Source organism: Spongiivirga sp. MCCC 1A20706 (assembly GCF_046524175.1).
GTDB lineage: Bacteria > Bacteroidota > Bacteroidia > Flavobacteriales > Flavobacteriaceae > Spongiivirga.
Genome location: NZ_JBEFZF010000002.1, coordinates 749469 through 842800, shown reverse-complemented (window position 1 = coordinate 842800; position 93332 = coordinate 749469). Strand labels below are relative to the sequence as shown.

Genomic DNA, 93332 nt, shown 5'->3' with positions numbered 1-93332 from the left:
TCAGTATTGATCCTAACTCCTTTGGAGATCCAAACAATCCAAATCCAGGAAGCTATACATTCACCTACACCCTAACAGATGCTGAAACTAAATCTAGAAATGTAACTGTTAATCAAAATCCGATTGCTGCAATTCAAGTGGATGATAGAACCTATTTTACTGGTGAGGATATTACATTGAATGCCCTGGATAACAACCCTAACGGATCATCTGAAATCAAAGCATATTCTTGGGTAGTCAGCAACGGAGTTACATCAAATTTAGCTGCCTTAACAACTTCATTTGATACCCCTGGAGATTATGATGTCTCATTGCGAATTACTTATACCAATTCAAGTTGTTTTGATGAAACATCTATTACCGTATCGGTAGAGCAAGCAAACAGACCACCAACAGCACAAAATGTCACCATAAGTTTTGATCAAAATTCTACTAACAACACCATTGATCTTAATACTCGAATCGATGACCCTGATGGGGACCCATTAACAACCACCATTGCCACTGCTCCTGTTCAAGGAAGCGCTTCGATCAATAATAATGTAATCACTTACACTCCTAACAACGGCTATATAGGCGATGACCTTATTGAATATGAGGTTAGTGATGGGGTTAATCCAGCTGTAAGTGCAGTAATATCAATCTCTATTGATGATGTCAACTTCCCGCCTACTGCTCAAAATACCTCAATTAGTGTAGATGAAAATTCTGCAGATAATATCATTGATGTTAGTAGCTTAATCAACGATGATGATGGAGATCCATTAACCTTATCTATTGCTGTTAATTCAACCAATGGGGTATCAACAGTATCAGGCGCTACTACAATATTGTATTCACCCGATACAGACTATACTGGACCAGATTCTATTACCTATCAAGTTAGTGATGGGGTTAATCCTCCAGTACAAGGAGTCATTACCATTTCAGTAGATAATGTGAATATGCCACCAATAGCCAATAACTTTACGGTAGATGTGGATGAAAACTCAACAAATAACCCAATCAATTTAGTGCCAAATATCACTGAACCGGACGGAGATCCCTACACCACTGCAATTGTTACAGCGCCTTCTAACGGTACAGCGAGTATTAATAACAATATCATTACATATACACCAAATGCTAATTATGATGGTCCCGATACTATCGTTTACTCAGTCAATGATAGTAATAACCCGGCAGTTAATGGTACTATTTCAATAACGGTAAATAATGTAAATCAACCACCGGTAGCACAAAATGATGATCTTTCCATCACTGAAGGAAATAGTTTTGGCATCAGTATATTTATGGATAATGGAAATGGTGCTGATACCGATCCAGATGGTGATGTGTTTACCGTCGATCAAGTGAATACAAGTGCAGCATTAGTTGGCACCAATACTCCTGGAAACAATGGAGGAGTGTTTAATATCAGCGCAGCAGGGAACCTAACATTTAATACCAACGGAGATTTTGAAGCATTAAATAATGGTCAAACTGCTACCACTCAAGTCACATACCGAATTAATGATGGTAATGGAGGTACAGATACCGCAACTATTATTGTTACAGTGGATGGAGTTGATCCGGCTAACCAAGCTCCCGTAGCACAAAATGACAACTTCTCAGTAGCTGAAAACGCTTCAACACTGAACAGAAACTTGTTTAACGATAACGGAAATGGAGTAGATACTGATCCTAATGGAGATCCCTTTACCGTTGATCGTGTAAATAATCTTGGAACCAATATCGATCAGCAAGTGTTTGGTACAAATGGTGGAATTTTCGTTATATCAGCAAACGGAAATATGAGTTTTAATCCAAATGGAGAATTTGATAGCCTTAATGATGGTGAAACGCAAAATACAAGCGTTACCTACAGAATCAATGATGGAACAGATTTTAGTAATAACGCTACCGTTACTATTACAATTAATGGGGTAAACTCCACTAATAACCCACCCGTAGCGAATGCAGGACCAGATCAACCCGCGGCGCCTTCAACATTGCCGAGTTTCACCTTGAACGGATCCGGTAGTACAGATGATGGCACCATTGTTTCATATTTATGGACGCAAATAGGAGGACCTTCTGTTACAATTACGAATCCTAACAGTAACATTACTACAGTAACTGGCTATGCGCCAAGCACCACATATACGTTTGAATTGACGGTTACTGATGATGGCTCACCTGCTTTATCCGACACCGATACCGTAATTGTGACTACTCAAGCACTACCAAACACTCCCCCGATCGCAAATGCGGGGCCAGATCAACCTGCAGTTTCATCTGGGGCACTTAACTTTACTTTGAATGGTACTGGTAGTAGCGATGACGGAACAATAGTCTCTTACTTATGGGAACTTGTAGGTGCTGGATCAGTAACAATCACAAATCCTAATAGCGCAACTACCACTGTAACCGGATTTACACCAGGTGAATCTTATACCTTTCAGTTAACCGTTACCGATGATGGATCACCAGCACTTTCTGATACGGACACTGTGACCGTTACAATAGAAAATTTACCTAATAATGCTCCTTTAGCAAATGCAGGTCCCGATCAACCAAATATTTCTTCTGCTGCAACTTCTTTTACCCTTAACGGTACTTCCAGTACTGATGATGGAACTATAGTAAGCTACTTATGGGAATTAGTGAGTCCGGGTTCCGTAACTATATCCAACCCAAATAATGCCACTACCACCGTTACAGGATTTTCGCTTGGGACTTCCTATACTTTTCAATTAACTGTAACCGATAATGGTTCTCCTGCTTTAACAGATACAGATACAGTTATAATCACAATAGATCCAAACCAAGACCCAACCGCTGGCATTAGAATTGTGTCAAGAACAGGAGATTTCGCCCCCGAGACAATAACTTTTTCAGGAGATACATCGACAGACCCTGAAAATCAATCACTAACATATTCTTGGGATTTTGGTGATGGCAGTCCAACCGAAACAGGTGAACAAGTTACACATGTGTTTACAGATGTTCGTTCGTATACCATTACTTTAACCATAAATGATGGTAACGGTGGTATTGATACTACAACTCGAACAATCAGTGTTGCTGTCGGTGTTTATAATAGCAGTACAGGGTTATTAAGGTCCGCTCCGGGAAGAAGAATATTTATATATATGAATGCTGGCGGTGGTGGCAGTACAGGAGGCAATGGGAATTTAACTGCCTGGCAAAATTCCAATGGAACTGGCTTTTTAGGAAATGGATCCTTAAGCTGGTCAGGTTCAGGTAGTGATACAGATCGTTTTGACTTCATAATGCCGAGCAATGGACAAGCTTTTTTTCAAGGGCAATTAACCGCTCCCAGCGGAGGTGGAAGTTACCAAATTGTTGAAAGCGCAACCTCAACTACCCTCTATATAACTATTGCAAGTGGCCCAACCGGATTTACAATACCTAATTAATCCATACAATATATAACAAGTACTTTTTTAAAACAGCAAATAAAAAGCGATCACAAATTGTGATCGCTTTTGCATATATACTATTTTATATTTACAACTAGCTACTGCTGCTCATATTCCGCATCCCATTCGTTGCCATCGTCTCCTTTTTGACCATCCATTTTGATCATAAAGTTTTTGGCTGGGAAATATGGCTTCATATGTATATCTAAAAAGATTCTATCTTTTTGTGTCGGATCTTGCTCGAAACGCTTAATTGAGAAATCTTCAATTAACTTATCAGGACCTGTAATTCCGTCAAGGAATTTTACAATCTGTCCCATCAGCTCTTTCCGCGTTCTTGCATTGAAATTTTCAAAAGCACGACGGTTCAAGAAATCCATCAAAACCTTTGTCACATAATCAAATACGCGAACTACAGAATATGTTTGCAAGCCTAAATTATCACCATTAAAAAGTGTTTTGGCTGAAAACGCCATTACCTTTCCATACTCATTTACCATTGGAACCAATCCTAACTTCTCCAGATGGGCAATCTCACTTTTCTTCAGGTCGAAACGAACACCATCCACCTCATTCATACCACCGAACTTTTTACCAGCGGTTACCTGAGACATAAGGGTTTTATATATTTTACCAGCAAGCGCTCCCGATGGTGGTACAAATAAATCTTCATCTTCACCAACCTCATCGTGCTTACCACGACCGACAAGCCAGTTACAAGCCATAATAACGTTAGAACGGAACTTATCGCCGCCTGTAAGATTGGCAAGCTCAAACATTTCCATTACATCATCCGGTTCATCTAAGTGTTCAAAATCGGTTACCATCATCACCTTGTTCTCATGGGCTATCTTTGCCCATTTTTCGACTACTTTGTTGCTTCCTAAATATCCCGGAACAACCAATAAACTATAGTTATCACGCAGATCTAAACGATCATACCCACTTTTCAATTCTTCTGCAATCGCATCAATAAAACGAGTATTATCAAGATCCTTAAGTTGATCTAACTCTGCATTAACAATATTGATATTTTTGACTTTGTCCGATTCTGTATTTTTATAAAACAAGGCAACAGAACGATAGGATTGCTCCATTTCACGAGTCTGTTCTAAGGCAGCACCTAGATTTTTCTCCAAAGACTTATGAGCCTGCGCAGATCGCTTTTCAGATTCATCAACCATCTTAGAAATATCATCAGACGAGCTCAGGACATCTGCCCAGATTTGCAGTGTTTTTTCAAGTTTGCTACGTTCAGCTTTTTTTGAAGATTCTGTTAAGAAAATCTTCTTACGAGCTTTTCGATCAGGGTTCATATTCTGAACATCATCGATAGCTGCTTCGAGTAAGTCAAAGCCACCATATTTCGCCAGCTTTTCTTCACTCTCTTTCAGCTTTTCAGCTGGGTTTTTTATATTTACTTTTGAAGTACTTTTTCTTCCTAATGCCATTGTTAGTAATTATTTAGCCTTTCTGAAGCTCAGCTATAAGTGAATAAATTGAATCTAAAAGTGCCTGCTTCGCTTCGGGGTCCTCTAGTGCAGACTTCAAGATCTTGTTTGATCTTAACTGCTTAACAACCTTAAGGTACTGTTCTTTTTCAGTGTCAAGCGCGTTTAGATAATCACTTTGATTAATAATTCCATTCTTACCAAAGTCCCCTAGATTGCTGAACTTTAATGATTCTTTGCTCTCAACTCCTTCTCCATCTTCAAACTCAACTTCAATTTCTGGCTTATAGTGTTCAAAAACCGCTTCCACAGAATTCAATCCAGATACAATTTCAGGCTTAAGGGGTTGATCTTGGGTTAATTTTTGAACCAATAAGGTTTTGTTCTGGCTAATATCTAAAATAGCTTCGCCAGCATCCGTTTTAACCTCGGTTCCACCTAATCCGTAAGTGTCGCTCATATTAAAAAATTAACAATTTGATTTAAAGATAGTAAATTTTCTTGCAGATACTCAAATTTAATTGATGCCACGGGCGTTTCACCCATATCAAGCATCTGACATATCTTTTTTGTTCAAGATATTTTCCAAGTGATTTCGTCCTTTTTATAGTCCAGCATCACCGTATTTCCTTTACCTATTTCACCGGTAATCAACTTTCTAGATAGAGGCGAACGCAAATCAGTCCTGATAACCGCACGTAAAGGCCGAGCTCCATATTTTGGTGTAAAGCCCTTTAATGCCAAATGCTGCTTGACCGCATCCGAAAGTTCCAAATTAATTTCTTGTTTTGCCAGGGCCTTATGTAAATCTTTCATTTGAATCTCAAAGATTTTGACCACATTCGTCTCAGTAATCGGTGAAAACGGAACGATCTCGGTCAATCGCCCTAAAAACTCCGGTCTGAAATGCGCTCCCATGATCTCTAACAAATCTGATGATTTCGGAATGACTCCATCCCCAAAAGACTTCACTACATGATCACTTCCAATATTTGATGTAAACAAGATAACGGCATTTGAAAAATCTCCTGTTTTGCCCAGCCTATCATGTAGTTTTCCTTCGTCTAAAATTTGAAGAAAAATATCGAAAACAGATGGATGTGCCTTCTCAATCTCATCAAATAACACAATACTATAAGGCTTCTGACGAATTTTATTTACCAGTAGTCCACCCTCTTCATAACCAACATATCCAGGAGGCGCACCATATAATAATGCTGCCGAATGCTCTTCCTTAAATTCAGACATGTCAAAACGAATTATCGCTTCTTCTGTTTGAAATAAAAACTCAGCTAACGATTTTGCTAACTCCGTTTTACCAGTACCTGTTGGGCCTGTAAAAAAGAAAGAGCCTATAGGGAGTCCGGGCTTACTTAAGCCTGAACGGGATTCTAAAACCGACTGCGATATAACACTCACCGCATGATCTTGACCAATCACTCGCTTTTGTAAATGGTCCTCCATCGTAAGTAAACGTTCTTTCTCATCTGCCTGCAATTTACCAATTGGAATCCCTGTTTTATTTGCTATGGTAGCCGAAATGTCATTTTTATCAATCGCTTCTTTAGTTTTCGAAGAAGTATCAGTAAACTTTTTTAATATTGATGTTAATACTTCGATCCCTTCTTCTACTTTTTCAAATTGATGTACCTGATCTCCTTCGGAAAGCTCGGTAAATAAGAGATAACTAAATTTACTGTCTAGATTATCTGCCAGCCATTGTACTTCTTTTAAAGTAGATTCAGTATCATCATTTTTCTTTATCGCGCCTATTTCATCAAGCACACTTTTTACCCGATCTGCAGTGGTTTCAAACATATACCTTGCAGCACTCATGGTTCTATCAATCAAATCGATAGCAGAATCCGGTAAACTTCTATCTTTATTATACCGTTTCGAAAGACGAATTGCTTCGGCAATGGTCTCATCATCTATTGATAGTTTATGATGATCTTCATACTTACTTACGGTATTTGATATCATTTGCAATGCATCTTCCTCTGATGGTTCAGAAAGCGAAACATTCTCAAATCGCCTAGCCAGTCCTTCATCGCTCTCAATATGTTTTCTAAATGAATCATTGGTGGCAGTTGCAATAAATGTAATATCTCCCTTTACCAGTTCGGCCTTTAAAATATTAACCAAACCTTGATTTCCGTTATCTTTTTCCGTTAAGTTATTTACCTCATCAATTAATAAAATAGGTTTTTCAAATTCTTTTAAGGCAGCTATTATCTTTTTAAACCGGTCCTCTACCTCACTTTTGTAACTAGCACCAGCCATTAAACTAATTAAGTCTAACTCATACACCTGAGCATTTTTAAGAAGATCTGGTACAGCACCGTTGATAATTGAGTTTACAAAACCGTCTAACAACACGGTCTTACCAACACCTGGCTCTCCTGTAATTAATACATTCGGTTTTGATCTACGTCCTAATATCTCTGTAATAGTCTTGATAGAAGCATCTCGTCCAAAAACAAATTCTAACTCGTTGTTTTTGGACGCAAGCGTCTTATCAATGCAGTATTCATCTAAAACAGAAGCATCCCTATTTCCAGGCTTAGGTACACTTTTTACATGCGATTTTTTCGTTGATGTTTCCTTACTTAAAGTAGTCGTTTTTAAAAAATCATCGGCTTTTACTGGAAGCGTTTTTAACTGCTCATAACTAAAACCAACTCCAGGAGTGCATAGTGCTACGAGTACGCATACAGGACTTATTTCATCATCTCCTAACTTTAACCTCACATTATCCGCCTCATTAAAAACAGCTTCGATACTCGTATCTCCTGCAATTTTATCGGGTACACTCACCACCCTAGGCAACGATTCAATACGAACATCAGCCCATTCTTCCATATAATAAATATCAACATCCGCATTGCTTATGGTATTTCTTAGATCGACATCCTTATGTACCATGGCCTTGAGCAAATGCGCAGCATTATATTGACTGTTGTAATGCTCACGAGCATACTCTTGAGCAATATGAATGGCATTATTAGTTAAGGAACTAACAGAATAGTCTAGTACTTGCATTGAATTGTTGATTTGTGGAGAACACTAAATAAAGAAAAAAAATACCCTAAACATAGATTACGGTCATTTTTTTTGCTTATCAACAAAATAAGCTGTTAATAGGTATTAGCAGGGGTATTTAATTCGATTAATTCCTCAATATAATTTCTGCTATTGCTAAGTCTGGGAATTTTGTGCTGCCCCCCTAGCTTATCTTTTGATTTTAACCAATCATAAAATAAATGCCGGCGTGCAATGTGCACTTTTGGTTCATTGAGCGTAATATTGTTTGCTCGTTTTGCTTCGTAATCAGAATTCAGTTCTTTCAATGCATTATCAAAAAGTTGGGAAAACTGATCGACATCATTTGGTGGTGTTTTAAACTCGATCATCCATTCATGTGCTCCCTTTTCACGACCTATCATAAAAACAGGCGCGGCCGTGTAATCAACAATTTCACTATGTGTCTCTCGACACACCTTTTTTAGTGCCTGCTCTGCATTTTCTATTATTAGTTCTTCACCAAAGGCATTAATGTGGTGCTTGGTACGGCCTGTAATCTTAATACGATACGGATTTATGCTGGTAAATCGAACGGTATCTCCAATTTTATAACGCCACAAACCTGCATTGGTGGTGATGACTACTGCATAATTCACTCCAGTTACAACTTGGCTTAATGGAATCGCTTTTTGTCTGCTTGTATTATAGGTATTCATGGGAATAAACTCATAGAAAATTCCATAATCAAGCATTAATAAAAGTTCATCACTATGATTTTGATCTTGAATGGCAAAAAATCCTTCCGAAGCATTGTAAATTTCATAGTAGTTAAAATCCGGTCTTGGCAGCAGCTTTCCATATTGATCATGGTAGGGATCAAAACTCACTCCTCCGTGAAAATATACCTCTAGGTTGGGCCAAACTTCAAAAACATTTGTCTTTTGAGTAGTTTCAAGTACGTTGTTTAACAGCACTAACATCCAAGAGGGAACTCCGGCTAAACTTGTTACATTTTCTTTAATTGTTTCGTCAACAATAGCCTGCATTTTCACTTCCCAATCACTCATCAGTGACACACGATTACTAGGTGTACTACTAAACTCAGCCCAAAGGGGCATGTTATCGATTAGTATTGCGGAAAGGTCCCCGAAAATGGTGCCATTTTCTTCGTAAAGTTCCTTACTACCACCTAGTCTAAGTCCTTTACCGGTAAACAGTTGTGAATTTTCGTTGTTATTTAGATATAAGCATAACAAATCCTTACTGGCTGCATAGTGGCAATCTTCTAAAGATTCGTTAGTTACGGGAATGAACTTGCTTTTTGCGTTGGTGGTACCGCTTGATTTTGCAAACCAGCGTGTTTGTGTTGGCCATAAAATGTTGTTTTCTCCTCTCCGAACACGTTCTATTAAATCAGCATGGCCTTCGTAATTTGAGATAGGAACCCGCTCTGCAAACATTCGATAGTTTTTAATAGAACTAAAATCGTACTGCTCTCCTATCTCCGTATTTTTAGCGGTTTTAAGCAAATCCTGAAGTAATTCAACTTGCACTTCATTTGGGTATTTTAAAAAAAGTTCGATCTGATGAAACCGCTTTTTCAAAAACCATGAAGCAATTGAATTTACTAAGGGTATTGCCATTATTGTGCTATCTTTATCGTATAAAAATAACAAAATCTTTTTATGCTTTTTCAAGGTGTTCTTACCAAAATGAAGTCGGAGTTTTCTGAGCCTATTCAGTATTTTTTAAATCTAGAAAACGACTTTATCAATCTAAATCAACTACTTAATAAAAAAATAGGTTTATCATTTGTAAAATATCAATGTCTTAATTGCGGAAATGACCGTGAAATTTATAGACAAGGGTTTTGTAAAAGTTGCTTTTTTGAAGTACCGCAGGCGGCTGATTGGATCATGAAACCCGAATTGAGTACCGCGCATTTAGATAAAGAAGATCGAGATTTAGAGTATGAAAAGAGAATGCAATTGCAACCTCATATTGTGTATTTAGCAAATTCAAGCAATATCAAAGTTGGTGTTACTAGAAAAAGCCAGGTCCCAACCCGATGGATCGATCAAGGTGCCCATGAGGCCATAGAAATTGTAGAGGTCCCTAATCGCTATCTTGCCGGAGTTACCGAGGTTGCCCTAAAAGAACATATTTCGGACAAAACCAATTGGCGTAAAATGTTAACCAATAATGCAGTTGATGAAGATTTGAAAAAGTATCGGTCTGAATTATCTCAGTTTATCCCTGAAGAAACCAAGCAGTATTTCATTGATGAAAACGAAGAAACTCATCTGCATTTTCCGGTAGAACAGTATCCTGATAAGGTGAAAAGCCTCAGCTTAAAAAAAACTCCTGAATATAGCGGGGTTTTAAAGGGTATTAAAGGCCAATATCTTATCTTCGAAGACAGCACAGTATTCAATATTAGGGCCAATGAAGGTCTGGTCGTTGATATTTCTGTAGGTTAAAAAAATAACAACTTGCTTAGCTGTAAAATTCCAATTACCACTAATAGAGCTCCTATAAATCTGTTCATTGCACTTGCAATATCCTGCACCTTATTTTTAATTAGTAAACTAGCCTTGCTATAACCATAAAGTGTGCCTATTTTGCCGACATACACCCCTGTCAGAAATAATAACAATACAGAAAAAGGGGTCGTCATATTTAATGAAATGGCATTCATATTAATATAGCTCAAGGCCAGCATCCAATATACTAGGACAGGCGGATTGAAAACACCGAGTACGAATCCGTTTATAATCTTTTTTCTCGTACTAGCATTGTTAGAAGAAGTGGATTGTTTTTTGAAAAACAACAAAATCCCAGCGATCAATAATACCACTACAATTACATATTGAATCCATCCATAGACCTCAACAATATGCATAATGGTCATACTATAATGTAAGGCGAATAAGGTTAATATAATTTCTCCCACCCCTGCAGACATAGCAATTTTCATTGCAGAATTTGCATTTTGCTTTATGGTGGTGTTAATGACCGACAAGTTAACCGTGCCCAAAGGAATCGCTCCTAATGTAGTTGCCCCAAAACCGACAAGAAAATATAATAGCCAATTCATGAAACCTTAGTTGAGAAACTAAAAAGAACATTACAAATACTTTGTAATTTTAACAGGTACTCAACTAGATATATCGACGAATCTTGTCCTAATTGACGGTGTCTTTTTTCTTCTTTTTCTTTTTAAAAAGACTTCCCAGAATATTAGTAGCAGCATCCTTTACCGGGTCTTTTTTAGAAACGGAATTAGACTTCGTTTTGGTACTATCTTTAGTATTCCCACCTAAAATACCGCTTACCACATCTTTTACAACATTGGTGGCGTTATTCGCAGTTTTAGTACTATCCGATTTTTTTGTATTTCCTACAACAAGGTCATGGAGCAGGTCTTTACCTTTATTTTTTAATTTCTCCTTTTGAATATCAACCAGTTGTTTGGTTAAATTGCCAACAGCGTTTTTAAGATCTGTTTTCACCTGCGGACTTGTAAAATTACCTGTCAAACTAGCAACAACCGGGATGGTAAGCTCATTAGTTTCCGGATCGTTCAATTGATTTAGTAACTTGTTTACTTCGCCACCTAAGTACTTTGCCGGCACGTTAAGCGTCACATTATAATCAATACTTTTATCAAAACCATGTGCGCCCGCCACCTGTATGTCAATGTCTTTATACTTAAAATCAAAAGGTGATACTGCCACTTTACCTTTGTCAAAAACCAATTTGGTACTAATATCTTTAAGATTAAGCTTGTCTTTTTCTAAAAATTTCAGATTGGAAGTTAATGAGGATAACAAGGGAGATTGTTCGACCTTTACTTTTTGAGTTAGAAGCTCTGCTAAAGCTGTACCACTTACTGATGATATCTTAGGCGAAAAATCATTATTTAACTTTCCGCTCAAATTCAAATTAGAATTTAGTTTTCCTGTCACCACTTTTGCAATAGGAGCCAGTTTTTCGAGAATTTCCATACCGGCAAATGATTTACCAATATCAAAGTTTTCAATACCTAATTGCATATTATAAAGAGGGACTTGTTCTCCTGTAGCGACCTCACCTTTTAAAACAAAATTACCGTCGAAAAGTTTTGACTTCACTTCTTTAAAAATGGCTTTTTCATCTTTAAGTTGAACCAAGCCTTCGACATTTCTAAGATTTAAATTGTCGTATACTACTGTATTTGCACTTGCTTGCAATTGTACATCTAGAAATTCTGGAATCTTTAAATGCTCTTCAGTTGAAGTTTCCGTATTTTCATTTGAGTTTTTTGACTCACTACCCTCAGCAGATTCTTCAGCAACCATGAAATCACTCACCACGAACTTATTAGATCTTAATTTAAAATCTCCTTTTAGCTTTTTATCACTGAATAAATAACCATATAAATTTTCAATTTTCCCGTTTGCTTTAATATCGCTACTCCCTGAAGTGGCATCGAAATTTGCTAGTTCGTAATCAGCATCTTTAAAATTAATAGTCGCTTCATTAATGGTTATTGGGTTTACTACATCATCAGATGAATATTCTACATTATTGACGACCGCAACTCCTTTACTTTTTATGCGTTGGTAAGCTCCTTTTTCTATAGCATCCATATCAAAACTCGTAGAAAGATCAGCGGTTACGCTACCCTTCAGCTCATTATTTTTTGGCATAGGATAGGCCTGTGCTATTTTTTCTAAATCGATCTTACCTTTTAAACTCGCAACGATAATGGGATTACCAAGTAACTGTTTTATGGTTGCTTTTGAGGTAAAACGATCAGCGTCTATAGAGAAATCAAGTGCTCCAATTTTAATATAAGTATCAACTAATTTTCCCGTTTCGTTTTTAACAGCTGCATCAATATTGATATTTTTCACAGTTTTGGGCAAGTCAGCATATTTAAACGATGCATTGGCAGATCGCATGGAAATATCCATTTTAGGAATAGTATTTTCATTAGACACCCCTCGTATCTCCCCCATCAACTTAAAATCGCCTCGCGTACTTATGCCTTCAATATTTTTAGCGTACTCCTTCGGAATTAGCGCGAAAAAATTCTTAAATTCTGATTCTGGTGTAGAAAATTTAATATCAATTTCTTGTCCGTTTTCATTAACGTCAACATAACCATCAAACTTTAATGGCAGCTGATTTATTTTCATTTCGTTTTCTAGAAAACTGTATGTGTTATTTTTAAGATCTAGACCGATAATCGCATCAAGATCAATCTCATTATTATTAAGATATTGGGTTTCATCCAGACCAAAGGAGGCAGTGGCGGTGGTCTTCGTATCTAATTTCGATTCATTTTCAGAAAAACTACCCTTACCGCTATGATTAAAATCAATAAGATCTAGGCTAATATGGCTTGGTATATCGTAATAATGTATCCGACTATTAGTAATCTCATAATTTTCAATATCAAAAACAAAAGCTTCAGCTGAACCTTCTGTCTGCTCTAATGATGATCTTGTTTCGTTCTTTTTTGCAATATCGTAGTTAGCATTGCCTAAACTATCTACTTTAATATTTACAAATGCCCTATCAATATGAAGTGTGTTGACTTTTATTTGAGATGATGCATCCTTAAATAGTTGCATAACACCCATATCAATAGCAATATTTTTAGCTGCGATCAAGGTGTCTCCCTTAAACGGTTCAAAATTAGTGAGTGCTACATCTTCTAAAGATAAAGAGGCATTAGGGAAGCTGCTCAACAAACTCAAATCGGCATCGACAAAACTTAATTCAGCATTTAAATTTTTGTTGATATTATTTTTAACAGCATTCAAAATTTTGTCTTCAAATGCAATGGGAATAATAATAAGAGCTGCAAGAATAATAACAAATAGAATACCGAGTATCTTTAATACTTTTTTCATGAGTTCATTTTTAATAAGCTACCATTAAGAATAGACTGACAAAAAAAGTCATCATATTAATATGTACTAGCCTAATTGATATACGATTTGGATACATTTAGTAGATATACGTTAAAGTTACGTATTTAAGCCTTTGCTTCTTGCTAGATAACAATACTTGACATTTTTTTAACCCTACTAGTAGATTGCGAGTATATTTAACTAATATCAATCTCCTCGCCTCGTTTCAATTTGAAGCGTTGTTTAAAAATATAAACCCCTAAATATAGTAATGGGGTATCAAGTGCTGCTATCATAATTTTAAAAATGACTCCGCTGATTAAGAGACCCAAAAACTTATCCCACGCGATAATATTAAAACTACATAGCAATAATAAAACCGTACCCGTATCAATTATTTGAGAGGTAAAAGTTGAAAAGTTATTTCGTAGCCATAAGTGCTTGCCATCTGTCATTTTTTTCCAAAAATGATATACATGAATATCTACATATTGCGCAAACAAATAGGCCATCATACTTGCAAAAACAGCTAGTACGGTATTCCCAAAAACGGTATTAAACATTGCATCACTAACACCTGACCAACTTGTTGCTGGTACAGCAGCTGAAACATAAACAATTAGTAATGAAAAAAAAGAAGCAAAAATACCTGCAGTAACCACTCTATTTGCATTTTTCTTGCCATAGATTTCAGAAATTAGATCAGTTATTAAGAAGGTAATAGGGTACGGCAATAAGCCCACAGATATCTCGAATAACTTGGTATCAAAAATGGTGATATCAACTGGATACCAATAAAAAAATTTTTGAAAAATGAGATTGGAAACTACTAAAGAGGTAATGAATAGTGCGGCAAGATATAAATAGATATTTTGCGCCAGCTTCTTATCTTTTGCGAGCATACATTAAAATTGAACGGTAAAGATAGGACAAACTTATTCCTTAAACCAACCTGAATACTTTACATAATTGTTTGCAATACGATCAATTTGGTCAGCTATTAGTTCTTGAGAGATATCTTTTACCTTTTTTGCGGGTACACCGGCATAGATGCAACCTGACTCAACAACCGTATGTTGCGTTACTACAGCTCCTGCCGCAATAATAGAATTACTATGCACTATGCAGCCATCCATGACAATTGCCCCCATTCCGATAAGAACGTTGTCATGAATAGTACAACCATGTACTATAGCATTATGCCCTATTGAAACGTTGTTGCCAATGGTTGTCGGGAATTTTTGATAAGTACAGTGGATAACAGCCCCATCTTGCACATTTACCTTATTACCCATCTTTATAAAATGCACATCGCCACGTACTACCGCATTGAACCAAAAACTACAATTGTCTCCTGAACTAACCTCTCCTAAAATGGCAGCGTTTTCTGCTATAAAGTTGTTTTTTCCTAATTGAGGTGATTTACCGTTTACTGGTTTTACGATCATTTTGCTAATTTTTTTAGTTAAGTCTCGACTGTGCTCGACCAAACAATTAATTTCTATTTAAAATGAGATAACAAAGCCGCTTTTCTACTTGCCGATACCATAATCTCTTTACCAGTGTTAAGCACAACGCTACCGCCCTTCCCCTTTCTATACTTAGCAATGGCATTGATATTGACCAGGTATGATTTGTGTACCCGGGCGAACGGAAAATCAGATAGCGAATCTTCAAAATACTTAAGTGTTTTACTTACCACCTTTTTTTTATTCCCGATGTAGATTTCTGTATAATTATCATCTGCTTTACAATATAAAATGTCGGCAATCTCTACTACCTCAAATCCATCTTGCTGCGGTATGGTGATTTTACCATTAATATGATTTAAAACCGGAGTAAGTACGCGTTCTTGTAATTCATTTTCCTTGGTTTTAATGGCAGTCACATGATCTACCGCTTTAATCAATTCATCAATTGATATTGGTTTAAGCAAGTAATAAGAAGCGTGACTATTTAGCGCATCAATGGCATAATGATCGTAGGCGGTAACAAATACCGTTTCAAAATTATGATGTCCCACTTTTTCAAGTAAATCAAATGCATTGCCATAAGGCATTTCAACATCCAGAAATAACAAATCAGGCTCCTGCTTTTTTATAAGGGCAAGAGCATCAGTAATATTGGATGCTTCTGCCATTACGGTTACATTAGGACAGTATTTTTTGAGATAATTTTTTAAAATCTCTCTACTAGTTTCTTCATCTTCAACAATAATCGCCTGTAACTCCATTCTATTTATTTAGTGTTAGTTTAACTATAGTACCTGACCCATCTTTATTTACGTCATCAACCATAACCGCTACCTTATCTTTATACATATCGTTTAAAATAGTTATTCGCTTTTTGATATTACCCATCCCTTTTGATTTGTTTTTAAGTTGATTTTTGGTTTTTAACTCAGCCGAAGCTTTTCTACCTATACCATCATCCTCAATGCTAATCATAATACTATTTGAATCAATATTCTTCAAGTTGATATGTAAACTTCCTTTCTCTTTTTTATATCGAAGTCCGTGCCAAATAGCATTCTCAATATACGGTTGCAATAGCATTGGTGGAATGGTATAGGCCTCTACATCAACTCCAGGATCTATATTAATGGTGTAGTCAAACTTATCTTTGAAACGAGAGTGTTCTAATTTTGTGTAGAGCTGAAGTAGTTCAATTTCCTTAGATAAAGGAATAAAATCTTCATCAGAATTTTCTAAAACCGACCGCATTAGGGTTGAAAACTCAGCCAAGTATCGGTTGGCATTGCGCTCATCATTACTCGCTATGTAGCTATTCACCGAATTCAGAGCATTGAATATAAAATGAGGGTTCATCTGCGACCGCAACGATCGTAGCGCTAATAAATTATTGGCCAACTTTTGTTGTCTGATACTTCTGTACATGAAAAACCCAGCAATTACAAGCAACAAAATTCCCGCTATCAAGGCATAAATTGTTGTTTGTTGGCGTTTGTTGGTTTCTGTAGTCAATTGACGTTCTGTGGAGATCAAATCCATTTTACTCTCGGTCAATTCCCTATCTTTTTCTAAGCTAGAAATGCGATTTTGCTGCTGGGTAATATCACGACTAAAACGAGCTGCTTGCGATATTTGCTGCTCCTTTTTTACCACCAAGGTATCGACTAATTCAACATATGCACGATACGTATTGTAGGCTTTATTATAGTCCCCAAGATTTTCATACACCTCGGATAACCGTCGTGTAGCATCTTTTTTTACAATGATATCTTCACTTCTATCGGCTTCAGCAATACTTTCTTCTAAAAAAGGAATGGCTTCGTTAAATTTCTGTTGATTTGCCAAGGCGTTACCAATTTTATAATTGGTTTTTTGTCGGGTAATTGCTTCAGGCGCATCTTCTTGGGTTACAATGCTATCATTTATCTTATCGATCACATCGAGATTTTGTTTTCTCAACTCAATTTCTTTATCATACTGATTGTTGGCACTGTAAAAATCAGCTACCTTCTCTTTCTGTACAGCTGCTCTTTTCAAGTTTTCTCCTTTAGCCGCTTCAATAGAATTTTGAAATAACCCTTCCGCTTGTTGCACCGCACCTGACGCCGCAAAAAGTTCAGCTAACTTCGAATTTAAATCGGTAATCTTTGGTGCTACTTTATTGTCTTTTGCCAGTTTCAATGCTTCGTTATAGTTGCCTTTAGCTTGAGAAGTTTCATTTAAAGCTTTATTACTATCCCCCAAACCTTCATATGCTTCAATTTTTTGATAAATAGAAAGTCGGTTTTTCAGCAACCCATTATAAAGCAATTTTGCCTTTTCAGGCTCATTATTTTTCAAATGTGCCTTTGTCAATTTAAGCATTATTTCACTTGAAGAAACTGAGGACAAAGATGTTTTATAGTTACTAACAGCAAGATCATATTGCTGCCAGTACATATAGGTATCACCTAGTACACGAAAAGCCTGAGCTTGCCGTTCATTATCTTTTCGTTTGCCAAGTATTTGTAACGATTTTTCTACAAACTGTACGCTTCGAGCAACATCTTTTCTTTGAAAAAACCTCGCAGAGTCAAGTGCATTATCAAAAAGTAAACCTGTAGCAACAGTTCGACTCGGCGACTTCATTTTCTTAGTCTTTGCCTCAAGCGCACGTTCTTCTTCCTGTTCGAGATCAATACTACTATTTTTATCAGTATCTTCCTCGACCAGTAACTTTATATCTTCGTCGTCCTTAATGATATAATGGATTGTTTCAATATCTCTATGCTCAAAAACCAACTCATCATTAGCACTTGCTTTAATTGAAAAACTACCATCCATTAATGTATAAGTAGACCTTCCGCCAAGAATATAAACACGTACATTCCTAATTGGGTCACGTGATTCTTTATACATAACAACGCCCTTTACATTAAAGGTGGGTTTGACACTATTAGTGCGTTGCGCCTTCACCGTAAAACAAAGGCCCAGAAAAAGAAGAACGATATGTACTTTTTTCAATCTCATAATCAATCAAACTTACAACCTATTCATCGCATACGAAAATGCCTATTTCAGGAAAAGGGTAAAACGAGGCCAATTTTCGCATCTAATTTTCCCGTTCACTCAAAAAATGGTACAGTTTACTCAAACAAAACTAGCGGAGCCTTATTCTTACTATTTTGTTGTCTAGTCTGAACGTAGTTTTACCACATCAATTTAAACGAATACATTATGAAAAAGCGAATTATCTGCGGAATGCTACTGTTGGGATTACTTCAAGCGCAATTTATTATTGCTAATGAACTTCCACTTCAAAAGAAATTACACAAAACGGTTTCTGAAAACACCTATAAACAAACCATTCAGGTTGCTTTGCTATTAGACACCAGTAATAGTATGGACGGACTTATTAATCAAGCAAAAGCGCAATTATGGGAAATTGTAAATCAGCTTTCATATGCCAAATGCCGAAGCATACAACCCGATCTTGAAATCGCTTTATATGAGTATGGTAATTCTGGACTTTCGTCTCGCGAAGGATACATAAGACAAGTTATTGGTTTTAGCGATGATCTTGATGAGATTTCAGAAAAGCTTTTTTCATTAACCACTAATGGCGGAAATGAATTTTGCGGTCAGGTAATCAATACCTCTGTAAAGGAATTAGAATGGGGTAAAAATCCTGATGATCTTAGGTTAGTATTTATTGCCGGTAATGAACCGTTTAATCAAGGTATACTTCATTATAAAGATGCGATTACAGATGCCAAAGAAAAAGACATCGTTGTTAATACCATTTATTGCGGAGACTATCAAAGTGGGATTCACACCTTTTGGAAAGATGGTGCAGACCGTGGTAAAGGGGACTATATGAATATTGATCATAACAAAGCAGTAGTGCATATTGCCACCCCTTATGATGACATAATCATTCAATTAAATGGAAAATTAAATGGCACATACATCCCATATGGAAGTTTAGGAGCTACTAAAATGGAAATGCAATCTGTGCAGGATGCAAATGCCGCCGAATTAGACGAAGTAGTAAGTGTAAAACGTGCTGTTACCAAAAGCGGTAGATTATATAACAATAGTAAATGGGATCTGGTAGATGCTGAAAAGGAAAAAGACTTTAGCTATGACAAACTTGACCCAAAAAAATTGCCTAAGGTCTTGCAGGGAAAATCGACTTCAGAATTAAAAGCATATGTTACCGCTAAGAGTGCTGAACGCAAAAAGATTCAACAAAAAATTCAAGAATTAAATAAAAAAAGAACAGCTTTTATAGCTGCAAAGCAACAAGAAAATTCAGAAAATTCCGATTTAGAAAACGCGATGATCAGTGCTATTAAAAGACAGGCGAAGACTAAAGGTTATAAGTGGTAGTTGGTCACTATAATTGATAGTTGATAGCTAACAAATAAGAAATACCTCTCTTAAAAAAGGGAGGTGTTTTTGTTTCCTAAAAAACTTTATTATTAATTCACTGCGGGGCACGCACAATCGTAAGGTTCTCGGGCTTTCCAAAGATCAAACCCAACGGTTATCTGGTGAAAACCACCATTATCAAACTTAAGATTCCCTAGTTGATTGGTATATGTATAGGCAAACATGAAGCTATTGTAGTTAATACCAACAATGGGAGACACCCAATTAAGTCTCTGATTATCTATTTGGTTTCCATTTATAAACTCAGCGCCATCAAAACTACTCCTGTATGATATGCCACCCCATAATCTGCCCCAATCAAAACGTCTGTACGCTTTTAAGTTCGCGTCAATGGCCTTTTCTGTGGTGAACTCTCTTAACTGAAATAAAACAGAGGGCTCAAAGTTCCATAAATTGGCACCTCCAAAAACGTAACCCATCGAAAACAAGTAATTACGCTGGTTATTTGACTCAAACTCTCCATTAATATTTCGGTTTCTAAAAAGTGCATTTTTCACTGCAAAGTGAGCGTAAAAGTCTAAATAGTGGTAGGACATACCAAAATCCACATTGTAATAACCTGTACTTTGCTTAATTCCTGCTATGATAGGATCGAAATCTAAAGGATCAAAATTAGTTTCATCCAGCTCACTCTGTATAACTCCAGCACTTAAACCAAATGAAAGCTGATTTAAATCTAAATTAGATCTTGAAAACCGCAAATGGTGTGCGTAGGTGACATAAAATCCCTTTTGAGAATGAAATCCGTTCTTATCATTAAAAATGATACCTCCTACTCCTGAACGATCATTAACTCTGTAATGAGCATTAAGGGTTTGCAGCTCTGGCGCATCTTCTACATCAAACCACTGTTTACGAGCGGTAGCTCTTATTTTTAAACCACTACCAGCTCCAGCCATAGATGGATATACTAGATAGTAATTATCGGCAAAATAGTCTAAATAAACAGGAACCCCTTCTTGAGCATAGGTAAACTGAGCTATTAGAAAAGCAAAAACAAAGTAGCGTTTTTTAAAGTTCATAGGTTGTTTCACTTATTTAACCAGCTACGTTTTGCAAGAAGTTGGCAATAAGAAATGAAAGTGTAGGTAAAACTATAGGCGAGTTTTTCGAACCTTTCAAGTTTATAAATTTTAGTTAATTAGCATCTCGATTAGTTTTAATCAAAAAACCAATCGAACCTTATAACGACAATACTACCTATTTTGTTGTTTTAAGATGAAATAAATAAGTCAAAACACATAAATCGACTGCCAATTGTTTCAATAAAGCCCTGGGCTTTTTCGTATTTTTGCAAAAAGAAATTTGCAATGAGTAATTACACCATAACGGTATCTGAAACTAGCAATCCTGCTATCGTCAAGTTTGAAGCCAATCACTTTTTAACAAAACATACTAGCTACGAATATAACAATATTGATGAGGCGCAGAACAGTCCCTTAGCCCAACAACTTTTCTACCTTCCTTTTGTAAAAAAGATATACATTTCTGGCAACTTCGTTGCTGCTGAACGATTTAACATTGTCAATTGGCCTGATGTTCAGGAGGAAGTGGCGCAACAAATAGAAAAATACCTCAATGATGGTGGTATAATTGTAAATGAGAACACTAGCGATTCAAAAAAGAAGATTCCAGTAACGGTTTATGCCGAAAGCACACCCAATCCAGCTGCAATGAAATTTGTCGCTAATAAAAAGATTGTGCTGAATAATATGGAGTTCAAAAGCATAGATGATGCTAAATATGCTCCTATGGCCACCGCCTTGTTTAGTTTTCCTTTTGTTAAAGAATTATTCTTTGACGAAAACTACATCTCTGTCATTAAATATGATGTTGCAGACTGGGATGAAGTGACCATTCCGCTTAGAGAATTCATCAAACAGTATCTTGAGGATGGTAAAACTATCATTGATGAAAATGCGCCTGAGCTTCAACCTGAAAAACAAGTTGAGCAAAAACAACAATTTGAAAACCTCAGTGATACTTCAAAACAAATTGTTGAAATTTTAGATGAATATGTAAAACCCGCAGTAGCTTCGGATGGCGGCAATATCGAATTTCAAGAATATGACGAAGCGAGTAAAACTGTAAAAGTAGTACTGCAGGGTGCTTGCAGTGGTTGCCCTTCTTCCACATTTACGTTAAAAAATGGTATTGAGAATATGCTTAAGCAGATGATGGGAGACAAAGTGCAAACGGTAGAGGCCATAAATGGCTAACTTGTTCATTTTATCGATTAATTTGACCATTAAAGGTTTTTTTTGATCTTTTTTTTCTCATATTTAAATGTATCGGTTCTATAAAGGCGTAACTTTAACAATTATTAATCGTTAAAATTTAAATCATGGCAGTATTAAAAGTAATAGAAGTATTATCAAATTCTAACAAAAGTTGGGAAGATGCAACTAAGAAAGCAGTAAAGCAGGCTTCAAAATCAGTTAAAAATATAAAATCAGTTTATGTAAGCGATCAAAGTGCGGTTGTAAGTGGAAACGAAGTAACTGAATTTCGCGTAAATCTTAAAATTACTTTCGAAGTAAAATAATCAATTTAACTACTTGAAAATAAAAATGCCGGTTAGTCTAACCGGCATTTTTATTTTAACATAAATACGATAACAACCTAGAGGTAGCTCCTGCTCTATTGCTTATATTTACGCTTATGATTAAGCGCATTACTTATACATTATTCTTATTACTATTTGCTTGTAACGGGCAAAATAAATCTGATATGTTTGATCCCAATACTAACGACCTCAAAAAAGAGACCAGTCCATATTTATTACAACATGCTCAAAATCCAGTGAACTGGAAAGCTTGGAAAGAAGCACCTCTGGAATACGCTAAAACCAACAATAAATTGCTTCTCATAAGCGTGGGCTATGCCGCCTGTCATTGGTGCCATGTGATGGAGCATGAAAGCTTTGAAAATGAGGAGGTTGCTAAAATCATGAACGATAAGTTCGTTAATATTAAAGTAGATCGCGAAGAAAGACCAGATGTAGATCAGGTGTATATGAATGCCGTACAGTTAATGACAGGTCGTGGCGGATGGCCGTTAAACATCATTGCCCTACCGGACGGAAGACCAGTTTGGGGAGGTACATATTTTAAAAAGGAAGAATGGATGCGTACAATTAATCAGATCTCTGAATTATACCAGAAAGATCCTGAAAAGATGATCGAATATGCTTCAAAATTGGAAGAAGGTATTAAAAGTCTTGATCTAATTGAACCCAATCCAGAAAAAGCCAGTTTCTCTTTGGAAAATGTTGATGCTGCAGTTGCTTCTTGGTCTCGTTCATTTGACAATAAAAAGGGTGGCCTGAACAGGGCACCTAAATTTATGATGCCGAATAACTATCATTTTTTGTTGCGTAAAGCCTATCAGACAAACGATCAAGAATTAATGAAGTATGTTCAATTCACCTTAACCAAAATGGCATATGGCGGTATTTATGATCATGTAGGTGGCGGATTTTCAAGATATTCAGTTGATGATAAATGGCATGTACCACATTTTGAAAAAATGTTGTACGATAATGCCCAACTAGTAAGTTTGTATGCCGACGCCTATTTAGTTGAAAAAAATGAATTATATAAAAGAACTGTAGAAGAAAGTCTCGCTTTTGTAGAGCGCGAGTTAATGAGTAATGAATTTGCCTTTTATTCGTCTTTAGATGCCGATAGTTTAGATGAAAATGAGGAACTGGAAGAAGGGGCTTTCTATGTCTGGAAAAAAGAAGAGTTAGAAGAAATACTAACCAATGACTTTGACCTTTTTAAAGACTACTATAACATTAACAACTACGGGTTCTGGGAGAAGAAAAACTATGTTTTAATTCGTAATGAGGATGAAACGGAGATAGCAAAAAAACATAATATTACTGTTAATACGTTGCAACAGCGAATAACTCACGCTAAACAAAAACTTTTTGAAGTACGGGCTAAACGGGCGCGTCCTCGTTTAGATGATAAAAGCTTAACTTCTTGGAATGCATTAATGCTAAAAGCTTATCTCGATGCATATCGTGTTTTTGGAAATCAGCATTATCTTGATATAGCACTAAAAAATGCCAACTTTATCAAAATTAAACAGCTTAAACCTGATGGTGGTTTGTACCATGTTTATAAGGATGATAATAGTAGTATTAACGGTTATTTAGAAGATTATGCTGCTACCATTAATGCCTTTATCGCTCTTTATGAAACCACACTTGATATGCAATGGTTGAACCTTTCGAGAGACCTAACAAACTATGCTTATGATCATTTTTATGATGATAAAAGCGGCTTTTTTTATTTTACATCTGATGAAGATACCGCATTGGTAAGCCGAAGCATTGAACAGCTAGATAATGTAATTCCAGCCTCTAACTCGATAATGGCTAAAAATCTTTACGATCTTGCTCTTTATTTTGGCAATGAGCAATACAAAACTACCGCTATCAATATGCTTAACAGTGTAAAGCCCAATATAGCGCAATACCCAACTAGTCATTCTAATTGGTTGGACTTAATGCTCAACTTTGTCGGTGAATATTATGAAGTGGCCATTGTAGGCGAAAATGCGAAAGAAAGAATAGCCCAGCTCAATAAAACCTATATTCCGAATAAATTGATTGTTGGCAGTATTGGCGAATCTGACCTATATCTGTTAGAAAATAGATTTACTGAAGGCGAAACCATGATATATGTATGTGTAGAGGGTGCCTGTAAACTTCCAGTTACAGAAGTTAAAGATGCTATTAATCAATTAGACGTTCTCATAAATTAATTATCATGTAATATTCACTTTCGGATTATGCATTTTTTGTAACTTTCTGAAAATCAAATTTTATTATGGATAAGTGGATCGAAAAAGGTATTAATCTGGTTACAGATTTTGGCCCAAAATTGTTGGCAGCTATTGCCATCTGGATCATAGGATCTTGGATTGTTGGTAAAGTGATTAAAATCATAGGCAAGCTAATGGATAGAGCCAACTATGATGAAAGCCTTCAAAAATTTCTTTCAAACTTAATAGGCTGGATATTAAAGGCTCTGGTAATTCTTGCTGCTTTAGGAACACTTGGAGTTGAGACTACATCATTTGCAGCTATAATTGCTGCTGCTGGTCTTGCAATCGGTCTTGCCTTACAAGGTTCGTTAGCCAACTTTGCCGGCGGGGTGCTTATTATGATCTTTAAACCGTTTAAAATTGGGGACTTAATCGAAGCCCAAGGAGAACTGGGTGTTGTCAAAGAAATTGAAATTTTCACTACAAAGCTTAATTCACCACAAAACAAGCTAATTATTATCCCTAATGGTTCTTTGTCGAATGGTAATATTGTTAACTACTCGGCCGAAGGAAAATTACGTATCGACCATGTTATTGGTGTTGCCTATGATACTAATATGAAACAAGCCAAAGAGGTATTACTAAAAGTGTTAACGGATCAAGAGAAAGTACTTTCTGATCCAGCTCCCGCCGTCACCGTTGTCGAATTAGCGGACAGCTCTATTAATATGGCTGTAAGACCTTGGGCAAAAGTCGAAGATTACTGGGATGTATATTTCGATACGCTTGAAAAAAGTAAGGAGGCCCTAGATGCTGCAGGTATTGAAATACCATATCCAACATCAGTAGAAATAGAAAAACAAGCCTAAGCTTTTTTCTTGCCTGCAATAAAATCTTTTAAATAATAAGGTTCAAAATAGGCAACGTCCTCAAAGTCATTGTTCTCATATTTTGCGAAAGACAGCGCTGTCATTTCCTTAGCCGATGGTACCAGTATATCAGTGTTAAAAATTGCATTGGTATGCTGTATCACACTAACGCATTTGACTGCTCCGTTTCCTAAGAAAGAAACGGTGCCCTTTTCTAAATACTCATGAAATGAATTTTCATCAATAATGACCGCATCAGTTTCTGCCATTGGCTCATGATCCTGATTATGAATTAAGGCATATACTTCCATTCGTCTAGCATCTAACATAGGGATCACAAAATCGGCTTTAGTAGCATTCTGATATGCCAATGAAGTTAAAGTAGCTACAGATATTAATGGGATATCAAGTGAAAAAGCCAAACCTTTGGCTGCTGAAACACCTATGCGTAAACCCGTATAAGAGCCGGGACCTTTACTAACGGCTATGGCATTTAAATCATTAAGTAAAATGCCTGCTTCAGATACTGCTTGTTTGATAAAAACATGTAGATTCTCTGCATGAGAATAACCTTTCTCATTTAACTCGACCAACGATATCGTTTTGTTCTTTTTTCCGACAGAGACAGAGCAGTTGGTTGTTGCTGTTTCGATATTCAAGATGTACGCCATAAAGCAAAAATACTCTTGAAATTAATAACCTACAAGGAGTCTCTCTTCATCAATACTTTCAATGAAAAACACCTTGTAGGTTTAAAAGATAATTATCCGGAATTTAATTTATATCGGTTATTGGCACTCCAAAATAGAACTCCAAAACTTTGGTTAAAAAGATATAGTTGTATTTTGTTCGCACCACCTCGGCTTCGGCTTGTATAAGACGTTGCTTCGTTTGATTAAAATCAAAAGAGTTTAATAACCCTACGTTAAAACGTTCTTGAGAATATTCAAAAGCTGTTTGTCTAGCCTGCAACGTTTTCTGCGCTGCTTCAAAAGCCTTTCCTGCACCTAAGGCATCATTATACGCTTGATTAACCGTAGTCTCCAAGTTTAATTTTTCTTGCTCAAACTGAAATTTCGCACGTTCCAATGCGATCTCGCTTCTTTTTACACTGTTACGTGATCTGAACCCATTTAAGATAGGAATACTTAATCGTGCACCAAAACGGTGACCATCATTAATACTAAACTGATCGAAGTAAGGATCTGCTTTTTCAGTAATTGGAGTAGCAATAAAATTAGGAGCAACAACGGCTTGACCTGTTCCTTCAACCGTACCAATTTGCTGAGTGGGGTTGTCAGGATTAACAGTCAAATCTGTCCCTACTCTAATATCATTATTCGATGCTCTTGTATCGTAGCTGTAAAAAGCATCAAGTGAAGGCAACATACCACCTTTAGCAATCTTCACATCTTTTTCTGCGATTTGCACGCCTAATTCAGATACTTTAATGTCATTTCTAAACGTCAAAGCCTTTTCAAAAATAGATTTTGGATTATTATCAAAAATTACCGTTGTCGGTACGAGATAATCATCATCAGAAATTTCAAAATTCTCATAATCAGTAATTAGTAAAGCCTGAGCCAATGAAATTTTAGAAAGGCGCAAAGCATTTTCAGCGTTCACAATATTCTGCTCTAGTGTTGCTGCAGTTGCCTCAATTTCTAATAAATCTCCTCTAGGTACTACTCCCGAATCAACAAGCTCTTTGGTACGCTCTAAATCCTGTCGTGTAGATTCAAATTGCGCATTTTGCACTTTCAATGACTCCCGATTAAAAACTACCTGTAAGTAAGAATTAGCAACCAGAAGACGAATATCATCTTTAATATCTTCCAATTGATATTGATTAGACAAAATTGCCAAATTAGCTCGATGTAGCTGGTTTACATTTTGTAGTCCAGCAAATACGCTAACTCCAACGTCCATTCGTGCAGAAGTAAATTGAGTTGTAAGGTTTTCAAGTAAACCTGTAGTAATATTCTGGTTTAAACCAATATTCCACGAATGCGATGCTGATGCATTTACTGTTGGTAAAAAGTTACCAACTGCACCTTTTTTATCCACCTCTGCATTTTCTAGGTTTAACTCTGATTGTTTGACTGTGATATTATTTTCAATAGCATAATCTACACATTCTTTCAATGTCCACTTCTTTACTTGAGCGTTCATGGACATTGTAAAAGAGAGCGCTAAAAATGCACCTATTAATTTAACTTTCATTGATTTGCTTTTTATATGATTGATTTTGATTGATGAACCAATTCATAAAACCCATTGTTTGAGAATAATGAAGAGGCAATTTTGGTTATTAAGTTATTTAGTTTTGTTCTGTCTATTTAGTCGGCTACTTCTTCGCCTGCTTCATCATCTTCCTCGCTATCTTTCTTCTTAGGCTCTGTTTGATTCCAAACTTTTACCTTATCATCTTGACTTAGGCCTTCAAGGATTTCGATATTTACCCCATCAGAGAGTCCTGTTTTTATATCACGACGTTCAAACTGTTGGTCACCTGTTTGAATTTCAACATATGGTTTGTCTGTTTCTTTATCAAACTGAAGTAAGGCTTCTTTAATAGCCAAAACATCTTCTTTTTTCTCCAAAACCAAAGATGCATTCGCACTATAGCCGGCACGTACATAGAAGTTTTCATCTAAATACACATCACCTTCAATGCGAAACTGAACAGCACCCTGCTCTTCGTTTCCTTTTGGTGCAATAAACTTAAGTTTTGCCTCAAATTCCTGATCTTCAATTGCACCTAAGCTAACTTTTAACGGCATACCAACTTCTAGTTTACCTACTTCAGCTTCATCTACCTTACCTTCAAAAATCATCTTTTTCATATCGGCAATAGTAGCGACTGTAGTACCAGCATTAAAGTTGTTACTCTGAATTACCTGATCACCCTCTTCCACTGGAATTTCTAGAATTGTACCTTTTACGGATGCACGAATATTAGTGATTGCTTGCGCACCACCTGTAGATCCTTGGCGAATAATTTGTAAATCGTTACGAGCATTGGTTAACTCTTGCTTTGCCTGATCGTATCGCAACTGAATATTCTGGAAGTCTTGTTGAGAAATTACCCCTTTGTCAAAAATCTCTTTATTTCTATCAAAATCGATTTTAGCATTTCTCAAATTAATTTCTGCATTTCTAACGCGTCCTCTAGCACCATTTAATGCTTGCTCATTTGGCACCACCTTAATTTTAGCTATTAAATCTCCTGAACGGACCTCTTTACCTTCTTTAACAAATATTTTTTCAATAATACCTGTTACCTGAGGTTTTACTTCAACCTCCTCTTCTGGTACGACTTTACCCGTTGCTACCGTTTTTTGTTCTATACTGGTTTTAAACGGACTTTCAGTTTTAAATGTAATAGGCGATTTGCTATTTGACTTTATAAAGAAAGCCGCCGCAAATAATGCTCCTAAAACAAAGACTGCAATTAATATGTATTTTAAAATTTTCATTGTTATTCGTTTAATTATATAAGGTTGTTATCTAGTTTATTCTTCTCTTAAAGCATCAATTGGTTTTATACTAACAGCACGTTGGGCAGGAATTAAACCTATTATCGTACCCAAAATGATCATGATAAAAAAGGCTCCTATTAAATAAGGAATTGGTACCGTTGGGTTGGTATATGGAAAATCGATTCCCTGCGTTTGCTTATCAATCACCCAAAGTGTGAAAGCTCCTAAAATTATACCCACAATTCCGGCTAAAACAGTTAGTGTAACCGCTTCCATTAATATCTGTCCTCTCACCTCACTAGGTGTTGCCCCTAAAGCTCTTCGAACTCCGAGCTCCTTAGTACGTTCTTTTACTGATATTAGAAGAATGTTTCCAATACCAATAACACCTGCCAAAATACAGGCAATACCTACTACCAATGATAGGAAGTTGATTCCTTTAGCAAAACCTGTTATTCTATTAAATATCTCCCCAAGGTTAAATGTACCGAATGCGCGTTCATCATCCGGGTGTACTCTATGAATACTTTTTAAGACTGCTTTTATGTCTTTTTCAACTTCTACTACATTAGCATCATCATATGCCGCTATTGAAAACCAGTCTACATTTTGCCCCGTATTGTATAGTTTTTTATATGTAGAAAAAGGTATAAATATGTCGCTATCACTTTCAAAACCTCCTCCAGGAACAAATTTATGTACACCAATTACCTGAAAATAAATATCATCAATTCTAATGTATCCCCCAATTGGGTCTTCATCTTCTTCAAAAAGCTCGCGTTGCGTACGCTCGCCAATTACACAAACCTTTCTCGCATTTTCGATATCAGAATCATTAATAAAGCGACCCCCATCATAGATTTTTTTAGTAGCAATCTTCGTGAAGACTGGTAAATCGCCATATACCGTATAATTTCCTGTTTTTTGGCCTCTTACGACCTGTGCTCCACCACTACCATCAAAAACGCCTTTTGCATTTCGGGGTGCCACATATTGAATTTCAGGTATTCTGTTCTGCAAGGTGGTTGCGTCCTCCATTTTTAAACGTAAAGGTCTTCCCGTTTTAAAACCCGCATGCGGCATACTTGTGCTTTGCGCCCAAGCAAATAAACTGTTCATCGCTACATTTTCAAATGCGCGCTCAAAACCATTATCCATCCCTTTTGCAGCACCTGAAAGCCCGATATAAATAAATACCCCCCAAAGAACCCCTACTATCGTGATCGTAGTACGAAGCTTGTTCTTGCCTATTGAGGCAAAAATCTCGCTCCAAACATCTCTACTAAAAAGTAACTTCATGACTGTCTTTTTTAAAGGTTATTATTCATCTCTTAATGCCTCAATCGGCTTGATTCTAGCTGCTCTCCTCGCTGGAATAAATCCGGCTAATGCCCCAAAAAGAATCAATAATATGGTAGCAAAAATTGCAGTACCCATGCCGATATAAGGATTTTTTATAAAGTACTCATCCAATGAATCTTTAATTCCGCTAAGTACACCTATCCCTAGGAACATTCCTACATAACCGGCTATTGTTGTAATAAAAACAGCCTCTTGAAGCACCATGTTTATTACTGATTTTGGTGTTGCACCTAGTGCTTTTCGAATACCTAATTCTTTTGTTCTTTCTTTTACCACAAATAACATAATAGTACCTACCCCAATCATACCAAATATCAGCGTTCCAATAGCGATGGTACCAAAAATCCACTGCAACACGGTAGCAAACTGTTGGTTTTGTTTTAATTGATCAGCAACGTTTCTAATAAATATGCCTCCCTGATCATCCGGAGCAATATTTTTTTTATCCTTTAAGAACTTAGAAAGAGAACGCTCAAAAGCCAATCCGCCTTGATGGCCTAATTCAGGTTTGAAAGCGACGATAATCTGTCCGAGTTTGTCATTATTTTTTTCAATTAGCTGCCTTGTTGTGTACGATAAATAGATGTACCGTTCTTCATTATCTCCACCATCATCTTGAAAAACCCCCACTACCTTCCAAGCTATATCACCCATATCAATATACTTGCCAATAGGGTCTTCATCTTTAAATAGATCTTTAGCAACCAAACGTCCGATTACAACATTTTTAGTCCGATTTTCGATATCGTATTGATTTAGATATCGACCTTTCATCATAATTGTTTTTTCAACGTATTGATGCCCAGGCGAAACGGCTCTTGTCGTATAGTTATTAGATTCATTTTTATATTTCACAAAAGCCCCTCTGGTAATTCTGGGAGTGATATACTGCAAGAACATTGGAAAATTCTTCTTAATATCATCTAAATCGCTATTTTCCCATTGAATAAACCTATTAGATTTAAAACCCTTATACGGTTTTGTAGTTTTACCAGCAAACAAGAATAAGGTATTGGTAGCGTCATCAAGAAAAAACTCTTGAAATGTATTTTTCAATCCGTTACCAAATCCAACCAACACCACAAAAATGAAAATACCCAAGGCCACCGCGAAACCGGTTAAAAAAGTTCGCAGCTTGTTCTTTGAAATGGTCTGAAATATTTCCTGCCAGCGGTCGCGACTAAACATACTGTGATGCTCTTACTTGTTCGACTTTTTCATCTTTTTCAATGATACCATCTTTTAAATGTACAATACGCTTGCACATTTGTGCGATATCCTCCTCATGTGTTACCACCAATATGGTGTTTCCTTGATCATTGATTTTCTGTATAAGATCCATCACTTCATACGATGTCGTACTGTCAAGTGCTCCTGTAGGTTCATCAGCCAATAATACTTTTGGTTCCGATGCCATTGCCCTAGCAATAGCAACACGTTGTTTTTGTCCACCAGAAAGTTCGCTTGGTAAATGGGTAGCCCATTCTGCCAAACCAACTTGACCTAAGTACTTTAAGGCTTTTTCCTGACGTTCTTTTCTAGAAACTCCCTGGTAATAAAGTGGTAATGCAACGTTTTCTAATGCTGTTTTATAATTAATAAGGTTAAAGGATTGAAAAATGAATCCTAAAAACTTATTGCGATATTGTGCTGCTTTTTTCTCGTTAAGATTTTTGATTGGAACACTATCTAAAGTGTAGCTACCTTCATCAGCAACATCGAGCATTCCCAGTATATTAAGTAAGGTAGATTTACCTGAACCAGATGAACCCATAATGGCCACCAGTTCACCGTCTTCCACATTAAAATCAATTCCTTTTAAAACATGAAGGGAGTTACTCCCCATTATATAAGACTTATGAAGATCTTTTATTTCAATCATGGTCAGTTATTTAGTTAATGCAAGATTACACAATTGTATTCTTGAACTATATTAAAACTATGTTAAGCGTTAAGCATAGCTTTGTTTATGGTATGTAAGACTATTGGGACAGCGTTATGTTACAACCTGCTATGTGAATGTTTTGTTAAAGTATTTTAAGATTGTAACTATACTAACAACCTAATATTAGTTATCGCCTTCTTCTTCAGGTTCTTCAATCTCGTTCCAAACCTTAATTTCATCGGTTTCGCTGAGACCTTTTTTTATTTCAAGGTAAAGTCCATCGCTAATACCAATTTCGATCTCACGGCGCTCAAACTGTTGTGCTCCTGTTGCCACTTCTACAAAGGGAGCTTTTGTTTCTTTATCGAATTGAACTAAGGCTTCTTTAATGGCAATTGCATCGTTCGCTTTTGCCAAAATAATACTTGCATTAGCACTTAGGCCTGCACGAATAAACGTAGAATCTTGTTTTTTTAGTGTCCCTTTAATTTCAAATTGAATGGCGCCATTTTCTAGCTTACCTTTAGGAGCGATGTAATCTAATACAGCATCAAAAGTAGTGTTTTCGATAGCACCTACTTTAATTTCTAGCGGTAAGCCTTCTTTTATTTTTCCCACCTCAGACTCATCTACCTTTCCTTCAAAAATCATTTTATTTACATCGGCCAACGCAGCAATGGTAGTACCTTCATTAAAGTTATTACTTTCAATTACTTGATTACCTTTCTCAACAGGAACTTCTAAAACCATTCCCGCTACGGTCGATTTTATCAATGTATTAGCGGCACTTCCAAAACCCTTTGTACTTCCCGTTTTAACGATATCATAGCGCTGATTTGCCGCATTGAACGATTGCAGTGCTTGTTTATATGAAACCTCCGCGCGCTCAAGATCTTGTTTTGAGATAACACTCTTATCGTACAGTGCCTGCTGTCGTTCAAAGTTTCGTTTTTCATTGTCTAAACTAATCTTTGCTGTGTTAATTCCGTTTCTAGCATCATTGAGCGAATTAAGATTAGGTATTACCCGAATTTTGGCAATAAGGTCGCCCTCTTTTACATAATCGCCTCCTTCGACATACACTTCCTGAATAACCCCTGAAATGTTTGGTTTAATAAGTACTTCTTCCAAAGGCAAAATGCTACCCGTTGCTACCGCCTTTTTTACAATATTTCTCGTTGTAGGTTTTTCGGTTTCATATACTACGGGATCTTCGTTGTTTTTTGAATATAAGTAGTATAACGATCCCCCAAATAACACCACAATTAAAAAGAGAATGATAATGGTTACTGATTTTTTCATTTTGGTTATTGTTTAATATTGATTTGATTGATGATTACTCTGTTCTTAAAGCTTCTACAGGTTTTATTTTAATTGCGTTTTGAGCCGGAATAAAACCTGCAAATAATCCTGCAACAATGAGTATGGTTAACGCTATGGTAACCACCCCCAAATTAACGCTAGGGTTTGCAAACATATCGACTGGACCACTAGCATCAAGCAGACTATTTATGGCATAAATAAATAATGTCCCTAATATAATTCCTGTCATTCCGGAAATAATCGTTAAAAATACCGACTCTGTTAAAATTTGAGCTCGAATATTAGAAGGTGGTGCTCCTAAAGCTCGACGTATGCCAATCTCTTTAGTGCGTTCTTTTACTACTATGAGCATAATGTTACTAACACCGATCACCCCTGACAACAGTACCATAATTCCTACGAAATATGCAATAAACCGAATGCCACCAAAAAGGCTTTCAACGCGTCCGTATTCCCGATGTAAATCGAAATGACCTATTGCACGTTGATCTTCAGGATGAATCTTATGGTTTTTTCGTACCACCTTAAAAATATCTTCTTTAATAGCGGTAATTGGTACCCCATCTTGGGCAGTAATCGCCATCCAACCTACTGCCTGACCCATATTAAAGGCTTGAGAAAATGAGGTAAATGGAGTATAAATCTCTTTTTGCGCACCCTCGTTTCCGTCGCTATTCACTTTCTTATAGGTACCGACGACCATAAAGTTCACTCCATTTATTTTAATATAAGAACCTAATACCTCTTCATCTTTTTCGTATAAAACTTTTCTCACCCCTTCACCAATGACTGCTACCTTTCTTTTTTCGTTGATGTCATTGTAATTCACGAAACGGCCGCTAGTAATTTTCATTGGCTCCTGTTTGATGATATCAGGATAATCTCCGTACACATCAAATGCCCCTGTTTTAAGACCACGTACTACATTATCATTTCCTTCAAAATCACCTATTTGGTTTCTGGGCGAAATAATATCAATTCCTTTCACGCTTTCACGAATATCTTCAACATCACTTATTTTGTAGTTAAATCTTCTATTCTTAGGCATTCCCATATAGGATTTTGTAGCTGTGCGAGTCCACATAAATATGGTATTCGTAGCGGTATCACCAAACTCTAAATTAATTCCATTTTCGAACCCCTTACCAGCAGCCAACAGAATAATTAGAATAAAAATCCCCCAAAACACGCCGAATGCGGTTAGTACTGTTCTAAACCAGTTAGAAGTAAGTGTTTCTATTATTTCTTTCCAACGATCACGATTAAACATACTTTATTGTTTTTGATTGTTGATTATTCATCTCTTAGCGCTACAATTGGTTGTATTCTTGCTGCTCTCCATGCTGGAAAAAAGCCTGCTAATGCACCTGCAAAAATCAATACCAAAACCATTGTCAATGCAGTATTAAAATTAACTGATGGATTGACTATATAATCTACTTCTATATGGGGGCCAACCAACTCGAATAAGCCCATACTAAAAATCAGACCTGTAAAGCCAGCTATAGCTGTAACAAAAATAGATTCATGCAAGATCATTCCGACAACCGACCATGGCTGCGCACCCAATGCTTTTCGAATTCCAATTTCTCTTGTCCGCTCCTTTACTACTATCAGCATAATATTGCTAACACCAACTACTCCTGCGATAATTGTGCAAATACCCACAAACCAAAAGAATAGCGCAATATTACTTGCTAAAGTATAATAGCGTTTTGCTTCTTCTAATGCACTATATACATTAATGGCACTTTCATCGTCCGGCGCAACCGTGTGTACCTGTTTTAAATAAGTTTCATAATCTTGTACAAACTCTTTTGATCTGCCAACAGCCGCATCAAAATCAGCATCTTCTTTTAATGTAAATGCAATGTTGTTGACCCTGTTTTGGCCATTGAAAACCGTTTGAGCTGTCGTTCTTGGAATGTATACTCGGTTTTCTTCTCGTTCGCCACCATTATCGATGTAGACCCCAACAATTTTAAAATTAAATTGCGATAATTTGAGGTATTCATTTAACGGATCATCGTTTTTATCAAGTAGTTCGCGATACACCTTATTACTTATAACAACCACTTTGTTATTAGCCGCCATATCGGCCTGGTTGATAAATCGCCCCATGGTCATACTCAAGTTCTCAATTTCTTGATAATCCGGAGATATGCCTTGCACACCATAGGAACCTGATTCACTTTTGTAGTTTATTGTTGCCCGTACACGTGAGACTCCGGAACTTGTCTCTAGATAATCTGTAAGCGCCTCGTCAGCATATTCAATATTCTCATTCTTAAGCCAGATAGATCGCCCAGGATTTAAGCCTTTGAACTCCTTACTAGTTGGATTAGTCCAAACCCATACACGGCTGGTTGCATCAGCTTCAAATTCGTTACGAATCCCGTTTTGAAAACCTTGGCCAAAACCTAATAATATGACAAGAATGAATATACCCGACGCTACGGATAAACCGGTTAGAAAAGTGCGGAGTTTATTTTTGCGAATAGCATCAAATATCTCCTGCCAACGATCGATATCGAACATTTGGTACTGTTTTTTGATTGATTAGTTAAAGGGTATAAAAACCTATGTGGATGATGAGGCCACGCTTAATAGACTACTAACCAATTATAATGTTACAGAAAAAATGACTTTTTTTTAAAATAATTTGGCGCTCTGCATAAACAAGGTGTTAAGCCGGCTCATTTTTAGTCTTTTTCACCATTCGATAAATGACATATCCAATGACTACTACCAAAATATAAGGTATCGCCATCAAGAAGACAATACCATTATTAATCCCTTCGGCCATACCATTATCACCAGTAGATTCCAAAGCTGCGCGACACATAGCACATTGACCAGAAGCATATGTACTAAATAACAATATAAAAAATAATATCAATCTAGATTTTACATTCATTACTAAACAAGTATTTAAAACGAGCCACTACTAATAAAATTTATTGAGGAATGATAGGGGGTTCTTTAGTATTATCGATAAACAAGATCATTCCACCAACAGCGGCTGTCACACCTCCTATTACTTTTAATGCTGAAACCTTTTGCCTTTTAATAGACTTGATACGGTTTGTGGGAATTTTCACATACTTGTTATTGGTTTTCATAACCAATGTATCCAGGCCTACCTCTCTAAATTTCACTCTTATTTCTTTACCATCTTTTATCTGGACAATATAGTTTTTGTTTACTTCAAGGCTTTCAAATGGCGCATCTTTGTAGGTATAACAACTTTGCAATAAAAACACCATTATCACAAAAAAATATAGACTCTTTTTCATTATCTACGTATAGCGTCTTATAAAACTTATTAATAATAAGGAGAAATCATTAAATAAACTATTACTCCAGTTACTGCAACATATAACCAAATAGGGAATGTGATTTTTGCTATCTTTTTATGACGTTCATAGTTACCAGCAATGGCACGTACATAGGTGATTAACACAAAAGGAATAACCCCAATTGACAATGCGATATGCGTAAGAAGGATAAAGAAGTAAATATATCGTATCACTCCTTCACCACCATATTTGGTAGATTCAGATGTCATATGATATGCTACGTACATTGCTAAAAAAGCTACCGAACAACCAATAGCCGTTTTCATGATATTTTCATGTAGCTTTCTATTTCCTTTTTTAATTGCCAGCACAGCCCACACCAATAACACTGCCGTTATCCCATTAATGGTAGCGTAAATTGGCGGCAAGAAACTTAAAGGAGCAACATTAGGTATTTTAACATTAAACAACACTACAACCACTGCAGGAATTACAATTGATAGTAGAATGATCCACTTGTTGTATTTCCTTTCTTTTTCTAAGTTAACCTCCACACTCATAACTACTCCTTTAGTAACTTTTTAATGTCCTCCTTTAAAATTGAAATCTGTTCTTTTTCACCATTATATTCTCCTTGCTCTTCCGTTACTGTACCACGATAATATACAATTGGATTCGCATACTTGTCCTTTCGAGAGCGAAGGAAGCCCTTTTTATCGATCAAGGCAAAAAAACCAGAATGTTCAAAACCACCCGCTACATTAGGGTTTTCTTTTGCAAAAATGTTAAAACCGGTATTTGAAAGCTCATAAATACGATTTTTATCTCCTGTCATTAAATGCCAATTAGGGTTGGTAATTCCGTATTTCTCGGCATACTTTTTTAAAACTAAGGACGTATCGTGTTCTGGGTCAATGGTAAACGAAGCAAACCCTAAATTATCATTGCCTTTAAATTCATTTTGAATACTTACTAAATTCTGATTCATGATCGGGCAAATTGAAGGGCACCTTGTAAAGAAAAACTCAACTAAAAACACCTTCCCTTTAAAGTCTTCATTGGTGATGTATAAACTGTCTTGATTTATAAATGCAAACTCAGGCACTTTTTTAGGCACGCCGTCGACTTCAACATATGACAGCTCACCACGATTTGCCTGCACTTCTGCAGATGCACTCATACGATCATTACGAACAACATCATCATTTTGAATTCGGCTGACAATTTTTGGGATAAAAATAATCCCGAAAATCAACATAATTAATGCTACACCAATGTATGAATATTTACCTTTCATAAAGTCACTTTTTCCTGTTGGCGGTATTCTTTTTTAATGCAAGACGATATTCAGCTAACACCACTTTTACATCATCCTTCATTTTGTCACCTAACTCCTCAATTGAATTTGGGTTGTATCCATATAATATTCCAACATCCTTATCATCATCACGACCTCGAAGATTTCGGTCCTTGTCAACAATAAACATTTTGCTACAAGCCAATGTATTATCAAGTATCTGATCTGTCTTTAAGCTGTTGAATAGCGATTGAATATCAGTAGCATCTCCAAACACAAAATTCCATCTAGAAATATCACCGTATTGTCCAAGTTCCACCAGAATTTTTTGCACTCCTGCTTCAGTTCCTTTCGGCACAACCATAACGAACTGAAAATCTTTAAACTGATAAAAAGGCTTATAAATTTTCTCATTTAAATTGAATGCCAATCCGCGTTTTTCAAATGCATCTTCACCCAAAAATCCAAGAATCGTTATGTGCTGTTCTAGTCCTACTTTTTGATTGTCAAGACCATTAAAAGCAGATATTTCATTTACTGTTGGAGTAAGCACGGGCAGCTTATAAAAATTATTCACTCCGGATAAAAAGAAAAGATATACCACCAGTGGTAATACAAACAAAGATCCTAGTACGAAGTACTTTTTAAACTGCATGCGTTTATTTTATTGCAAAAATACGGCTCGTATGTTCATTGGGCAAGTTGACACCCTAAAACTAGACACAAAAAAAGCAGCTTAAAAGCTGCTTTTCAATAATGTTATGATTGGATTAAAAATCCAAGCTGGTATATCCATTTTTATAAATATTATAAATGTAATCACCTTCAACCAACAAAATAGTAATTAAATATATAATTAAGAATACGCAAGTCCACACGATTGCCCGGCGCAGCCATTTCGTCTCATCGCGGAGGTGCATAAAATCCCAAGCGATGTAATATGCTTTCACCAAGGTTAAGATGATGAATATCCAATTAAGGAGTTTCATTCCGATAATTTTTGTCTCAACTAAAAACGAGGGTTTGTAGATACCAAGTACCACCTCAATAGCGGTTACAATTGTTAGGAAAACAAGTACTCCCCAAATTTTCTGAACGTTGTTTTTAAACTTTAACGTTCCTTGAAAGATTGCTAATTTATGTTCGTGTCCCATTTTTGTAAAAGGAATTTCTTTTTATTCAAATAATTAAACTAGGTAGAAGAATGTAAATACAAATACCCAAACTAAATCTACAAAGTGCCAGTATAACCCCACTTTTTCAACCATTTCATAGTGACCTCGTTTTTCATAAGTCCCGATAATTACGTTGAAAAATATGATCAGGTTGATTAATACTCCTGAAAATACGTGGAAACCGTGGAATCCTGTTATAAAGAAAAAGAAGTCCGCAAAAAGTCTCGATCCGTATTCGTTGTGAATCAAATTTGCGCCTTCAACGGTCATAACGCCTTCCTCAATTTTCTTTACTGATTCAGCTCTTGATAAAACCGTTTTTTCACCTTCTTCATTAATGACTTGTGTGCGTATTAATACATCGTTATTCGCTAGAAAACCAGCTTTCACATCTTCCATTGTATATGTCGGAAGTGTACCTTCATCTCTAAACCAAAGTCCATTTTTACGCTCGTGTGATACACGTTCCGTTTCCGAAGCAGTGGTAAAATCAGCTAAAGCAACTCGTTTACCATCGGCATCTACAAATTGTAATATCTGACCTCCTCTAGTTTCAACAGCACCAAAATCGCCTTTAATAAAAGTAGCCCATTCCCAAGCTTGAGAACCTACGAAAATTGCCCCTCCAATAATGGTCAGAAACATATACCATGCAACCTTATTTTGCTGCATTTTGTGACCAGCATCTACTGCTAATACCATTGTTACAGAAGACATAATCAAAATAAAGGTCATAAACGCCACATATATCATTGGTTGTGGGTCACCATGATAAAAAGGAATGTGTGTAAATACCTCGTCTGCAATTGGCCATGACTCAATAAACTTAAATCTTGAGAAACCGTATGCTGCAAGAAAACCTGAGAATGTTAGCGCATCTGACATGATAAAAAACCACATCATCATTTTACCGTAACTCGCTTTAAAAGGCTGATTTCCGCCTCCCCATGTTTTTCCTTCAGTACCGGTTGTTATCGCCGTAGAATCCATAAACTTTTTAGCTGTTTAAATAAAGGTTCAAATTTACGTTTTTTAAAATTATTTTAAGAAATAAAAAAACAGAAATAGACACAGCCATGTAAAGCCTAAAAAATGCCAAAATTGTTCTCCTAATTCTACGCCCAACAGATTCGTTGGGTTGTATTTTTTTCTCAAATGTTGAATATTCACAACCACTAGCGCAATTAATCCCGAAAATACATGCGCCAAGTGAAATGCTACGATAATATATAAAAATGAAATCTTAGTACTACTTTGCGCGCCGGTAAACCAATAGCCTTCATCAATAATTTGTCCGAATCCGGTAAATTGTAATACAACGAAGCTGATACCTAGTATTAAAGTGATCAATAGCATTATTGACGCCTTACCATTCTCACCTTTTGCAACAAACTTCCTCGCCATTATAAAAGTTACACTACTTGCGACGGCGGTAACTAAATTTGTGACAAAAGCAGACGGTAGCACAAAATCTGTTATCCAATCTGGTCTTGAACTACTTACGATATACGCACTTATCAAGCCAGCGAACGCCATAAACATACTGCCCATCGCGAAGTACAGCATCATCTTTTTTGAACGGCGCTTCTTCTCTTCAAATGTTCCTTGTGTTAAATCCATTTAAGCTTGTATAAATTTATCTACTACATACACTATTTGTATAAGTGTAATGTATAACACACTTGCCAACATTAGGCTGCGGGCTGTCTTGTTATCCATTTTACGGTATAACTTAATCGCCCAATACAACATATAAAACCCTAATCCTGCGATTACAATTGCGGCAACTATTGATAAATGTAGCGACCCAGTTAATCCTAGAACAGGAAAAACCGATGCAACAATCAACCAAATAGTATACATGATAATTTGTAGCGCAGTGGCTTTATCTTTTTTACCCGTTGGAAGCATTATAAATCCTCCTTTTTTATAATCCTCGTCTAACATCCAAGCCAGCGCCCAAAAGTGAGGAAACTGCCAAAAAAACTGAATCATAAACAAGGTTCCGGGTTCAATACCAAAATCATTTGTAGCAGCAACCCAACCTAACATAAAAGGTATAGCCCCTGGAATGGCCCCGACAAAAACTGAAAGTGGTGTCTTGGTTTTTAATGGTGTATAAATACTTGTATATAAAAAGATAGACACTGCACCAAACATTGCCGTTTTCGGGTTAATAATATACAGCGTGGTAAGGCCTAATATTGTAAAACTTATTGCAATAAATAGTGCTGCGGAAACCGACATCCTGCCAGCGGGAACCGGCCTGTTTTTAGTGCGATCCATTAACGCATCAAGATCTTTTTCGATAACCTGATTAAAAGCATTACTAGCACCTACCATAAAATATCCCCCAATGGTTAGCAATACCACTACAACAGCATCAACATTTGGAGCACCTAGCAGATATCCAGCCACTGATGAAAACACCACACTCAGTGATAGCCTCACCTTCGTGATTTGCTTAAAATCTTCAAAAAAAAGCGCTAGCGAGAATGATTTTTCTGCGGTTTCCAATGCGGACTTAATATGAGACATTCGTCGTTTTTCTTACTTCAAGGCAAATTGGCTGCAAAGATACAATACCATGTTGTTTTACGCAATGTGAATGCTAGAAATAAAAAGTAATAACATCCTGCCAATTATATCCGAGTAAATTAATGAAAACTGTAAGGTTTCACTAATTACCCCTATCTTTTACAAAACAATAAAAACCAAACTAAAATTAAATGAAATTTCTTATCTCATTTTTAGCGCTAGCACTTTCTTTTTCGATATTGAATGCACAACAAAAGGAAGTAATAATAACAACCGAAAAATTATCAGATAACACTTATGTACTTTTCGGACGTGGCGGGAATATTGGAATTCAAACTGGAGAAGATGGTGTATTTATGATTGATGATCAGTTTGCTAACATCACTCCCAAAATTCTAGAGGCAATTCGAAAACTAAGTGATAAACCAATTAGATTTTTGCAAAACACCCACCATCATGGTGACCATACCGGCGGAAACGAAAATATCGCAAAGCAAGGTGCTGTCATCGTTGCTCATGAAAATGTTAGAAAGCGAATGGCAAATAACACCAAAAATAGAGATGGTAGCCCTCGCGAAGTAATAAAATCTGCTTTACCAGTAATTACTTTTAAGGAAGATGTCACTTTTCATTTTAATGATGAAGACATTATTGTTTTTCATGTACATAATGCTCATACCGACGGTGATGCCATTGTATATTTAACAGGAAGCAATGTACTGCATATGGGAGACACCCACTTTAATGGCCGTTATCCATATATTGATCTAAACGCTGGCGGAAGTATCGAAGGATATATTAGTGCTAACAAAAAAGCATTGATCATCATTAATGAGGATACAAAAATCATTCCCGGACATGGCCCCATCGCTAGTAAAACATCACTAGAAGCTTATATTAAAATGTTGGAAGAAATCACAGCGAATGCAAAAGCTAAAATTGCGAGGGGATTAAGTAAAGAAGACTTCATAAAAGACACTTCAATTACCAAAACATATGATGATCAGGGATATGGTAGCGGATTTATAAATTCAGAACGAATGCGTGCCACTTTATACACGAGTTTAACCAAGAAATAAATTCTTTTAAAAAAAGCACTTTTCTGAAGTCAACTTGAGCGCAATCAATAATTGCTAGTTTCCGATTGCGAAAAGGTTTCGACTGCGCTCAACCTGACATCAATGGTCAATTTTGCTTTCTGCCTATCTAACTACAAATGGCAGTTTGAGATCATTGCAATTTAAAAGTGATTGGTAAACTAAAGGATACATTCACATTATGAATACCTTGTTTTCCAGGAATCATTTTTGGCAGCTTACTAATTATCCTAGCCGCTTCTTTTTCCAAAATCTTATGTGGCCCTCTTAACTTTACATCCTTTATATTTCCGCTTTTATCAATGGTAAAAGTGGTATATACTCTACCATTTAATCCCAGGTCGATTGCCACATCGGGGTAACGAAATGTCTTTTTCACATGATTCATCATTCCTTCTTCAAAACACTTCCTTTGCTCAGTTTTTGGTACTTCTAAACATTCTTCGAACATGGGAACTTGCTCGACCGTACTTGCGGGAATAATAAAGTCAGGATCGGGTTCTGGAATAACAGTCACTGCATTAGGATCGAATTTTTCAGTACTTGGATCAGGTTCTGTAACAATATCAGTTTCCTTACCGGAGTCATCATTCTCATCGACAAGAATCTTCTCAATATTCTTAACAACCTTTTTCTCCTTCTTTACTACTTCTTCAATTTTTTGCTCTTCTTCTACCCTAAAATTATTTATGGTATAAGTGACCTCCTCATAAAGAACCTCAGGTTCTACATAGGCTACTTGTTTCTCAGGCACTTCTACTTCAATGACGAAATAAACTGCGAGCAATGTTAATACCATACTAATGGCAAAAATAAGGCCATTGTTTTTTTGTAAATTGGCATCATGCTTGGTGTACTTCTTTGCAGACACATGACGGCCATCATGCTTTTCTGCATTCTTTTTGGAATTCATAATAAAAGTGTTAATGTTAATATTATGAAAAGAACACAATAAGCATACCAAAAAACCCTGACGAAATTCGTCAGGGTTTCACATAAATCATCGAACTTAAAAACCAGGAAATATACTTCCTATTAGAGCTCAATATGTTATAAGTATCTTGAGTAATTTACAAATAGATGTCAAATAAAAAATCCCGCTACATCAGCGAGATTTTTTATGTTTTCTATTGTAACTTAAAGGTAATAGGAATACTAAAAGGTACGCGAACCGGACGCCCTCTTTGTTTACCTGGTGTCATTTTAGGAAGCTTGTTAATAATACGTTGTGCTTCTTTACCTAAGTTTTTATCCGGACTTCTCATACGTATATTGCCAATACTTCCATCCTTCTGGATTACAAAGTTCACATATACTCTACCCTGCACGCCCATTTCTTGTGCGATCTCAGGATACCGGAAATTCTTTTTAATATGCTTTTGCATTTTTTCTTGGAAACATGCTCTACGCTGGCTCTTTGGCACACCTTCACAACCAGGAAAAACAGGTACATCTTCGATAACCGCAAACGGAACGTCAACGTCTTCGAACTCCTCTTCCACCTCAACGTCTTCTACATCTTCTACTACTTCATCCTGATCACTTTCGGTATCATCAACTACAGTTTCTTCAACTTCTTCTTCATCCTCAACAACCTCGATAACTTCAGGTGCCGCTGGTGGCGGTGGTGGTGGTTGCGTTTGAAGCTGCTCGGTAATCGGAATTTCTTCCTCTAATTCTTCATCCACATTCATCATACCAACAAATGCCTCATCAGGATCATAGGTCTTGTGTTCGATGCCTATATAAATTAATAGTAAGGCCAAACAAAGACCAATGGCAAAATAAAGCCCTATATCCTTGTTTAAATCTGCTTTTGGATTCTTTTTCGGTTCCATTTATAAAAATTTTGCTGTTTGCTAAAATAACTATTTACTTTAAAAAAAGAATAACTATTTATTCTTTTTAACGTATACGACTAAGCTTTGACCTCGATATCAGTAAACTAGCTACCAAAATACCCAGCGTATTCGCTACTGCGTCTTTCCAATCACCCGATCTTGTTGTGGTCACCGTTGCCTGCAAAACCTCAATAATAACACCATAAAAAAAGGAACCGGCAGCCGCCAAGAACACTATTTTTTTAGCTAAATCAGATAATCTTATCCCTCTAAATAGCAACAAAAACCATACCGTAGTACATCCAAAGTAAAAAACAAAATGACCTATCTTATCTGAATGTGGTATATCGATGAAATCAATACCATCTACATATTCTAATTCACTAAATGAGGTAAGACTTAAATAGGTTATTAAAGTAGTCCACCCTAATGCAAGGATCCAGTATGCCGCTTTACGCCCCAACTAGCTCCTTGTATCCTGCCGCGTCTAATAGTTGTTCTACCTCTGACGGGTCGCTAATTTTTATTTTAATCATCCAGCCATCACCATAAGGGTCAGTATTTACCTTTTCTGGCTCATCTTCTAGCGCTTCATTAAATTCAATGATCTCTCCTGTTAGTGGTAAGAAAAGGTCTGAAACTGTTTTTACTGCTTCAACGGTACCAAACACCTCATCTTTATCTAAGGTTTCATCTACAGTATCTACCTCTACATATACAATATCACCTAGTTCACCTTGGGCAAAGTCGGTAATACCAACGGTAGCCACATCACCATCTATCGTTACCCATTCGTGATCCTTTGTATATTTTAAATCAGCTGGAATATTCATTATTTATAATAGTTTGATTAAAGCGTAAAAATAACAGGAAAGTTAGAAAGTTCCAATCTCGAAATTGCCAAATTTTAATTCATTTCAGCCCGGTAAAAACAAAAAAAAGGAATGTAAAAAATACATTCCTTTTGTTATATAATTTAATGAATGGCTAAACCCACTCATTTACATGAGAGCCATTCCCAATACCAATTTCTCTTGCTGATATCGTCAATTTTTCAGTCATTGGATTTCTACCCGTTGAATCGAAATTTTCTACATACTTTACAGCATAAGCGTCTGTAAAATTTAATTCTTTAGCTGTTGCCTCGGTATCTCTTTTCAAGAATACAATGGTTCCACTTCTCAGTTCGAAATTATTAAACATCCAATCAGAAAGACTGGTATCTGCTGTAGACTCTACCTCTATAGTGATCATTCCACCTCTTGTAACCGATGAAGGACGACCTGTCGCATCAGTTTCTTGAAGTAATCCGTAATTGCAATTAAGGATGTTATACTCCTTACCACTTACTTTAAGTTTTGCTTTAAAAGACATAATGTGTAAATTAAGATTATAATAAGATGTAAACGTACGTAAAAATTAGCCAGTTGCAAAACAATGTGTTGGTTCTTAAGGCTTTTATTTAATCGATATTTTTTTATCAAAAACACTTTGGTATTACTGTAATTGTTTTAAATTTGCACCCGCATTTGAAAGTAATAGCACTTTTAAATTGTAAATTGCGAAAGTAGCTCAGGGGTAGAGCATCACCTTGCCAAGGTGAGGGTCGCGGGTTCAAATCCCGTCTTTCGCTCTGAAATACACCAAGATGCTGAAGTGGTGGTCCCGATAGCTATCGGGATGGTAGACACTCAGAAACGCTGAAGTGGTGGAATTGGTAGACACGTTGGACTTAAAATCCAATGGACAGTAATGTCCGTGCGGGTTCAAGTCCCGCCTTCAGTACAAGAAAAGCCGAATCAAATGATTCGGCTTTTTTGTTTCTATACTATACTGATTGTTTTTTCATTTTCTCAGTACTAAGCATATTATTATGTGCAATGATATGGTCGAAAAGCACATTGGGGTTGTTGTAGTTGTCAATTTTAACTAGTTCAGCGATTGGAAATTTAAAATGAAAGTGTTTTGATTCTTCACCAAATTGAATACTTGTTTTAAAATACACATGTGATAATGTTTGCTCATTCGCTTTAAAAAATCCTTCATTATGCAATATACCAATGCCTGATTGAATTTGATTAATCGATGCCAAAATGATCACGTTTTGATAGGTCGAGCGATCTAGACCTTCAATTTCTAAATGGACTTTAGACATCATTACCAGATCATTTTGTTTGATGAAACAACGATCACCAGTTTTTGACATTTCATCATTTACCTTTAAAACAATATCGTTTTGCTTCTTAACCGATGTTTGTGCTAACGAATATACACCGGTAAAAAGAAGTACTGAATAACAAAGTAAAGCTTTCATAATCAAAGAGATCGGTTATTTATAAGACAATTACCAACCTAAAAACCCTACTTCAACTAATTGTTAAAACTATGACTACCAGTCCTTAATAATGAATTTTAACACCTTCCAAAACCGCTTTTTAAAATGAAAAATAGTAAACTTTTTTCCGTAACTTTTTCCAATGATCAAAAACCGAAATGTATCCGTCACAGGATCCACAAGTTTTACTGGAATTTCGCTTAGCAAAGCGAGCAAATATGCTGCAGGCTTAACTGGAGTTACCGTCGCTCTTAAACATACTTTTAAAGAAATGGGTATTGGTAGATCGATAAGCGCGTTGGCAAAAATGAATCAAAAAGATGGTTTCGATTGCCCGGGCTGTGCGTGGCCAGATCCAGTTAAACCATCAAAGGTTGCCGAGTACTGTGAAAATGGTGCTAAGGCATTGGCTGAAGAAGCTACCACAAAAAAAGTTGATGCCGCCTTTCTTGCAAAATACTCCGTAGAAGAACTTTCACTTTGGTCAGAATATGAAATTGGTAAATCGGGAAGACTTACCGAACCAATGATTCTAAAAGAAGGGACAATTTACTACGAACCTATTTCTTGGGAAGACTCCTTTAAATTAATAGCAGACGAGCTACATCAACTAAATAATCCGGATGAAGCCATATTTTACACCTCAGGCAGGTCCAGTAATGAGGCTGCTTTTTTATACGGTTTGTTTGTACGGGCATTTGGGACCAACAACATGCCCGATTGCTCCAATATGTGCCATGAGTCTAGTGGTGTGGCACTAAGTGAAACGCTGGGTATTGGAAAAGGCTCAGTAAAACTTGAAGATTTTGATCAAGCCGAGGTCATTATTGTAATGGGACAAAACCCAGGGACTAACCACCCAAGAATGCTTACGGCATTAGAAAAATGTAAAAGAAACGGCGGGCATATCGTCAGTATCAATCCACTTGCGGAAGCCGGCTTAATTCGCTTTAAAAACCCTCAAGAAGTTGGCGGTTTTGTTGGTGCAGGCACTCAGCTAACTGACATTCACCTTCAGGTGAAAATAAATCAAGATGTATCGCTTTTAAAATTAATTATTAAAAAACTTGCCGCACTTGACAAAGATGATAAGAATGTTTTCGATCATGAGTTTATTGCAACCTATACTGCTGGTTACCAGCATCTATTACAAGATCTTGATCAGTACACAACCGAACAGCTGTTAGCACTATGTGGGGTTCCTGAATCTGAAATTGATAAAACAGTTGATCTTTTGGCTAAGAAAAACAAGATTATTATCTGCTGGGCAATGGGACTTACACAGCATAAAAATGGAGTAGAAAATATAAAAGAATGCGTCAACCTCCTTCTTCTAAAAGGAAGCTTGGGAAAACCTGGAGCGGGTACCTGTCCGGTTCGGGGACATAGCAACGTACAAGGTGATCGTAGTGTTGGTATTATGCATCATGTTTCTCCACAACTGAATAGTGCCATAAAGGACAGCTTGAATTTTGACCCTCCTACAAAAGAAGGTTTAGATACTGTTCATTGCATACAAGCGATGCATGATAAAAAGGCTAGCGTTTTTATAGCCTTGGGCGGGAATTTTATATCGGCCGTTTCTGACACAAATTATGCGGCTCAAGCACTACAAAACTGCTCCCTTACTGTTCAAATAAGTACTAAACTAAACAGAAGCCATCTAATTACTGGAAAAACAGCCCTTATCTTGCCTACTTTAGGTCGGTCTGAAAAAGATATAAAAAATGGAAAGCAACGTTACTTTACGGTTGAAAATAGCATGGGTAAAGTACATCGATCCAAAGGACTTTTGCACCCAGCTTCTGACCAATTAAAAAGTGAACCCGAAATTGTGGGAGCTATTGCCGATGCCTATTTTAAAGGTAAACATCCTGTTGATTGGAAAACTATGGGTATGGATTATGACTTAATTCGGGAGAAGATCGAATCGGTAGTCACAGCGTTTAAAGGGCTACAAAAAGAATCTGAAGGCAGTGGTTTTTATTTGCCCAATAATGTTCGCCAACTTGATTTCAGCAAACTACCAAACGGCAAAGCACAGTTTAGTGTATGTAATTTGCCAGAGCAGCAGATATCTGAAGATGAATTTATCTTAATGACTATTCGTTCTCACGATCAATTTAATACGACCATTTATGGTTTGGATGATCGATATCGAGGAATCAAAAACGAGCGCCGAGTTGTTTTTATGAATACCGAAGATATGCATGCTCGCGGATTGCAAAAACTAGATGTGATCAATCTAAAAAGTAATTATGATAACACTGAGCGTGAAGCAGTTAACTTTTTGGTGATCCCTTATGATATACCTAAAGGAAATTTAGCGGCTTATTTTCCTGAAACTAATGTGCTTGTGCCTTATAATCATTTCGCAGTTAAAAGCAATACACCTATTAGTAAGTCGATTATCGTTACTGTTAAAAAGACTATAGATCAAGCCACTGCTTAAAGTTAGCGGCCTTGTTTTTTCCAATAACAACTTCTTGATCTGTCTCCGGCTGCGTTTCAATTTTTAATGCGCTATTGCCAAACTTAACGATACGATTTATCGCTTGAATTGACACAATGAACTGTCTATTCGCTCTGAAGAATAGTTTTGGATCGAGGTAGGAATAAATCTGATCTAAACTTTCATTTGTAGTAGCTTTTTTACCATCACGCCTGACCACATAGGTGATGGTACTTTCAACATAAATATAGGCAATATCAGTAGTTGCGACTGATACAAGCTCGTTACGAACATATGTCAGTAATCTTGTTTTAGAAGATTCTGTTTCAGCGTTTTCAACTTCGTTTTTCTGGCCATTTACACTAGCTGCCTCCTGAATAGTTTCAATTCGATTTTGATATTTTTCTAACGAATCATTAAGCTTAGAAAGGTTAAGCACACCATCTTGCAATTGTAATGTTTTCTCTTCTAACTTTATCTCATAATGACCACTTACAAATCGAACTGCTACCAATAAAAATAAAAACAGAATTAGTCCTATAATGAAGTACATTAAAAGAAGTTCTTTTAAAAATAACTTTCCTTTTTCCTGTATTACCGAGGCATTTAGATTTGCCGCAATAATCAAATCCGAATTAGGAATAGGACTTAAATACACAATCGTTGATTCTTCAGTCGCAACTTGAATACGGTCATAGACTTCTTCAGATGTCATTGACTCATACATAGTTTGGTTTAATGCGCTAATCTGCTCGTCGTCTTTCTTTCCTCTCTCTATATCGTTAGGGTGGCAAATTATCTTTCCGGACCAATCAAAAACTGTTAAAAAAACGGTCTCGGTATTACTTTTATCTATTCCCTCTTGAATGCCTGAAATCACTACTTCTTTGTCATCCTTAGATACCAACACATTCCCTGCTAGGTTAGCAATTTGTTTGGATTCTTGCTTTGCAGAAGCGATTTCGTTCTCAAGGATTAGAAGAACTCCTTGTTTTTTAAGAATGGGAACTGTTACCGAAGTAATGATGACAAATAGTAAAACATACCCTAAGGCTATTTTAGTATATAACTTATAGTTGCTCATAACATTCAAAACCAGAAGTAGTTCATCTACTAGTCGAACTTTTACTCATTACCTATCATGTTTCCGTTTTAATCCTTGTTTTTCCATTTTGAACCTACCTTTTACCAAAAGCCAATATCATAATCGGCTTATAGTTACTTTTGAGCACATTCTTATTATCATAAGAATGAATTAGCAATACAATGATTCACAAAAAGCATATAAAAAGTTTAATTTTCATTCTAGTAGGTGTTATCATGATCACAATGATTGTGCTACATTTGAGAAATCTTTTTGTAGGTGAACAAGATATTCGAGCTATAAAAACGGAGCGAAGAATAAGCTCGGAAGCATTGCTTCGAACCAAGGAAAGGCAATTCATGGAATCAAGTTTAGTTGAAAAGGCAATTGAAGTTGAGGGAGTTTTAAAAGAAGTTACTTTTAAGCATGACAAGTTTTCGCTAATTCTAGAAGGAGGATACAAGGATAAATTAATAATTTGCGAACTGAAAAATGATCAGAGCGAAGCGATAAAAAATCTAAAAAAAGGTACTATAGTTACAGTAAAAGGTATTTTAAAAGGATACTTGAAAGATGCGATTCTGTTACAATGTATTATCATAGATAAAAGTATATGAACAAAGTTTTATTCTGGGTAACGACCCTATTTGTTTCTTTGTCGTTTCAAGCTGATGAAACATTTATTGAACGACAAGGGCAAATCACTTTTTTCTCTTATACAGCGGTTGAAAACATCGAGGCTACAAATAACCAAGTGCTTAGTCAATTTAATCCGAATACCGGCGAAATTGCGGTGAGTATTCTAATGCGTGCATTCATATTTAAGAAAAAATTGATGCGACAGCATTTCAACGAAAGTTATATTGAATCAGACTTATACCCAAAAGCTACGTTTACTGGTTTTATCGAAGGTTTTAATTCGAATCTGACCGACCCTCAAACAAAAATTATAAAAGGAGATTTTACACTAAAGGGAATTACAACTCCTATGGAGTTCAAAGCTGATATAAATCAGAAAAACGGAGATTACCAGATTACCGGGGAACTTGAGGTCAACATAGATGATTACAAAATTCGTGTTCCAAAATTGCTTGCTCCTAATATTGCTAAGACCATTCAAGTAACGTTTAATTTTCAATACGAACCTTATGAACAATAAGATTCTTTTTAGTGTTTTTGGACTGTTGATTGGAGCATCCGTATCTAGTCAAAACTTACTTGAAAGCCTCAGTAAGGAGCAGGACAAAGAACCGTTTAAAGATGAAGTGTTTGGTACTTTTTTCGGGTCTAGAATTAATCTTAGTCACTCAGTCGAAACACGGGAGCAGGGCGTATTAGAAGTTAGTTTACAAAACAGGTTTTGGAATATTCCTTCTGATCAGCTTAGTTTTGATGTAGATAAAATAAATGTTCGTTTAGAAGCTTCCTATGCTTTTACCGACAAATTCACCATTGGTGTTGGTTACGGTACCGGTTATGACTCATTTGATGCTTTTTTTAAGTATAGCATACTTAAGCAAAAAATGGAGAAAGGAAGTCCTTTCAGCATTACACTACTTCAAAGTATTGCCCACAGACAAAAAAATCCCGGAATTACTAGACCGCTAGATTTTGATGAAAGAATCGGCTTGACTTCTCAAGTGCTTATTGCGAGAAAGTTATCTCGTAACTTCTCTTTACAGTTAATGCCTACTTTTACCAATCGGGCTGCGGATTCTTTTTTACCTGAAACACCGCAAAGCTCAAGATTTAGTTTAGGCTTTGGAGGACGATACCGCATCGCAAAGCACTTTTCTTTAACCGCAGAATACTATGAAATATTTAATCGAATAGATTCCCCACAAACCTATTCACCATTTTCATTTGGTGCCAATTGGGAAATAGCCGACGTCTTACTTCAATTTAATGTTACTAACGCTCGCAATCTCGTAGAAGATAAGTTTATAGCAAAGTCTTTACAACCTTTTGTTTTAAAGGATGGCGATTTGCATGTAGGTTTTAACTTCGTTTATCTTTTTCACACAAGAGAGAAATAAAAAGCTGTACCGTTTTAATCTCTAGAATGTGCTTGTCCACATCCTTTAGTATAGCATAGGTGAAAGAAATATCCGGTCTCATTTATAAGTGATTTTCCTTCTCAAAATCATATAAAATAACAAACCGGCAGCTATATAGCTACCGGTTCATTCATGAAAAACCGATCTTTAAAGATCTATCCGCAACAAATTACTGGGGATTAATTTCGATTTTAATTACGTTGTAACCACCTCTAGGATCTTCAACATAAACAACACCTGGAGGGTTGTTGTATTGCCCTTTACCAAACTGCACATCATTAAGACCAGCGACTCTTCTTACTAGATTATTAGGATCAATAGCTCCTGCATTAGGTCCGGTTTGTCTCGGTGCTTGATCAGCTCCAAAACCTGTTGGCTGATCAATCTCAGTTCCTGAGTCATACAGATACGATTTCTCACTAGCTCCAAATCCGGATACTGGAGTACCATTTTCATCAAATAATGGATAACCTGCATTGTTATAAGCGATGAACCAATCGTTAGTATCCACAAACATAGTGGCAAAACCGAAACGGTATCCTTGGTTTTGTGGTACTTCTATAGTAAATGTTAAACTTTGACCAGGGCCAACCGGCATTGTTTCATTACTTTTTGCAACTGGAAATCCTTTACCTCCTAAATACTCATAACCGATTGCGTTATTACCATCTTCAGCAAGTTCTTCTAAACCGTTACCAGTAGGATTCACTTGACCTTGCAATACAAAAGGATCACTTTCGCCGTTAAATGCATATACTAACCCTGGAGAGAAAACAGTTCTTGTTGAAGCCAAACGCAAGGGAGAACCGTTCGTGCCTACCTCTGTAAAGTAGTTGTATAAAGGCATTGGGTTCCCATCTTCAGCAATTGCCTCAAGACCATATCCTCTATCTGGTTGCCCTATAGTGAACAATGGTTCATTATTAGCATGTAACACCACAATACCCGGAGTCACTACAAAGTTAGCGGTGTTAATAGCTGTAATAGTCAAAGTAAATGTTCCTGCTGATTGTCCGTCGCCAGCCGCATAATCAAGAATTGCTGTTAAGTAATCACTACCTCTCATTCCATTTCTATCAACCAATCTTACCAAGTTATTTGGATCTTCCGGACCAACATTAGCCCCGGCAGGAGGGAATGTAGAAGGGTCATTATCAGCTTCAGTACCTAGATCATAAAGCACCAACTTATTCGCGATGTCAACACCGTTCAAAGCAGCACCATTTTCCCATAAGTCTATACCAGCTAAATCATCTGGTGCTAAAAACCAGTCATTACTATTACCCATCATGGTAACAGGAGTAAATTTAGTGCCAGGTACTGCCTGAAAACTAATCTGATATGAATCATTATCCATATTTAACGGACCTGGAGTTGGAGTCTCACCAGTGCGATTTCTCATATTAAATGCATGTACATTAAACACCTCAGCCGCATTGGTTATGGTAATGCTAAAGGTTGTTGTAGGAGTTTCCACATCATTCGCTGAACCAAACGAGGGCTTTGTTTCTTCTGCCCAATCAGATGCAGCATCACCTTCTCCATCATACTCAATACTACTGGTTACATTTACAACAGGTACAAAGTCTCCAGAAGTCCAAATACCAGCCTCCACGGCTATATTTTCACGAGCACTTCCTGAAGCTCCCCATTGCACGAAGTCCATTATAGATTCAGCATTTGTAAACTGATTGTTAGAATATAAACCAAGTCCGCCTTGATCATCTCCTAATTCATCATAATTTACCACTAAGAATTCTCCAGCAGCTAGATTTATATCACCGCTTTCTATGGTAGCATTACCAAGTTGTACATATTGGCCTGGTCCCAGGCATAGCCAGTAAGAACTTAAATCAGCAGCGACATCACCATTATTGTAAATTTCAATAAGGTTACGGTTACCAAACTGCACCTCGTTAAGTACGATTGATCTTCTCATTTCCATAGGTACTGTTAATACGTTCTCAGCCCCTAAGGTAACCGTGGTAGTTTCTGCCCAGTTAGAAGCGCCGTTCCCTTCACCATCAAAAACAATACTGTAGTTTTCATTGCCCATTACCGGCACAAACTCTCCAGCGGTCCATAAGTTAGCGTCAACAGCAACATTTTCACGAGCAGCTCCCGAAGCACCCCATTGTACGAAATCGACCATGGCATCAGCATTGGTAAATGCATTTGTCGAATACAAACCAAGTCCGCCTTCAGCCTCTGGCATTTCATACGAGATATTTAAATATTCTCCAACACCAAGATTTACATTTCCTGTGGTAGTTAGGTCTCCGATTTGAGCGTATTGATTAGGTCCTAAACACAACCAATAATCACTTAGATCAACAGCAATTTCTCCATTATTAAAAATTTCAACGTTATCCCCTAGATATTGAACTTCATTAAGAACAACAGAAGCTTGCCCTTGAGGTGGGTCAACTGGATCCGGTCCGTTATCGATAACCGTGTCATCATCTGAACACGATGCGATTAATAGCGATAAAGCAATGGCTTTAAATAGATTTTTTTTCATTTTAATGTATCTTTTATTTTGTTTTAAAATTTCAATGACACAAATGAACTAAGCATCCTCGCGCTTACATAAAAAATAAGTGTGAACAGGAATATTGAGACTTAAAATGGAAAAATCAATAGGTCGTCAACTCGCAAATAATGGGGTTTTCATCAAATTTGGCATAAAGGCAACTAAAAAACAATCTTCAAATAAATAGTAGTGTAATGGGTGTTCTGCTAATGATATGCACTCTAATTATTGACGTGGTTGGGGTGCGCTTTGATTAAAAACAGCGTTTAATAAATAAAGAATTAAGCCTTTTTCTTTTTTACCAACATTCTTTTAATCTCATTTAATTTCATCAATGCTTCTACCGGAGTAAGTGTATCGATATCGGTAGTCAATATCTCGTCTTTTATTTCTTCTAGCAGCGGATCATCTAATTGGAAAAAGCTTAGTTGCATTTCATTATCAGAAAGCTTCTTCACCTTATCGGTTAATTCTTCAGAGGAATGTGATTTTTCTAATTTTTTGAGAATCTTGTTCGCACGGTTTAGCACTTGTTGTGGCATTCCTGCCATTTTAGCTACATGAATACCAAAGCTGTGTTCGCTACCACCGGCAACGAGTTTTCGTAAAAACAGTACATTATCTTTTAACTCTTTAACCGATACGTTATAGTTCTTTATCCGACCGAACGAATCTTTCATCTCATTAAGTTCATGATAATGTGTGGCAAACAAGGTCTTTGCTTTGGCAGGATGCTCATGCAAATATTCGCTTATTGCCCAAGCGATCGAAATACCATCATAGGTGCTGGTACCTCTCCCTATTTCATCTAATAACACAAGGCTGCGTTCAGAAATATTATTTAAAATGCTCGCAGTTTCGTTCATTTCAACCATGAAGGTCGATTCGCCCATCGAAATATTATCGCTAGCACCTACTCGCGTAAAAATCTTATCTACCAATCCCATTTTAACACTATCAGCAGGAACAAAACTTCCGATTTGAGCAAGCAGAACGATCAACGCTGTTTGTCTTAAAATCGCAGATTTACCCGACATATTAGGCCCGGTAATCATAATGATTTGTTGCGTTTCCCTATCTAGAAAAACATCATTTGCGATATAAGCCTCACCAGGCGGAAGCTGTTTTTCAATAACAGGATGACGACCATTTTTAATGTCTAACTCAAACGACTCATCAATAGTAGGATATATATAATTACTTTCTACCGCCAGTTGTGCAAAACCACACAAACAATCTAGTTGACCGATCAAAGCGGCATTTTGTTGTACCGGCTGAATAAACTCGTGCATCCAGTTAACAAGCTCGTTAAAATACTGTTGTTCAAGAACCAGTATTTTCTCTTCTGCGCCTAGAATCTTTGCTTCATATTCTTTTAACTCTTCGGTAATATAACGTTCAGCATTCACCAAAGTTTGCTTCCTGATCCACCCTTCGGGTACTTTGTCTTTATGTGTATTCCGGACTTCAATATAGTATCCAAAAACGTTATTCGATGCAATTTTGAGTGATGGTATCCCTGTGGCTTCGCTCTCACGAGCTAGCATTTTATCCAAATAATCTTTTCCTGAGAATGCCAATCCGCGAAGCTCGTCAAGTTCATTTGAAAAACCGTCGGCGATCGTACTTCCTTTTAAAATACTAACTGGTGCATCTTCACTTAAAGTTTCTTTGATTTTTGATCGAAGTGAATCGCAGGCTTGAATTTTTTCTCCAATAATCTTTAATGATTGATTTTCTGCATTAGCAGCTAATTGCTTGATTGGAACAATCGCTTCTAAACTGTTTTTAAGTTGAATTACTTCTCGGGGACTCACTTTAGTCGTTGCCACCTTCGAAATAAGTCTTTCGATATCACCAATTTGTTTTATTTGATGCTGAAACTTTAACAATAACGCGTTTTCATTCTTTAAATATTGAACGACTTCATGACGTGATCGTATTTTTTGAGCATTCTTTAATGGTAACGCAAGCCAACGTTTTAATAGACGCCCTCCCATTGCAGAGATGGTTTTATCGATTACACTTAACAATGTAACAGCATTGGTCGCATTGGGATTATACAACTCCAAGTTACGAATAGTGAAACGGTCCATCCATACATATTCATCTTCAGCAATTCGGCTAATGGAAGTAATATGTTGCAGTTTATTATGTTGGGTTTCTGACAGATAATGCAAGGCAGCACCAGAAGCTATAATCCCTTCTAATATGTGATCAATACCAAAGCCCTTAAGCGTTTTTGTATTGAAATGGGTATTTAAAGTTTCGTTTGCATAGTCCGTTTGATATACCCAGTCTTCCAGAAAAAAAGTATGATGGTCCTTCCCAAAAACTTCATTAAAATCCAGTTTTTGTTTTTTAGAAACAAGCACTTCACTCGGCGTAAAATTCTGCAATAGCTTATCGATATATTCTGCTTGTCCCTGAGCTGTTAAAAACTCTCCTGTGGAAACATCCAGAAATGCAATTCCGATCTGTTTTTTACCAAAATGAACTGCACATAAAAAGTTGTTGTTCTTGGCCTGCAGCACCTCATCATTTAATGCTACACCAGGAGTTACTAATTCAGTAACACCGCGTTTTACAATCTTCTTTGTTTGTTTCGGATCTTCTAGCTGGTCACAAATGGCTACACGTTGACCAGCCTTCACCAACTTTGGCAAATACGTATTTAAAGAGTGATGCGGAAACCCGGCTAATTCCGTACGTTCGCCTCCGTTATTTCGGTTGGTAAGAACAATACCCAAGATGTTGGCAGCCTTCACAGCATCCTCACCAAAAGTCTCATAAAAATCTCCCACCCGAAACAACAACATTGCATCAGGATATTTCGCCTTGATGGTGTTGTATTGCTGCATTAAAGGAGTTACCTTCTTACTTTTAGTTGCCAATTACCTTAGTTTTTGATGTAAAACGAATGTACTATTTATTTCATGTTTTTTAAAAGGAAGTTATGCAGAGTTTTCACCATTAAATGTACTCGTTATATTAAGTACGTAGCATAAGATTGACTGTAGATTGCTAGTTGAAACTTGAGGCTGCAAACCTACTTTTTCACTCTCTTTTCATTTTGTTTTACAAACGCTTCCCAACCGGTATAGGTTTTTCCTACATTAACCCTTCCACTATTATAAAAATGGCATACGGCTGCGGCAAGACCATCAGTTGCATCTAAGTTTTTAGGCAGTGTTTTAATCCCTAACATACTTTGAAGCATTTTAGCTACCTGTTCTTTGCTGGCATTACCATTACCGGTAATTGCCATTTTAATTTTTTTAGGAAGGTATTCTGTAATAGGAATTTCTCTTGAAAGTCCGGCTGCCATTGCCACTCCCTGCGCACGTCCTAACTTTAACATGGACTGTACGTTCTTACCAAAAAAAGGTGCTTCAATGGCTATTTCATCAGGATTGTAAGTGTCGATCAGCTCAATGGTGCGTTCAAAAATGAGTTTTAGTTTTAAATAATGATCGCTGTATTTTGAAAGATGAAGCTCATTTAGCTGAATGAAATGCATTTTTTTATTGACCACTCTAATAAGTCCGAAGCCCATAATCGTTGTCCCAGGGTCAATACCTAAAATGATGCGTTCTTTATCCAACAGATTTTATTTTAAACAAAACTAAGTAAATAAGATTTTAGATATCCCAATAGTGAAGAATGAATTTAAAACAACACTTATTCAATTTTTATATGTACCGGAAGTACATATTTAGTGCTTACCGGAATACCCCGTTTGTGTGCAGGCAGCGCTTTGGGTAAATCATTAACGGCATTTAAAACAAGACTATCCAATTGCGGTAATTGAGATAACACCAAAGCTGATTGATCCACTTTTTCTAATGTAACCTTACCCTGAGAATCGATAATTAAATCAATAAAAACAGTATCGTTAATTGCTTTTGAAACTTCGAATGCAGCCGAGCTTAACTTTTTGTGCATATTTTGGGTAAGCACATTTTCAAAGCACGTTTTTGCAGCAATTCCGGTTAAGTCTGCGCATTTTGGAAAAGAGGGCAACTCATCAACTGTGTTCCAGTTAATTTCTTGTAACTCTTGTTCGACTGCTTCATTAGTAGCTTTGTCTTTACCTTTAATTAAGTCACAAGAAAAAGTAAAGCTGACAAAAAATAGTAGTATTAAACCGTACCGAATACCTATTTGCATAAACGAAATGTACGATTTTTATGGCTTTTAGCCTTTACCCATATGAATTTGTCCCTTTAGATCGGTAATTTTACTCTTTACCCATTCACCTATCCTTTCTGGAGCTTCAGGATATCGTTTCTTAAATTTTAAAAAGAAATTCAGCTTAACCGATGGATCCTTGAATCGATTTTCGATGATCCTTACCGAAGAGAAATCCGAAAACATATTATAAGGTTTTTCCCTAAAAGCCTTATCCATAAACTGAGTCGCCTTTACTTCATCACCCAAATCAATATGAATCAGGGCTAATGTTAAATAATCGGATTTTATTGACGGATTTTTAATGTTCAATGCTGTTTCGAAATACGGGATAGCCTCCTCATATTTTTGCATTTTGCGGTAAATAGTACCAACATAGGTATGGTAACCTGCTTCTTTAGGATTATCATCAATTAATTCTAAAAACAGTTCCAGGGATTTTTCTAAAAGGTCATTTTTAAAATAGGTAATCGCTAGACGCTTACGAATGGTTTCTGATCTTTGACCCAATGTCATTAACTTTTCTAACATGGGTTGCACCTGTTCGTGCCAACCACGATTGAACAAATATTGCGATTGTAAATTGATTAAATCAACATTATTAGGATCTTCTTTTAGGCCAATATTACTATAGTGAAACAAAGAATCTCTGTCTTCATTTACTAAAAAATGTCGACTAATACGATAAATACTTTTTAAATGTGTTGCGTCTAACTGATAACTTCGTTTAAAGTGGATAATACTCAACGAATCTTCTTTGGTTAACAATCCTAAGTAATAGGAATAATTCGGATTCAATGAATCGTTATCCATTAAATTTTCGAAAATAGGACGTGCCTCTTGATTCCTTCTTTTTTTGACGAACAATTTAGCCAGTTCGTATTTAGCGATAACCAAATTACTGTCTTTTTCTATTGCTTGTTGATACGCGTCGATTGATTTGTCGTGATTACCAATGGCGTTATATGATCGAGCAATTTTAAATGCAGCTTTAGCCGAATTAACTTTTTCATAAGACGATATAGCCTTACGATAGTTGCCTAATTGATATAAGCTATCGCCTATTTGTATAAATGATTGCTGCGCTTTTGTCCCCATTGAAAGTAAAAGCAACCATAAAAAAGTATATCGCATTAATGTAATTTATATGTTATCGGAATTGAAAATGACACCGGAACTGACTTCCCTTTATGTCTGCCCGGGCCAAATTGCGGCAATTTATGTATGATTTTTTTGACCGCTTCCTCTAATCGCTCATCCGGTCCTCTCAACCTCAAGTTTTCTATCTCTCCTTTTGTGCTTATGTAAAAATTGACATACACTTTTCCTTCAACAGCTTCTTGCTGCAATTTTTCTGAATATTCAAAATATTTCATAATGTGTTCTTGCATCTTTTGGCTAAAACACGCTTTTTGGTCATCGGCGTTTTCGCATCCCGGAAATAATGGTGACTCTTCAATTACCGCAAAAGGAATCACCTTTTCTTGAAGCAAGCCGATAGCTTCTTTAACGTTCATCCGTTCTAAATTGGCTAGCTGATTATTGGATAAGGAGGTTTTATCAGTAGAAGACGTTGAGCCATCGTTCAATTTAAATGTTACCGGTATCGAAAATAGCACATTAATAGATTGTCCTTGATGCTTTCCTGGTATCATTTTTGGCAATATATTAATCATACGTGACACTTCAAGTTCTAATAATTTATCTGGACCTCGCATTCTTAAATTTCGGATGACACCGTCGGTACCAATAACAAAATTGGTATACACCCGACCTTGAATATTGGCCGCTTGGGCTTCTGCTGGGTATCTAAAATTTTTACGTATGTGCTCTTGTATTTTTTCCTGAAAACAAGCCCGTTTATCAGCTGCATTTTCACAACCAGGAAATATGGGAACCTCATCGACAACCGCAAAAGGAGTCATTTTATTTATAGGTCGAGTAAGCTGTCTATTCAAAATTCCACTTGGCGAATTTGCTTCCTCTAAATACTTCGAATAAGGTTTATATCTAATAGCCTTCCGTTCTTTTTTCCCATTATTGTCTTTCAGGTTTTCAATTACGCTATTAGAAATAATATCTTTAGTGATTTCTCTCTTGTAATGTTCTTCTTTTGTAAGAATAGCACGCAAATCTTTATCTAAAGGATCCACTTTAAAAGGAACTCTTCTATATTCTAACACCTTCTCCAAATCATCTTTATAAGGCAAAATCTCAGCTTCCAATCTAGCTATAAGTTCATCGTCACCGTTAAGAGCAATAACGCTATTTCCATCATCTAACTTCTCACACGAATTATAAATCAACATTCCCCCAACCAAAGGGAGTAAAAACAAATACTTTAACTTAAAAATCGTCCTGGATTGTTCGCGACTAATCATTTTAAGTCGCTTTGTAAGCAAAGAAGGTTTTAAAAATTGATTGACAAATGAAATATGTTGCGTTTGGAAAGCCTGAGATAACAACTCATTTACATAAGCCTTTTTATTCGCTTTAACAGCATGTGCATCGGCAATGAATTCATGTAGCGCCGCCATGCGATTTTGATAAACATATACTAGTGGGTTGAACCAAAAAACAACTCGAAGTATTTCAAAATACAACAGATCGATACTGTGCTTTTGCTTTACATGTACCAATTCGTGCTCAATAATCTGACTAGCTTCAGTAGTCGTAATGGCATCACCTAAAAAAATGAATCTAAAAAATGAAAAGGCCTGTTTACTCTTTGTCAACAGTACCTTGGTGTAGTTTTCAAGTCGGGTTGTTTTTCCTCTTCTAACCAACTTATGAATCTTAAACAGCTTCAATAGTAAAATAACAAAGCTCAACAACATACCTAGATAAACAATATGCATCCACTGAAATTGGTAGTTAAATCCTTGCGCATCATTTGTAAGAATCACTTCGTTTAAGGGCTCGAATACCGGAAAAACGTAGGTATACTGCTCGGGTATCGCAGTTGATATGGCACTAAATTCTATCACAGGAATTACAAGCGATATCAAGGATGTACCTACCAGATATACACGGTTCCAATTAAAAAAAGTCTCTTTTTTTAAAAACAGATCATACACCACTAAAAACAAGAGTTGGAAGGCGAGTACTTCAATTATATACTGTATCATGGCTTCTTATTTTGATCGTTTAACTCCTTCAAAATATGCTCTAACTCTTTTACGCTGATGTCATTTTTCTTGACAAAAAAAGACACCATACTTTTAAAAGAACCTTGAAAATAACCATCCATTAGTTTGTTGATTGATTGATTGCTGTACTCTTCTTTAGATATTAAAGGGAAATAAATATGTCCCTTACCCACCTTTTTATGGCTGACAACTTCTTTACCTTCTAATATTCGTACAATGGTCGAAATGGTATTATATGCAGGTCTAGGTTTTGGAAATTGCTCAACGATGGATGCAACATTGGCTTCATTTAACTGCCAAAGTATTTGCATAATCTCCTCTTCTGCTTTGGTAAGTGTTTTCATAAATATGCTTTGTAAAGGCCCTTAATAATCGACCATTTGAATAATCAATTCACGAATATAACTAAAAAATTAGTTTAAACTAATTTTTTAGTTATAAAATTTGTAACACTTTTGTAGCTTGCTCGTCAAATAGGCAGAAATACATACTATGGATTTACTTTTAGTCATTTTCGGACTATTATTCATCATATTGGGGTTAATTGGTAGTTTTTTACCTGTATTACCGGGGCCTCCTTTGAGTTGGGTAGGATTATTGCTGCTCCATTTAACATCGGCCGTACCTAATGACCCATGGTTTTTAGGTGTTACTTTTGTAATTGCCATTGGGGTTTTTGTGTTAGATTACGTGATTCCTATTGCCGGCACTAGGCGATTTGGTGGTAGTAAAGCAGGCATGATCGGTACGTCATTAGGACTGATCGTGGCCATTATTTTCCCTATTCTAGGTTTTTTCGGCATTATAGTTTGGCCCTTTGTCGGTGCATTAGTTGGCGAATTAATTAATAAGGCTGATGAGAAAACCGCTATGAAAGCGGCTTTTGGTTCGTTTATTGGCTTCTTAACAGGAACTTTTCTAAAATTTATTGTAGCCGCCATTTATACCGGCTTCTTTATCTACATTTTATTCAGCAATGCCAGCGAACTATTTTCTTTTGATTGGTTTTAACGCATAAAAAAACGCATCTCAGTAAACAACAATAAATGAGATGCGTTTTGCGGGCTATAAAAACGTTTCAGGTTAATAAAGCTAACCCCGGTTGTTTGTGAGTATCCTTATAATTATCCCCTAACTATAAAATATGCGGAATGCATCAAGTAATGAAAACATTTGTACACGACAACCGGGATGATCAAATAGCTTAATAGTATTAACCATTACTAAAAGTAAAATTAAATAATACAATCGAAGAAGTATTGCGCACTTTGCGCAATTATGTTGCGCAAAGTGCGCAATTTTGATGTTTTTTTAAGGTTTTTTATAAAAAGCCTAGGCTTTTTGCCTTTTCAATCAGCTCAGCATCAGATGCATCAGGGATATCGAATTGCTGCTTTAGTTGTCCTTTTCTATACACTACCGCTCTTCTTGATAGCCCAACCATATCTGTGATATCGGAAGTAGGAATACCTTTAGCTAGATATTCTAATATTTTCTGGTTTTTAATGTCAAGATCAAAATCATATTGAATGCGCCTCCGTAGATGTTTCATTACACTGGCACTATAATAAGGTTCGTTTTTAAGTACACTATGAAAGGCATCAACAAATACTTTTGCCCCTACATCTGTCTTTATAAGCAACCCATCTGGATCAACATTTTTTAAAATATGCCCTATACGTTGATCTTCTCCATGCATGGTCAAAATAACTACTTTGCTAGTAGGTATCTTTTTCTTTGCAAATTTGGCAATATCTTCCCCCGATAAAAAAGCACCGTCGGCGCTCGCCGGTAAATTAACATCAACAAACAAAACATTAAACGGCTGTGGTGAGGTCACCGAATCTGATATTTTTTGAATTGCCTGATCGCAGTCATTAGCAGATTCAATGATCAAACGATACCCGTCATCCGGTCTATTCATTAATGAATTTTTGTATCCCTCAATGATCATGGGATGATCATCTACAATCAAGATTTTTATATCGTTATTCATTTACAGTGTTTGGCACTTTTGTTTTTAGTCCTTTTAAGGTAATTGTTGTTCCTATATCCTTCTTACTGGTGATTTCAATATCAGCATTAATGTCTTGAGCTCGGGATCTCATATTTTTTAAGCCGATACCTTTTGCATTATCGTCTATATTAAACCCGGCGCCATCATCCGTAATGCTTATTGATATCTGATTCTCCTGCTGCTCAAATTTGATGCTAACCACACTCGCATTTGCATATTTATTTACATTCTGTAGCGCTTCCTGAATAATTCGGTAAATATGCATTTTATGCTCATTAGAAATGCCATCCCAGTCGATACTAGGATCGCTATTCAATTCGTATTCCCAGCTAGCCGCATCAGATTGGCGGATTAACAAATCGTCCACCACATTTACAAAATCATGCTTACCTTGAAAAAGGTCATTTCCTAAATCGTGAGAGATTTGTCTAATTTCTTTTTCTATCCCTTGCAATTCATTTACATATAACTCCTTAGTACTATTTTGCCCATTTAAGTTCATCGACTCTAAGCTTAACCGCACACCAAACAATCTACTTAAAACCCCATCGTGAAGCTCTTTAGAGAACCGTTTACGCTCGATACTGCGGCCTTCATTGAGTTTGGTTTGTTGGTTGAGCATGAGTTGATAAATTTCTTCATTGGCTTTTTGCTGTTTTTGTTCAATGATCAACTTTTCTCTGACATTTCGTTGCCATCGTACAATTAGTAACAGAATGATAATTGGGGTGAGTGAAATAAGCACAATAATGATCCATTTATCCCTTTCGGCTATTTTTTCATTTTGCTGTTGCAACTGTGTTGCTTTTGTTTCTAATTCATCAGATTCATAGCGAATGCGAGCAAACTGATCTCTTGAACGGCGTTCTTCCCCTTGTAGGCTATCTGTAAGTCGAATATACATATTCGCATAACTCAAAGCCTCATCTCCAGTGGTAAGATTCTGTAATTGCCTCAGTGCTTTTGGCACTTTTTCCAGATAAACATTTTCTTGTCCTATCTCATAAGCACTCAGCGCGTGCTTTTTAGCATTTAACAAATCACCAACATGATTGTAGTATTCAGAAAGATTTAGGTTAGCCGAAATAGCAAGATTTAGATTATTTAGGCTATCCGCAATTCTTAACGCCTCAAAATAAGGTTGAGGTAAGTGGTTAAGTTCTCCTTGTAAAAAACGCACATGAGCATAATTGTCTATCAGTATGCCATAGGTTAAAGGCCTTTTTTGTTTTAAGTTTTTTAGAGCTAACCCTTTTTCGTAATAACTTTTTGCTTTCTCATAATCTCCTTTGTTTTCATAATCCCAACCTAAATTATTAAACGGGGTAGCCTTTTCCAATTCATTTTCTAAACCTGTATTAAGCCTTAAATACTCTTCATGATATACAATTGCCTGATCAAAATCCCCAATCGAATGCCTTATATTCGCCAACCCATTAATACAGGTAGTGATAAATTCCGAATCTTTTGCTCTTTTAAACGCATCTAAAGCATTAACATACGAAGCTTCCGCCCCTAATAGGTCTCCTTTTCTTCGCTGTTGGTAACCCATACCAAGGGATGCTCTACCCACTCGATAGTCATTTTTTAATTGAGAATACAATTTATTTGCGTTGTAATAGTAATAGTAGGCACTGTCATACTCTAAAAAACGACCTTTTATGAGGCCTTTATTATAGTATGCTTTTGCAATAGCACTAGTGTCGTCTATTCGTATTGCATTTTCAAGAAAAACCTCGGTGGCTTTGGCATATTGATTCCACTCATCAATCATATAATAACAAGAGGCAACTTCTATAGCCAATTGATTATAAAGCGTATCTTTAGGAAGTGTTTTGATTATATTTTTAGCACTATCTGCTAATAGTAATTTAGTATGTTTCGGAATATTAGCATACTGCGAACTATCAATAAGCTTTTTAAGATGTTCAACCCTATTTTTGGGCAATATTTCCTGATTCTCCTGCCTACATGAGAAGAACAAGAATAAAAAAAAGACGAATGCAATACGATACATTCGTCTAAGTTATGAATATTAAGGGATATATTTAATCCTTCTTAGGACCTGGCTCTTCTCCTTCTGTCGCCTCAACATCTGCGTTTTCATAAAGATCAACATCTTGATCAGCGCTTTCTGGGGTACATGAATAAGCAAATAGGGTCAATAATACAATTGCAGTTAGTCTTTTAATTAGTTTCATCGTAAAAAGTTTTAAGTGTTTATACAGATTATTTTTGCAAACAGCGCTTTTTTAGTGCGCTTTAATAATCTCAAAACTAACTTGTTGCCTTCTCCTAAACTGTTAAAAAATTAAGTGTATAGTAATCGACCCGGAGTTGGTAGTCATTGCACTTATTTTACGGGTAACTGGGTCAATTTAGACTAACTACACATAAAGCATGTTTCCCGTATCGAGGCGTTGTTTTAAATGCTTTACATTCTCTCGATACGACTTGGAAAATGGAATTAGGTTACTTGTGTTTTCTATGGTGCAGGTTGATTTACCAAAATTAATGCGGCTAACGCATTTTGAATTAATGATATAACTATGGTGAATCCTAGTAAAATGAGCAGGTAGCGCTTGCTCGAAAGTTTTTAGTGTTTTAAACGCCGTTATTTTTTCCCCACCATTTAAAAAGAGATCGGTAGTATTGTTATCGGCCTTTAAATAAATGAGGTCATCGACATTGACAAATTTGTGATCACCGTGCGATTTTATGCAAAGAATTTGCGGTTTCTCTGTTCGTTTTTTTTCGTACCTCATTAAAACTTTACGCAATTGAAAGCTGTCTATTGGTTTTAGCACATAGTCTAAGACATCATTTCTTATAGCGTCAATTGCGTAAGTTTGTGTAGCTGTAACCACAATAAAGGTAGGGGGGTTATTGGTATACTTGGCCAGTTCCGTTATAATCGAGAACAAGCTCATGTTAAAGTGATTCCCAGGTATTTCTACATCCAGAAAAACAATATCTGGAGTAGTTTTTAAAATGAGATCTAGACCGCTGTTTTCACAACCAGCTACTCCTAAACACTCATAATCAGGAAACACGGTTAGTGCTCCTTTTAATCGCTTTACATCTTCTTCAAAAGCATCGATTATTACATATGAATAGGCCATCAAATCTCTTTTATACGGGACAAAAAAAGTTTCTTACTTAACTATTGTAAAGATATTGACTACTAACGAGATAGCGTTGCGCAGTTTGCGCAATTAGGTTGCGCAAACTGCGCAATTTCCAGTGCTTTTGTGTTAAATTTTCCTTCTTAATTCAGCGATATGAAAAAAGTAAACGATCGTGTGTTGGAGATACTTTCTTAAAAATAAGGCTTTTTATACTCAATAAAAAATAAAGACATATATAACACGATACTGCGTTTTATTCAAGAAAACATAACTGTAGAAGCTAAAAAAAGGCTGGCCATTTTTATGATTGCTACTTTTCAATTCTTATTCCTAAATCAGTGTTATACCTCACTTTATAGGACTTATCAGTTTGACTTTGGATAACGTAAACAAAAAACGACATACTAAGAACAAACTACCTTAAAATAAAAAAAGCATCCCACATTACACGGGAAGCTTTCCATTGGTTTACTTCTAAACCCTGATTAACAACATGTTCATCACAACACAACTTTGTTTTTACTTTTGTTTCACTTAAAAGTAAATTGCGGTCTGGATCCCGAGGAATCGGGAAACCCGCGATCTCAAGTGTTGTTCTTTTCAAAAATTAAGCGTCGTATAAAAGCGCTACTCTTCTGTCTTTTGATAAACTTCTCCCGTTTAATAGCATCAGATTTCGTTTGAAACTCCTCAAAATATACCAAGACCCAAGGGATTTTCTTTGAAGTATACTGACTGTTTCCCGCATTATGCTTGTCAAGTCTCGTTTCTAAATCAACAGTATATCCTACATAATAGGACTTATCGATTTCACTTTGGATAACATAAACAAAAAACGACATACTGGAACAAACTGCCTTAAAATAAAAAAAGCATCCCACATTACACGGGAAGCTTTCCATTGGTTTACTTATAAACCTTGATGAACAACATGTTCATCACAACACAACTTTGTTTTTACTTTTGTTTCACTTAAAAGTAAATTGCGGTCTGGACGGGACTCGAACCCGCGACCCCCTGCGTGACAGGCAGGTATTCTAACCAACTGAACTACCAGACCAAATTTCTTACCTCGAGCATTCGAAACTCCGACAACAGTCGGACAAAAAGAAATTGCTACCATAGCTGCTTAAACAGCTAAGCGGGTGCAAATATACACTGCATTTTGAATTTGACAAATGATTTAAGCAGAATTTTAAAAGATTTTACACTAGGCAAATTTTTGCCGCTCGACCAAGTAGGTTGTCAAAATAGTATTGAAGTCTCCATTCACATCACAACCTATGTATTTTATGCGGTATTGAGCGCATTTAAGCTGCAACTCATAAAAATACTCAGTCACCGCCTTTTCGTAATTATCCTTTATATTATCAGCATACAGATTCACATATTCTCCCGTTTCTACATCCACAAAACGTTTGGGTCGATTATCAAAATTAAAGGCCAGTTCTTTCTCCTTATCAAAAACATGAAAAACAACTACTTCGTGCTTATTATACTTTAAATGTTGTAGCGCTTCAAATAATTTTTCACGGTCGACGGAGGTTTGAAACATATCGGTAAACAAGAAAATTAATGATCGGCGGTGAATCTTCTCTGCTATTTGATGTAAATAGGTATAGGTTTCAGTAATCCCTTTTTTAGGCTTCGCAGTTACAATATTTGAAAGTTTACCCAACAGCATTTGATGATGACGCTCGCTTCCTTTTTCTGGAGCATAATACTCATAGTCATTACCATAAATACTCAAACCAACAGCATCGCGTTGTTTTTTGAGTAAATTCATTATTGCCGCAGCCGCTAAGGATGAAAACGCGACCTTATTCAACGAAGCAATATTCAATTGCTTCACATCGGGAAAGTGCATCGAAGTGGAATTATCTACTATTAAATGACACCGAAGATTTGTTTCTTCTTCATATCGTTTTGTATAGAGCTTATCAGTTTTAGCAAATAGCTTCCAATCAATATGCTTCGTGCTTTCGCCTTGATTGTAAATTTTATGTTCGGCAAATTCTGCCGAAAATCCATGAAATGGGCTTTTATGCATCCCAGAAATAAACCCTTCTACCACCTGTTGGGCCAACAGCTCTAGGTTCTTGAAACCCGATATGTTATTTAGTTCTTGTTGTAAATTCATAAAAGCCTGCTGACCTCACCCAGAGGGATCGGGATTATTCTCTAAAAAATAACCTTGGTCAAAATACCGTTTTTCTAAAATAAAAAAGGCTTGGCACTGCACCAAACCTTTAATATATAATTATATATTGTATTTAACTATAGTAGCTGATCTATTGCTTCAGCGTATACGTTTTTAGGAGCAACACCTACTTGACGACCTACTACTTCTCCGTTTTGAAAAACCAATACTGTAGGAATATTACGCACGCCGTATTTCGCTGCAAATTCCTGGTTTGCATCAACATCTACCTTACCAACAACAGCCTTACCTTCGTAATCGCTGCTTAATTCTTCAATAATGGGACCTACCATTCTACAAGGTCCGCACCATGCAGCCCAAAAGTCAACTAAAACCGGTTTGTCACTTTTTAAAACGGTTTCTTCAAAGCTTGCATCCGTTATTTCTAATGCCATGATATAATTTATTTCTTGTTAATCTCAATTTAAAGTCACAAAAGTAGTCAAATATTTAGCCAAACCTTACAATCAAAAAATAGGATTTGACTATGCCTATATCAGTACTTCTTATTTGTGGCCCGCACTGTTCACTCTTCCCATATATTCTAACATAGTGCTTCCTACCTTCGGAATTTAATTCAACTTATACCGAACCTCTTGTGCTTTTAGCTCTTCAATAAGCTCCTGACTAATCCTGACTTTTTGCTTTCTGCTTGCCATGCTTAGTTTGATTTCTTCCTGCATTTCATAAACCACAAAATTGAGCAGTTTTTCACCTCTGTGGGTATGCAATGTATCTTTCAAGCTGTTGATCCTACTTTCTTTCAGGTTATCAATATTCAATTGGATAGTTAGTTTCTTGGCATACGTATCCATAACATCATGCATTAACTGAAAGTTATTAAACTGAATTCGGGGATCACCTTTTTTACCAGTTTCCCGATTTACCCAGCCTTCTTTTATAAAGGCCCGAACAAAAACAAACGAGTTTGGCACTAGAAAGTGTCTAAATTTCAAATACTCTTCACCAAAAATCCTAAATTCATAAGAATCATTATAATCCTCAACAGTAAATGCCGCCCAACCTTTATTATTTTTTGACACGCGATGTTGCACATCGCTCACCACACCACCAAAAACAATTTCTCGGTTTACATGTTGGCTCATATCATGAAACACCGAAACATTACCATTGGTAAAATTGTCCATTTCTATTTTGAAATCATCTAATGGATGTCCTGAAATGTAGATGCCTACCACTTCTTTCTCGCGTCGTAATTTTTCCATAGTGCCCCATTCATCACATGGGGGAACCACAGGTTCAGGAATTTGAACTTCGCTTGCATCACCAAAAAGACTCACCTGCGCAGAGTTTTCATTTTCCTGATACTTCGCACCATATCTTATGGCTTTTTCCATAAACGAAATTCCTTCACCATCTTCATGCAAGTATTGTGCACGGTGGGTATCTGTAAATGAGTCGAAACCACCAGCAAGCACTAGACTTTCAAAAGATTTTTTATTTGCCGAGCGCAAGTCAATGCGCTTAGCCATATCAAAAATAGACTTATACTTACCATCTTTCTTTCTATTTTCAACTATGGTTGCTACTGCATTACCTCCCACACCCTTTACAGCCCCCATACCAAATCGCACCGCTCCTTGATCATTAACCGAAAACTTGTAGTACGATTCATTGACATCTGGTCCTAAAACATCTAATTTCATGCGTTTACACTCTTCCATAAAGAACGTGACCTGCTTAATGTCATTCATATTATTTGACAATACTGCTGCCATATATTCCGCTGGATAGTGGGCTTTCAAATAGGCCGTTTGATAGGCAATCCAAGCATAGCATGTTGAATGCGATTTGTTAAATGCATAGGACGCGAATGCCTCCCAGTCTTTCCATATTTTTTCTAACTTATCTTCTGCATGACCATTGGCAACCGCTTGTTCAATAAATTTGGGTTTCATTTTATCGAGTACTGCCTTCTGCTTTTTTCCCATCGCTTTACGTAGAACATCAGCTTCGCCTTTGGTAAAACTTGCTAGTTTTTGAGATAGCAACATTACTTGCTCCTGATATACCGTTATCCCATAAGTTTCTTGCAAGTATTCCTCCATAGCCGGAAGGTCATACTCTATGTCTTCATCACCATGCTTTCTAGCAATAAAACTCGGTATATACTCCATAGGTCCTGGACGATATAGCGCGTTCATTGCAATTAAATCATCAAAAACCGTTGGTTTCAGATTCTTCATATGCTTTTGCATTCCCGGAGATTCGTATTGAAATATACCTACGGTCTCCCCTCTTTGGAAAAGCTCGTAGGTAGGTGCGTCATCTAAAGGAAAGTTTTCTGGATCAAGCTCAATTCCGTGCTTCGCTTTTACAATTTTCACGGTATCCTTGATTAAGGTTAACGTTTTTAGACCGAGAAAATCCATTTTTAACAAACCAGCACTTTCAACTACCGAGTTATCAAACTGGGTTACATATAAATCAGAATCTTTTGCAGTTGCAACGGGAACAAAATTGGTAATGTCATCAGGTGTAATAATCACACCACAGGCATGAATACCCGTATTTCGAACGGAGCCTTCTAATACTCTAGCTTGATTAACTGTCTGTGCTTGTAAATCTTCGCCTTCCGAAATATTCAAAAGCTCATTAATTAAATTGAGATCATCACTTCTGAATTTAGATTTCAAGGTCTTTTCATCCACCCCGAAAATCTTATTCAATTTTGACATATTGGGAATCAGCTTGGCAATTCTATCAGCATCGCTTAAAGGAAGATCAAGCACTCTTGCCGTATCTCTAATAGAAGATTTGGCAGCCATGGTACCATAGGTAATAATTTGAGCTACCTGATTGGCTCCGTATTTATCGATTACATAATCCATTACCCGACCACGACCTTCATCATCAAAATCGATGTCAATATCAGGCATACTTACGCGGTCAGGGTTCAGGAAACGCTCAAAAAGCAGATCGTATTTAATCGGGTCGATATTGGTAATCCACAAACAGTATGCAACCACTGAACCCGCAGCTGATCCCCGTCCTGGCCCTACCGATACATCCATGTCTCTTGCCGCAGCAATGAAATCTTGTACGATCAAAAAATATCCAGGATATCCAGTACGTTCAATAGTATCTAGCTCAAAATCGAGACGTTCTTTTATTTCCTCAGTTATTTCTCCGTAGCGTTTTTTAGCACCTTCATAGGTGAGGTGTTTTAAAAAAGCATTTTCTCCTCGCTTACCACCATCAAGTTCATCTTCTTTATGTTGAAACTCTAACGGAATCTCAAAAGCTGGCAACAAAACGTCTCTTGCAAGTTCAAAAGGCTTTATCTTATCAATAACTTCTTGAATGTTTGAGATGGCTTCAGGCAAATCCTGAAACAGTGCCTTCATCTCTTCACTACTTTTAAAGTAATATTCTTCATTGGGTAATCCATATCGATACCCACGGCCACGACCCTTAGGGGTAGCCTGTTTTTCACCATCTTTTACACATAATAAAATATCATGGGCATTCGCATCTTCTTGATTACAGTAGTATGTATTATTAGTGGCGACTAATTTTACACGGTGCTTTTTTGCTAATTGAACCAATACCTGATTCACCCTTTTTTCATCTTCCTGATCATGACGCATGATCTCTATATATAAGTCATCACCAAACTGTTCTTTCCACCAAACTAGCGCTTCTTCAGCTTGTTTTTCACCAACATTCAGAACCTTACTTGGCACTTCTCCGTAAAGGTTACCAGTTAAAACAATCACATCTTCTTTAAACTGACTTATAATTTCTTTATCAATTCGTGGCACATAATAAAACCCGTCGGTATATGCTAAGGATGACATTTTAGCCAAATTGTGATAGCCATTTTTGTTTTTGGCCAACATTACAATTTGATATCCGTTGTCTTTTCTTGATTTATCATCGTGTTTTTCACAAACAAAAAACTCGCAGCCTATTATTGGTTTAATCTCTTTTTCAAGCTCGTTACCATTTTCTTTTGCTTCTTCATTTCGTTGCTTTACTCCGCTATTATGTTTTGCGATCGCCGATACAAAATGAAAAGCCCCCATCATGTTGGCATGATCGGTTAGTGCAACCGCCTCCATTTTATGATTAGAAGCCGCCTTCACCAAATCTGCAATACTACTGGTTGATTGTAACACCGAAAACTGAGAATGGTTATGTAAATGAACAAAGCTTGCTGCAGAAAGATCGGCAATATTCTGATTCAGCTCTTCAGTACTTATATTGTCATCTTCAGGTTGGGCGAGTTTTGCAGATTCCTTTTTAAGGTTTAAATGTTTTAACCCTATTAACTGAATCGGTTGAGGATTGGCTTCGCCAAATCGATTAAAATAATCAGGGGTAACGTCTAATTCTTCCGCTGTAAATACTCGCTTTCGTACAAGCTCTAAAAAACACCGTGTAGTTGCCTCAACATCAGCGGTCGCATTGTGCGCTTCTGCAAAAGGTTGATGAAACAGAAATTCATGTAGCTCGGTCAAAGTAGGAAGTTTAAATTTACCTCCACGCCCCCCGGGAATTTGGCATAATTCAGCCGTCACCTCCGTACATGTATCTAAAACTGGTAACTCTTGTAGTTTATTGGTAACAGATTTCCTATAAAACTCAGACCCCATAATGTTAACATCAAAACCAACATTTTGCCCAACAATAAACTTTGATCTTTCCAGTACATCATTAAACTTGACAAGCACTTCATCTAATGTAATACCCTGTTGTGCTGCCAACTCAGTTGAAATACCATGAATTTTCTCAGCATCATAAGGTATATTAAAGCCATCTGGTCGTACCAGATAGTCCTGGTGTTCAATAAGCTGTCCCATTTCATCGTGCAGCTGCCAAGCAATTTGGATACATCTGGGCCAGTTATCAGTATCAGATATCGGTGCATTGTAATTACGTGGTAAACCTGTAGTTTCGGTGTCGAATATTAGGTACATAGGCTGCTTTGCAATGAAAAAATAAGTCTTTAAAAATACTATAAATCAAGACTTATTTATATAGAAGTTTTTAGGAGTTGCTAACAAGATAGCACTAAGCTTTGAGCTATAAAGAATTAGAATCTAAATGACCTCTAATCTTATTCTGCACTTGCCAAAGCTTTGCCAGCAATGTACCCACCGGTCCACGCATTTTGAAAATTGAATCCGCCAGTTATTGCATCTACGTTTAGCACCTCGCCCGCAAAAAATAAGTTGGGCAGCTTTCTGCTTTCGAACGTTTTGAAATTGATCTCTTTTAAATCGACACCTCCTGCTGTCACAAACTCTTCTTTAAATGTACTTTTACCATCGACTTGAAATTTAGAAGCCAATAAAACGTCCACTAATTTTTTTCGCTTTTCTTTCGCTAAATCAGCCCATTTTAAGTTTTGATCAATATCAGCAAAAGTTACAAGTTGTTGCCAAAGTCGTTTGGGCACATTGAATAAAGGTTTGGCAACAATTCGTTGTCTTCCTTTATCCTTTCTCATTTTATCAAATGTGATGCCAACCGTTTCGATTGATTCTTCAGGAATAAAATTTACTTGAATGGTGAAATGATAGTTTAAGTCGTTTAGGATTCGTGCACCCCAAGCAGATAGCTTCAAAATAGCCGGACCGCTCATACCCCAATGTGTAATTAGCAATGGCCCATCAGCAAATAAGCTTTTATCAGTTAACACCTTTATCTCAGCATACGTTGCTAAACCAGCCAAACCGTCGATACGTTGATCTTTAATATTAAAAGTAAACAGTGAAGGGACGGGGGCAATGATAGTGTGCCCTAATTTTTTTAGTAAATCCCAAATCTTGAGACTACTGCCAGCAGCGATTAGCACTTTTTTCGCCCTAAATTCGGTTTTCTTTGTACGAATATGCCAAACATGATCCTCAATTAGAAGATTTTTTACCGACTGCGATGTCAATACCTGTATTTTCAGTTTATTTACTTCAGAAAGTAATGCTTCAATAATTGTTTGTGAGCTATTGGAAACTGGAAAAATCCGACCATCATCCTCAATTTTAAGCTCCACCCCGAGCTCATCAAAAAAAGCCATCGTATCTCCACTGCAAAAAGTGTGAAAAGGTCCTAGTAATTCTTTTTCTCCTCTAGGATAATAAGAAGTTAATATTTTCGGATCGAATTCCGCATGCGTTACATTGCAACGACCACCGCCTGACACCTTTACTTTTGTAAGAACATCAGTACCGCGTTCTAAAATGGCAATTTTTAACGAAGGATTAAATCGCGCTGTATGAATTGCTGCAAAGAAACCAGCCGCTCCGCCTCCAACGATTAGCACATCATAGTTCATGAACCTACCGCTTCCGGCATAGAGCTGCTTATTATGTCTTCAACAAGCGGAGTCTGTGGCTTTGGTGCAACCTCAGGTTCCTCAATCGACATAGCGTCAAATACTGGAATTTGAGCTACCCAAGGTTTTATTTTAAATCCTTTTTTAATGGCTTTTTCCAATAGCTTCTTCTTCATTTTCCCTTCTTTCGGGTGAATTGAAAAAGCATTCACAGCTTTTGCTAAAGACAAAACATCTTTAGAAAGTTTTTTGGTAAGCACGCCAATGCGTGTTTTTTGATCAAGTGCATAAAAATCGATCAACTCAAACCAGTTAAAACTGGTCACCAGAAACATTTTACGTTTCCAGTTATCTTTTTTAGAATATTCTCTAATAATGGCAGAAACCGCGTTAGACGTTCCAAAGCCGGATAATTCGACAATTACTTTGGCCTTACCATCAATACAATCTAGCACTTCTTTTAGTGAGGGAATTTGATACTGATCTTGAATACGTAATTTTTTGAGTTCTTCTAAGGTAAAATCCTCTACATCACCCATTCCATTGGTAGTTTCGTCTACATCAGAATCCCGTATAACTACAAGTTCACCAGAATCGCAAACATGCACGTTCACCTCAATTGTTTTTGCGCCAAGTTCTAGCGTTTGCCGAATGGATTCAAGTGTATTTTCAGGAGGGAGTTTCATGGTGCCATTCAAACCAATGAACTGAATTTTTTTCTTCATATTAAGCTTTTATACTAACGTACTACGTTAAACTACTTTCAAATCATAAAAACATTGTTGTAATTAACAGAAGAATGATTTAGTTAGTTGGGATTTTTAAACCTTGTTAAACAAAATTTGATCTAAATATAAGAAATACAAAATAATCTCTGTAAAGCGACACAATCAATCGTCAGCTTGCTGTTTTGAGGTATTTTTGTCCAAGAAAAAGCTAGTGCCTTATTCGATTTTGTAAATAACTGACTCTAATGGTTTAAGACTAACGTTCGCTTTGGCAATACCATCTATGATAAGGGTGTTTTTTTTCTGATACAGTAAATCGGTCATCTCATATGAAGTTTTGGTTAACTTCCAAAACTCAACGATGTCTTGTGGTATTTTAACATTAATATCGTACGATTTATTGCGATCGAAGTTTATCACCACCAGTAGCTTTTCATCGTCTTTCCAACGTACATACGAATATACACGATGATCATAGCCCTCTGTACGCTCTTTATTAAAATAATGGATATCACGCCATTCACCCATAAATGCTTTATGATCGATGGTAGCATTAAGCAATCGTTTATAAAAATCTCTTAGATCAGCTTCTTCCTTACTCAGTTGACCACCGTCGAATTGCTTATTATTTACCCATCGCTGATGATGAGGAACCCCGATATAATCAAAAATAGAGGTGCGAGTTGGTTGGCCAAAACCTGCATTTTCTGCACCTGGCTCACCAACCTCTTGACCAAAATATATCATGGTAGGTGAAGTACTTATAGTAGCTGACAGCACCATGGCTGGCATACCAATCTGTGCATTCCCAACAAAATCAGGACTAGCGATTCGTTGTTCGTCATGATTTTCAAGAAAATGTAACATATTATGCTCGATATCCCTTAACCCATTTTGAACAGTCGATATATGATCCGTCCAACCATGACCTTGCATAATATGTTTTAATGAATCGTATAACTCAACTTTATCGTACAAATAGTCCATTTTTCCTTTAAAAATATAATCGCGGTATAAAGAAGGGTTATATACCTCAGCTAATAAGAAAGCATCTGCATTCCTGTTTTTTATGGCGGAATTCATATAGCTCCAAAATTCAACAGGAACCATTTCTGCCATATCAAAACGAAAGCCATCGACACCCATATCTATCCAATACAACGCAATATCTTTAAACTTCACCCACGAATCTGGCACCTCTTTATCTTGCCAAAAACTAAAATGTTGGGTATAATCTTTAGATCCAAAATCATCCGGCAAGACCTCAAAATCTTTTGTTCCATCTGGCCGAACTCCGTAGTTAATTTTTACAGTTTCATACCAATCATGAAAGCCGGGTTGAATGGAACGCGCTCCATTTCCTGTCCATTTGGCGGGAACTTCTTTAAATTCATGATCAGCTAATCGATTAGCATCGCCTCCTAATACCTTGTATTCTTCAGGCCAGTCAGGCACTTTGAATTCGCTACCCGGCACGTAATAAAAGTTGTTGTTTTTTGCATACTCAACAGATGTATCATCCAAAGCACCAAAGTCTAACACTCCTTCTGGATTGTTCTTACCTTCATATTTTCTGGCGACATGATTAGGAACAATATCTATCAGTAGCTTTAATCCGGCCTTATGTGTTCTACCAATTAATGCCTTAAACTCCTCCAACCTTTTTGAAGGATCTACTGCCAAATCCGGATTCACATTATAATAATCTTTTACCGCGTAAGGTGACCCTGCACGACCTTTGACTACATCAGGGTCGTCATTAGAAATACCAATTGCTGTGTAATCGTTAATAACCGCATGATGTGGCACTCCGGTATACCAGATATGAGTAACGCCGAGCTCTTTAATCTCTTTTAAAGCCTTGTCCGTAAAATCATTGAACTTTCCAACACCATTTTCTTCCAATGTTCCCCAAGGCTTATTGGTGGTATTCGTATTACCAAATAAGCGTGTAAAAACCTGATATACTACTTTTTTACCCATTTCTTTTTCTTGAGGAATTACTATGCGTTTCTCTTTAGCATCTTGGCAAGAATAAATAATTCCAGCAGATAATAAAACAATTACGTAAACGAATTTCTTACTATTAAACATATTGCGATTCATTATTTTGAACTTAATATGTAAGCCCCTTTTGCTGGCAGGCTTAAATTAGAAGTCCATTTTATTTTGGAGTCGTTGATTATATTAGTCATTATTTTTCCTTTTAAACCGAGCTCTTCAAACCGGTCTAATTGAAGGTTGACCGGGGTTTCATTTTTATTTAAAATCAAAACTACTTTTTCATTATCAACCATTCTAGCTAGAACATAAACACCATTTTTTGGCACAAAGTGAACAGTTTTTCCAATATGAATTGCCTTACTAGATTTACGATAGTTCAATATTTTCTTCAGATAAACTTTCATGTTCTTCTGATCAGCAGAAAGCCCTTCTCCTGTAAATGCATTTATTGTATCTGCCTGCCATCCACCAGGAAAATCTGTTCTTATTAAACCATGATCGCCTGGTTTTGAAGTATTTTGCATTAAAACCTCTGTACCGTAATACAACTGCGGGATTCTTGGCATTGTTAAATATATAGCTAATGCCATTTTAGTATTTGTTATATCTTCTTTCAACTGGGTGAAAATACGATCCATGTCATGGTTATCCGGAAACACCATAATATCCTTTGGGTTTGCGTAATGAAAATCGTTCGCGAGACCTTCATATAGTCTTATTAGTCCTTTATCCCAGCTTTCCTTCTCATTTAATGCGATGACCGTATTACTTTGCATTGCAAAATCCATTGTCGATCGTAAATTAGAAGCATACCCATCTTTGTTATTTGCTCCTTCTTGCCAATACCCAATCAATAATGGATTGTAACTCCATTCTTCTCCAACAATAGTAAAGTTTGGATATTCTTTCATAATTGCCCCAGCCCATTGACTCATAAAATCCTTGTCAGGATACGGGTAGGTGTCCTGACGAATGCCCCCCAAGCCCAATGTCTCTACCCACCAAATGCTATTTTGCGTGATGTAAGTTGCCATAAATGGGTTACGTTGATTGAGATCCGGCATGGTATCTACAAACCAACCATCTGTTAACTCTTTTTTATCGATCGTAGACGCATAGATATCTTGATTTGCTGTTCTGCGATGGCTAGAGTAGCTTTTTTTCTGTTTGCTTTCGAATTTTTCTTGAAAATTAATCCAATCATCAAACGGAAGATCTTTCATCCACCAATGTTCTAACCCACAGTGGTTCGCTACTTGATCCATTATCAATTTGATCCCTTTCTCTTTAGACTTTTCCGCTAGCATGATATAGTCTTTCATAGTTCCAAAGCGAGGATCAACTTGATAAAAATCGGTCATGGCATAACCGTGATAGGACCCTGAGGGCATGTCGTTTGTTAATAATGGCGAAGACCATATGGCCGTAAAGCCCATTTCATCAATGTAATCAAGATGTTGAATAATCCCTTGGATATCACCCCCGTGGCGTGCATAGTCATCGTTACGATTTATGGTCTTTTCATTTAACTTCTTATTAAGATCGTTTGCAGGATCACCATTCGCAAAACGATCAGGGGTAATAAGATAAATAACATCGCTGCTATCGAAACCTATATAACCTTCACCCGACTCTAATCTAGGTTTTAGCTCATATTGAATATTAAAACGCTTACCTCTTTTTGGTTTAAAACCAATTGTTACTGTTCCCGGTTTTGCACTTGAAGAAATTTTCAAATCGATAAAAAGATAATTGGGACTGTTTGCCGTACTTACCTTTTCAATAGTAACGCCTTTATACGAAATTGACGGAACCGCCCCGCTTATAGCATCACCTTTAACTAGCAGCTGTAACTTGTCATTTTTAAATCCCACCCACCAATTTGGAGGCTCTATACGATCAATTTGAGCATTAGTCGAATTAGTAGAACAGAGAATCATTAAAAAAACAAAATATCGAAACATTGGTTATGGGTTGGATGAATAAATAAACCCTATCCACGGTTATAGATAGGGTTTTAAGCATTTAGTCTTGACTTAACAGTGTTTGTGGTGAAATCGTATGCTTTTCACCATTAAGTAGAATGGTTAAAACTTGATCCCCTTCTAATTCAAAATTAATATCGTTTTGAGTAACGCTCACCTTTATAATTTTATTTCTAAAGTTGATTTTAAACGAATACCCCTCCCATTCTTCAGGAATGCGAGGTTCAAAGGATAACATATCATTTTTTATTCTCATTCCTCCAAAACCTTCTACAATGCTCATCCAAGTACCCGCCATACTGGTTATATGGAGCCCCTCTTCTACCTCTTTATTATAGTCATCGAGATCGAGGCGTGAGGTACGTAGGTAAAAAGCATATGCCTGATCCATTTTACCCAAAACCGCTGCTTGAATGGAATGCACACAAGGTGATAATGACGACTCATGCACCGTAAACGGCTCATAAAAATCAAAATGGCGCTTTAGCTCTTCTTTTGTGAAATGATCTTCAAAGAAGTAGAACCCTTGTAACGTATCAGCCTGTTTTATATAAGGAGATCTTAAAATTCGATCCCAAGACCATTTTTGATTGATAGGGCGTTGCGATTTGTCAAGATCGACTACGGTTATTAACTCCTTGTCCAAAAAACCGTCTTGTTGCAAATAGACATCGTGTTCTTTGGAATATGGAAAGTACATATTATTAGCCACCTCTTGCCAGAGCTCAACCTCTGACCAATCTAGATCAGTCTTACTCATGATGCGTTCAAAATCATCATGATAATCAGCTTCTATAATTTTTAAATTTTCTACCGCATAATCAATACACCACTTTGCTAAGTAATTTGTGTACCAGTTATTATTAACATTGTTTTCATACTCATTTGGCCCTGTCACCCCTAGAATAACATACTGGTTTTTGGAAGTAGAAAAGTTTGCTCGCTGATGCCAAAAACGTGCAATCCCAATGAGGACTTCTAGTCCCTTTTCTGGAACATAACTATAATCTCCAGTATAACGATGGTAGTTAAAAATGGCAAATGCAATTGCACCATTTCTATGGATTTCTTCAAAAGTTATTTCCCATTCATTATGACATTCTTCACCATTCATGGTAACCATAGGGTATAGTGCAGCCCCATTTTTGAACCCTAATTTTTCTGCATTTTCTATGGCTTTTTCAAGATGATTATACCGGTATTCAAGTAAGGTTCTTGCCACCTGTTGATCTTTGGTTGACATATAGAAAGGAATACAATAAGCCTCGGTATCCCAGTAGGTACTACCACCATATTTTTCTCCTGTAAAACCTTTTGGGCCAATATTTAATCTAGCATCGGTCCCTAAATAAGTTTGGTTTAGTTGAAAAATGTTGAAACGTATTCCCTGCTGCGCTTTCACATCACCATCGATAGTGATATCGGCCATTTCCCAAATATGCGCCCAAGCCTCTTTTTGCTTTTGCAATAGTACCTGATAACCTAAACTAACGGCTTCCTTGATTGTATTTCGCGCAGCTGTAATTAGTTCATATTTATCATGATTGGTAGAAACTGTGTAACCACCATATTTCAACAAGGAGATTGTTTGATTTTGATTTACCTGGGCTTCATACCCTTGAGATGCGATTGTAGCGCTTCTTTCCCCAACAGGTGCTACCGACAATTTCTCATCATCTAAGAATAGGGAGGTATGCATATACGTACATACATAAAAATTAGTTTTTAATGTACGTGTGGTTATAAACGACTGATTCCCATCGCTTTTTACATCGATAGTTTCCCAAAATTTATCTTCCCAATTGGTATCTTCATTAGTGATCCCAGAATCTAAATAAGGATCAAACCCCACTGTTACGTTTTGATCCAAAGGAGTAACATCGTACTTGATAACTCCTAATTCATCAATATGTAATGACAGAAAACGTGTAGATACTACCTGAATTTTGATACTATTACTCAATATGGCTACAAAAGAACGTCGGTACCAACCCTCTTTCATATTTAACTCGCGTCTAAACTCGGTAATGCTTTTACATTTATTCAGGTCTACCGCTTCACCATTTACTAAGACATTGATACCGATCCAATTTGGCGCGTTTAGCACTTTTGCAAAATATTCAGGGTATCCATTTTTCCACCACCCCACTCGAGTTTTATCCGGATAATAAACACCAGCAATGTAGCTACCTTGAAAGGTAGGACCTGAATACTGCTCTTCAAAATTAGCACGTTGTCCCATTGCGCCATTACCAATGCTAAAAAGGCTCTCTGATGATTTCACCTGATCAGCGTCAAATCCCTCTTCAATAATTGACCAAGGGTCGGCTTTTATATAATCTTGATTCATTAATTACTTTTTTAGTTGATTTGCTATCCAGCAATGATGTTATTTAAAAATTGTATTGAAATATCAGTGAAATTGGCAAAAACATAATCCGCTTCGTGAAGCACCTCGGGATCGCCAATACCTATACTTATCATATTCGCCTTATTAGCAGCTTGAATTCCTGCTATGGAATCTTCAAAAACCACACATTGATCAGCAGCCATATCAAGTTGCGATGCCCCTAGTAAAAATACCTCAGGATCTGGCTTTGCTTTAGTAACTCCGTTACCGTCAACAATAGTGTCGAAATAAGAAATTAGCTTGACCTTTTCTAATATCGGAGTTGCATTCTTACTTGCAGAACCTAAAGCAATGGGCATTCCTTGTTGTTTTAAATACTGTAGTACTCTAGGGACGTCAGGCAAAATTTCTGATTCATCCATCTGCTCAATATACTCTAGATACTCGTCATTTTTACTAATTAATAGTTGATCGAATTCTTCTTGAGAAATGGTTTTACCTCCAATTTCTAGGAGAAGTTTAAGGCTAGCAATTCGGCTAACACCTTTAAACAATTCATTTTGCTCTTCAGTAAATTCGAAACCCAGATTATTAGCCAAGTTTTTCCAAGCTAAATAATGATACTTAGCAGTATCAACAATTACACCATCTAAATCGAATATGAATCCTTTTTTATTCATTATATTATGATCATCTTTATCATCAATTAATTTACTTAAACAACCTTATAATTATTTAGTTGTTTCTCTTTTTAATAATTCTGTGGTAATGACACGTGTTTCAAAATCTGCTTCATTCGTAACCCCTTCAAGTTTGTCAATAAGTATTTCGGCAGCTACCTCTCCCATTTGTTTTCCGTGCTGATTTATAGTTGTTAAGCTAGGTCTAGCATGTCTTGATAAGACGCCATTAGAAAAACTTACAACTGACAAGTCCTCTGGTACTGATAAACCTCGATTTCTAGCTAAATTCAAAGCAGTTACAGCATAAATTTCATTCACTGCAAAAACACCATCAATCTCTGAATTGCTATTAAAAATATCGTTCAACTTATTTTCGAAGCGTTGCTGTTCCTCAATATTATCTCCGGCTTCTTCTAACTTTAAGATCAACTCGGGTCTAACTTCAATATTGCTTTCATTTAATGCCTGAATATATCCTTCGGTTCTAAGTCGCCCTATATTAATGTAGTCTTTCGTAGTAATAAGAACAATATTCTTGCATCCTGAATGAATTAAATGCAATACCGCTTGTCGAGAGGCTTCCACATCATTTATGATTACTTTGTCACACGCTACTTCGTTAACAACACGATCGAACATCACTATTGGAATTCCCTGGTTAATTGATTCTTGTAAGTGATGATAGTCCTGCCGTAACATCGTTTCTTTTGAAATTGACATTATGAAACCATCAGTATTCGCTGTAATTAAAGTATCAACATTTATTACCTCTTTATCAAACGCTTCGTTCGATACTGCAATGATGACATTATAACCACGTTTATTTGCAACTTTTTCAATTCCACTAATAACTTTCGCAAAATAATGATGTACTATTTCCGGAATAATGACTCCAATTTTTTTCGTTTTTTGGTTCTTAAGACTTAGCGCGATATTATTAGGCCGATAATTATACAACTTAGCAAAGGCCTGAATCTTATCTCGATTTTCCTGACTAATTTCTTTGCTATCATGAAGGGCCTTTGATACCGTTGATATAGAAACGTCTAGCTCGCGAGCAATTTGCTTAAGTGTCATTTTCCGTCTCATATTATTGCGAATTGTTCAAAAATGCGAATCTAAAATTTCGAAAGGCATATTTATTGGGTTTTATGTAAATATCAACTGTAAAATCAAAAAAGTTTTCAACACGAAAACGTTGTAAGTATTTGCAAACACTAAGCTCAGCGTAAATTAACACTTTATTTACATAGATTTGTAAGGGTCAGCATGTTAAAAATTGGCTATTACTTTACAAAAGTAGTCAGTAATTTAAATAAGGATCGCAAAAATAGCATAGGGCCTAAATCGCGTATTTATGGATAATATTTTAAAACTATTAATACCCTTTATTTTTGTGCTACCGTTTTTTGGCAGTGCTCAACAACAAGACGCTACCTTCTCCATTTCGCCAACACCATTCAATGAAAATCAGGAAATAACAATTATCGTATCGGATGTTGATGCCTCTCAATGGGGAGTGACTGATGTATATTTATGGGCATGGTATTTTGATAGTCCATCGGCTACGAATGCTATTAACTCTCCTACTAATGGAGAATGGACAAATAGCAATGAATCCCAAAAAATGATTGATAATGGCGATGGCACTTTTTCGTATTCTTTTACGCCTACGTCTTTTTATAATGCAACAGGTATTGATAGGATTGGAATGCTAGTCAAAGCAAAAGATGGTACTGGGGATAAAAAAACACAAGACAATGTTGTACAAGTTGGTAACTTTCAGGTTACTCTTACCCAACCATCTCAAGAAACTACCTTACTAAATAGTGGTGATGATCTTCTAATTCAAGCAAATTCATCTGTCAATGCTACCTTCCAACTTAAAGCAAATAACACTGTAATAAATACTACTTCGACGGCAGCAACAAATTATTCTTTTACTGCTACAGACTTAACGGTAAATACCAATTTTGAATTAATTGCCACTAGCGGATCTGAAACTAAAACACAAAACTTTAAAGCAGTTATTAAACCAACTGTTATTGAAGAAGCGTTGCCCTCAGGGTTAGTTGACGGAATTAATTTTGATGAAGCAGATGCCACTAAGGTCACGCTGGTTCTTTTCGCACCGGAGAAAGAATTTGTACATGTAATAGGAGATTTTAACAATTGGTCTGCTACTAATTCGTATTTGATGAAAAAAGACCCTGCAACGAATCGGTTTTGGATTGAACTTACAGGGCTTACACCACAGTTTGATCATTTATACCAATATTTAGTTGAATTTGACATTAACATCCCCGATCCGTATTCTACTACAATTCTTGATGGGTTTGGTAATGACGATTTCATTAGTAATACCACCTACCCTGACCTACCTAGTTATCCTGCAGGACAAACACAAGCAATTACTGTTTTGCGAACGGGAGAGCCGGAATATGTTTGGCAACATACCAATTTCACAAAGCCCAAAAAAGAAGATCTTGTTATCTATGAGTTGTTAATTAGAGATTTTGATGAACTCCACAGTTTCGATGCAGTAAGAACCCGATTAGATTATTTACAAAATCTAGGAATAAATGCTATTGAGTTAATGCCAATAAATGAGTTTGACGGCAATGAAAGCTGGGGTTACAATGTGGCATTCCACATGGCACTTGATAAATATTACGGAAATAAAAATGCTTTTAAGCAATTTATTGATGAATGCCATGCCAGAGGCATTGCTGTTATAATTGATGTGGTTTATAATCATGCCAGCGGGCAGCATCCATATTATAGAATGTGGAATACAGATGATGGCGGAACTGGTGGTCAAGCAGCTGACAATAATCCTTTTTTTAATGCTACACCAAGGCACTCATTTAACGTTTTTAATGATTTCAATCATCAAAGCTCGGCTACTCAGCTATATGTAAATCAAACTGTTAGTTATTGGATCAATGAATTCAATATCGATGGAATGCGTTGGGACCTGACTAAAGGTTTTACACAAAATTGTACAGCATCCGATCAGAATTGTACAAACAGTCTTCAGCAAGACCGTATAGATGTCTTAAAAGGATATGCAGACAATCAATGGGCTAGCGACCCTAATTTTTATGTCATTTTCGAACATTTAGGAGGACTGCCTGAAGAGGAACAATGGGCGAACTACCGCATTGATGAAGGTAAGGGTATAATGCTTTGGAACAAGCAGACTAACCCTTATAATGAGGCAACATTAGGGTATCACGAAAACGGAAAATCAAATTTTTCAGGGGTTTCCTATCAACAAAAAGGATTTGATCAACCTTCGGCCGTGAGCTATATGGAAAGCCACGATGAAGAACGTCTAATGTTTAAAAATCTTGAGTTTGGCAATGGAAATGATTCATATCAAGTAACAGAGTTAAATACGGCCTTAAGCCGAATTAAAACAGCAGGAGCATTCTTCTTTACAGTACCCGGACCTAAGATGATTTGGCAGTTCGGTGAATTAGGTTATGATGTTTCCATAGATTTTAATGGAAGGACCGGTAATAAACCAATTCGTTGGGAATATGCTAACAACCCAAATCGTAAGAATATATATAATGTATGGAGCGATTTGATAAAGCTAAAAACCGACGAAGCAATATTTGAAACCAACAATTTTGATTTAGACCTAAGTAAATCAAACGGATTAAAAACAATTCATTTAACAAATTCTGCAGCTACCGGTAATGAAATCCAATATGTTACTGTAATAGGCAACTTTGGTATTACCGCTCAAGAAATTAACCCCAACTTTCAGGAAACTGGTGTCTGGTATGAATTTTTAAAATTCAACAAAAAAACCACTATTTCAAATACACAAGCAACAATTACACTTCAACCCGGCGAATTCAGAATATACGGGGACCAACCTTCCTTACTGTTTCCGTTAGACGACGATGGCGATGGCGTACCTAATAGTGACGATGTTTGCCCAAATACAGCAGAGGGTGCTGCGGTTGACGTAAACGGTTGTGAAATTTTTTCATTACCCACCACCAACTTTACCATTAACACTTTTAGCGAAACTTGTCGATCCAGTAATGATGGAAGTATATCAATAAGGGCTAACGAGAACTATAATTACACCGTTACAATATCTGGGCCCATATCGGAAACGAAAACATTTACTGAGACAACCAGTTTTGATAACCTTGAAGCAGGCAATTATTCAATTTGTATCACGATTGACGAGCAAGATGATTATCAACAATGTTTCAATAGCACAATTACAGAGCCCAGTGAGCTAACAGTGAGCGCTAAGATTGATTTTAAATCATCTGCAGTGACACTTTCTTTAAAAGGAGGTGAAAACTATATTATTACTTTAAATGATAAGGTGATAACAACATCAAACAACGAGATAACATTAGACCTTATTAAACGTACTAACCTGTTACACGTTAAAACTGATAAGGATTGTCAAGGTTCATATGCAGAGACCATTATCCTTAACAAGACCATTTTAATCTACCCAAACCCCGTTAGTGACGGAAGACTATTTATTGATTTGGGACTGGATAATAATATTGAATCCAACGTTCGAATTAATAATGCTAGTGGTAAAGAAATAATAAACCAACTATATCAACCGGTTAATAATCAACTATTAATTGACCTAAGTAATGTTGCTAACGGACTTTATTTTGTTTCTATCTCAAATGATAAAACTACGGTCCATTACAAAATCTTAAAGCAATGAAAGGATTAAGAAGTAACATATCAATATCTATTTATTCCAATAATAGTACTCCGGGTGGTATGACCATAATTAATTATTTAAAACTTTCTAACCTGATCAGTCTACTGTTTGGCAAAGACCATAGATTCAATGAAATAAACTTCTCATTGGAGGCTAATTCAGTTCGGAATTTTCTGATTAATCAAAATGGTTTTTTAACATTTGAAAAAAAATATTATTCACGACCTCTTTGAGAATGTCGTAATTATTACCAACAAAAAAAGAATATTATGAAGATAAAAGAAGCAAAAATTAACAAGTTAGCAGTAAAATAAGGTAGTTCTGGCGAAAACGTTTTCGGTATTTTTTTATACTTTTATGCGATTATCCCTTTTATCTTAACTTTAATTTTACATATTTTTAACGATACTAAAATTGATTTTAAACTATTAATTCAAACCTTAAAACTCTATAATTTATGAAGAATAGTCTATTTAAAGGCTTATTACTTTGTGTAGCATTGCTTGGTTTTAGCTTTGCGCAAGCACAAACGGTATCCGGTAAGGTCTCGGATGCGACCGGCCCATTGCCTGGGGCGAGTGTAGTTGTTAAGGGAACCACAAATGGTACCCAAACCGATTTTGACGGTAATTACACATTAAATAATGTTGCCTCTGACGCTACATTAGTATTTAGTTATGTTGGTTTCGCAACACAGGAAATTGCGGTAAACGGACAAACTACTATTGATGTTGTACTGTTAGAAGATGCTCAAGCATTAGATGAAGTTGTGATCGTTGGATACGGATCAACAGTTAAAAAAGAAATCACTACCGCGGTTACAAGTGTTAGCGAAGAAGAATTTAACAAAGGGGTTATTAGTGATCCAACACAGTTATTACAAGGTAAAGTTGCCGGACTTAGTATTTATAACAAGGGGGGCAATCCAAACTCTACCGGGACAATTCGATTGAGAGGTATTTCTACTATTGGTGGAAACACACAGCCATTAGTTGTAATTGATGGTGTGCTTGGTCAATCATTAAGTAATGTGGATCCAAGTGATATTGAAAACATCACAGTTTTAAAAGATGGTTCTGCAGCTGCGATTTACGGTACACGAGGATCGAGTGGTGTAATTTTAGTAACCACTAAGTCTGGTAAGAAAGGACAGCCTTTCTCAGTTTCTTATAACGGACAGTACTCAGCATCTGTTATTGCCAATCAAATTGAAACTATGGGCAGACAAGAATTTCTTGCTGTTGGTGGAAGTGACCTAGGTAGTGATACTGATTGGAGAGATGAAGTTACTCAAACTGCTATTTCTTCAGTGCATAATATCGCTGCTGTTGGAGGAACCGACGATGCAAGTTATAGAGTCTCAATGAATTTTAGAGATGAAGAGGGTATTTTGATAAATTCAGGTTTTGAGCAATTTAATGCTAGAACCAAACTATCTGGAAAATTACTTAATGACAAACTGAGAATTGATTTCAATGCGGCATTAACGCAGAGAGATAGTGAATTTGGGTTCAATGAAGCGCTACGTTATGCAGTTTTATACAACCCGACAGCACCTATATTTGGTGACGATGCTCCTTTCGCATTTAACTCTGATCAATTTGGCGGTTACTTTGAAACTCTAGGTTTATTCGACAGTTTCAACCCGGTATCAATTGCTGAACAAAATCAAAACTATGGAACACAAAGTACTGTCAACTATAGTATTGATTTCAATTACACATTTACCGATTATTTATCGGCACAGCTAAGTATTGGAGAACAAAATGTTAAAAACCAAAATAGACAGTATTACCCAACAACAGATTTCTTTAGAGGTAATGCATTAAGTCCATTTAGAAAAGGTAGAGCTGACTTCTTCACTAATGAAATAAGTAACAGAACACTTGAACTTTTTGGTACGTTTAACAAGCAGTTAAGTGACCTTGTAACACTTAAGTTCGTTGGTGGTTACTCTTGGCAAGAAACTGATTACAACGAGTACTTCTTGCAATTAGGTGATTTCCCTCCTGGTGTTGATTTTGATTTTAGCAATGCTATTGAAGTTTCTCAAGATCTTTTAGAAGCCGGTCGAATAGTAGCTAATAGTGGAAGAAATGATGATGATAGAATTATCGCATTCTTCGGAAGAATGAACCTTACTATTGACGATGCGATTTACGTTAATGCCTCTATAAGAAGAGAAGGATCAAGTAGATTTGGTTCTGATGAGCAGTGGGGTCTTTTCCCATCTGCTGCAATCGGTGCTGATCTTAATAAGTACCTAGAATTAGATAACGTAAATCTTTTAAAGGCCAGACTTGGTTATGGTGTTACTGGTGCAATTCCTCCAGGTGTAGGTTTATCACAGACTACTTTTGGAGTTAATAATGGCGCAAATGGTTTTGGTTCAGCTGCTACAGGTTTAGGAAATCGTGCTCCAAACCCAGGACTTAAGTGGGAAGAAAAAAGAGAGCTTAATCTAGGTTTTGAATTTGCCAACGACCGCCTATCAGCCACTTTAGATTTATACAACAGAGACATTGTTGACTTTATCACATCTGTTAATATTGATGCTGCTGCAAATGACGGGTTCTCATCACAATTCCAAAATGGTGGAGAACTTAACACGAAAGGATTAGAATTAAGTGTTAATTATGACGCTGTTAAAAATGAAACAATAAGCTACAACACCGGTATCATTTTCTCTACATATAAAACAGAACTTGTTGAAAACACTGGTGGTGATAGAGTTATTGGAAATCTTGGGTCTCCAGGACAGAACAACACTTTTTTAATTCGAGTAACAGAAGGTGAAGAAGTTGGTCAAATTTGGGGTCCTGTATTTTCTGGTGATGTAGACGCAAATGGATCTCCTATTCTTGTTGACGTAAATGGCGATGGCAATTTAGTTACTGATCAGGGTAGTGCACTTGCTGATGATGTTGACTTTGCTGTTCTTGGTAAAGGTTTACCAGATTTTGAAATAGGTTGGACAAACCAGGTAACTTTTGGAAACTGGGATCTTAATGCATTCTTTAGAGGTGCTTTCGGACACAGTTTAGTAAATAACTTTAGAGCATTTTACGAGCCAAGAATTGGATCGCAGTCCTCTTATAACTTTGTAAATACGGAGTTAGCTAGAGATGATATTAGAACCGCGCAATTTAGTTCTTATTACGTAGAGAAAGCTGATTTCTTTAAACTTGACAACTTATCTATTGGATATAATTTCAAGTTAGATAACAGTTACATCAAAAACATCAGAGTTTCTCTTGCTGGACAGAACCTATTTGTGATTACGAACTATACGGGATCAGATCCAGAGCCATCTTTGCAAGATTTCGGTGGCGGTGGAGTGTTAGCTCCAGGTATCGACAGACGTAACAACTACTTTGCTTCGACTAGATTTACACTAGGATTAAACGTAAACTTTTAAAAAAAAAACTATGAATCGATTTATTAAATTAACACTTCTCTCGGGTATTATGTCCTTGACATATTCTTGCACCGACCTTGATGAAGTTTTAGAAGATGAGTTAACAGACGAGTTTTCTAGTGACGGTGTTGCTGTTATAGATGGCGCTACAGACGGTGGTGTACAACCATCTGGTAGCTTGGTAGCCTCTTACAACCGACTTAGAAATGGGTCGGCTGGACACAACGGCTATTACTCTGTTCAATCGGTTTCCTCTGATGAAATGGCTATCGGCCAAAAAGGTGGTGACTGGTTCGATGGTGGTATATGGCTACGTATGCATAGACATACTTTCGAATCTGCAAGTGAACCGTTAAACAATGCTTGGAATGACGCCTATGGTGGAATCGGGGAAACGAATTTAGCCCTAGATGGCTCACTGTCTCCTGATGAAGAAGCACAGGCGAAAACTATAAGAGCGTTCTTTTACTACAGATTATTAGATTTATTCGGAAGAGTAAAAATTATCACTTCTCCAGGTGGTGATGCTCCTCAATCTACAAGAGCTGAAGTGTTCGATTTTGTAGAGGCTGAATTGCTAGATGCCTTAGGTATTACTGCTGTTACAGCAAGTATGGATCTATCTGGAAGTGCGCTTGGAGTAGGTTCAGAACCTTATATTGTTAATAGATTTGCGGCTTTAGGACTACTTTCTAAATTATACCTCAACGCCGAAGTATACACTGGTACAGCACGCTACGAAGAGGCTGACTGGGCTGCTACCTATATCATAGACAATGGTCCTTACCAACTTTGTGGAGACGGTTGTACTGTTCCGAACTTAGCAAAAAGACCAGAGGTAGCTTCTGATCCAGATGATCTAGAAGGCTATGCTGCTGTATTTGCACCTAATAATCAGTTCAATCCAGAAATGATTTGGTCTATCTATTATGATGAGGCTGCTGCTGGTGGTATGAATTTCTCTCAAATGAATTTGCACTATAGTTCACAGCTTACATTTGCTTTAGATCAACAACCTTGGAATGGTTATCAGGTGTTAGAAGAATTCTATAATAGCTATGAAGATGGCGATGCAAGGAAAACAGCAAACTTCTTAGCCGGACCACAAACAGACTTTGGTGGTAATGCACTTTTAGATTTTGCTTCTGACGACCCTGATTTAGTTGTAGACTATAGCCCTGCAATTAATGAATTAGAACCAAATTCAATTAGACAGAGTGGCGTTCGTGCAAAGAAATTTAGCTTCCAGCTTTTTGGAAGACAAGACATGAACAATGACTATCCTATTTTACGTTTAGGGGATATTCACTTAATCAGAGCTGAGGCTAGATCTAGAGCTGC

74 protein-coding genes and 3 tRNA genes (1 of these 77 only partly in view) are annotated in these 93332 nt (G+C 36.6%); 18 read left to right on the top strand and 59 right to left on the bottom strand.

Annotated elements, in window-relative coordinates; all coding sequences use genetic code 11:
* Positions 1–3422, top strand: a 3422-nt coding sequence (locus tag ABN763_RS07920; protein WP_410484907.1) for an Ig-like domain-containing protein, incomplete at its 5' end; no start/stop codon positions are given.
* A gap of 101 nt (positions 3423–3523) precedes the next feature.
* On the opposite strand, the gene ABN763_RS07915 is transcribed toward ABN763_RS07920, so the two are convergent.
* From ABN763_RS07915 to ABN763_RS07900, 4 genes are all read right to left on the bottom strand, one after another.
* Positions 3524–4876: a DUF5458 family protein gene (locus tag ABN763_RS07915; protein WP_410484906.1), complete on the bottom strand. Its 1353-nt coding sequence runs from the start codon at positions 4874–4876 to the stop codon at positions 3524–3526.
* Between the two features lie 13 nt (positions 4877–4889).
* Positions 4890–5336, bottom strand: coding sequence for a hypothetical protein (locus tag ABN763_RS07910; RefSeq protein WP_410484905.1), 447 nt, complete (start codon positions 5334–5336; stop codon positions 4890–4892).
* A gap of 113 nt (positions 5337–5449) precedes the next feature.
* A complete protein-coding gene (locus tag ABN763_RS07905) occupies positions 5450–7918 on the bottom strand; it encodes an ATP-dependent Clp protease ATP-binding subunit (RefSeq protein ID WP_410484904.1) in 2469 nt (822 codons plus the stop codon).
* Positions 7919–8013: 95 nt separating this feature from the next.
* Positions 8014–9543: a GH3 auxin-responsive promoter family protein gene (locus ABN763_RS07900; protein ID WP_410484903.1), complete on the bottom strand. Its 1530-nt coding sequence runs from the start codon at positions 9541–9543 to the stop codon at positions 8014–8016.
* A 42-nt stretch (positions 9544–9585) separates the two neighbouring features.
* Here ABN763_RS07900 and ABN763_RS07895 point away from each other — a divergent pair, with 42 nt between their 5' ends.
* Complete coding sequence (locus ABN763_RS07895) at positions 9586–10380, top strand: DUF2797 domain-containing protein (RefSeq protein ID WP_410484902.1); 795 nt, start codon at positions 9586–9588, stop codon at positions 10378–10380.
* On the opposite strand, the gene ABN763_RS07890 is transcribed toward ABN763_RS07895, so the two are convergent.
* From ABN763_RS07890 to ABN763_RS07865, 6 genes are all read right to left on the bottom strand, one after another.
* Positions 10377–10997, bottom strand: coding sequence for a LysE family transporter (locus ABN763_RS07890; protein ID WP_410484901.1), 621 nt, complete (start codon positions 10995–10997; stop codon positions 10377–10379). The genes ABN763_RS07895 and ABN763_RS07890 overlap by 4 nt on opposite strands.
* Before the next feature lie 88 nt (positions 10998–11085).
* On the bottom strand, positions 11086–13803 hold the full coding sequence (locus tag ABN763_RS07885) for an AsmA-like C-terminal region-containing protein (RefSeq protein ID WP_410484900.1): 2718 nt from the start codon (positions 13801–13803) through the stop codon (positions 11086–11088).
* A gap of 197 nt (positions 13804–14000) precedes the next feature.
* Positions 14001–14705 carry a queuosine precursor transporter gene (locus ABN763_RS07880; protein ID WP_410484899.1) on the bottom strand — a complete coding sequence of 235 codons (705 nt, stop codon included), beginning with the start codon at positions 14703–14705 and terminating at the stop codon, positions 14001–14003.
* A 33-nt stretch (positions 14706–14738) separates the two neighbouring features.
* Positions 14739–15251, bottom strand: coding sequence for a gamma carbonic anhydrase family protein (locus ABN763_RS07875; RefSeq protein ID WP_410484898.1), 513 nt, complete (start codon positions 15249–15251; stop codon positions 14739–14741).
* Between the two features lie 53 nt (positions 15252–15304).
* Positions 15305–16036 (bottom strand): LytR/AlgR family response regulator transcription factor, encoded by a 732-nt coding sequence (locus tag ABN763_RS07870; protein ID WP_410484897.1) that lies wholly within the window; start codon positions 16034–16036, stop codon positions 15305–15307.
* 1 nt (position 16037) lies between these two features.
* Positions 16038–18284 carry a histidine kinase gene (locus ABN763_RS07865; RefSeq protein WP_410484896.1) on the bottom strand — a complete coding sequence of 749 codons (2247 nt, stop codon included), beginning with the start codon at positions 18282–18284 and terminating at the stop codon, positions 16038–16040.
* A gap of 207 nt (positions 18285–18491) precedes the next feature.
* Here ABN763_RS07865 and ABN763_RS07860 point away from each other — a divergent pair, with 207 nt between their 5' ends.
* Positions 18492–19646, top strand: a complete 1155-nt coding sequence (locus ABN763_RS07860; protein ID WP_410484895.1) for a vWA domain-containing protein — start codon at positions 18492–18494, stop codon at positions 19644–19646.
* A gap of 92 nt (positions 19647–19738) precedes the next feature.
* On the opposite strand, the gene ABN763_RS07855 is transcribed toward ABN763_RS07860, so the two are convergent.
* Positions 19739–20731, bottom strand: a complete 993-nt coding sequence (locus ABN763_RS07855) for a type IX secretion system membrane protein PorP/SprF (RefSeq protein WP_410484894.1) — start codon at positions 20729–20731, stop codon at positions 19739–19741.
* Between the two features lie 288 nt (positions 20732–21019).
* On the opposite strand from ABN763_RS07855, the gene ABN763_RS07850 reads away from it, so the two are divergent.
* From ABN763_RS07850 to ABN763_RS07835, 4 genes are all read left to right on the top strand, one after another.
* The gene (locus tag ABN763_RS07850; protein ID WP_410484893.1) at positions 21020–21928 is read left to right on the top strand and encodes a NifU family protein; all 909 of its coding nucleotides are present in this window, start codon (positions 21020–21022) and stop codon (positions 21926–21928) included.
* Between the two features lie 125 nt (positions 21929–22053).
* Positions 22054–22254 carry a dodecin family protein gene (locus ABN763_RS07845; protein WP_410484892.1) on the top strand — a complete coding sequence of 67 codons (201 nt, stop codon included), beginning with the start codon at positions 22054–22056 and terminating at the stop codon, positions 22252–22254.
* Between the two features lie 116 nt (positions 22255–22370).
* Positions 22371–24485 carry a thioredoxin domain-containing protein gene (locus ABN763_RS07840; protein ID WP_410484891.1) on the top strand — a complete coding sequence of 705 codons (2115 nt, stop codon included), beginning with the start codon at positions 22371–22373 and terminating at the stop codon, positions 24483–24485.
* Positions 24486–24550: 65 nt separating this feature from the next.
* Complete coding sequence (locus tag ABN763_RS07835) at positions 24551–25357, top strand: mechanosensitive ion channel family protein (RefSeq protein ID WP_410484890.1); 807 nt, start codon at positions 24551–24553, stop codon at positions 25355–25357.
* Here the strand turns inward: ABN763_RS07835 and tsaB are convergent.
* The 18 genes from tsaB to cyoE all read right to left on the bottom strand — a co-directional run bounded on the left by tsaB (position 25354) and on the right by cyoE (position 41709).
* Positions 25354–26028 (bottom strand): tRNA (adenosine(37)-N6)-threonylcarbamoyltransferase complex dimerization subunit type 1 TsaB, encoded by a 675-nt coding sequence (gene tsaB / locus ABN763_RS07830; RefSeq protein ID WP_410484889.1) that lies wholly within the window; start codon positions 26026–26028, stop codon positions 25354–25356. The two genes, ABN763_RS07835 and tsaB, sit on opposite strands and share 4 nt — an antisense overlap.
* A gap of 103 nt (positions 26029–26131) precedes the next feature.
* A complete protein-coding gene (locus ABN763_RS07825; RefSeq protein WP_410484888.1) occupies positions 26132–27580 on the bottom strand; it encodes a TolC family protein in 1449 nt (482 codons plus the stop codon).
* 116 nt (positions 27581–27696) lie between these two features.
* The gene (locus ABN763_RS07820) at positions 27697–28836 is read right to left on the bottom strand and encodes an efflux RND transporter periplasmic adaptor subunit (RefSeq protein ID WP_410484887.1); all 1140 of its coding nucleotides are present in this window, start codon (positions 28834–28836) and stop codon (positions 27697–27699) included.
* A gap of 36 nt (positions 28837–28872) precedes the next feature.
* Positions 28873–30138: an ABC transporter permease gene (locus ABN763_RS07815; RefSeq protein ID WP_410484886.1), complete on the bottom strand. Its 1266-nt coding sequence runs from the start codon at positions 30136–30138 to the stop codon at positions 28873–28875.
* 21 nt (positions 30139–30159) lie between these two features.
* The gene (locus ABN763_RS07810) at positions 30160–31389 is read right to left on the bottom strand and encodes an ABC transporter permease (protein ID WP_410484885.1); all 1230 of its coding nucleotides are present in this window, start codon (positions 31387–31389) and stop codon (positions 30160–30162) included.
* A complete protein-coding gene (locus ABN763_RS07805) occupies positions 31382–32083 on the bottom strand; it encodes an ABC transporter ATP-binding protein (protein WP_410484884.1) in 702 nt (233 codons plus the stop codon). Before ABN763_RS07805 ends, ABN763_RS07810 begins: the two co-directional genes overlap by 8 nt.
* A gap of 186 nt (positions 32084–32269) precedes the next feature.
* The gene (locus ABN763_RS07800) at positions 32270–33388 is read right to left on the bottom strand and encodes an efflux RND transporter periplasmic adaptor subunit (RefSeq protein WP_410484883.1); all 1119 of its coding nucleotides are present in this window, start codon (positions 33386–33388) and stop codon (positions 32270–32272) included.
* Positions 33389–33422: 34 nt separating this feature from the next.
* Complete coding sequence (locus tag ABN763_RS07795; protein WP_410484882.1) at positions 33423–34679, bottom strand: ABC transporter permease; 1257 nt, start codon at positions 34677–34679, stop codon at positions 33423–33425.
* Positions 34680–34702: 23 nt separating this feature from the next.
* Entirely contained in the window at positions 34703–35947 is a 1245-nt protein-coding gene (locus tag ABN763_RS07790; protein ID WP_410484881.1) for an ABC transporter permease, read from the bottom strand.
* A gap of 148 nt (positions 35948–36095) precedes the next feature.
* Positions 36096–36326 (bottom strand): hypothetical protein, encoded by a 231-nt coding sequence (locus ABN763_RS07785; RefSeq protein ID WP_410484880.1) that lies wholly within the window; start codon positions 36324–36326, stop codon positions 36096–36098.
* Between the two features lie 40 nt (positions 36327–36366).
* Entirely contained in the window at positions 36367–36705 is a 339-nt protein-coding gene (locus ABN763_RS07780; protein ID WP_410484879.1) for a hypothetical protein, read from the bottom strand.
* A gap of 29 nt (positions 36706–36734) precedes the next feature.
* Entirely contained in the window at positions 36735–37268 is a 534-nt protein-coding gene (locus ABN763_RS07775) for a DUF420 domain-containing protein (protein ID WP_410484878.1), read from the bottom strand.
* A 2-nt stretch (positions 37269–37270) separates the two neighbouring features.
* Positions 37271–38005 (bottom strand): SCO family protein, encoded by a 735-nt coding sequence (locus tag ABN763_RS07770; RefSeq protein WP_410484877.1) that lies wholly within the window; start codon positions 38003–38005, stop codon positions 37271–37273.
* Positions 38006–38009: 4 nt separating this feature from the next.
* A complete protein-coding gene (locus ABN763_RS07765) occupies positions 38010–38660 on the bottom strand; it encodes a hypothetical protein (protein ID WP_410484876.1) in 651 nt (216 codons plus the stop codon).
* Between the two features lie 115 nt (positions 38661–38775).
* A complete protein-coding gene (locus tag ABN763_RS07760) occupies positions 38776–39159 on the bottom strand; it encodes a cytochrome C oxidase subunit IV family protein (RefSeq protein ID WP_410484875.1) in 384 nt (127 codons plus the stop codon).
* A gap of 33 nt (positions 39160–39192) precedes the next feature.
* On the bottom strand, positions 39193–40170 hold the full coding sequence (locus ABN763_RS07755; RefSeq protein ID WP_410484874.1) for a cytochrome c oxidase subunit 3: 978 nt from the start codon (positions 40168–40170) through the stop codon (positions 39193–39195).
* Positions 40171–40218: 48 nt separating this feature from the next.
* The gene (locus ABN763_RS07750; RefSeq protein ID WP_410484873.1) at positions 40219–40800 is read right to left on the bottom strand and encodes a heme-copper oxidase subunit III; all 582 of its coding nucleotides are present in this window, start codon (positions 40798–40800) and stop codon (positions 40219–40221) included.
* Entirely contained in the window at positions 40801–41709 is a 909-nt protein-coding gene (gene cyoE / locus ABN763_RS07745; RefSeq protein WP_410484914.1) for a heme o synthase, read from the bottom strand.
* A 200-nt stretch (positions 41710–41909) separates the two neighbouring features.
* Between cyoE and ABN763_RS07740 the strand changes: the two genes are divergently transcribed.
* Positions 41910–42797 (top strand): MBL fold metallo-hydrolase, encoded by an 888-nt coding sequence (locus ABN763_RS07740; protein ID WP_410484872.1) that lies wholly within the window; start codon positions 41910–41912, stop codon positions 42795–42797.
* A gap of 151 nt (positions 42798–42948) precedes the next feature.
* On the opposite strand, the gene ABN763_RS07735 is transcribed toward ABN763_RS07740, so the two are convergent.
* The 5 genes from ABN763_RS07735 to tssD form a co-directional block, all read right to left on the bottom strand.
* Positions 42949–43728, bottom strand: coding sequence for an energy transducer TonB (locus ABN763_RS07735; protein ID WP_410484871.1), 780 nt, complete (start codon positions 43726–43728; stop codon positions 42949–42951).
* A gap of 214 nt (positions 43729–43942) precedes the next feature.
* Positions 43943–44653 (bottom strand): energy transducer TonB, encoded by a 711-nt coding sequence (locus ABN763_RS07730; protein ID WP_410484870.1) that lies wholly within the window; start codon positions 44651–44653, stop codon positions 43943–43945.
* Between the two features lie 67 nt (positions 44654–44720).
* Positions 44721–45119 (bottom strand): VanZ family protein, encoded by a 399-nt coding sequence (locus ABN763_RS07725; RefSeq protein WP_410484869.1) that lies wholly within the window; start codon positions 45117–45119, stop codon positions 44721–44723.
* Complete coding sequence (gene gcvH / locus ABN763_RS07720) at positions 45109–45489, bottom strand: glycine cleavage system protein GcvH (RefSeq protein ID WP_410484868.1); 381 nt, start codon at positions 45487–45489, stop codon at positions 45109–45111. The genes ABN763_RS07725 and gcvH overlap by 11 nt, the downstream gene beginning before the upstream one ends.
* Positions 45490–45643: 154 nt before the next feature.
* Positions 45644–46030 carry a type VI secretion system tube protein TssD gene (gene tssD / locus ABN763_RS07715; protein ID WP_410484867.1) on the bottom strand — a complete coding sequence of 129 codons (387 nt, stop codon included), beginning with the start codon at positions 46028–46030 and terminating at the stop codon, positions 45644–45646.
* Between the two features lie 187 nt (positions 46031–46217).
* Here tssD and ABN763_RS07710 point away from each other — a divergent pair.
* Positions 46218–46289 (top strand) — tRNA-Gly (locus ABN763_RS07710).
* 66 nt (positions 46290–46355) lie between these two features.
* Positions 46356–46441: transfer RNA gene (locus tag ABN763_RS07705), tRNA-Leu, on the top strand.
* A 43-nt stretch (positions 46442–46484) separates the two neighbouring features.
* Here the strand turns inward: ABN763_RS07705 and ABN763_RS07700 are convergent.
* Positions 46485–46970 (bottom strand): hypothetical protein, encoded by a 486-nt coding sequence (locus tag ABN763_RS07700; protein WP_410484866.1) that lies wholly within the window; start codon positions 46968–46970, stop codon positions 46485–46487.
* Positions 46971–47133: 163 nt separating this feature from the next.
* On the opposite strand from ABN763_RS07700, the gene ABN763_RS07695 reads away from it, so the two are divergent.
* Positions 47134–49443 carry an FdhF/YdeP family oxidoreductase gene (locus ABN763_RS07695; protein WP_410484865.1) on the top strand — a complete coding sequence of 770 codons (2310 nt, stop codon included), beginning with the start codon at positions 47134–47136 and terminating at the stop codon, positions 49441–49443.
* Here the strand turns inward: ABN763_RS07695 and ABN763_RS07690 are convergent.
* Complete coding sequence (locus tag ABN763_RS07690) at positions 49421–50527, bottom strand: LytR/AlgR family response regulator transcription factor (RefSeq protein ID WP_410484864.1); 1107 nt, start codon at positions 50525–50527, stop codon at positions 49421–49423. The genes ABN763_RS07695 and ABN763_RS07690 overlap by 23 nt on opposite strands.
* Before the next feature lie 182 nt (positions 50528–50709).
* Here ABN763_RS07690 and ABN763_RS07685 point away from each other — a divergent pair, with 182 nt between their 5' ends.
* The 3 genes from ABN763_RS07685 to ABN763_RS07675 are packed head-to-tail and all read left to right on the top strand — an operon-like array spanning position 50710 to position 52563.
* On the top strand, positions 50710–51144 hold the full coding sequence (locus tag ABN763_RS07685; RefSeq protein ID WP_410484863.1) for an OB-fold protein: 435 nt from the start codon (positions 50710–50712) through the stop codon (positions 51142–51144).
* Positions 51141–51686 carry a YceI family protein gene (locus tag ABN763_RS07680; protein ID WP_410484862.1) on the top strand — a complete coding sequence of 182 codons (546 nt, stop codon included), beginning with the start codon at positions 51141–51143 and terminating at the stop codon, positions 51684–51686. Before ABN763_RS07685 ends, ABN763_RS07680 begins: the two co-directional genes overlap by 4 nt.
* Entirely contained in the window at positions 51676–52563 is an 888-nt protein-coding gene (locus ABN763_RS07675; protein ID WP_410484861.1) for a DUF5777 family beta-barrel protein, read from the top strand. Before ABN763_RS07680 ends, ABN763_RS07675 begins: the two co-directional genes overlap by 11 nt.
* A gap of 190 nt (positions 52564–52753) precedes the next feature.
* Here ABN763_RS07675 and ABN763_RS07670 read toward each other — a convergent pair whose 3' ends face one another.
* From ABN763_RS07670 to ABN763_RS07640, 7 genes are all read right to left on the bottom strand, one after another.
* Positions 52754–55105, bottom strand: a complete 2352-nt coding sequence (locus tag ABN763_RS07670; protein WP_410484860.1) for a spondin domain-containing protein — start codon at positions 55103–55105, stop codon at positions 52754–52756.
* A 293-nt stretch (positions 55106–55398) separates the two neighbouring features.
* Complete coding sequence (gene mutS / locus ABN763_RS07665; protein ID WP_410484859.1) at positions 55399–58011, bottom strand: DNA mismatch repair protein MutS; 2613 nt, start codon at positions 58009–58011, stop codon at positions 55399–55401.
* A gap of 155 nt (positions 58012–58166) precedes the next feature.
* Positions 58167–58721, bottom strand: coding sequence for a crossover junction endodeoxyribonuclease RuvC (gene ruvC / locus ABN763_RS07660; protein WP_410484858.1), 555 nt, complete (start codon positions 58719–58721; stop codon positions 58167–58169).
* Positions 58722–58798: 77 nt separating this feature from the next.
* Complete coding sequence (locus tag ABN763_RS07655; protein WP_410484857.1) at positions 58799–59287, bottom strand: hypothetical protein; 489 nt, start codon at positions 59285–59287, stop codon at positions 58799–58801.
* A gap of 27 nt (positions 59288–59314) precedes the next feature.
* Positions 59315–60442: a tetratricopeptide repeat protein gene (locus tag ABN763_RS07650; protein ID WP_410484856.1), complete on the bottom strand. Its 1128-nt coding sequence runs from the start codon at positions 60440–60442 to the stop codon at positions 59315–59317.
* A complete protein-coding gene (locus ABN763_RS07645; RefSeq protein WP_410484855.1) occupies positions 60442–62436 on the bottom strand; it encodes a TonB family protein in 1995 nt (664 codons plus the stop codon). The genes ABN763_RS07650 and ABN763_RS07645 overlap by 1 nt, the downstream gene beginning before the upstream one ends.
* Positions 62433–62801 (bottom strand): BlaI/MecI/CopY family transcriptional regulator, encoded by a 369-nt coding sequence (locus ABN763_RS07640; protein ID WP_410484854.1) that lies wholly within the window; start codon positions 62799–62801, stop codon positions 62433–62435. Before ABN763_RS07640 ends, ABN763_RS07645 begins: the two co-directional genes overlap by 4 nt.
* A gap of 148 nt (positions 62802–62949) precedes the next feature.
* Here ABN763_RS07640 and ABN763_RS07635 point away from each other — a divergent pair, with 148 nt between their 5' ends.
* The gene (locus tag ABN763_RS07635; protein WP_410484853.1) at positions 62950–63468 is read left to right on the top strand and encodes a DUF456 domain-containing protein; all 519 of its coding nucleotides are present in this window, start codon (positions 62950–62952) and stop codon (positions 63466–63468) included.
* Positions 63469–63778: 310 nt separating this feature from the next.
* Here ABN763_RS07635 and ABN763_RS07630 read toward each other — a convergent pair whose 3' ends face one another.
* The 16 genes from ABN763_RS07630 to ABN763_RS07555 form a co-directional block, all read right to left on the bottom strand.
* Positions 63779–64453 carry a response regulator gene (locus tag ABN763_RS07630; RefSeq protein ID WP_410484852.1) on the bottom strand — a complete coding sequence of 225 codons (675 nt, stop codon included), beginning with the start codon at positions 64451–64453 and terminating at the stop codon, positions 63779–63781.
* The gene (locus ABN763_RS07625; protein WP_410484851.1) at positions 64446–66491 is read right to left on the bottom strand and encodes a tetratricopeptide repeat protein; all 2046 of its coding nucleotides are present in this window, start codon (positions 66489–66491) and stop codon (positions 64446–64448) included. The genes ABN763_RS07630 and ABN763_RS07625 overlap by 8 nt, the downstream gene beginning before the upstream one ends.
* A gap of 31 nt (positions 66492–66522) precedes the next feature.
* Positions 66523–66675, bottom strand: a complete 153-nt coding sequence (locus ABN763_RS07620) for a hypothetical protein (RefSeq protein WP_410484850.1) — start codon at positions 66673–66675, stop codon at positions 66523–66525.
* A 186-nt stretch (positions 66676–66861) separates the two neighbouring features.
* Complete coding sequence (locus tag ABN763_RS07615; RefSeq protein ID WP_410484849.1) at positions 66862–67596, bottom strand: LytR/AlgR family response regulator transcription factor; 735 nt, start codon at positions 67594–67596, stop codon at positions 66862–66864.
* Between the two features lie 590 nt (positions 67597–68186).
* Positions 68187–68444: a GIY-YIG nuclease family protein gene (locus tag ABN763_RS07610; protein ID WP_410484848.1), complete on the bottom strand. Its 258-nt coding sequence runs from the start codon at positions 68442–68444 to the stop codon at positions 68187–68189.
* A 144-nt stretch (positions 68445–68588) separates the two neighbouring features.
* Positions 68589–68662 (bottom strand) — tRNA-Asp (locus ABN763_RS07605).
* 150 nt (positions 68663–68812) lie between these two features.
* On the bottom strand, positions 68813–69742 hold the full coding sequence (locus tag ABN763_RS07600; RefSeq protein WP_410484847.1) for a DUF58 domain-containing protein: 930 nt from the start codon (positions 69740–69742) through the stop codon (positions 68813–68815).
* 137 nt (positions 69743–69879) lie between these two features.
* A complete protein-coding gene (gene trxA / locus ABN763_RS07595; RefSeq protein ID WP_410484846.1) occupies positions 69880–70197 on the bottom strand; it encodes a thioredoxin in 318 nt (105 codons plus the stop codon).
* Positions 70198–70374: 177 nt separating this feature from the next.
* Positions 70375–74745, bottom strand: coding sequence for a DNA polymerase III subunit alpha (gene dnaE, locus ABN763_RS07590; protein ID WP_410484845.1), 4371 nt, complete (start codon positions 74743–74745; stop codon positions 70375–70377).
* A gap of 140 nt (positions 74746–74885) precedes the next feature.
* Entirely contained in the window at positions 74886–76103 is a 1218-nt protein-coding gene (locus ABN763_RS07585; protein WP_410484844.1) for an NAD(P)/FAD-dependent oxidoreductase, read from the bottom strand.
* Positions 76100–76828, bottom strand: coding sequence for a glycerophosphodiester phosphodiesterase (locus tag ABN763_RS07580; protein ID WP_410484843.1), 729 nt, complete (start codon positions 76826–76828; stop codon positions 76100–76102). Before ABN763_RS07580 ends, ABN763_RS07585 begins: the two co-directional genes overlap by 4 nt.
* Before the next feature lie 219 nt (positions 76829–77047).
* The gene (locus tag ABN763_RS07575; RefSeq protein WP_410484842.1) at positions 77048–78937 is read right to left on the bottom strand and encodes an alpha-amylase family protein; all 1890 of its coding nucleotides are present in this window, start codon (positions 78935–78937) and stop codon (positions 77048–77050) included.
* Entirely contained in the window at positions 78937–80799 is a 1863-nt protein-coding gene (locus ABN763_RS07570; protein ID WP_410484841.1) for a glycoside hydrolase family 13 protein, read from the bottom strand. The genes ABN763_RS07575 and ABN763_RS07570 overlap by 1 nt, the downstream gene beginning before the upstream one ends.
* 61 nt (positions 80800–80860) lie before the next feature.
* Positions 80861–83170, bottom strand: a complete 2310-nt coding sequence (locus ABN763_RS07565) for a glycoside hydrolase family 65 protein (protein ID WP_410484840.1) — start codon at positions 83168–83170, stop codon at positions 80861–80863.
* A 23-nt stretch (positions 83171–83193) separates the two neighbouring features.
* Positions 83194–83850: a beta-phosphoglucomutase gene (pgmB, locus tag ABN763_RS07560; protein ID WP_410484839.1), complete on the bottom strand. Its 657-nt coding sequence runs from the start codon at positions 83848–83850 to the stop codon at positions 83194–83196.
* A gap of 51 nt (positions 83851–83901) precedes the next feature.
* Positions 83902–84942 (bottom strand): LacI family DNA-binding transcriptional regulator, encoded by a 1041-nt coding sequence (locus tag ABN763_RS07555; RefSeq protein ID WP_410484838.1) that lies wholly within the window; start codon positions 84940–84942, stop codon positions 83902–83904.
* Between the two features lie 268 nt (positions 84943–85210).
* Here ABN763_RS07555 and ABN763_RS07550 point away from each other — a divergent pair, with 268 nt between their 5' ends.
* The 3 genes from ABN763_RS07550 to ABN763_RS07540 all read left to right on the top strand — a co-directional run.
* On the top strand, positions 85211–88573 hold the full coding sequence (locus tag ABN763_RS07550; protein ID WP_410484837.1) for an alpha-amylase family glycosyl hydrolase: 3363 nt from the start codon (positions 85211–85213) through the stop codon (positions 88571–88573).
* Between the two features lie 457 nt (positions 88574–89030).
* Entirely contained in the window at positions 89031–91991 is a 2961-nt protein-coding gene (locus ABN763_RS07545) for a SusC/RagA family TonB-linked outer membrane protein (protein WP_410484836.1), read from the top strand.
* A 10-nt stretch (positions 91992–92001) separates the two neighbouring features.
* Positions 92002–93332, top strand: partial view of a RagB/SusD family nutrient uptake outer membrane protein gene (locus ABN763_RS07540; RefSeq protein WP_410484835.1) — the 5' portion only. The gene runs 277 nt beyond the window's last position; 1331 of the gene's 1608 nt are visible here — the first part of the coding sequence; the start codon lies at positions 92002–92004; the stop codon falls past the right edge of the window.

Excerpts from the sequence above, each read along its gene's own strand:
- ABN763_RS07915 (WP_410484906.1), bottom strand. The coding sequence starts at position 4,876 with ATGGCATTAGGAAGAAAAAGTACTTCAAAAGTAAATATAAAAAACCCA.
- ABN763_RS07910 (WP_410484905.1), bottom strand. The coding sequence starts at position 5,336 with ATGAGCGACACTTACGGATTAGGTGGAACCGAGGTTAAAACGGATGCT.
- ABN763_RS07905 (WP_410484904.1), bottom strand. The coding sequence starts at position 7,918 with ATGCAAGTACTAGACTATTCTGTTAGTTCCTTAACTAATAATGCCATT.
- ABN763_RS07900 (WP_410484903.1), bottom strand. The coding sequence starts at position 9,543 with ATGGCAATACCCTTAGTAAATTCAATTGCTTCATGGTTTTTGAAAAAG.
- ABN763_RS07895 (WP_410484902.1), top strand. The coding sequence starts at position 9,586 with ATGCTTTTTCAAGGTGTTCTTACCAAAATGAAGTCGGAGTTTTCTGAG.
- ABN763_RS07890 (WP_410484901.1), bottom strand. The coding sequence starts at position 10,997 with ATGAATTGGCTATTATATTTTCTTGTCGGTTTTGGGGCAACTACATTA.
- ABN763_RS07885 (WP_410484900.1), bottom strand. The coding sequence starts at position 13,803 with ATGAAAAAAGTATTAAAGATACTCGGTATTCTATTTGTTATTATTCTT.
- ABN763_RS07880 (WP_410484899.1), bottom strand. The coding sequence starts at position 14,705 with ATGCTCGCAAAAGATAAGAAGCTGGCGCAAAATATCTATTTATATCTT.
- ABN763_RS07875 (WP_410484898.1), bottom strand. The coding sequence starts at position 15,251 with ATGATCGTAAAACCAGTAAACGGTAAATCACCTCAATTAGGAAAAAAC.
- ABN763_RS07870 (WP_410484897.1), bottom strand. The coding sequence starts at position 16,036 with ATGGAGTTACAGGCGATTATTGTTGAAGATGAAGAAACTAGTAGAGAG.
- ABN763_RS07865 (WP_410484896.1), bottom strand. The coding sequence starts at position 18,284 with ATGAGATTGAAAAAAGTACATATCGTTCTTCTTTTTCTGGGCCTTTGT.
- ABN763_RS07860 (WP_410484895.1), top strand. The coding sequence starts at position 18,492 with ATGAAAAAGCGAATTATCTGCGGAATGCTACTGTTGGGATTACTTCAA.
- ABN763_RS07855 (WP_410484894.1), bottom strand. The coding sequence starts at position 20,731 with ATGAACTTTAAAAAACGCTACTTTGTTTTTGCTTTTCTAATAGCTCAG.
- ABN763_RS07850 (WP_410484893.1), top strand. The coding sequence starts at position 21,020 with ATGAGTAATTACACCATAACGGTATCTGAAACTAGCAATCCTGCTATC.
- ABN763_RS07845 (WP_410484892.1), top strand. The coding sequence starts at position 22,054 with ATGGCAGTATTAAAAGTAATAGAAGTATTATCAAATTCTAACAAAAGT.
- ABN763_RS07840 (WP_410484891.1), top strand. The coding sequence starts at position 22,371 with ATGATTAAGCGCATTACTTATACATTATTCTTATTACTATTTGCTTGT.
- ABN763_RS07835 (WP_410484890.1), top strand. The coding sequence starts at position 24,551 with ATGGATAAGTGGATCGAAAAAGGTATTAATCTGGTTACAGATTTTGGC.
- tsaB (WP_410484889.1), bottom strand. The coding sequence starts at position 26,028 with ATGGCGTACATCTTGAATATCGAAACAGCAACAACCAACTGCTCTGTC.
- ABN763_RS07825 (WP_410484888.1), bottom strand. The coding sequence starts at position 27,580 with ATGAAAGTTAAATTAATAGGTGCATTTTTAGCGCTCTCTTTTACAATG.
- ABN763_RS07820 (WP_410484887.1), bottom strand. The coding sequence starts at position 28,836 with ATGAAAATTTTAAAATACATATTAATTGCAGTCTTTGTTTTAGGAGCA.
- ABN763_RS07815 (WP_410484886.1), bottom strand. The coding sequence starts at position 30,138 with ATGAAGTTACTTTTTAGTAGAGATGTTTGGAGCGAGATTTTTGCCTCA.
- ABN763_RS07810 (WP_410484885.1), bottom strand. The coding sequence starts at position 31,389 with ATGTTTAGTCGCGACCGCTGGCAGGAAATATTTCAGACCATTTCAAAG.
- ABN763_RS07805 (WP_410484884.1), bottom strand. The coding sequence starts at position 32,083 with ATGATTGAAATAAAAGATCTTCATAAGTCTTATATAATGGGGAGTAAC.
- ABN763_RS07800 (WP_410484883.1), bottom strand. The coding sequence starts at position 33,388 with ATGAAAAAATCAGTAACCATTATCATTCTCTTTTTAATTGTGGTGTTA.
- ABN763_RS07795 (WP_410484882.1), bottom strand. The coding sequence starts at position 34,679 with ATGTTTAATCGTGATCGTTGGAAAGAAATAATAGAAACACTTACTTCT.
- ABN763_RS07790 (WP_410484881.1), bottom strand. The coding sequence starts at position 35,947 with ATGTTCGATATCGATCGTTGGCAGGAGATATTTGATGCTATTCGCAAA.
- ABN763_RS07785 (WP_410484880.1), bottom strand. The coding sequence starts at position 36,326 with ATGAATGTAAAATCTAGATTGATATTATTTTTTATATTGTTATTTAGT.
- ABN763_RS07780 (WP_410484879.1), bottom strand. The coding sequence starts at position 36,705 with ATGAAAAAGAGTCTATATTTTTTTGTGATAATGGTGTTTTTATTGCAA.
- ABN763_RS07775 (WP_410484878.1), bottom strand. The coding sequence starts at position 37,268 with ATGAGTGTGGAGGTTAACTTAGAAAAAGAAAGGAAATACAACAAGTGG.
- ABN763_RS07770 (WP_410484877.1), bottom strand. The coding sequence starts at position 38,005 with ATGAAAGGTAAATATTCATACATTGGTGTAGCATTAATTATGTTGATT.
- ABN763_RS07765 (WP_410484876.1), bottom strand. The coding sequence starts at position 38,660 with ATGCAGTTTAAAAAGTACTTCGTACTAGGATCTTTGTTTGTATTACCA.
- ABN763_RS07760 (WP_410484875.1), bottom strand. The coding sequence starts at position 39,159 with ATGGGACACGAACATAAATTAGCAATCTTTCAAGGAACGTTAAAGTTT.
- ABN763_RS07755 (WP_410484874.1), bottom strand. The coding sequence starts at position 40,170 with ATGGATTCTACGGCGATAACAACCGGTACTGAAGGAAAAACATGGGGA.
- ABN763_RS07750 (WP_410484873.1), bottom strand. The coding sequence starts at position 40,800 with ATGGATTTAACACAAGGAACATTTGAAGAGAAGAAGCGCCGTTCAAAA.
- ABN763_RS07740 (WP_410484872.1), top strand. The coding sequence starts at position 41,910 with ATGAAATTTCTTATCTCATTTTTAGCGCTAGCACTTTCTTTTTCGATA.
- ABN763_RS07735 (WP_410484871.1), bottom strand. The coding sequence starts at position 43,728 with ATGAATTCCAAAAAGAATGCAGAAAAGCATGATGGCCGTCATGTGTCT.
- ABN763_RS07730 (WP_410484870.1), bottom strand. The coding sequence starts at position 44,653 with ATGGAACCGAAAAAGAATCCAAAAGCAGATTTAAACAAGGATATAGGG.
- gcvH (WP_410484868.1), bottom strand. The coding sequence starts at position 45,489 with ATGAATATTCCAGCTGATTTAAAATATACAAAGGATCACGAATGGGTA.
- tssD (WP_410484867.1), bottom strand. The coding sequence starts at position 46,030 with ATGTCTTTTAAAGCAAAACTTAAAGTAAGTGGTAAGGAGTATAACATC.
- ABN763_RS07700 (WP_410484866.1), bottom strand. The coding sequence starts at position 46,970 with ATGAAAGCTTTACTTTGTTATTCAGTACTTCTTTTTACCGGTGTATAT.
- ABN763_RS07695 (WP_410484865.1), top strand. The coding sequence starts at position 47,134 with ATGATCAAAAACCGAAATGTATCCGTCACAGGATCCACAAGTTTTACT.
- ABN763_RS07690 (WP_410484864.1), bottom strand. The coding sequence starts at position 50,527 with ATGAGCAACTATAAGTTATATACTAAAATAGCCTTAGGGTATGTTTTA.
- ABN763_RS07685 (WP_410484863.1), top strand. The coding sequence starts at position 50,710 with ATGATTCACAAAAAGCATATAAAAAGTTTAATTTTCATTCTAGTAGGT.
- ABN763_RS07680 (WP_410484862.1), top strand. The coding sequence starts at position 51,141 with ATGAACAAAGTTTTATTCTGGGTAACGACCCTATTTGTTTCTTTGTCG.
- ABN763_RS07675 (WP_410484861.1), top strand. The coding sequence starts at position 51,676 with ATGAACAATAAGATTCTTTTTAGTGTTTTTGGACTGTTGATTGGAGCA.
- ABN763_RS07670 (WP_410484860.1), bottom strand. The coding sequence starts at position 55,105 with ATGAAAAAAAATCTATTTAAAGCCATTGCTTTATCGCTATTAATCGCA.
- ABN763_RS07655 (WP_410484857.1), bottom strand. The coding sequence starts at position 59,287 with ATGCAAATAGGTATTCGGTACGGTTTAATACTACTATTTTTTGTCAGC.
- ABN763_RS07650 (WP_410484856.1), bottom strand. The coding sequence starts at position 60,442 with ATGCGATATACTTTTTTATGGTTGCTTTTACTTTCAATGGGGACAAAA.
- ABN763_RS07645 (WP_410484855.1), bottom strand. The coding sequence starts at position 62,436 with ATGATACAGTATATAATTGAAGTACTCGCCTTCCAACTCTTGTTTTTA.
- ABN763_RS07640 (WP_410484854.1), bottom strand. The coding sequence starts at position 62,801 with ATGAAAACACTTACCAAAGCAGAAGAGGAGATTATGCAAATACTTTGG.
- ABN763_RS07635 (WP_410484853.1), top strand. The coding sequence starts at position 62,950 with ATGGATTTACTTTTAGTCATTTTCGGACTATTATTCATCATATTGGGG.
- ABN763_RS07630 (WP_410484852.1), bottom strand. The coding sequence starts at position 64,453 with ATGAATAACGATATAAAAATCTTGATTGTAGATGATCATCCCATGATC.
- ABN763_RS07625 (WP_410484851.1), bottom strand. The coding sequence starts at position 66,491 with ATGTATCGTATTGCATTCGTCTTTTTTTTATTCTTGTTCTTCTCATGT.
- ABN763_RS07620 (WP_410484850.1), bottom strand. The coding sequence starts at position 66,675 with ATGAAACTAATTAAAAGACTAACTGCAATTGTATTATTGACCCTATTT.
- ABN763_RS07615 (WP_410484849.1), bottom strand. The coding sequence starts at position 67,596 with ATGGCCTATTCATATGTAATAATCGATGCTTTTGAAGAAGATGTAAAG.
- ABN763_RS07610 (WP_410484848.1), bottom strand. The coding sequence starts at position 68,444 with ATGTCGTTTTTTGTTTATGTTATCCAAAGTGAAATCGATAAGTCCTAT.
- ABN763_RS07600 (WP_410484847.1), bottom strand. The coding sequence starts at position 69,742 with ATGAATTTACAACAAGAACTAAATAACATATCGGGTTTCAAGAACCTA.
- trxA (WP_410484846.1), bottom strand. The coding sequence starts at position 70,197 with ATGGCATTAGAAATAACGGATGCAAGCTTTGAAGAAACCGTTTTAAAA.
- dnaE (WP_410484845.1), bottom strand. The coding sequence starts at position 74,745 with ATGTACCTAATATTCGACACCGAAACTACAGGTTTACCACGTAATTAC.
- ABN763_RS07585 (WP_410484844.1), bottom strand. The coding sequence starts at position 76,103 with ATGAACTATGATGTGCTAATCGTTGGAGGCGGAGCGGCTGGTTTCTTT.
- ABN763_RS07580 (WP_410484843.1), bottom strand. The coding sequence starts at position 76,828 with ATGAAGAAAAAAATTCAGTTCATTGGTTTGAATGGCACCATGAAACTC.
- ABN763_RS07575 (WP_410484842.1), bottom strand. The coding sequence starts at position 78,937 with ATGAATCGCAATATGTTTAATAGTAAGAAATTCGTTTACGTAATTGTT.
- ABN763_RS07570 (WP_410484841.1), bottom strand. The coding sequence starts at position 80,799 with ATGTTTCGATATTTTGTTTTTTTAATGATTCTCTGTTCTACTAATTCG.
- ABN763_RS07565 (WP_410484840.1), bottom strand. The coding sequence starts at position 83,170 with ATGAATCAAGATTATATAAAAGCCGACCCTTGGTCAATTATTGAAGAG.
- pgmB (WP_410484839.1), bottom strand. The coding sequence starts at position 83,850 with ATGAATAAAAAAGGATTCATATTCGATTTAGATGGTGTAATTGTTGAT.
- ABN763_RS07555 (WP_410484838.1), bottom strand. The coding sequence starts at position 84,942 with ATGAGACGGAAAATGACACTTAAGCAAATTGCTCGCGAGCTAGACGTT.
- ABN763_RS07550 (WP_410484837.1), top strand. The coding sequence starts at position 85,211 with ATGGATAATATTTTAAAACTATTAATACCCTTTATTTTTGTGCTACCG.
- ABN763_RS07545 (WP_410484836.1), top strand. The coding sequence starts at position 89,031 with ATGAAGAATAGTCTATTTAAAGGCTTATTACTTTGTGTAGCATTGCTT.